The organism is Streptomyces filamentosus, assembly GCF_014654895.1.
GTDB classification, from domain to species: domain Bacteria; phylum Actinomycetota; class Actinomycetes; order Streptomycetales; family Streptomycetaceae; genus Streptomyces; species Streptomyces filamentosus.
In genome coordinates this window covers 56610-169915 of sequence record NZ_BNBE01000002.1, presented here as the reverse complement: position 1 = coordinate 169915, position 113306 = coordinate 56610, and the positions used below count along the sequence as shown (strand labels likewise).

Annotated in this window: 111 protein-coding genes, 1 tRNA gene and 11 pseudogenes (2 of these 123 cut by a window edge); 76 read left to right on the top strand and 47 right to left on the bottom strand. The window is 68.9% G+C overall.

Annotation, left to right across the window (positions count from 1 at the left end; all coding sequences use genetic code 11):
• The 3 genes from IE326_RS19765 to IE326_RS19755 form a co-directional block, all read right to left on the bottom strand.
• A protein-coding gene (locus tag IE326_RS19765) for a hypothetical protein (RefSeq protein WP_190042431.1) crosses the window boundary here: on the bottom strand, positions 1-270 show its 5' portion. 729 nt of this gene lie to the left of the window's left edge; 270 of the gene's 999 nt are visible here — the first part of the coding sequence; the start codon lies at positions 268-270; its stop codon lies off the left edge, out of view.
• A gap of 25 nt (positions 271-295) precedes the next feature.
• Entirely contained in the window at positions 296-586 is a 291-nt protein-coding gene (locus IE326_RS19760; protein ID WP_190042430.1) for a hypothetical protein, read from the bottom strand.
• An 848-nt stretch (positions 587-1434) separates the two neighbouring features.
• Complete coding sequence (locus IE326_RS19755; protein WP_190042429.1) at positions 1435-2109, bottom strand: hypothetical protein; 675 nt, start codon at positions 2107-2109, stop codon at positions 1435-1437.
• A gap of 299 nt (positions 2110-2408) precedes the next feature.
• On the opposite strand from IE326_RS19755, the pseudogene IE326_RS19750 reads away from it, so the two are divergent.
• From IE326_RS19750 to IE326_RS19735, 4 genes and pseudogenes are all read left to right on the top strand, one after another.
• Positions 2409-2936, top strand: a pseudogene (locus IE326_RS19750) (transposase family protein); the annotation flags it as partial.
• A 231-nt stretch (positions 2937-3167) separates the two neighbouring features.
• On the top strand, positions 3168-4235 hold the full coding sequence (locus tag IE326_RS19745) for an IS110 family RNA-guided transposase (protein ID WP_190042428.1): 1068 nt from the start codon (positions 3168-3170) through the stop codon (positions 4233-4235).
• Between the two features lie 16 nt (positions 4236-4251).
• A pseudogene (locus IE326_RS19740) lies at positions 4252-4491 on the top strand (transposase family protein); the annotation flags it as partial.
• Positions 4492-5098: 607 nt separating this feature from the next.
• Positions 5099-5776, top strand: a complete 678-nt coding sequence (locus tag IE326_RS19735; protein ID WP_229915513.1) for a hypothetical protein — start codon at positions 5099-5101, stop codon at positions 5774-5776.
• On the opposite strand, the pseudogene IE326_RS19730 reads toward IE326_RS19735, so the two are convergent.
• Positions 5728-6098: pseudogene (locus IE326_RS19730) on the bottom strand (transposase); the annotation flags it as partial. The gene IE326_RS19735 and the pseudogene IE326_RS19730 sit on opposite strands and share 49 nt — an antisense overlap.
• A pseudogene (locus tag IE326_RS19725) lies at positions 6071-6175 on the bottom strand (IS5/IS1182 family transposase); the annotation flags it as partial. The pseudogenes IE326_RS19730 and IE326_RS19725, both read right to left, overlap by 28 nt.
• Before the next feature lie 110 nt (positions 6176-6285).
• Here IE326_RS19725 and IE326_RS19720 point away from each other — a divergent pair.
• Together IE326_RS19720 and IE326_RS19715 are read left to right on the top strand one after the other, a co-directional pair.
• Complete coding sequence (locus IE326_RS19720) at positions 6286-6894, top strand: hypothetical protein (protein WP_190042426.1); 609 nt, start codon at positions 6286-6288, stop codon at positions 6892-6894.
• Entirely contained in the window at positions 6891-7244 is a 354-nt protein-coding gene (locus IE326_RS19715; RefSeq protein WP_190042425.1) for a hypothetical protein, read from the top strand. Before IE326_RS19720 ends, IE326_RS19715 begins: the two co-directional genes overlap by 4 nt.
• Positions 7245-7325: 81 nt before the next feature.
• Here the strand turns inward: IE326_RS19715 and IE326_RS19710 are convergent.
• A pseudogene (locus tag IE326_RS19710) lies at positions 7326-8090 on the bottom strand (transposase family protein).
• A 172-nt stretch (positions 8091-8262) separates the two neighbouring features.
• On the opposite strand from IE326_RS19710, the gene IE326_RS19705 reads away from it, so the two are divergent.
• Positions 8263-8910 (top strand): hypothetical protein, encoded by a 648-nt coding sequence (locus IE326_RS19705; protein ID WP_190042424.1) that lies wholly within the window; start codon positions 8263-8265, stop codon positions 8908-8910.
• Positions 8911-9062: 152 nt separating this feature from the next.
• On the opposite strand, the gene IE326_RS19700 is transcribed toward IE326_RS19705, so the two are convergent.
• The 3 genes from IE326_RS19700 to IE326_RS19690 form a co-directional block, all read right to left on the bottom strand.
• Entirely contained in the window at positions 9063-9647 is a 585-nt protein-coding gene (locus IE326_RS19700; RefSeq protein ID WP_373310241.1) for a zeta toxin family protein, read from the bottom strand.
• 100 nt (positions 9648-9747) lie between these two features.
• Positions 9748-9921: a hypothetical protein gene (locus IE326_RS19695; protein WP_190042422.1), complete on the bottom strand. Its 174-nt coding sequence runs from the start codon at positions 9919-9921 to the stop codon at positions 9748-9750.
• Between the two features lie 534 nt (positions 9922-10455).
• Positions 10456-11409, bottom strand: a complete 954-nt coding sequence (locus tag IE326_RS19690) for an IS481 family transposase (RefSeq protein WP_190042421.1) — start codon at positions 11407-11409, stop codon at positions 10456-10458.
• Between the two features lie 348 nt (positions 11410-11757).
• Between IE326_RS19690 and IE326_RS19685 the strand changes: the two genes are divergently transcribed.
• Positions 11758-12588, top strand: coding sequence for a PxKF domain-containing protein (locus IE326_RS19685; protein WP_190042420.1), 831 nt, complete (start codon positions 11758-11760; stop codon positions 12586-12588).
• Between the two features lie 359 nt (positions 12589-12947).
• Positions 12948-13478: a hypothetical protein gene (locus tag IE326_RS19680; RefSeq protein ID WP_190042419.1), complete on the top strand. Its 531-nt coding sequence runs from the start codon at positions 12948-12950 to the stop codon at positions 13476-13478.
• Positions 13479-13589: 111 nt separating this feature from the next.
• Here the strand turns inward: IE326_RS19680 and IE326_RS19675 are convergent, their stop codons facing one another.
• Both IE326_RS19675 and IE326_RS19670 read right to left on the bottom strand, forming a co-directional pair.
• Complete coding sequence (locus IE326_RS19675) at positions 13590-13940, bottom strand: hypothetical protein (protein ID WP_190042418.1); 351 nt, start codon at positions 13938-13940, stop codon at positions 13590-13592.
• A 332-nt stretch (positions 13941-14272) separates the two neighbouring features.
• Positions 14273-14779 carry a hypothetical protein gene (locus tag IE326_RS19670; protein WP_190042417.1) on the bottom strand — a complete coding sequence of 169 codons (507 nt, stop codon included), beginning with the start codon at positions 14777-14779 and terminating at the stop codon, positions 14273-14275.
• A 416-nt stretch (positions 14780-15195) separates the two neighbouring features.
• Between IE326_RS19670 and IE326_RS19665 the strand changes: the two genes are divergently transcribed.
• From IE326_RS19665 to IE326_RS19655, 3 genes are all read left to right on the top strand, one after another.
• The gene (locus IE326_RS19665) at positions 15196-17103 is read left to right on the top strand and encodes an FG-GAP-like repeat-containing protein (RefSeq protein ID WP_190042416.1); all 1908 of its coding nucleotides are present in this window, start codon (positions 15196-15198) and stop codon (positions 17101-17103) included.
• A gap of 354 nt (positions 17104-17457) precedes the next feature.
• Entirely contained in the window at positions 17458-18168 is a 711-nt protein-coding gene (locus IE326_RS19660; RefSeq protein ID WP_190042415.1) for a hypothetical protein, read from the top strand.
• On the top strand, positions 18156-18875 hold the full coding sequence (locus IE326_RS19655) for a DUF4839 domain-containing protein (RefSeq protein WP_190042414.1): 720 nt from the start codon (positions 18156-18158) through the stop codon (positions 18873-18875). Before IE326_RS19660 ends, IE326_RS19655 begins: the two co-directional genes overlap by 13 nt.
• A gap of 6 nt (positions 18876-18881) precedes the next feature.
• Here IE326_RS19655 and IE326_RS19650 read toward each other — a convergent pair whose 3' ends face one another.
• A complete protein-coding gene (locus tag IE326_RS19650; RefSeq protein ID WP_190042413.1) occupies positions 18882-19232 on the bottom strand; it encodes a hypothetical protein in 351 nt (116 codons plus the stop codon).
• A gap of 18 nt (positions 19233-19250) precedes the next feature.
• Here IE326_RS19650 and IE326_RS19645 point away from each other — a divergent pair, with 18 nt between their 5' ends.
• Positions 19251-19577, top strand: coding sequence for a hypothetical protein (locus IE326_RS19645; protein ID WP_190042412.1), 327 nt, complete (start codon positions 19251-19253; stop codon positions 19575-19577).
• 83 nt (positions 19578-19660) lie between these two features.
• Here the strand turns inward: IE326_RS19645 and IE326_RS19640 are convergent, their stop codons facing one another.
• On the bottom strand, positions 19661-20320 hold the full coding sequence (locus IE326_RS19640) for a hypothetical protein (RefSeq protein ID WP_190042411.1): 660 nt from the start codon (positions 20318-20320) through the stop codon (positions 19661-19663).
• 104 nt (positions 20321-20424) lie between these two features.
• On the opposite strand from IE326_RS19640, the gene IE326_RS19635 reads away from it, so the two are divergent.
• Positions 20425-21540 (top strand): hypothetical protein, encoded by a 1116-nt coding sequence (locus IE326_RS19635; protein WP_190042410.1) that lies wholly within the window; start codon positions 20425-20427, stop codon positions 21538-21540.
• Positions 21541-21605: 65 nt separating this feature from the next.
• Here IE326_RS19635 and IE326_RS19630 read toward each other — a convergent pair whose 3' ends face one another.
• The 3 genes from IE326_RS19630 to IE326_RS19620 all read right to left on the bottom strand — a co-directional run bounded on the left by IE326_RS19630 (position 21606) and on the right by IE326_RS19620 (position 24279).
• Complete coding sequence (locus tag IE326_RS19630) at positions 21606-22376, bottom strand: transposase (RefSeq protein ID WP_190042409.1); 771 nt, start codon at positions 22374-22376, stop codon at positions 21606-21608.
• Between the two features lie 42 nt (positions 22377-22418).
• Positions 22419-22853, bottom strand: coding sequence for a hypothetical protein (locus IE326_RS19625; RefSeq protein WP_190042408.1), 435 nt, complete (start codon positions 22851-22853; stop codon positions 22419-22421).
• A 223-nt stretch (positions 22854-23076) separates the two neighbouring features.
• Entirely contained in the window at positions 23077-24279 is a 1203-nt protein-coding gene (locus IE326_RS19620) for an IS701 family transposase (RefSeq protein WP_190042407.1), read from the bottom strand.
• 13 nt (positions 24280-24292) lie between these two features.
• On the opposite strand from IE326_RS19620, the gene IE326_RS19615 reads away from it, so the two are divergent.
• Entirely contained in the window at positions 24293-25585 is a 1293-nt protein-coding gene (locus tag IE326_RS19615) for an IS256 family transposase (RefSeq protein WP_229915230.1), read from the top strand.
• Between the two features lie 129 nt (positions 25586-25714).
• On the opposite strand, the gene IE326_RS19610 is transcribed toward IE326_RS19615, so the two are convergent.
• Complete coding sequence (locus IE326_RS19610) at positions 25715-27172, bottom strand: NF041680 family putative transposase (RefSeq protein WP_190043420.1); 1458 nt, start codon at positions 27170-27172, stop codon at positions 25715-25717.
• Positions 27173-27692: 520 nt separating this feature from the next.
• Here IE326_RS19610 and IE326_RS19605 point away from each other — a divergent pair.
• Positions 27693-28121 carry a hypothetical protein gene (locus tag IE326_RS19605; protein WP_190043537.1) on the top strand — a complete coding sequence of 143 codons (429 nt, stop codon included), beginning with the start codon at positions 27693-27695 and terminating at the stop codon, positions 28119-28121.
• An 83-nt stretch (positions 28122-28204) separates the two neighbouring features.
• Positions 28205-29611: a VanZ family protein gene (locus IE326_RS19600; protein ID WP_190042406.1), complete on the top strand. Its 1407-nt coding sequence runs from the start codon at positions 28205-28207 to the stop codon at positions 29609-29611.
• 76 nt (positions 29612-29687) lie between these two features.
• Here the strand turns inward: IE326_RS19600 and IE326_RS19595 are convergent.
• Positions 29688-30098: pseudogene (locus tag IE326_RS19595) on the bottom strand (zeta toxin family protein); the annotation flags it as partial.
• Between the two features lie 227 nt (positions 30099-30325).
• Between IE326_RS19595 and IE326_RS19590 the strand changes: the two are divergent.
• Positions 30326-30583, top strand: a complete 258-nt coding sequence (locus IE326_RS19590) for a hypothetical protein (protein WP_229915512.1) — start codon at positions 30326-30328, stop codon at positions 30581-30583.
• A gap of 8 nt (positions 30584-30591) precedes the next feature.
• A complete protein-coding gene (locus tag IE326_RS19585; protein WP_190043419.1) occupies positions 30592-30960 on the top strand; it encodes a PIN domain-containing protein in 369 nt (122 codons plus the stop codon).
• A gap of 264 nt (positions 30961-31224) precedes the next feature.
• Here the strand turns inward: IE326_RS19585 and IE326_RS19580 are convergent, their stop codons facing one another.
• Together IE326_RS19580 and IE326_RS19575 are read right to left on the bottom strand one after the other, a co-directional pair.
• Positions 31225-31938 (bottom strand): HNH endonuclease family protein, encoded by a 714-nt coding sequence (locus tag IE326_RS19580; RefSeq protein ID WP_190043418.1) that lies wholly within the window; start codon positions 31936-31938, stop codon positions 31225-31227.
• A 341-nt stretch (positions 31939-32279) separates the two neighbouring features.
• A tRNA-Met gene (locus IE326_RS19575) sits at positions 32280-32353 on the bottom strand.
• Positions 32354-33212: 859 nt separating this feature from the next.
• On the opposite strand from IE326_RS19575, the gene IE326_RS40760 reads away from it, so the two are divergent.
• The 7 genes and pseudogenes from IE326_RS40760 to IE326_RS40745 all read left to right on the top strand — a co-directional run bounded on the left by IE326_RS40760 (position 33213) and on the right by IE326_RS40745 (position 38916).
• On the top strand, positions 33213-33626 hold the full coding sequence (locus IE326_RS40760; protein WP_229915511.1) for a hypothetical protein: 414 nt from the start codon (positions 33213-33215) through the stop codon (positions 33624-33626).
• Positions 33623-34393, top strand: coding sequence for a TnsA-like heteromeric transposase endonuclease subunit (locus tag IE326_RS19565; RefSeq protein WP_229915510.1), 771 nt, complete (start codon positions 33623-33625; stop codon positions 34391-34393). Before IE326_RS40760 ends, IE326_RS19565 begins: the two co-directional genes overlap by 4 nt.
• Complete coding sequence (locus IE326_RS19560; protein WP_190042403.1) at positions 34390-36552, top strand: TnsB C-terminal domain-containing protein; 2163 nt, start codon at positions 34390-34392, stop codon at positions 36550-36552. Before IE326_RS19565 ends, IE326_RS19560 begins: the two co-directional genes overlap by 4 nt.
• Positions 36552-37757, top strand: a complete 1206-nt coding sequence (locus tag IE326_RS19555; protein ID WP_190042402.1) for a TniB family NTP-binding protein — start codon at positions 36552-36554, stop codon at positions 37755-37757. Before IE326_RS19560 ends, IE326_RS19555 begins: the two co-directional genes overlap by 1 nt.
• Before the next feature lie 47 nt (positions 37758-37804).
• Entirely contained in the window at positions 37805-38134 is a 330-nt protein-coding gene (locus tag IE326_RS40755) for a TniQ family protein (RefSeq protein WP_229915705.1), read from the top strand.
• Positions 38125-38205: pseudogene (locus tag IE326_RS40750) on the top strand (hypothetical protein); the annotation flags it as partial. The gene IE326_RS40755 and the pseudogene IE326_RS40750, both read left to right, overlap by 10 nt.
• A 186-nt stretch (positions 38206-38391) precedes the next feature.
• Entirely contained in the window at positions 38392-38916 is a 525-nt protein-coding gene (locus tag IE326_RS40745; protein ID WP_229915704.1) for a hypothetical protein, read from the top strand.
• A 3-nt stretch (positions 38917-38919) separates the two neighbouring features.
• On the opposite strand, the gene IE326_RS19545 is transcribed toward IE326_RS40745, so the two are convergent.
• From IE326_RS19545 to IE326_RS19535, 3 genes are read right to left on the bottom strand one after another with little or no spacing between them, the layout of a single operon-like run.
• Positions 38920-39867: a TniQ family protein gene (locus IE326_RS19545; protein WP_190042400.1), complete on the bottom strand. Its 948-nt coding sequence runs from the start codon at positions 39865-39867 to the stop codon at positions 38920-38922.
• Complete coding sequence (locus IE326_RS19540; protein WP_190042399.1) at positions 39860-41314, bottom strand: DUF6221 family protein; 1455 nt, start codon at positions 41312-41314, stop codon at positions 39860-39862. The genes IE326_RS19545 and IE326_RS19540 overlap by 8 nt, the downstream gene beginning before the upstream one ends.
• Entirely contained in the window at positions 41311-41562 is a 252-nt protein-coding gene (locus tag IE326_RS19535; protein WP_190042398.1) for a helix-turn-helix domain-containing protein, read from the bottom strand. The genes IE326_RS19540 and IE326_RS19535 overlap by 4 nt, the downstream gene beginning before the upstream one ends.
• Before the next feature lie 510 nt (positions 41563-42072).
• Between IE326_RS19535 and IE326_RS19530 the strand changes: the two genes are divergently transcribed.
• The 10 genes from IE326_RS19530 to IE326_RS19485 all read left to right on the top strand — a co-directional run bounded on the left by IE326_RS19530 (position 42073) and on the right by IE326_RS19485 (position 52915).
• Positions 42073-42420, top strand: coding sequence for a hypothetical protein (locus IE326_RS19530; protein ID WP_190042397.1), 348 nt, complete (start codon positions 42073-42075; stop codon positions 42418-42420).
• A gap of 2 nt (positions 42421-42422) precedes the next feature.
• The gene (locus tag IE326_RS19525) at positions 42423-43370 is read left to right on the top strand and encodes a hypothetical protein (protein WP_190042396.1); all 948 of its coding nucleotides are present in this window, start codon (positions 42423-42425) and stop codon (positions 43368-43370) included.
• A 127-nt stretch (positions 43371-43497) separates the two neighbouring features.
• Positions 43498-44040 (top strand): AMIN-like domain-containing (lipo)protein, encoded by a 543-nt coding sequence (locus tag IE326_RS19520; protein WP_190042395.1) that lies wholly within the window; start codon positions 43498-43500, stop codon positions 44038-44040.
• A 76-nt stretch (positions 44041-44116) separates the two neighbouring features.
• On the top strand, positions 44117-44626 hold the full coding sequence (locus IE326_RS19515; RefSeq protein WP_190042394.1) for an AMIN-like domain-containing (lipo)protein: 510 nt from the start codon (positions 44117-44119) through the stop codon (positions 44624-44626).
• A 276-nt stretch (positions 44627-44902) separates the two neighbouring features.
• Complete coding sequence (locus IE326_RS19510; protein WP_229915509.1) at positions 44903-48802, top strand: SGNH/GDSL hydrolase family protein; 3900 nt, start codon at positions 44903-44905, stop codon at positions 48800-48802.
• Between the two features lie 35 nt (positions 48803-48837).
• Complete coding sequence (locus tag IE326_RS19505) at positions 48838-49578, top strand: hypothetical protein (protein WP_190042392.1); 741 nt, start codon at positions 48838-48840, stop codon at positions 49576-49578.
• A 136-nt stretch (positions 49579-49714) separates the two neighbouring features.
• Complete coding sequence (locus tag IE326_RS19500) at positions 49715-50077, top strand: hypothetical protein (RefSeq protein WP_190042391.1); 363 nt, start codon at positions 49715-49717, stop codon at positions 50075-50077.
• Positions 50078-50317: 240 nt separating this feature from the next.
• Complete coding sequence (locus tag IE326_RS19495) at positions 50318-50848, top strand: AMIN-like domain-containing (lipo)protein (protein ID WP_190042390.1); 531 nt, start codon at positions 50318-50320, stop codon at positions 50846-50848.
• Between the two features lie 291 nt (positions 50849-51139).
• Positions 51140-51490, top strand: coding sequence for a hypothetical protein (locus IE326_RS19490; protein ID WP_190042389.1), 351 nt, complete (start codon positions 51140-51142; stop codon positions 51488-51490).
• 438 nt (positions 51491-51928) lie between these two features.
• Positions 51929-52915 (top strand): phosphotransferase family protein, encoded by a 987-nt coding sequence (locus tag IE326_RS19485; protein ID WP_190042388.1) that lies wholly within the window; start codon positions 51929-51931, stop codon positions 52913-52915.
• On the opposite strand, the gene IE326_RS19480 is transcribed toward IE326_RS19485, so the two are convergent.
• The 5 genes from IE326_RS19480 to IE326_RS19460 all read right to left on the bottom strand — a co-directional run bounded on the left by IE326_RS19480 (position 52876) and on the right by IE326_RS19460 (position 58992).
• Positions 52876-54174 carry an ATP-grasp domain-containing protein gene (locus tag IE326_RS19480; RefSeq protein WP_190042387.1) on the bottom strand — a complete coding sequence of 433 codons (1299 nt, stop codon included), beginning with the start codon at positions 54172-54174 and terminating at the stop codon, positions 52876-52878. The genes IE326_RS19485 and IE326_RS19480 overlap by 40 nt on opposite strands.
• Positions 54171-55322, bottom strand: a complete 1152-nt coding sequence (locus IE326_RS19475) for a glycine amidinotransferase (protein ID WP_190042386.1) — start codon at positions 55320-55322, stop codon at positions 54171-54173. The genes IE326_RS19480 and IE326_RS19475 overlap by 4 nt, the downstream gene beginning before the upstream one ends.
• A 33-nt stretch (positions 55323-55355) precedes the next feature.
• Positions 55356-56339, bottom strand: a complete 984-nt coding sequence (locus IE326_RS19470; protein ID WP_190042385.1) for an aspartyl/asparaginyl beta-hydroxylase domain-containing protein — start codon at positions 56337-56339, stop codon at positions 55356-55358.
• Between the two features lie 15 nt (positions 56340-56354).
• Entirely contained in the window at positions 56355-57761 is a 1407-nt protein-coding gene (locus tag IE326_RS19465; RefSeq protein WP_190042384.1) for a preATP grasp domain-containing protein, read from the bottom strand.
• A 61-nt stretch (positions 57762-57822) separates the two neighbouring features.
• Positions 57823-58992, bottom strand: a complete 1170-nt coding sequence (locus tag IE326_RS19460; RefSeq protein ID WP_190042383.1) for a cytochrome P450 — start codon at positions 58990-58992, stop codon at positions 57823-57825.
• A 372-nt stretch (positions 58993-59364) separates the two neighbouring features.
• Between IE326_RS19460 and IE326_RS19455 the strand changes: the two genes are divergently transcribed.
• The 5 genes from IE326_RS19455 to IE326_RS19435 all read left to right on the top strand — a co-directional run bounded on the left by IE326_RS19455 (position 59365) and on the right by IE326_RS19435 (position 66569).
• A complete protein-coding gene (locus IE326_RS19455; protein WP_190042382.1) occupies positions 59365-60684 on the top strand; it encodes a helix-turn-helix transcriptional regulator in 1320 nt (439 codons plus the stop codon).
• Positions 60685-61033: 349 nt separating this feature from the next.
• The gene (locus IE326_RS19450; RefSeq protein WP_229915664.1) at positions 61034-62578 is read left to right on the top strand and encodes a CHAT domain-containing protein; all 1545 of its coding nucleotides are present in this window, start codon (positions 61034-61036) and stop codon (positions 62576-62578) included.
• Positions 62515-65931 (top strand): tetratricopeptide repeat protein, encoded by a 3417-nt coding sequence (locus IE326_RS19445; RefSeq protein ID WP_190042380.1) that lies wholly within the window; start codon positions 62515-62517, stop codon positions 65929-65931. The genes IE326_RS19450 and IE326_RS19445 overlap by 64 nt, the downstream gene beginning before the upstream one ends.
• Before the next feature lie 72 nt (positions 65932-66003).
• A complete protein-coding gene (locus tag IE326_RS19440; protein ID WP_190042379.1) occupies positions 66004-66198 on the top strand; it encodes a hypothetical protein in 195 nt (64 codons plus the stop codon).
• On the top strand, positions 66195-66569 hold the full coding sequence (locus tag IE326_RS19435; protein WP_190042378.1) for a hypothetical protein: 375 nt from the start codon (positions 66195-66197) through the stop codon (positions 66567-66569). The genes IE326_RS19440 and IE326_RS19435 overlap by 4 nt, the downstream gene beginning before the upstream one ends.
• A gap of 499 nt (positions 66570-67068) precedes the next feature.
• On the opposite strand, the gene tpg is transcribed toward IE326_RS19435, so the two are convergent.
• Positions 67069-67626: a telomere-protecting terminal protein Tpg gene (tpg, locus tag IE326_RS19430; protein WP_190042377.1), complete on the bottom strand. Its 558-nt coding sequence runs from the start codon at positions 67624-67626 to the stop codon at positions 67069-67071.
• 2 nt (positions 67627-67628) lie between these two features.
• Positions 67629-69776 (bottom strand): telomere-associated protein Tap, encoded by a 2148-nt coding sequence (tap, locus tag IE326_RS19425; RefSeq protein ID WP_190042376.1) that lies wholly within the window; start codon positions 69774-69776, stop codon positions 67629-67631.
• Positions 69777-70009: 233 nt separating this feature from the next.
• On the opposite strand from tap, the gene IE326_RS19420 reads away from it, so the two are divergent.
• Both IE326_RS19420 and IE326_RS19415 read left to right on the top strand, forming a co-directional pair.
• On the top strand, positions 70010-70408 hold the full coding sequence (locus IE326_RS19420; protein ID WP_190042375.1) for a hypothetical protein: 399 nt from the start codon (positions 70010-70012) through the stop codon (positions 70406-70408).
• Between the two features lie 279 nt (positions 70409-70687).
• The gene (locus IE326_RS19415) at positions 70688-71218 is read left to right on the top strand and encodes a hypothetical protein (RefSeq protein ID WP_190042374.1); all 531 of its coding nucleotides are present in this window, start codon (positions 70688-70690) and stop codon (positions 71216-71218) included.
• Positions 71219-71483: 265 nt separating this feature from the next.
• On the opposite strand, the gene IE326_RS19410 is transcribed toward IE326_RS19415, so the two are convergent.
• From IE326_RS19410 to IE326_RS19400, 3 genes are all read right to left on the bottom strand, one after another.
• Positions 71484-71726: a helix-turn-helix domain-containing protein gene (locus tag IE326_RS19410; RefSeq protein WP_190042373.1), complete on the bottom strand. Its 243-nt coding sequence runs from the start codon at positions 71724-71726 to the stop codon at positions 71484-71486.
• A gap of 142 nt (positions 71727-71868) precedes the next feature.
• The gene (locus tag IE326_RS19405; protein WP_190042372.1) at positions 71869-72312 is read right to left on the bottom strand and encodes a hypothetical protein; all 444 of its coding nucleotides are present in this window, start codon (positions 72310-72312) and stop codon (positions 71869-71871) included.
• A 239-nt stretch (positions 72313-72551) separates the two neighbouring features.
• Positions 72552-72953, bottom strand: a complete 402-nt coding sequence (locus IE326_RS19400) for an SSI family serine proteinase inhibitor (RefSeq protein ID WP_190042371.1) — start codon at positions 72951-72953, stop codon at positions 72552-72554.
• 183 nt (positions 72954-73136) lie between these two features.
• Between IE326_RS19400 and IE326_RS19395 the strand changes: the two genes are divergently transcribed.
• The 3 genes from IE326_RS19395 to IE326_RS19385 all read left to right on the top strand — a co-directional run bounded on the left by IE326_RS19395 (position 73137) and on the right by IE326_RS19385 (position 76053).
• On the top strand, positions 73137-73499 hold the full coding sequence (locus IE326_RS19395) for a hypothetical protein (protein WP_190042370.1): 363 nt from the start codon (positions 73137-73139) through the stop codon (positions 73497-73499).
• 491 nt (positions 73500-73990) lie between these two features.
• On the top strand, positions 73991-74473 hold the full coding sequence (locus IE326_RS19390) for a hypothetical protein (RefSeq protein WP_190042369.1): 483 nt from the start codon (positions 73991-73993) through the stop codon (positions 74471-74473).
• Positions 74474-74943: 470 nt separating this feature from the next.
• Positions 74944-76053 (top strand): pentapeptide repeat-containing protein, encoded by a 1110-nt coding sequence (locus tag IE326_RS19385; RefSeq protein ID WP_308440327.1) that lies wholly within the window; start codon positions 74944-74946, stop codon positions 76051-76053.
• Between the two features lie 363 nt (positions 76054-76416).
• On the opposite strand, the gene IE326_RS19380 is transcribed toward IE326_RS19385, so the two are convergent.
• A complete protein-coding gene (locus IE326_RS19380) occupies positions 76417-76890 on the bottom strand; it encodes an HAD domain-containing protein (protein WP_229915508.1) in 474 nt (157 codons plus the stop codon).
• Positions 76891-76913: 23 nt separating this feature from the next.
• Positions 76914-77285: a DUF8825 domain-containing protein gene (locus tag IE326_RS19375; protein WP_190042366.1), complete on the bottom strand. Its 372-nt coding sequence runs from the start codon at positions 77283-77285 to the stop codon at positions 76914-76916.
• A 112-nt stretch (positions 77286-77397) separates the two neighbouring features.
• On the opposite strand from IE326_RS19375, the gene IE326_RS19370 reads away from it, so the two are divergent.
• Complete coding sequence (locus tag IE326_RS19370; protein WP_190042365.1) at positions 77398-77538, top strand: hypothetical protein; 141 nt, start codon at positions 77398-77400, stop codon at positions 77536-77538.
• A 55-nt stretch (positions 77539-77593) separates the two neighbouring features.
• Here IE326_RS19370 and IE326_RS19365 read toward each other — a convergent pair.
• Together IE326_RS19365 and IE326_RS19360 are read right to left on the bottom strand one after the other, a co-directional pair.
• A protein-coding gene (locus IE326_RS19365; protein WP_373310240.1) for an IS5 family transposase occupies positions 77594-78459 on the bottom strand; the annotation gives its coding sequence in 2 pieces (ribosomal slippage) (positions 77594-78108 and positions 78108-78459; 867 coding nt in all).
• A gap of 31 nt (positions 78460-78490) precedes the next feature.
• Positions 78491-79000 carry a DUF6924 domain-containing protein gene (locus IE326_RS19360; protein ID WP_229915507.1) on the bottom strand — a complete coding sequence of 170 codons (510 nt, stop codon included), beginning with the start codon at positions 78998-79000 and terminating at the stop codon, positions 78491-78493.
• A gap of 86 nt (positions 79001-79086) precedes the next feature.
• Here IE326_RS19360 and IE326_RS19355 point away from each other — a divergent pair, with 86 nt between their 5' ends.
• From IE326_RS19355 to IE326_RS19345, 5 genes are read left to right on the top strand one after another with little or no spacing between them, the layout of a single operon-like run.
• Positions 79087-79620 carry a tyrosine-type recombinase/integrase gene (locus IE326_RS19355; protein ID WP_229915506.1) on the top strand — a complete coding sequence of 178 codons (534 nt, stop codon included), beginning with the start codon at positions 79087-79089 and terminating at the stop codon, positions 79618-79620.
• A gap of 24 nt (positions 79621-79644) precedes the next feature.
• Positions 79645-79767 (top strand): hypothetical protein, encoded by a 123-nt coding sequence (locus IE326_RS41495; protein WP_268983028.1) that lies wholly within the window; start codon positions 79645-79647, stop codon positions 79765-79767.
• Entirely contained in the window at positions 79764-81179 is a 1416-nt protein-coding gene (locus IE326_RS40740; protein WP_229915505.1) for a hypothetical protein, read from the top strand. Before IE326_RS41495 ends, IE326_RS40740 begins: the two co-directional genes overlap by 4 nt.
• On the top strand, positions 81125-82282 hold the full coding sequence (locus IE326_RS40735; protein WP_229915504.1) for a tyrosine-type recombinase/integrase: 1158 nt from the start codon (positions 81125-81127) through the stop codon (positions 82280-82282). Before IE326_RS40740 ends, IE326_RS40735 begins: the two co-directional genes overlap by 55 nt.
• On the top strand, positions 82279-82857 hold the full coding sequence (locus tag IE326_RS19345) for a DUF6262 family protein (protein ID WP_190042364.1): 579 nt from the start codon (positions 82279-82281) through the stop codon (positions 82855-82857). The genes IE326_RS40735 and IE326_RS19345 overlap by 4 nt, the downstream gene beginning before the upstream one ends.
• 104 nt (positions 82858-82961) lie before the next feature.
• Here the strand turns inward: IE326_RS19345 and IE326_RS19340 are convergent, their stop codons facing one another.
• Positions 82962-84356 carry an NsdA family TPR-like regulatory protein gene (locus tag IE326_RS19340; protein WP_190042363.1) on the bottom strand — a complete coding sequence of 465 codons (1395 nt, stop codon included), beginning with the start codon at positions 84354-84356 and terminating at the stop codon, positions 82962-82964.
• Positions 84357-84685: 329 nt separating this feature from the next.
• Between IE326_RS19340 and IE326_RS19335 the strand changes: the two genes are divergently transcribed.
• The 4 genes from IE326_RS19335 to IE326_RS19320 all read left to right on the top strand — a co-directional run bounded on the left by IE326_RS19335 (position 84686) and on the right by IE326_RS19320 (position 89099).
• Complete coding sequence (locus IE326_RS19335; protein ID WP_190042362.1) at positions 84686-86452, top strand: asparagine synthetase B family protein; 1767 nt, start codon at positions 84686-84688, stop codon at positions 86450-86452.
• Positions 86453-86480: 28 nt separating this feature from the next.
• Positions 86481-86918 (top strand): NUDIX domain-containing protein, encoded by a 438-nt coding sequence (locus IE326_RS19330; RefSeq protein ID WP_190042361.1) that lies wholly within the window; start codon positions 86481-86483, stop codon positions 86916-86918.
• Positions 86919-86991: 73 nt separating this feature from the next.
• Positions 86992-88311 (top strand): UDP-glucose dehydrogenase family protein, encoded by a 1320-nt coding sequence (locus IE326_RS19325; protein WP_190042360.1) that lies wholly within the window; start codon positions 86992-86994, stop codon positions 88309-88311.
• Between the two features lie 203 nt (positions 88312-88514).
• Positions 88515-89099, top strand: a complete 585-nt coding sequence (locus tag IE326_RS19320; protein ID WP_190042359.1) for an SMI1/KNR4 family protein — start codon at positions 88515-88517, stop codon at positions 89097-89099.
• 27 nt (positions 89100-89126) lie between these two features.
• Here the strand turns inward: IE326_RS19320 and IE326_RS19315 are convergent, their stop codons facing one another.
• Complete coding sequence (locus tag IE326_RS19315) at positions 89127-89273, bottom strand: ATP-binding protein (protein ID WP_190043536.1); 147 nt, start codon at positions 89271-89273, stop codon at positions 89127-89129.
• Positions 89274-89396: 123 nt separating this feature from the next.
• Between IE326_RS19315 and IE326_RS19310 the strand changes: the two genes are divergently transcribed.
• The 3 genes from IE326_RS19310 to IE326_RS19300 all read left to right on the top strand — a co-directional run bounded on the left by IE326_RS19310 (position 89397) and on the right by IE326_RS19300 (position 92039).
• Positions 89397-89675: a hypothetical protein gene (locus IE326_RS19310; protein WP_190042358.1), complete on the top strand. Its 279-nt coding sequence runs from the start codon at positions 89397-89399 to the stop codon at positions 89673-89675.
• 409 nt (positions 89676-90084) lie between these two features.
• Positions 90085-91284 carry an IS110 family RNA-guided transposase gene (locus IE326_RS19305; protein WP_190042357.1) on the top strand — a complete coding sequence of 400 codons (1200 nt, stop codon included), beginning with the start codon at positions 90085-90087 and terminating at the stop codon, positions 91282-91284.
• A gap of 122 nt (positions 91285-91406) precedes the next feature.
• A complete protein-coding gene (locus tag IE326_RS19300) occupies positions 91407-92039 on the top strand; it encodes a DUF6368 family protein (RefSeq protein WP_190042356.1) in 633 nt (210 codons plus the stop codon).
• Between the two features lie 60 nt (positions 92040-92099).
• On the opposite strand, the gene IE326_RS19295 is transcribed toward IE326_RS19300, so the two are convergent.
• Positions 92100-93218: an IS630 family transposase gene (locus tag IE326_RS19295; protein WP_308440326.1), complete on the bottom strand. Its 1119-nt coding sequence runs from the start codon at positions 93216-93218 to the stop codon at positions 92100-92102.
• A 522-nt stretch (positions 93219-93740) separates the two neighbouring features.
• Between IE326_RS19295 and IE326_RS19290 the strand changes: the two are divergent.
• Positions 93741-94037, top strand: a pseudogene (locus IE326_RS19290) (transposase); the annotation flags it as partial.
• Between the two features lie 27 nt (positions 94038-94064).
• Here IE326_RS19290 and IE326_RS19285 read toward each other — a convergent pair.
• Positions 94065-94358: a hypothetical protein gene (locus IE326_RS19285; RefSeq protein ID WP_229915503.1), complete on the bottom strand. Its 294-nt coding sequence runs from the start codon at positions 94356-94358 to the stop codon at positions 94065-94067.
• Between the two features lie 223 nt (positions 94359-94581).
• Here IE326_RS19285 and IE326_RS19280 point away from each other — a divergent pair, with 223 nt between their 5' ends.
• The 3 genes from IE326_RS19280 to IE326_RS19270 all read left to right on the top strand — a co-directional run bounded on the left by IE326_RS19280 (position 94582) and on the right by IE326_RS19270 (position 98704).
• Positions 94582-94929 carry a RapZ C-terminal domain-containing protein gene (locus IE326_RS19280; protein WP_229915502.1) on the top strand — a complete coding sequence of 116 codons (348 nt, stop codon included), beginning with the start codon at positions 94582-94584 and terminating at the stop codon, positions 94927-94929.
• Between the two features lie 119 nt (positions 94930-95048).
• Positions 95049-96215: a tyrosine-type recombinase/integrase gene (locus IE326_RS19275; RefSeq protein ID WP_190042354.1), complete on the top strand. Its 1167-nt coding sequence runs from the start codon at positions 95049-95051 to the stop codon at positions 96213-96215.
• Entirely contained in the window at positions 96212-98704 is a 2493-nt protein-coding gene (locus IE326_RS19270) for a tyrosine-type recombinase/integrase (protein WP_229915501.1), read from the top strand. The genes IE326_RS19275 and IE326_RS19270 overlap by 4 nt, the downstream gene beginning before the upstream one ends.
• A 30-nt stretch (positions 98705-98734) precedes the next feature.
• On the opposite strand, the gene IE326_RS19265 is transcribed toward IE326_RS19270, so the two are convergent.
• Positions 98735-99166: a hypothetical protein gene (locus tag IE326_RS19265; RefSeq protein WP_190042353.1), complete on the bottom strand. Its 432-nt coding sequence runs from the start codon at positions 99164-99166 to the stop codon at positions 98735-98737.
• A 140-nt stretch (positions 99167-99306) separates the two neighbouring features.
• On the opposite strand from IE326_RS19265, the gene IE326_RS19260 reads away from it, so the two are divergent.
• Positions 99307-99459 (top strand): hypothetical protein, encoded by a 153-nt coding sequence (locus tag IE326_RS19260; protein WP_190042352.1) that lies wholly within the window; start codon positions 99307-99309, stop codon positions 99457-99459.
• Complete coding sequence (locus IE326_RS40730; RefSeq protein WP_229915500.1) at positions 99456-99758, top strand: hypothetical protein; 303 nt, start codon at positions 99456-99458, stop codon at positions 99756-99758. Before IE326_RS19260 ends, IE326_RS40730 begins: the two co-directional genes overlap by 4 nt.
• A 317-nt stretch (positions 99759-100075) precedes the next feature.
• Here the strand turns inward: IE326_RS40730 and IE326_RS19250 are convergent, their stop codons facing one another.
• The gene (locus IE326_RS19250) at positions 100076-100513 is read right to left on the bottom strand and encodes a hypothetical protein (protein WP_190042351.1); all 438 of its coding nucleotides are present in this window, start codon (positions 100511-100513) and stop codon (positions 100076-100078) included.
• A 447-nt stretch (positions 100514-100960) separates the two neighbouring features.
• On the opposite strand from IE326_RS19250, the gene IE326_RS19245 reads away from it, so the two are divergent.
• Together IE326_RS19245 and IE326_RS19240 are read left to right on the top strand one after the other, a co-directional pair.
• Positions 100961-101272 carry a hypothetical protein gene (locus IE326_RS19245; protein WP_229915499.1) on the top strand — a complete coding sequence of 104 codons (312 nt, stop codon included), beginning with the start codon at positions 100961-100963 and terminating at the stop codon, positions 101270-101272.
• 13 nt (positions 101273-101285) lie between these two features.
• Positions 101286-102171, top strand: a pseudogene (locus tag IE326_RS19240) (IS5 family transposase).
• Between the two features lie 10 nt (positions 102172-102181).
• Here IE326_RS19240 and IE326_RS19235 read toward each other — a convergent pair.
• Positions 102182-102709, bottom strand: coding sequence for a ferredoxin (locus IE326_RS19235; RefSeq protein ID WP_190042350.1), 528 nt, complete (start codon positions 102707-102709; stop codon positions 102182-102184).
• Positions 102710-102775: 66 nt separating this feature from the next.
• On the opposite strand from IE326_RS19235, the gene IE326_RS19230 reads away from it, so the two are divergent.
• Positions 102776-103656, top strand: a protein-coding gene (locus IE326_RS19230; protein ID WP_190042349.1) for an IS5 family transposase whose coding sequence is annotated in 2 segments (ribosomal slippage) — positions 102776-102830 and positions 102830-103656 — 882 coding nt in all. Because the reading frame shifts where the segments join, the coding sequence is not laid out codon by codon here.
• 35 nt (positions 103657-103691) lie between these two features.
• Here the strand turns inward: IE326_RS19230 and IE326_RS19225 are convergent.
• Positions 103692-104210 (bottom strand): hypothetical protein, encoded by a 519-nt coding sequence (locus IE326_RS19225; protein ID WP_190042348.1) that lies wholly within the window; start codon positions 104208-104210, stop codon positions 103692-103694.
• Between the two features lie 150 nt (positions 104211-104360).
• On the bottom strand, positions 104361-105056 hold the full coding sequence (locus tag IE326_RS19220) for an ATP-binding protein (protein ID WP_229915498.1): 696 nt from the start codon (positions 105054-105056) through the stop codon (positions 104361-104363).
• 262 nt (positions 105057-105318) lie between these two features.
• Here IE326_RS19220 and IE326_RS19215 point away from each other — a divergent pair, with 262 nt between their 5' ends.
• The 7 genes and pseudogenes from IE326_RS19215 (at position 105319) to IE326_RS19185 (ending at position 110737) form a co-directional block, all read left to right on the top strand.
• Entirely contained in the window at positions 105319-105882 is a 564-nt protein-coding gene (locus IE326_RS19215) for a helix-turn-helix domain-containing protein (RefSeq protein ID WP_190042347.1), read from the top strand.
• Positions 105883-105928: 46 nt separating this feature from the next.
• A pseudogene (locus tag IE326_RS19210) lies at positions 105929-106336 on the top strand (transposase); the annotation flags it as partial.
• A gap of 227 nt (positions 106337-106563) precedes the next feature.
• Positions 106564-107811: a ParA family protein gene (locus IE326_RS19205; RefSeq protein ID WP_190042346.1), complete on the top strand. Its 1248-nt coding sequence runs from the start codon at positions 106564-106566 to the stop codon at positions 107809-107811.
• Positions 107808-108965, top strand: a complete 1158-nt coding sequence (locus IE326_RS19200; protein ID WP_190042345.1) for a ParB/RepB/Spo0J family partition protein — start codon at positions 107808-107810, stop codon at positions 108963-108965. The genes IE326_RS19205 and IE326_RS19200 overlap by 4 nt, the downstream gene beginning before the upstream one ends.
• Before the next feature lie 307 nt (positions 108966-109272).
• On the top strand, positions 109273-109869 hold the full coding sequence (locus tag IE326_RS19195) for a hypothetical protein (RefSeq protein ID WP_190042344.1): 597 nt from the start codon (positions 109273-109275) through the stop codon (positions 109867-109869).
• 11 nt (positions 109870-109880) lie between these two features.
• Positions 109881-110135 (top strand): annotated as a pseudogene (locus IE326_RS19190) (transposase); the annotation flags it as partial.
• Positions 110136-110290: 155 nt separating this feature from the next.
• Positions 110291-110737: a hypothetical protein gene (locus IE326_RS19185; protein WP_229915497.1), complete on the top strand. Its 447-nt coding sequence runs from the start codon at positions 110291-110293 to the stop codon at positions 110735-110737.
• Positions 110738-110761: 24 nt separating this feature from the next.
• On the opposite strand, the gene IE326_RS19180 is transcribed toward IE326_RS19185, so the two are convergent.
• The gene (locus IE326_RS19180) at positions 110762-112027 is read right to left on the bottom strand and encodes an IS110 family RNA-guided transposase (protein WP_190043412.1); all 1266 of its coding nucleotides are present in this window, start codon (positions 112025-112027) and stop codon (positions 110762-110764) included.
• Between the two features lie 445 nt (positions 112028-112472).
• Between IE326_RS19180 and IE326_RS19175 the strand changes: the two genes are divergently transcribed.
• Positions 112473-113306 carry the 5' portion of an IS110 family RNA-guided transposase gene (locus IE326_RS19175; RefSeq protein ID WP_190042342.1) on the top strand. 387 nt of this gene lie beyond the right edge of the window, so only the first 834 of its 1221 coding nucleotides appear in the window; it begins with the start codon at positions 112473-112475; its stop codon lies beyond the right edge, outside the window.

Below are 113306 nucleotides of genomic sequence, written 5' to 3'. Positions count from 1 at the left end.
GAGATTCCACTTGGCTTGTTCGAACTTGGAATAGTCCGCGCCGGACATCTTATATTCATCCAGGGGCAGACTGCGGGCAGAAACGCTGCGCTGCCGCCCACTTTGGGGCGCAGCGCCCTTTTCACCCTCGTTCACTTGAGGCGTTTGCTGCGTCACCACGCCCGCACTCTTCTCCGACGTGTGGCCTTCGGTCCCACAGGCTGAAAGCGACACCGTGGCTAATACCGCGCACGCGGCAAAGAGCCCAGCCTTTCCCTTGCTGTTCGACATCGGATCCCCTCCAGGTGTCCACACGTCAGTGGTTGTGGTATAGAGTCGTGGATGAATTCTTGTTGTACGTAGCGACGAGATTCATCTTGTACTGAGCGGGAAGGACGTCGTACGGACCACTCCACCAGCGATCCCGGTGGATACAGTAGTAGATGCTGGTTTCGCGACTATCCACGGAGGCGGCATTGTCTTCCAGATAGGTACCGGCACCCGCTCCGGTATTGGCCGTGAAAATCTGGTCGTCGAGGTTGTATTCCCCCTCTCCGATGGTCGCGATGGCTCCTGCCTGATTGCTATTGAAGTAGAAGCAGGCCATGTACGGATAACAGCGCGTCGTCGGTCCAGGGTACGCGAATGCGCTGCCGGCCGTAGAAACTGCAATGACTGCAGCTACTATTGACGAGGCGGCAATGCTTATCTTCCTCAAATTTCTTCCTCTCTCTTTGACTCCTGCGAGGCAGTCCGTCACCGTATTTCTTGCCTATCAGCACGGATTCCTCTGCTCTGGCTCCACCTGGGAATCAGTGACTTCGCGTCGCGGCGTCGAGCGGCGGCTGCTCGCTGCGGTCCTGGAGTGCCCCACTGGGGCGTGAGTGGACAAGATTAAGAATCATCGATCGCGATTTTATCCCCCGCGCCGAGCATGGAGCGTGTCCTGATCGACTAACGCCTTCCCGCACCCCCCCGTAGGTTCAGCAGGGCAGCAGCGATGGTCAGCCTCGCCTATGTGCGCGCGATGAATCAAGAGCTAAATCGCGCCACTCTGCTGCCGGCTTCCGCCATCAACATCCCTCCGAGACGCCGGCGACATCCGCAGAAAGTCCCGCATATCCTATAGCTAACTGCACGCATCCCTGCCAGGTCGTCCGCTCGCCGCTATCGAGAGCAGAACCGGCGATTCACCTCGATAGGGTCCGAATTGAGGTCTTCCGTTCGGAATGTACGCGAATGCCAAAGAGGAATAGGCCAGTCCATTCAGGGATGCACCCTTGAACGGGCTGTCGAGAAGCTTTAGCCCAGAGGATGGGATGTGGTGGCCGAAAGCGGCTAGGTGTCTCATAGCAGGAAACCAGGCTTCCCGCCATGAGACACCCAATTTTACGTGCAGAATTCCCGGATAGGGTGGGGTGATCCTCTCTGCCTCACCTCGAGCTCTTTCCAACTTCACGCTGAGCTGGTCAGATGCAGGGCGAGGACGGCTTGGACGAGTGCGATGATGCGGACCGGACGGCGGCGTGCACGAGCGCCGAGTTGGTCATGGGTGGAGCCCCGCCTGCGCAGCCAGATACTCGACGCCGCGGTAGCCGGACTCCTTGGACACGTGGACGTGGACCGCGTGCTGGCCGGACGGTAGTGCAGGGTTGGAGTGGCCGCCGCGGAAGGCGACCTGTACCGCGTCGTGGCGGGAGCCGTACAGGCCGTGCTCGGGTCTGTCCGGCCAGCGGCCCGGCCATACGCGAGGAAGACCGCGTCGCCGTTGTCGCCCAGTGCCGCGATGACCCGATCCTCGGCCGTCGCCGGTGCGAACCGTGCCGACATTTCGAGCGGCAGGTGTGCCTCCAATTCACGGTCGTCCATGACCGGCACGTCCGGTTCGCAGCCGCCGGCGCCGCAAGAGGATCGGGCGCCAGGGTAAGGGCGATGCACAAAGCGGGAGTTCGGCAGCACTGCGGCCATTCGGCGGACCTCGTCGACGCTCTCCAGGTGCGTCAGCAGTTCCGCCTCGTCGCCGCAGGGTTCCATCAGCGCGCACAGTCGCATGGCCTGGCAGTATGCGTCGGTGGCGTCAGCGGTGACGTGGATACAGCGTGTGTAGCCGGCCAGGCAGTCTTCGCACATGGCCGCATGGTGCCACCCGCTGGTCCGGACTGTCGCCCGGAATGATCGGCGGACTCCGATGCCGAAGGGCGGCCGTCGGCATGGCTCCCACGATGCTTTGACGAGCAGGGCGTACAAGCGGTGCAGGCCGATGGAGCGAGGTGGAGAAAGTCCGTTGCGAGCAGGTCGCCGACCTGGATCTTGAGGAACTGAGTCGACTCCAACCCGGCAGATAGGTAGGCTAGTTGGGCTGACAGACAGGTAAAGCCCCTGCTAGACGGGTCTTCGACCAAGAAATCCGTCTCCTCCAGAGGCTTCGTGTGCTTGTCTACCCGTCCGGCGTCGACATGTCCAGCTCTGCCCTGCGCTTCCTGTCCGCCAAGCTCCGCCAACACCGCTGGGAGCTCGGTAGTCGGTGGAGGCGCCTGACTCCGGGCCGGCAGGCTTTGCTCACACTCGCCCACCTCCGCAACGGCCACCCCTACGCCCAGCTCGCGGCCGGGTTCGGCGTCGGCACCACCACCGCCTACCTATACGTCGCCGAGGCTGTCGACCTCTTGGCCGCACTCGCCCCGACCCTCGAGGAGGCTGCCCGTACGGCATCGACCAAGGCGCTTGTACTGCTGGACGGCACCTTGCTGCCCATCGACCGGATCGCCACAGACCGCCCTTTCTACTCCGGGAAGCACAAGAAGCACGGGATGAACGTGCAGGTTCTGGCCGATCCGTCCGGTCGGCTGCTGTGGGCATCGCCAGTTCTTCCTGGCGCTGTCCATGACGTCCGGACCGCCCGTGAACACGGCATCGTCGGCATGCCCACGGACGCTGGCATCACGTGCTGGGCGGACAGTGATGATGGTTGGTGGTGCCACCGGCAGGTCTGACCCTTGGGCTGACTGACCACAACTTCCGTGTCTTTGCCTTGATCTGTCGGCCTGTCGGTGACACCACCGCACGCAGCCCGGAAGGGTGTCGTGACTTCATAGGAGCTTGTGCGAGAAGCCCCGTCACTGTCGTGTCCGTTCTCCCGACCGGCGCGTGCTGCCCTGTCCACGCGATGAGAAGGCAGCAGGCCCAGCATGATCGACGAGCATCCCGAGCGTGAGGTCTTTGCCGGAGTCGACACTCACACCGACACCCACCACGCCGCTGTTGTCGACCCGCTCGGGCGGCCCGTGGCCGACCAGGAATTTCCCGCCACCACCCAGGGATATCGCGCCCTGCTGACGTGGCTCGGCACATTCGGCCAGGTACAGGCGGTGGGCGTCGAGTGCACTGGATCCTATGGGGCGGGGCTGACCACCGTGCTGACTGCAAGCGGCCTGGTGGTGGTCGAGGTCAATGTCCCCGACCGGGGCACTCGCCATTCCCGTGGCAAGTCCGACCCGATCGACGCTTACGTGGCCGCCCGGGCAGCGGCCTCGGGACGAGCCCAGGCCATCCCCAAATCCCGCACCGGCACAGTTGAAGCCCTGCGCCAACTGCGAGTGACCCGCGCCTCCGCGATCAAGGCCAGGACGCAAGCGATCAACCAACTCATCGGCTTGCGAGTCACCACTCCTGAGCCTCTGCGTCAGACGCTCGCAGGGCTCACACCCGCCGCCCTGGTCAATAGCTGCCTTCGGCTGCGGCCCGGGCCCGACCTTGGCAACCCTGTTCACGCCTCCCGCTTCGCCCTGCGCCAGTTGGCTCGCCGCATCCGCAGACTCACCGAAGAGATCGACGAAGTCGACGAGCACCTTTCCGTGCTCACCGCGGCGGCTGCCCCCGAACTGGTCGCGCTGTTCGGCGTGGGCACAGAGACCGCCGGCCAGCTGCTGGTCACGGCCGGCGACAACCCCGAGCGCTTGCGCTCGGAGGCCGCCTTCGCGGCTCTGTGCGGCGCCGCTCCAGTCCCAGCCTCTTCCGGGCGCACCGACAGACACCGCCTCAGTCGGGGCGATGATCGCCAGGCCAACCGTGCCCTTCACATGATCGCGGTGGTTCGTATGCGCTATTGCCCTCGCACCCGGGCCTACGTCGCGCGGCGCGTCCAGCAGGGGCTGACGAAGAAAGACATCATCCGTTGCCTCAAGCGCTTCATAGCCCGGGAGGGCTACCACGCTCTCAACCAGCCCCACGCTCGCCACGCCATCCCAACTACTTGACGTCTATAGGAGCATCAAGGGATACCGCGGTGCCGGAGGCACAGTCCGCATCCCGTGCTGGGGACGCTGGGAGACCCTCTCCGCAGGCCAGCAGGCGGTGAACCGGTCCCACGCGAAGATCCGGGCCCTAGCCGAGAAGGCCGTCGCCACCCTCAAGTCCTGGCGACTCCTCCGCAAACTGCGGTGCTCAACCACCCGCATCACAAGCCTGGTCCAGGCCGTCCTAACCCTGCATCTGGCGAGCTCAGGCCGATGATGGAAAGAGCTCACCGTCTGCGAGAACGAGGATCTGCCGGGTCAGGCAGGCCTGGACGATGCCGTGGGCGCGGGACGGCCCACCCGGGCACCAGGCGGACCGCCTCGGGCTGTGCCTGGTCTACGGGACCGCGCGGTGCCCGGGGCGGGCGCCCCGGGCGGCGGCGGCCACATCCCTCCCCTCCGGCGCCCCGGGGCCTCTCTTCCTGGCCCGCTCCGCCGTCGAGGTACGGCTTGGTCGTCTATCTTGCCAGTTGGACCCAGACGCGTTTGCACCAGTGCCGGTGATCGCAGCCCCGGCGCACGGAGAGCGCGGCAACGAGATCGAGCCCGCGGCTGTCTTCGTCGGACGGGCAGTCCTGTCTGCGGTCGAGTGGGCGCGGGGCGAGGTCGGTCACGGCGACTTCCACCTGGTCGTCCTCAATCCGGGTCACGGCGACCCGGATCGGGGCGCCGCCCGTGCGGGTGTGTAGGAGGGCGTTGGTGGCGAGACCGTTTCGTTCGGATCTTGCGAGGCTTGTCATACTTCCCGAATGGAGATGCAAGCCGAGGAGGCAGCGCGGCGTTGGCTGGCTGATCAGGGCGTCCGCCAGGTGGGCGACGGGTGGGTGAGCGACGAGAAGCCGGACGTGTTGCTCACTGCCAACCAGGTGGCGCAGTCCTGGGCCGGCGATGTGTTCGCCGAAGACCTGGATGCAGCCGACCAGCTGCGGTTGGCCTTCGGGCTGCTGGACCTCCTCGACGACTACTGGGTCACGTGCGAGATCCGGTTCGCGAACGAGGGCGCAGAGTGCCCCCTGCCGGCCGACGTGCTGTGGGACGGCTACCGTCAGCGGCTGGAGGCGGACCGGGACGCCGAGGCCGTCACCTACTCGCTGTGGGTGGACTGGTTCGAGGACCACACCACTTCCGCGACAGCCTTCGCCGAGGTCCTCGGCAACGACATCGACCGCGTGGTGGCCGAGCGATCGGAAGCCCTGCTCCGCCGAGCCCGTAGCGTTCTGGAATGTTCAGGCCCGGTGTGCTGGACGGTGAAGGAGTCGACGTACCGCACCGCCATGCGGCTTCCCGCCCTGCACGCGGCCATCTTCCGCGGCCTCCTGACGAGCTTCCACGACGTCTACGGCGACCTGGAACCGGCTGCCGCACTGGCCATCCTTGACCAGCTGGATCTCCCCCCGAACACCCAGCACCTTGCCCAACTGCGCCACGTACTCGCCGCCGGGCACAAGAACCACTACCGCAGCCCCGGCGCCTGGGACGATGCGGCTCGCTCCTGCTCCTGAGCCGTGGGCCTGGCAGACCACAGAAAGATGCCGGCGACGTAGAGTCCGGCCAGGTAGATGGTTGCGGTCTTTTCGTAGCGGGTGGCTACGCTACGCCACTGCTTCAAGCGGTTGATGCACCGCTCGACGGTATTGCGCTGCTTGTACGCCTCGCAGTCGAAGGCGGGTGGGGGGCTGCCGCGCCGCAGCCGGTGGCCGCGTTGATCGGCCGGAATGGGGGGCGCCCCCCCCCCCGGATTCCGCGCTTGCGCAGGTGCTCGCGGATCGCGCGGGAGGAGTACGCCTTATCGGCCAGGACCACGTCCGGCCTCTGCGAACCGCGTCAGCCCCCTCATGTCGCAACTGTGCCACCAACATGCTGAAGGAGTGGGGGGGGCTTAACCCGGTGAACGGGGCTATCCAGACATCTCACGTTGCTACGCCGTCAAGCGGACCAGATGCCGCGTTCGATAGTTGAGCTGGCGGAAGGTGCCTTCCATGGCTTCCTCTCGCCTGCAAAGATCACTTGCATGCCCCAGTCCAATCATCCCTTCGCCGAGGTCGACGAATCTGCTCTGGCCGTGCGGAACCAGCGGCTGGGCCTGCTGGCCGCGGCTGGTGCGCGGGCGTACAGGGTCCCGGTTCCTGTCGCGGTCTACGACGTCTCTGATCTGGGCTGCCGCTTCCTCGTTCACTCGCAGTTCCCGGTGCATGCGATGGCCTTCCATCCCGCGCTCCCACTGCTCGCGGTGGGCACGGGCCGATACGACGGTGGCTACTTCTTCGAGGGCGAGCTGCTGCTACTTCATCTGGAGACGGGCGAGACCCGATCACTCATCGAGCACGAGATCGGCCGACAGGTCCTGGGGTTGGAGTGGCTCGACGAGCAAGCTCTTCAGGTCCTCATGGCGCCGCCCGATCGCTGGCAGGACGAACGAGCTCGGGTGGAAGGGCACGTCGCAGTGGTGCGCCGAGAGAACTGGGATGCTGTCCCTGCCCGGTCACTCACCGGGCTTGACCTTGCTGGCCCGAGGGTGCCTGCACCACGTCCTGATGGCTGCGAGACCGCTCGCCGTGTACTCGCTGAAGTCAGCGCAGCCTGGCGCGTGCAGCGCACAGGCCGTGTAGGTGATCTGTGATCGTCTCTAGCCGCTTCGGCCGCTCTTTGCCGACGCGGGACCAGGTGATCGCGCTGCGCGACTTCATCCACGGACGGACGTATGCGGCCGCGGCTCCGACCATCCGTCTCAACGGGGAGCCGCCTCATGCCCCAGGTTCCGTCCTGGCGCGCGTGGCGGAGGTCAACGGAGCCCTCTACGAAGTCACGTCCCATCTGTGCCGTCGGCTGTATGACGAGCTTGAGAGTGGTCACCCTGGCCCCATCGCCCATGCATCGTGGGATTCCCTCCTCACGATCATCGTGGCCTGGCGCGAGGATCCAGAGCTGCCGGATTGGGTGGACGGGCTGCTGCCCGTCAAGCCGCGTTGACTGCGAGGTCAGGCGGTCCAGGGAAAGCGGACTGCTCGTCGAAGAGCTCGCGCTTCTGGAGGCAGTGAGCCTTTTGCATCCTCATCTTGAGCTGGTCAGATGCAGAGTGAGGACGGCCTGGATGATGCTGGTGATCCGGGTGGTCGAGCACCGCAGTTTGCGAAGGAGCCGCCAGGACTTGAGGGTGGCGACGGCCTTCTCGGCCAGGGCCCGGATCTTCGCGTGGGGCCGGTTCAGCCTGCTGGCCTGCGGAGAGGGTCTCCCAGCGTCCCCAGCACGGGATGCGGACCGTGCCACCGGCACCTCGCGGTATCCCTGTCGGCCCAGCATCGGATGCCGGCCTCGGCGAGGGCGTCGACGATGCCGTGTTCGCGGGCCGCGCGGACGTCGTGGACGGCGCCGGGCAAGGCTGGTGATGCCCACAGCAGCCGGCCGAAGGGGTCGGCGAGTACCTGCACGTTCATCCCGTGCTTCTTGTGCTTGCCGGAGTAGAACGGCCGGTCCGCGGCGATGCGGTCGATGGGCAAGGACCGTGCCGTCGAGGAGGAGATATGCCTTCGCCGGCGCGGTCCGCACCGCTTCGGCCAGGCTGGGGGCGAGAACGGCCAGGAGTCCGACGGCCTCGGTGACGTAGCGGTAGGCCGTCGTGGTGCCGATGCCGAACCCGGCCGCGAACTGGGCATAGGTGTGCCCCATTCGCAGATGGGCGAGAGTGAGCAGGGCCTGGCGGCCCGCGCTCAGGCGCCGCCACCGGGAGCCGATCGCGCGGCGGTGGCGCCGCAACTGCTGCGTGAGGAAGCGGGGGGCGGAACTGGACACGTCGACGCCCGACGGGTAGACAAGCACGTGAAGCCTCTGGTGGACACGGTTCTCTTGGTCGAAAACCCATCTACCAGTGGCTTCACCACGTTTTCAGGCCAACTGACGTACATCATAGGCAGTTTGGAGGTGGCTCACTGCGGGCGTCACCGTGGAGATGTTCGAACTGGCGGCATGGTGGCTGAAGTGAAGGAGAGCGATGATCTCGCAGAGCGCTTGGTGCCGGCGTTATGTCGTGCCTGTCGCCAAGGAAGCCGGGCTTGTCCCGGAGGGCGGCGTGCTCCGGATGCTGGGGGAACGCGGCGACTGCGCGGTGCTCGAATTGCAGGCACACCCGATGGATCCGAAGCTCCAGAGCTTCTTCGTCCGGGTGTCCGTCGTTCCGCTGACGGAACGCGCCTGGACTCAGCGCCAGCACTGGGACCAGGCCAAGGACCACCTTCCCGGTTCGGGTTCCGGGATGCTCAGGTGGGAAGTGAAGCCACCTGCGGGTGTGGCCTTCGATGTCCCGGGGGGCAGCTCGCTGGACGGTCTATGGGCGTACGGAGCCGGCATCGAACCGGAAGAGTGTGCCGAGCAGTTGGCCGAAGTGCTGCGCGAGCTCACGTTTCCGGCCATGAGGCGATTCCTGGACCGTGATGTCCTGGCCGCCGAGATGCGGCAGCGTTCCGGTCACCTGCGACATCACCGTCCGCCCGGTTGGGCAGCCGCCCTCCTCAACATGGACCGCGTGTCACCGGTAGCCCTGGAACATCTGCTCCAGGCGGTGGAGACCGACTACCCGCTTGCGGGCGAGTTCGTCGCCTGGGCCCGGGAGTACGCAGCACGGCACAATACGCCTGACTGACGGCCTCTTGCCTGCAGCACCAACCGCATCACCGCGATCGTCCAGGCCGTGCTGGCCCTTCATCACACGTCAGCGTGAGGTTGGAAAAGGCTCACCACCGACCTGGCGACGCAGGCGTTCATCGCCCACTGGAACCTGTTGCTCACCGTCGCCTACGAGATGCTCGGCTCGGCGGCCGCGAGCACGGTCAGCATGCGCGTGGCGCAGGTGTCGTGGTTCTCCCACGCCACGTACCGCCGGCCCTCGGTGAGGAAGTGGTCGAGGATTCCGAGCCGGCTCCACGCCTCCGCCTTCGCCATCGCCACGATCTCGATCCGGTGCCTGGAACGCCGGTACGCCGCCGAGGAGCCACGGAACTCGTCCAGGTCGGCGAGGGCGGACTCCACGACGGTGTCGAAGCGGCGGTCGCGGACGTGGTCCTCGACGGCGGCCTGCCAGCCGCTGGTGTCGGGCCGGACCGCGGCGCTGGCGGTGCACACATCGGCGGCCAGCGCGGCCGCGTAGCCGCGGTGGGCCGGCTTGTACAGGTCGCGGCCGATCCGCGCGGCCCCGCCGCGCCGGTCCAGCGCCGCCTGGACGAGGTCGGCGACCGCGGTCTTGCCCGCGCCGGGCTGGCCCGCGACCGCCACCACGACCGGATGTTCCTGAGGCACCGACCCGCGCGTCCAGCCGGGGAGCCGCTCGGTGCCGGTGCGCCGGCCACCGTCGGCGTCGGCCCCTGCGAAACAGGCGCACACCAACTCTTCCTGCAGGGCAGAGCGGCGGCTCAGCGCCAGTGAACACAACGGGGCGGGCGGGGATGGAAGCCCCTGTGGCCGGTTCCCGGCCGGTGGGTGGTCAGCGGCCCTCGTCGTCTTCGTCGTCCTGGTCGTGGCCGTCGTCGAGGACGATGTGGATGGTGGAGCCCTGGCCGATGGTGCTGCTCAGGGCGGTGGCGGCGCGCTGGTAGGTGGTGGAGGCCAGGGCCCAGTCGCCGTCCAGGCCGGCCTTCTCCCGGATGGTCCACAGCACGATCAGCAGGGCGATCAGGGAGCGGCCGGAGGCGGTGGTCCGGACGCGGCCGTCGTCCAGGTCGTCGACGGGCGGGTGGGGTGCGGAAGTGGTCGTGGCCGGAGGCGCGTTCGGCGAGCCATTGCCAGGTGTGGCGGTCGGCGACGACCTTCGCGGAGGCCACGCCGACGGCCCTCAGCAGCAGCACGCCGTGGTCGATCTGCGGGTCCCGGGGCTCCTGGGCCGGGGCCGGGGCGGCGGGGGGAGGAGGGCCAGCCGGCGGGGGTGCCGTGGTAGGCGGCCTCGGCGGCACAGCGGCCGCCGCGCTCTGAGGCCCCACTGCGGCGGACACCGCCCTGGCGCGGCCGCGCGCCGGGAAGCAGGAGTCGGGACCGTCTGCCGGCGGGGGCGGCTGATGGCCGAGGTCGGCGCCGCCGCTCCGCAGCGCGGGCGCCTGGCGGCCCCAGGCGGGCGATGGCCTACCGGGCACAGGCCCGGTCCGTCGGCACCGCCCCGAGTACCGCGCGGCCCTATCCGCCGGCAGTTGGCCGGGGGCTAGGTGTATTGCCCTGTGAGGTTGGGGACGCGGCTGGCGGGTGGTTTGCCTGCGAGCGCGGTGTGTCCGCGGTGGTGATTGTAGGAGTGCAGCCAGCCGGGGAAGGTGTCGCGTCGTTCCTGCTCTGACCGGTAGGGCTTCGCGTAGGCCCATTCGTCGAGCAGGGTGCGGTTGAGGCGTTCGACCTTGCCGTTGGTCTGGGGTCGGTAGGGCCGGGTTCGCTTGTGCGCGATCCCGGCCCGGGCGAGGGCGTCGCGCCAGTCACGGGAGCGGTAGCAGGCTCCGTTGTCGGTCAGGACGCGCTCGACGGTGATCCCGACGCTGGTGAAGTAGGCGTGGGCCCGCTGCCAGAAGCCGGTGGCAGTCTCCTTCTTCTCGTCGGCCAGGATCTCGCTGTAGGCGAGGCGGGAGTGGTCATCGACGGCGGTGTGGATGTAGCTGTAGCCGACGCCTGCACGGTTCTTCCGGCCGGCCCGGCGGCCGAGGGTCTTGTGGCCGCCGCCGTCGGGGATGTTGCCGAGCTTCTTGATGTCGACGTGGACGAGTTCGCCCGCCCGGTCGCGTTCGTAGCGGCGTATGGTCCGGCCGGTGGCCCGGTCCAGGTGGGACAGGCGGGCCAGGCCGAACCTGTTCAGGACCCGGTGCACGGTCGAGGGCACCAGGCCCAGCAGGTGCGCGATGCGGGCCGGTCCCCACCGCCGCGTGAGCCGGACCTTGATGATCCGGCGCTCGGTTCGGGTCGGCGTCCGGCGGGGGCTGTGGTGCGGTCGTGACGAGCGGTCGGTCATCCCGGCCTCGCCCAGCAGCCGGTAGCGGCCGGCCCACCGCTGGGCGGTTGTGGGTGAGACCTGGAAGCGTTCGGCGGCCCGGCGCAGCGGCCAGCCGTCCTCGACCACGCAACGGGCCAGGCGCAGGCGTCCGGTCTCGGTCAGGGGTGCATTACGGTGGGGCACGAGGGCCTTTCTGGTCGCCGGTGCAGATGTCGCAATCCACACCAGGCCAGAAGGCCCTCGCCCATTTCAAGATCCCTCAGCCGAGACCTGCATCACCTGTCCACAACCTCCCGGGACAGAACAGCTAGGTCCTTTGGGAGGGGGCGCCTTCACGCCCTGTTTCACGCCAATACGGCGTGATCCGAACAGATCGATAGAAGTCGTCCTTTGCGTGAGGACCCCGTGGAAGGATCACCGCCGGTGACACACCGCACGCACACGGGTTCTCCGTGTCACCGACCGCTGTCGTATCGCGCTATCCCTTCGGCCTGCCGTGATACGGCCTCCACCCCTTACGGAGGGCCTTCCATGCCGCGTTCCACCCTCACCGCTCTTCCGTCCCGCCGACGCGGCCCCGTGGCCCTCCTCACCGCGGCGGCCGCCGCGTTCGGCCTGCTCGCCCTGACCGCCCCCGCACAGGCGGACTCCGTCGTCCAGCTCTCCGCCCCGGCCGGCCCCGTCCCGGTGGACGCTCCGTACACGATCACGGTCGACCTCCCCAACACCAGCCCCGACTACGCGAGCAGGGCGCCCATGGTCAACATCGCCCTGACCGGCGCCACCGCCACCGTGACCTCCGCCCAGGCCTCGGCCTGGGACTGGTCCTGCGACTTCGCCGCCGGGACGTCCGGCAGTTGCTGGAACCTGGCGGGCATGCGCAACCCGGTGTCGATCACCCTGACCGTCATCCCCACCGCGGGCGGGACCGTCACCGCCAAGGCGGACGCCGTCAGCATCTCCAACGCCGTGATCGGCACCGCCACCGCGGACACCCAGGTCGAGAACCCGACCCCCGCCTTCCCCTTCACCGGCTTCTTCGCGCCCGTGCGCAACGCCCCGGCCGTCAACTCGGTGAACGCCAGCCGCAGCATCCCCATCAAGTTCTCCCTCGACGGCGACAAGGGCCTGGACATCCTGGCCGCCGGCTCCCCGACCTCCCGGCAGACGGCGTGCGACGGCACCGCCGCCGAGCCCGTCGAGACCGACGCCGCCACCACCTCCGGCCTCACCTACGACGCGGCCACCGACACCTACACCTATGTGTGGAAGACCGACCGCACGTGGGCTGGTACCTGCCGCACCTTCCACCTCGGCCTGAGCGACGGCAGCGACCACGTTGCCCACTTCAAGTTCCAGTAGCCCGCCCCCCAGCACCCGCATGCCGCTCTGCTGACGCAGCCGCGGAAGCGCTGATGCCCCGGACTCAACGGCGAGGAGGCCGGGGCATCACCCTGCGTACCTGCCACTCCAAGTGCCCGAGCGGGGCTGGACCAGCATCGATGCCGTACACAGCGTCCGGGGCCCGGCCGTCGGCACCGCTTCGGGCTCCTGGCCCACCACGCAGACTCCGGCCATCGCGCCGGACGCTACGGTGAAGAAGCAGGAAACGGCTCATCGAAAGGAGTCTGCTGTCCCCAGGTCCATCCCGGAGACCGGTGCCGTCCTGGACGGAGACGCCTCTACGCGGACAACACTCCCTGACCAGTGACGGAGCCCTCGTGTCCCTCATCACCGAGTACAGCACCAGCGCCCGACCGGATCGCCGGCTCGTGGAGGTGTACGACTCGGACGCCTACCTCGGCAGCGACGAGGCGTACGACCAGTCCAGGACTCAGGTGGTCGCCGGAGACGGCTATCACCTCTACCTCCAATGCGGTCAGCCCGACATCGCGGTACAGGTCGTCATCAGGGTGTGGGACACACCCCAGAAGCCCCCGGAAAACGCCGAGGGCACGGTGCCGGTCTCCTTGGAGTCAGATACGGGCCGGCTCGTCATCAACCAGCTCACCTTCGGGCCGGCGGGCGAGATGGTTCTGCCCCGTCCCGGCGTCTACAACGGGCACGCGGCATGGAGCGGACGAGCAGCCACGGCTGCCTACTACAACACCTGCCTCCACCGCGGTGCCGAGGAGCAGTGGGACGCGGAACAGATCGGAGCAGCGTGGAGGCAATGCCCTACCGTTGAGCAGTACACCCTTGACCTCTGGTTCGTACGGGAACCCGTACCAGAGGACGATTGGGACGAATAGCCTGCGCCCACCAGCTCGTCGAGCACCTTCTGCGGCCCCCTGGCCCTTCGCGTACCCGGTCTGTCGATGCGCCTGACCAGGTGCATCGATGCCCTATGCCGAAGTGGCTTGTCAGGACTTCTGCATGCTGGCGGGTACGGAGTCCAGGGAGTCGAGGAGGTCTCCGAAGGTGATCGTCTCCTCGTGGTGCTGGAAGTTCGTCGCGGCGGCGAGCGCCGCCCACCGGCCGGCGTTTCGTCCGCAGCGGTCCAGCAGGAGCTTCACCGCGATCTCGGGTCCGCTTCGGGAGAGGATCTCGTATGCGGGGATCTGAAGCAGGTGCTCCAAGGTGTGGTGGCGCGAGTTGATGACGGCCCGAGAGATTTCGGAGCGGGAGAGGACCTCGGCGGCGGCGGAGGAGTCGAGCCAGGACTGCAGGACGGCCGCGGGGTCAGGGTGTTTGTCGAGTTCGTCATCGCTCATCAGGCGCAGCACACCGTCGTCTTCGTTCTCATCGACCATGACGGCCGCGGCCGCGTCCAGGAACCAGCCGGGACCGTCAGCCTTCTCGCAGATCCAGGCCAGCTCCGCAGGGTGCAGCCCGTCCAGGACATCGGTGACGGCGGCGGGCGGGGTGTGCGGGTTGGCGGCGGGGGCGACCAGGGCCTGGACACGGCGGTGCTCGTTGTGGCGTTCCAGAAGCCGGGCCGGACGGTCGTGGTCGGGGTCGAGGCTGCCGATGACGCGGATCAGGGTCCGGCTCGGCGCGGGGAGACGACGGCGGGCTGCTCCAGGCCGGCGAGCTGGGCGCAGGCCTATGCGAGGTGCTCGGGGTTGCCGCTGAGGAGAGCCAGGTCCTCGGCGAGGTTTACGAGGCGGCTGTCGAAGGAACGGTCGCTGTCCGTCCTCTCGGACGGGCTGAGCAGCCGACCGCGGGCTACGAGCGCGTCGGCGGCCGCGTGGAGCCGGTCGGCTGCGAGGGTGGCCAGGCGGGGGTTGATGCGGACGCGGTTGGCGATGTGGTGCAGGGTCCTGCGGGCCGTGACCTGCGGGTTGGACAGTTCGACCAGCTCGGGCAGGCACAGTGCCGGGAGGCAGGCGAGCAGCAGCTCTTCGCTCAGGGCGAGGGCCGGCTCGGCGGGGGCTTCTTCGCTGTGCGGGTCGGCGACAGTGGCGCGGTTCCGGGCATCCTCTACTTCCGCATCCAGTGATGTGCAGCTCGTTCGGTTCCCGATCCCCAGTGGCAGAACAGACCGCCAGAACCCCGGACAGTACGGGGCATGAGCCTGGCCCCCCAGCCGGTTACCGGCAGCCCTGTCCACAGAGCCGTACAACCTTGAACAGCTGTTACGAGTCTGGTGTGAGGGACATGAACGTCCCTCGCGCCACAGCACAGGAGGTCCCACCTTTGAAGCACCTCAGCCCGGCAATGGCCCTCGTCGTCGCCTTGAGCGCAGGCGTCTTGAGCACTCCGGCGTTCGCGGCCCGTGCAGCCGAGTCGGGCCCCGGGATAACGGCGGACGTCGTCGCACCGCTGGCCGTACCCACCGATTCCGTTCTGCTCAGCGCAGGGAAGACGGGCATACTCAGCCGGACGGGGACCGGTGGCACAGCTGTGCACCGGTGGACGCGTCTGGCGGACGGCGTCACCACCGCCCTGCCCGCCGGGTCGTACTGGGGCAGCGCCGGTACCGATCTGGTCGTGTCCCGGCAGGGGGCCGTGTTCACGCTCACGGACATGAGCGGGGCGACGGAGCCGGTGGTACTGGACACGTCGGCGTTCAACACGGACGCCACACCGTACGTGGTGGACCGCGTCGTGGGCCGGTCACTGCTGATGACGGCCACCGTGAACGGAGCCACGGAGTTCCACCTCGTCTCCCTGGACGAGGACGGCAAGGCCGCGGACCGTAAGGTCGGCCTGCCCGATGGCTCGCGGCCGTGGTTCAGCTACTCGTCCGGTCCGGACAGCCTCGCCGTCTCCTACGGAGAGCCGATCCAGAACGGCTACTACCGTGGGCGGCTCAGCACGGTTGACGTGGCCACCGGGGCGCTCACCGCGTCTCACTACTTCCTCCCGGAGGCGCTCCACACCGCGATCGCCGTGACGCCGAACCACCTGACCTGGGTGCTCGACCCGTACGGCAGCAACCCCCGACTCCAGGTGCTCTCCCGCGCCACGGACGCACCGGTGGCCACCACGCCGCTGCTGCCCCAGGAGACGCGCGACCTGACGGCGCACCAGGTGGGTGACTGGGTGGCGCTGGTCAAGCCGGGCGGCGGCACCGCGATCTCCCCCCACCCGTACACCCCGCTCACCGCCCGCCCGCTGGACGGCGGGACGGACGTGCCGCTGCTGGACCACGCCGGTTCGGTGGCATACAGCCCCGACGGGAGCCTGCTCGTCCTCGGCGGGACCCTCGCCCAGGGCGAGGGCCTGTACCGGATCGCCCCGGACCCGGTCACCGGCAAGCCCGCCGCCACCCTCCTGCGCACCTTCGGCCGGCCGACCGCCCTGACCGTGGTGAAGCAGGCTCTCCCGCCGACGGGGACGTTCGACTTCGACCGCGCGGGCGGAAAGCTGAAGGCCAGCTGGGCGCTCAGCCGCTTCAACGCCCGGACGACGCTCACACTGACGCACACGGCATCCGGCCGGACCGTGAAACTCGTGCAAGAGCCCCGTGAGGGCGTGACCGTCCACTCGCTCACCTGGGACGGGATGTACAAGGACGGTCTTCCTGCCTTCAACGGCGCCTACACGTGGACCATGACGGGCGTGCCCGCCAACGGCATCGGCCAGGCCGTCGAGCGCCGGGGATCCTTCACCCTCACCCGCACCCCCCGTCCGCACGACTTCAACGACAACGGATCCCCGGACGTCCTGGCCGTCGACAGGAACGGCGCACTCTCGGCGTACGACATCCGGCAGGTGTGGGGCCTGCAGGCGCACGAGGAGCCGTACGAGCTGGAGATAGGCGGCGGCTGGAACGCGTACGACCGGATCCTCGCTGCCGGCAACCTCGGCGGCGCCCGCAACGGTGACACCGTCGCCCGCGACAAGACCGGCGTCCTGTGGCTCTACGAGGGCAAGAGCAGCCACAAGACGCCCTTCGCCCCCCGGGCCCGGATCGGCGGCGGCTGGAACACCTACGACCAGCTCGCGGCCGGCTCCGACGTGACCGGCGACGGCCGCCCCGACCTCCTCGCCGCCGACAAGACCGGCGTCCTGTGGCTCTACCGCTCCACCGGCGACATCAAGGCCCCCTTCGCGGCCAGGAAGAAGATCGGTGCCGGCTGGGGGGCCTACAACCAGCTCACCGCCACCGGAAACCTCGCCGGCGGCACCGCCGGAGACCTCGTCGCCCGTGGCAAGGACGGCGTCCTGTGGCTCTACCTCGGCAAGGGGGACGGCACCTTCGCTCCCCGCACCAGGATCGGCGGAGGCTGGGGCGGGTTCCGCAACCTCATCGGCATAGGCGACGTCAACGGCGACGGCCGCAACGACCTCCTCGCCGAAGACCTGGCCGCCAACCGCGACGACACCGTCCTGCGCCTCTACCACGGCACCGGCCAGTGGAATGCGCCCTTCGCCCCCGCCCAGTCCCGCGACATCGAACAGCGCGCGAACATCGGCAGGCTCTTCTAGCGCCCGGCCCCTCCCACGGATCGGCCGCGTACGACACCGCACGTAGCCGGCCCGCTCAGCCACCGCGACGCGCCCCCAGGCCGACTTGGACCAGATCATCGAGCTGCTCACCCAGTTCGTTGGGCAGCGCCCCGACGCCGGCTGATTTCCCCGGGCCCAGTGCCCGGCCTGTACGCGACTGCGGCTCCGACCAGACACCTCTGGTCGGAGCCGCAGTCGCGTACAGGGACAGCTTTCGGCGAGCAGGCGTTCCTGCCGGGTCTGGACGAGGCCGCGCCAGGCGGAGCGGACGTCGTCCTCGCTGCGGGTCCAGCGGGTGGTCGAGGGCGCGGGGAGGGGGAGGCCGGCCATGAAGTGGGTGATGTCGGTGAAGTAGGCGAAGTCGCCGGTGGCGGTGAGCGTGCGGAGTCGGCCGATGGTGACGGCCAGGTCCTGGTCGTCGCCGCGGACGGCGTGGTGGAAGGCGAGAGCGAGCTCCACGAACCGGTGGAGGAAGGGGAGCCCCGCGGTCTCGATGTCGGTCCGCAGGCTCTCGGCGCGGGCGGCGATGTCGCGGTCGCTGGTTCCGGCGTCTTTGATCAGGGCGACGACCTGGGCGAGGAGGGTGTTGGAGCGCTGGTCGAGGCCCTCAAGGAGCTGGTGGGCGAGCGCGAGCTCGTCGGCGGCTCGGGCGGGGTCGGCGAAGGAGACTGCGAGGGCGAGGCGGACCTGCATCATGGCGCGCTTGCTGGCGGCGGCGTGCTGTTCGGCTTCGGCGCGGCCTGCTTCGAAGGCGTGGATGGCGGCCGCGGTGTCGGCATGGGACCAGTGGATGTCGCCGAGGACGCGGTGGTAGCGGCCCTTCCAGCCCAGGATAGGGACGGCGGCCAGGGCTGTGGGGAAGTCGCCGGCGAGTCGGGCCACGTTGGCGAGCGCCCGGCGGGTCTTGACGGCGAGGTGGCCCTCGCCGTCGACGACCTGCTGCATGCCGGTGCGGGGGAGTACTGGCCGTGTACGGCACCTATGCTCACAGGCAGTTGGTACGAGCTGTTCTTTGAGGGGGCCGGGGCTGCGTGGCCGACGTGATCAGGTACGAGCACAAGACCGTGCAGGCGGTTCGCGGCACTGACGGCTTGGTGATCTCGAAGATGCAGAAGGACGGCTGGGAGCTGGTGGGGCAGACGCAGGGCATGCTGCGTTCCACCCTTGACTTCCGCCGGCCGAAGAAGCCGGTGCCGCGGCTCTTGATCGGTGCTGCGGCTGGCGGCTTCGTGGTCTTGGCCATCATCATCGGCGTGGCCGCGGCGCTCGAGGACGAAGACGAGAAGGAGTCGAGCAAACCGACGACAGCCACCGCGAGCGCGGAACCCTCCGCAACGCCGGCTCCGGCCGGGTCAGCTACCGCTGAGGTGATCACGGCCGGGACCGACGCGGAGTTCGCGGCGCTGCTGAAGACGCCGGACAGCTGCGACAGCTCGATCTCGGACTTCGCGACCAAGCACATGGGCAAGACGATCGCCTTCGACGGCTCGATCGTGCACATGGCTCCCCACGGTGACTACAACACCCGCTACGACTTCCTCCTGGGCCCGGACGACCAGGGCCCGAAGACGGAGGGCGGCCCTGCCTTCAAGTACGAGGACACCAACACCCTCGACCTCAAACTGACGGGCCGAAGCATCCCCGAGACCGTCCGGGCGGGCGACAAGTTCCGCTTCGTCGCCGAGGTCGGCGAATTCAACGCGAAGCAGTGCCTCTTCTTCCTGAACCCGGTTTCGACCGAGGTCCGATAACCGGACTCAGCTGGCAAGGGCGGAACGGCGGGCCAGCACGAGATGCCGCCACAGTCCGCGGACCGTGCTCTCGTCCTCGATCCACCGAGCTGACCTCAGCAGGGCGGGGCGGTCGGCCATGAAAGCGGCGATGTCGATGTAGTAGGCGTAGTCGCCGCTGCCGGTGAGGTCGCGGAGCTGGGTGATGGTGTCGGTGATGCCCTGGTCGTCACCGAGGACGGCGTGGTGGAAGCAGACGACGAGTTCGAGGATCGCGGTGGCGATGGCGACGCCGGAGACGCGGATCTCCTCGCGCAGGACATCGGCGCGGTCCAGGTCGTTGCGGTCGGTGCCGGAGTCACGGGCGAGGGCGGGCATGTCGATGGTGTGGCCGGTTTGGTGCAGGGTGAGGCCCGTGACGAGGTGGCGGGCGAGTTCGATCTCGTCGGCCGCGCGGTCGGGGTCGGTGAAGGTGAGAGGGAAGGCGCGCTGGCTCTGGGAGATGGCGCGCTCGCCGGCGACACCGTGTTGCTCGGTCTCGGTGCGGGCGGCGTCCAGAACTCAGCTGTGCCGGTCGGCGTCCCGCTGCTGAAGCTCGGCGAACCGTCGGGCGATGTCTTGCTGAGTATTGCCCACGAGCCCCCTCACCTGTGTCGATACACCGTCCCGAGCCCGTCTCCGGCAGGAACGGCCCGCAGCCGTCAAACCGATCGATTGTGCTAAGGGCTGTCCCGTAAAGATCCAACTCGCCGCTTCCTGACTGGACCGCTGCCGATGAACCTGAGGCAGCGCGCCGGCATGCAGCCCTAAGGGTTCGTCGGGATCACCGGTGCGGGCAGGTCTAGAGCACGGCCGAGGGCGGAGGCGACCGGAGCGGCGTAAGCGGGCATGTGCCGAGCGGCCCAGACAGCGGCCAGCTGGAGGAAGTCGATCAGGTCTTGCTCTGCGCCGGCGAGCAGGCGACGCAGGTCCGTAACAGGTACCTCCATCACCGGGCTGTTGTCGTGCTCGGCGTCGACGGTCAACCGGACGACTTCGCCGTCACGTTCGGCGAGCGGAGATGGGTCGTGACCGAAGGAGGCCCAGCCGGTGCCGTCGACGACCTCAAGCCAGTCGCGCCTCTCGTCCAGCCCATTGCAGCAGCCCGGCAACAACGTGGTGCCGGTTGCGGTGTCGGTGATCCGCAGGCCACCGGATGCGAAAAGGTCGTCCATGGTGAGCAGTCCGTGCAGGAAGCTCCCGAGTAGGTCGGCGGGCCGTGGTGGGCGACCGTCGTCCTCGGGATCGATGTTGTTGCAGTCGGCGATACGCATCACCGCCGTGCCGACCTCGGCGGGATCGAGTGCGCCGCTGAGTGGCAGGAAGCCGTACGGTGCGGACTTGGCAACTGGCCAGAGGGTGAAGTCGTCGGAGGCGTAGACCTCCAGGACGGGCTGCAGAACGATCACCCGGGAAGTCTGCAGCATGTCTGCTCCCCGGCGTTCACGAGTGGGTCCGGCCTGCCGCGATCAAGACCGCTGGAGATCTTTTCCCGGCACCGCAGTGATCGTTCCCCGGATAGACTCGCCGAATGTCGCTGACGCGTTCGGCCACCGTAGACGTCAGCGTGGCACTCGATCTCGCGGGTGCAGAGCCCAAGGTGTTCGACGTAGGCAGGTCCACGATCGCGGTCGGGGCTGCGGCTGTTGTGATCATCGGGGATGCAGCAGACGATCCGGCAGCAGGCGGCGTGTGGAACGACCAGGAGTTCCGTCTACGAGGTCTTACGCCTGCAGTAGCCGCATCCAGGCTCACTGGTCGAAAGCCGTTCGCAGGATCGGAACCGGATCTGGACCGGCCGGTGCACTTGTTCGTCCGGGTCGACGGTCTAGCCGTCTACATTGGTCCCGTCCACCACTCGCGAAGCACCTGGACCAACGGCGAACTCAACAGTTGCCACCTGCGCATCGACCCGCCATTGAGTCGAGAATTGCTCGACACGGTTCGGCCGCCAACAGCTGCGCCCCTTTCGCCCGGCCTGGACTGGCTCGACCATGTCCGCACGGACCCCGGCATGGCCTTGGAATCCTTCGTCACCGGCTGGTATCCCGCCCAAACTGAAACCCGGCCCACCACCATCGCGATACCCGGCTCCGTCCCTTATGCCTTGGCCGACTTCTACCGTCTCGCCGAGAAGCGTCCGGCCATCCTCGGAGGCCAGAACTCCATCCAACCGCTCACAAGGCTCTCGACCGACATCCACGGTGAGCGCCTGGTCGTCGCCATCGAGAATCAGGGCTGCTGGGACTGGTCCATCCCGTGGCAGCTCGACGCTGCCGGCACCGATCCGGACGTCTGGCTGACCGAGGACAACGCACCGGCCCGCGAGGAGGAGCCGCTAAGCCGGTTCCTGCTGCAGTTCTCGTTGTATGAGGCTTCGATGACCGCCCCGTACAAGGCATTCCTCCGCAATCTGCCCGAGCAGTTGCTGTCAGAGCTGGAATCCTGCCTGCATCGCGTACCGCTACGGCCGTTCCTGGCGCCCATCGGTCCGACGAACTTCCTCGTCGGACCGGGCCTGGTCGCTCATATCTCGCCCGAGCTGAACAGCAGCCATGAGTCCGACGTCTGGATCGGCGCCCTGCACCGCAGCGCGCTGCGGCCGCTTTCCCGACTTCAGCTGCCATGGCGGCGGTTCGATGGTTGAGTCAGAGGTTCCTGACAGCGTAGTGATCGCGACCATGCTCCTCATCGACCATCGACATAGATCCGCTACGCGGTCAGGGCGAGGTTGTGGAGGCGAGCGATGCCGAGCATGGCGTGGTGAACGCCGTCGGCCTTCAGACGGCAGTCACGGAGGATCTTCCGGCTCTTCATGCGGGCGAATGCGTGCTCGACACGGGCGCGGACCTGGCGGTGGGAAGCGTTGTGCTCTTCCTTCCACGCCGGTAGCTCGGTCTGGCCACGTTCTCGACGGTGCGGGATGACCAGGCCGGTGCCGCGGTAGCCGCCGTCTGCGATCACGGTGGTGTTGCCGACCAAGCTCTTGGCTCCGGACAGTTCCCACGCCTTGCAGTCGTTGCGGTTGCCAGGCAACGGCTGGCCGACCATCACGACGCGTCGGGTGTCGGCGTCGATGACGACCTGATGGTTGGTGGAGTAGCGGTAGTTCTTCGACCGCTCGGCAATGGTGTGGTCGCGGGTGGGGACCAAGGTGCCGTCCACGATGAGGACGGTGTTCTTGCGGAATCGCCTGCGGGGCTTGAGCGCGAGCAGGGGGCCGAGGTGGCTGACGATGCGGCTGGCTGCGGACTTCGAGACGCCGAACAGTGGGGCGAGCTGTCGCAACGTCAAGTTGGTACGCCAGTAGGCCGTGACCAGCAGCACCCGGTCTTCCAGCGGCAGGCTCCACGGCCGGCCTCTGCGAACCGGGTCAGCCCCCTCATGCCGCAGCTGTGCCACCAACGTGCCGAAGGAGCGGGGGCTCAACCCGGTGAACGGGGCTATCCAGGACGGCTGCGACGCCGTGATCACACCAGCCACGACGGGAGCCTCACACGGTTCATGCCGGGGCTGGTGTGTTGATCACTTGCTGGACAGGCGGAGATCTCCGGACCAGGTCTCACACCGGACACGGCCGGAGTCGAAGGTGATCTCCAGAACGATCCGCCCACTGTCCGGGACACTCTCCTCGCTGACTGCCAGCACCATCTCGCCGAGGTGATCCGCGAACGGGGTCTCGCCGCTGACCGGCGCCACCTCGATGCGGCCGGACTCCGCCATGTCGTATCCCGCGAAGGGAGCCGATGCCTCCACGATCAGGCACCAGTCCGAACCGGTCGTGATGCGCGTGGCGACCGCTTCGCTGTCGATCAGCCACACGTCCAGCGGGCCGGACGGAGCCTCTGAGCCGTACAGGTACCACGAGGCGACTACTTGCTCAAGACGGCGCCCGACCAGGTAGCCAGGACGCACACCGCCCCCGCGCAACGGGCACTCGCTCACCCTCTTCGACTCCACGCGTCGACCGTACTGTCAGGCAACCCCCCAGCTCACGTCCTTATACGGGACATCCCTTAGTACTGCAACGGTGTTTGCTGTGACTGGTGGCCAGGTTATGGGGGTGTGTGGCCGCGTTGTTTGTAGTGGCTGATGCGGGCTTGGTGTTGTCGTCGGCGGCGCCAGGTCGACCAGTGCAGGACGTGGTCGACCGAGACCGGTCGGCGGTGGGTGAGGCGGTGGATCAGGCGTCTGAGCTCGGGAAGGCTGAGGGGGACGAGGCCGGAGGATCCGTTTCTGCTTTCCCGGCGTCGAGTTCGCGGGCCCGCAGCACGGTCAGGCAGGCATGGGCGGCCATGGCCAGAGTCATGTGTCGGTGCCAGCCGGGGTAGCGGCGGACCTGGTAGTCGTCCAGGCCGCACTCCTGCTTCGCGCTCTGGAAGCACTCCTCGACCGCCCACCGGCTGCCGGCGACATGGATCAGCTGGTCAAGTGTGGTGCCGGCGGGGCAGTAGGCGATGTAGTAGGAGATCTCCTCGGGCCGGCGGACACTGCGGCGGGCGATCACCCAGTGCCGCCGGTCCTCCCGGTGCCAGGGCCGCACCTCGACCCTGGCCCAGTCGAAGACCCGCGGTCCGTGGGCCCCGTTGCCGCAGGAACGGCGTTTCCACTTCTGTCTGGGCAGGTCGTGGAACAGGTCGTGAACCGGATGGTCCAGGGCCCAGCGGGTCACGACGGTGTCGTGACGGGTGGTGGCCATGACATGGAAGACATCCGCCCGCTCCAGCTCGGACCGCCAGCTTTTCGAGTAGCCGTAGCCGGCGTCCGCGGTCACCCACCCGAACGGAATCTTCTCCTCGATCGCCCGGCGGACCATCGCCCTCGCCATCGCGACCTTGGTCTCGAAGACAACCGTGTCGCCGATACCGGCCCGCCGGCACCGTTCACGGTCGTCGGTCCAGGACGCCGGCAGGTAAAGGCGCCGGTCGATCAGGGTGCGGCCGCGGCCGGTGGCATAGGCGAGGAAGACCCCGACCTGGCAGTTCTCCGTCCGGCCGGCCGTGCCGGAGTACTGCCGCTGAACCCCGGCCGACCGGACCCCTTTCTTCAGGAAGCCGGTGTCGTCCACGATCAGCACCGCACCTGGGTCTCCGAGGTACTCGACGACGTACTCGCGCACGTCGTCCAGCACCTCGTCCGCGTCCCATTCGATCCGGTTCAGGAGCCGGTGGAGCCGGTCCGGGCCCGCATGCCCGGCCTCCTCGGCAAGCGTCCAGCCGTTCTTCCGCTCCAGCGGAGCGATCAGTCCCCGCATATACGCAAGCGCCGACTCACGCGGCTCCGACCTGGCAAACCGGTGCACGAACCGCTCATGCAGAGACCTCAGTTCACCCGCCCACGACCGGGCATCAGGGACTGTAAATCGTTCGGTGTAACTCCCGATCATGGAGGATGCACCGATGACCAGTGAGAACGTGGCCGAGACCGAGATCAGCGAGGCAGACGGGCCTCAGCCGGCGAAGGCGGTGGACGACCGGCTGATCGACGAGCTGGTGTCCCGGGCCCAGGCCGAGGGAGTGCAGCTGACCGGCGAGGGCGGGCTGCTGCAGCAGCTGACGAAGCGGCTGCTGGAGTCCGCCCTGGAGGGTGAGATCACCGACCATCTCGGCTATGACAAGCACGATCCGGCCGGGAAGAACGGCGGCAACTCCCGCAACGGCACCCGGTCGAAGACCGTGCTGACCGATGTCGGGCCGGTGGAGATATCCGTGCCCCGTGACCGGGACGGCTCGTTCGAGCCGAAGATCGTCAAGAAGCGGCAGAAGCGCCTGACCGGGGTGGACGAGATGGTCATCTCGCTGTCTGCGAAGGGCCTGACCACCGGTGAGGTGCAGGCCCATCTCGCCGAGGTCTATGGCGCCGATGTCTCGCGCCAGACGATCTCCACGATCACCGACAAGGTCCTCGACGGGATGGCCGAGTGGCAGAACCGGCCCCTCGACCCGGTCTATCCGGTGGTGTTCATCGACGCGATCCACGTGAAGATCCGCGACGGAGCCGTCGCCAACCGGCCGATCTATGTGGCTCTGGCCGTCACTGGGGAGGGCCGGCGCGAGATTCTGGGCTTGTGGGCCGGGGACGGCGGTGAGGGCGCCAAGCACTGGATGCACATCCTGACCGAGATCAAGAACCGCGGCGTGAACGACGTCCTCATGCTTGTCTGCGACGGGCTGAAGGGCCTGCCCGACGCGGTCGAGACCGTCTGGCCGAGGACGGTCGTGCAGACCTGCGTGGTCCACCTGCTGCGGAACTCCTTCCGCTATGCAGCCCGCCAGGACTGGGACAAGATCGCCAAACTCCTCAAGCCCGTCTACACCGCCGCGACCGAGGAGGCCGCGCTCGAACGGTTCGCCGAGTTCGCCGACACGTGGGGAAGGAAGTATCCGGCGATCGTCCGGCTCTGGGAGAACGCGTGGGAGGAGTTCACGCCGTTCCTCCGCTTCGACACCGAGATCCGCCGCATCGTCTGCACCACGAACGCGATCGAGTCGGTGAACGCCAGGATCCGGCGGGCGGTCAAGGCCCGCGGACACTTCCCCAACGAGACCGCCGCCCTGAAATGCATCTACATGGCGATCATGTCGCTCGACCCGACCGGCAGGGGGCAGACCCGCTGGACCCTGCGCTGGAAGACCGCTCTGAACGCCTTCGACATCACCTTCGACGGCCGGCTCTCCGCAGTCCGACAGTAACCCCAACCACCCTCGTTACACCGTTCGATTGACAGACCCGGGCATCAGCAAGTTCCCCACCCATGAACACACCAACGAACGACCTGGCCACCAGTCACGGCAAACACCGTTGCAGTATTAGCTTGATCTTTAACCTGTGCGGCGGGGCCGTGGGGTAGTCGATTTCTTCTTCTGAGACGTGGTGGTACCCGTCTTGTGGATTGTGTGGACGTCGTGGCGTGGGGTGGGCAGGCTGTTCTTTCGACCCGGTGGCCTGCCGGGTCCGGGGCGGACGTATTTCGGTGCTTGGGCGGGGCAGGCGGCCTTCGGGCGGATGTGCCGAAAGTCGCGGCGGACACGTGCGGGCGTGAGCCTGTCGGCGGGAACGGGCCTCTCCCAGGGGCGGCGCCGATCGGCCGCCAGCGGTCGGGCCAGCCGCAGTTGGGTGTAGGCGGCCAGGATCAGCCAGGTCCATCGGTCGGCCGCCTCGGGAGTGCGGATCTTCGGGCAGGTCCAGCCGAGGGTCTGCTTGAACAGGCGGAAAGTGTGCTCGATGTCGAAGCGACGCAGGTATGCCTGCCAGAGCCGGTCGGTGTCCGCTGCGGTGGCGTCGGTGCCCGACCACCACAGCCAGACCGGCTTCGGGGTGGCTCCGCTGGGCAGATGGTCGATGTCCAGGCGAATCACTGTCCCTTCGACGATCGGGAGGGTGCCGTCGGCCGCGGCCCAGGACGAACGGTGGGTGAGCTTGGGGTGGAGGCGGTCCCAGGACCGGGCCAGCGCGGTGCCGTAGAGGCGGGTGTCGGTGACGGTTTCGGTGTCCGGGGTGCCCCAGGTGCCGGGCTGTCCGAAGACGAACTCGCCGCCGTGCCGGGGCGGCCGGCCCTTGGTGTGTGGCTCCCGCGGCGGTGCCGGCCTGCGCAGGACACGGTCTGAGCGCATCCTGGACAGCACCTGCACCGGCAGGTCTTTCAGCAGGAAGGCGAGGCGGGGTGCGTCGTATCCGGCGTCCGCGATGATGAGGATGTCCGGGTCGCCGGTCTGCCACTGACCTGCGGTGATAAGCCGCTCGACCAGGTCGCGCAGCTGCCGTGCGGTGACGGTGGCCGTGTCGTCCCCAGGCGCCAGACGGCGGGCATCCAGGGGCGCGGTCCACGAGCTGCGGCCCGGTTCCAGCGCGCAGATGATCGAGTAGGGCCAGCCGGGGACCGGGATGTGCTGGTCCTTGCCCCGGCCGTAGGTGTGGCAGAGGATCCGCTGAGGTGAGGTGTGGGCGTCCGGCCGCAGCCAGCAGGTGACGTCGACGGCCAGGACCAGCCGGCCGTCGACCGACCGAGGCAGCGGCACCGATGTCAGAGCCTGCCGCATCCGGTCTGTGTCGACCCGGCCCTCGGCGAGGGCGGCGTAGAGCCCGCCATGCCCGCGGCGGTGTTCGCCCACCAGCGACAGCTCGGCCAGTGATCTCACCGGCCCGTTCCCGCACAAGACCGCGTCGGCCAGCTCGAACAGGGCATCCGAACGAGCAGTCAGGCAGGAGTAGAACTCGCCCCGGAAGCGTGACAGTTCCGCCAGATGCGCTTGCCGGGCATCGTGATGTTGCAGACTCATCCTCACGGCCTTCGTGCTGGACGTGTGTGTTCCTTGGTCGGAGCACATGATCCAGACGAAGGCCGGTTCCATGTACGGCGGATACCGAACCGGGTGATCAAGTACGACGCACCGTTCGACGGCGCACGTTAAAGATCAAGTTAGGCACCAGCTGCAGACCGCAGGGTGATAGACGGTCGTGGCCCGCATGCGATGCAGGAGAGGCCGAACAGCACGATGATCGCGGCCGCGCTTGACTCCATGTGGACGATACGGGGCGCGGCGATCAAGCCCCCGTAGGCATGTGTGCTCATCGGCTGACGAGTAGTCCGTCAGGTTCATGATCAGCTTTCGGACTACTTCTCGTAACTAGTTGGTTACTTTCAGTCATCGATCCTCTCGCTGGTGGATGACTCGACCACTCAACTGTTCGATAACCCGTGAGCTCTCACCGGAGAACTCGCCGGGCGAAGTCCCACGAGACTCGATCCCCACCCTCCAGGGGGTGCTTGGCATGCCTGAAAACAAAGGAATCTTCAAAGTGCGATCCAAGAAGAGTGCTGCTGTCCTCGCCGGTGCCCTGGCCGCCGGCTCCATCCTGGTCAGCGCCCCGGCTGCCTCGGCCAACTCCTACTGCAGCTCCTCCGGCTACACCGAGGGAGGCTTTCCCAACCTCCGCTGCACCAAGCTGACCAACGGTGTCCTGAGCCACGGCAAGCGCGACCTGTACCCGACGTACGGCACCGGTGTGTACACCACCTACTACAAGTCCGGTGGCTCTGCGGTGAGCGTCCGTCTCGGTTGGGCGCTGGGTGGCGCCAGCCCCTCGTACTCCTCGTACTTCACCATCGAATCCGGCAAGACGGTGTCGCGCTCCTGGACGACCAGCGCCAACAACCTGTGCCTGAACAGCACCGGCTTCCTGTCGTACTCCGGTGGCACTTACCAGACGCCGGCCGCCCACTGCTGAACCAGCAACATGCGGGGCCCCGTCTTCGTTCAGGCGGGGCCCCCGCACCGCTCGGTTGATCTGACTTCAGCAAGGAACCGCCCGTGTTTACCGCCATCTTCCAAGACCACTACGCCTACCTCGCCGTCAGCACATTGGCCGCCCTCGTTCTCGGAGCCGTGGCCTGGCTGCTCGCCCGACGTCTCGACAGCTCCTACGGCGTGTGGTTCGCCGGACTCACGGCCACAGTCACCGGAGTCCTCAGCGTCACTTTCATGGGCAGCGGCCCCGCCAGCGGGCAGTGCGTCATCAACCATGATCTGACCGAACCCTTCCGGACCACCCAGGGATTGTGGAACCTCGTCATGACGGTTCCCCTCGGCTTCTTCGCACTCATGGCGACCAGACGTCCGCTGCCGGTCCTCGTGGGAGTGGTGGCCTTCCCCCTGGCCATCGAAGTCGTCCAGGCTGAGGTGGACGGCCTGGGACGGGTGTGCGACAGCGCCGACGCACAGATGAACATCCTCGGTGGTGTGATCGGGCTCGCTGCTGCTGCCCTCGTCCTGCTGAGGCCCGGCACGATCGAGTGGAAGGGTGCCGCCAAGGCATCCCTCTTCGTCTCCCTCGGCCTCGTGCTCCTGGGAGCGGGCGTCGTTTACCCGTCGATGACCTTCACCAACATCGACGGTACGGGCCTGTCACAGGCGGGCGACGAACAGCGGCAGGCCGTCGAGCAGGTGGTCGAGGAGGCGTTCGGCGACCACTACCAACTGGGGCCCATCTACGACCAGCCCTGCGTCGGAGCCGCGTGCCGCAACGTCGTCTTCACGCTGCTGAGCAGGGACAAGACCCATCCGGAGCAGTTCGCGAACGGCTCTCTTTCGTGGCCGGACAGGAGCCGTTTCAACGTCTTGCTCCTGGACAGTGACCAGCCCAGCGTGATGGGCTACCCGGTCACGGGTGCTGAGCCTCCGGCCACCGACAAGGCGGCCTACGAGGTCGCACAGACATACATGCGTGAGCGCTACCCGTGGGCCGCGAACGCCACCACCCACAAGACCTACCCGGTGGGCGAGAAGGCGGTGCTGGGGTGGATGACCAGCTGGCGGTGGATGGACGATGACGTCCTCATGCCCCGGATGCTGGACATCCAGGTGAGCCGTAAGGGCACCATCTCCCAGGTGGATGTGACCCGCGGGCCGGAACAATTGGATCTTGAAAAGTCGCAGGTGGACGCGAAGAAGGCGGAGTCGCTGGTCCGAGAAGGACTGACCAGGCAGCTCGCCGGGCAGGGACGCACCGCTCCGAACGACCTGCTGATCAAGGCGATAGCTCTCAAGGCGGTCCAACGGGATGCGATCTGGCGTCCCATGTGGCTGGTGAACCTCTCACAAGGCCCCCAGGTGCCGACAGCAGACGGTTCGGCAAACGGCACGGCAGAACTCTGGCGGGTCGACGCCGTCGACGGCCAGGTCTACGACGGCGCTGACCAGCCACTGAAGAAGAACTGATCAGGACCTCACCCAGGCCCTCGCGGGTCACCACGGTGACGCGGTCCGCGAGCTGCTCGGCCTCGACGGCCGCGAGCACGTCGAGCATGCCCGCGGCGCAGGTGTCGTGGTTCTCCCACGACACGTACCGTCGGCCTTCGGTGAGGAAGCGGTCGAGGATCCCGAGCTGGCTCCACGCCTCCGCCGTCGCCAGCGCCACGATCTCGATCCGGTGCCCGGACTGGCGGTACGCCGCCGAGGAGGCACGGAACTCGTCCAGGTCGGCGAGGGCGGACTCGACGACGGCGTCGGAGCTCGAGCGTCGGACGTGGTCCTCGACCGCGGCCTGCCAGGCGGTGGTGTCGGGCCGAACTGCGGCGCCGGCGGTGCGGACATCGGCGGCCAGCGCGGCGGCGTAGTGGCGGTGGGCGGGCTTGTAGAGGTCGCGGCCGATCCGCACGGCGCCGCCGCGCCGCTCCAGCGCTGCTTGGACGAGGTCGGCGATCACCGTCTTGCCGGCGCCCGGCTGGCCTGCGACCACCACCACGACCGGGTGCTCCTGGGGCACCGCTCCCCGCGTCCAGCCGGGCAGCCGCTCGGCGAGGACCTGCCGGTGCTCAGCTCCGGCGAGCACCAGTGCGTCGCGACCTCCCACCAGTTCGTCCCCTCCAGCACGTGACGGGTACGTACCCGTACCCGTACCCGTACCCTGATCTTATGGGAAGGAGCACCGTTATGTCTGACGCCAACGTGAGAATCCCCGAGGAAGCCCGCGACCGGCTGGCGGCCGTCGCCGCCGCCGAGGGCCTGTCCCTGCGCGCCTACCTCGCCCGCCTCGCCGAAACCGTCCTCACCCCAGCCGAACGCGCCGAACGCGCCGCCGCTGCCAAGGCCGCTCTCACCGCCTGGAGCGGCTACAACCCCACAGCCGGCGAGGAAGCCGCCCTGGACGACGAACTCGACCGCCGCCTCGCCCAGGTGCAGCGCCCGTGACCGAGCCCATGCACATCGTCCTCGACGAGACCGCGATGGCCGCCGCCGGCACCGGCAACGTCCTCGCCTCCCGCCTCACCCATCGCGCCCACGCCGAAGCCGGCTGGTACCTCTACGCCCCCGCCTGCGCGCTCGTCGAAGCCGACCGCACCCGCCCCGGCACCGCCGAGCACCTGGCGGCCCTGCCCGGCATCGCCGTGATCGATCTCGACCTGCCTGGAGTTCTCGCTGTCGCCCAGCAGGTCACCTGGGCCCAGGCCCATACCCAGCACGCCGCCCAGCCCACCCCGGACCGGCCCGACGGCGCGATCATCGCCACCACCACCCCCGAGCGCTGGAAAGGCGAGCCCGTCCGCGTCCTCGACCTCACCCCCTGAGAGCGGCGGCCGCCGGCGCCCGCGTGTCAGCACGAGCCCGGACTGTTCGCTCGTTCGCGTGGCCCGCATCCGGCACGACCAAACCCGCCGTCAGTGAGCCGCTACGGTGCAGGCGTAAGGGAAAGGCCGACTGGTCGTTGACCTGCCTCCTGTTGTGCCCCGAGTTCCTCGAGCTCGGGGCGCCGCGCGTTCCCGGCCGGGCGCGGACGGAATCAGCCCGGCGCCCCCGCCGGGTGCGGGACGCCGGGCATCAGGGTCAGGCGGCTACGGCGCCGGCTCGTAGGTGACGACGGTGGTGAGGCAGTCCTCGGCGAGCCCGAGGAGAGTGTCCCGCTCGGCCTCGTCGGCGGCGAGGTCCCAGCGCAGCTTGGTGCCGACCCAGGTGGCGGCGTAGGTGCAGTGGTAGGTGGCGTCCGTGGGCAGCCATTCGGCCGGGTCCTTGTCGGCCTTGGAGCGGTTAGAGGCGGCGGTGACGGCGATCAGGGTGTCGGGGCTGTCCTGGTCGTTCGCGTACGCCTCGCGCCGCTCCGGACTCCACCGGGTCTGCTCGGAGTCGTAGACCTCGGCGAGGGGGACGAAGTGGTCGACATCGAGGCGGGCGGCGTCGGTGACCGTGACGTTGTCGTACTTGCTGAGCCAGGACCCGCCCGTCAGCGCGCAGCGATCCGCGATCTGGGGTGCTTCGACGGCTTCGGCGAGGATGACCTCCTTGCGGGTGTTGCACCCGTCGCTGCCGTTCAGGCCCTTGTTCCAGTGCTTGTACAGGCGCCGGTCGTACCCCTCGCGGTGCTCGGCGGCGATGGGCAGGCGGTCGATGGCGTCGAACAGCGGCAGCACCTGCTCCAGCGCACCTGTGCTGGGGACGGGCCCGGGGGCGCCGGTAGCCGCCGGCAGGAGGGTGGTGCTGTCGGCCGCCGCGGGCAGGGCAGGAAGCAGGGGAAGAGCGGCGAGGAGAAGCGCGGGCAGACCACGTCGCATCAGGTTGGTGATCACGCCCGGCGTTCTATCCGCCGCCACAGCTGGAGCGGAAGGCGCCCGCGCGCTGGATCACCCGAGTGGGCGGCCCGATTCACCGGAGAAACATCACTGCATCGCGGCGGTCGCCCTGGCCGTTTCGGGCGGGGCGGGGGTCCCGAGTCGGGGGCGGCGGCCGGACGGGGGCTCGCCGGCAGGCGAGCGCAGGACGATCGTGTCCTGAGAGGCCCGGCTACGCATCAGGGGCCTCGCCGTCCCGGCGACGAGAACTGGACGGGTAGTTTGAAAGGCCGACGCACGCATGAGGCCCGGATCCTGTGGATCCGGGCCTCATGCCACTTCAGTAGCGGGGACAGGATTTGAACCTGCGACCTCTGGGTTATGAGCCCAGCGAGCTACCGAGCTGCTCCACCCCGCGTCGGAAAGCCCAACTGTACGTCATTCGCGGCATCGCCCATGACCAGGTCGTTTGCTCCGCTGAGAGCCGAAGCTCGGAATGAGAGTGTGAACCTCGATTTGAGAGTGCACTTGATAGCGTGAGCCCCTAGATGAGAGTGATGCAGGTCACCTTCTGGAGGGGCGCGTGCCGCCACGACGATTGGCGCTGGTCACAGCTCCGCGGGCAGGCGAGGCGTTCGGGTCGTGGGTGGACCGGATAGCGCGCGTGAACCGGTGTCCGCCTGCCGAGGTCGCCGCCTTGATGGGACTTCGCCTGCGGGGGGTCTTCCGCGGGTGTTCGGCCGCCTCTGTTCGGAGTGCGGTCCGACGAGGTGGTCCGGCGGGCGGTGTTCGCGGCGACGGGTGTTCCCGGTGGCCTGGTGGACGGGATACATCTGTCCGTCTTCGAGGGCGGGCCGTTGGACGTGTCGGCGGTGCTCGCGGCGGGAAGCACGCAGCGGCCGTCGGCGGGGCAGGAGTGGGCGGCGGTGCACGGAAGCCGGGCGTGCCCGTGCTGTCTGCTGGTGTCCGGTGGGGTGTGGCAGCTGTGGTGGAAGCTGTCGTGCGCGGCCGTGTGCCCCGAGCATCGGGTGGTGCTCCTGGATCGTTGTCCGTCGTGCGGCTGGGTGCTGCGGTGGGGCGGGGACCGGCCCCGGGTCGTGCCGGCGCGGTGGGTCAGACCGCCGACATGTTGTGCGAACTCCGTTCACGGGAGGCCGTGCTCGCAGTGGTTGCCCGCGGCTCGCGCGAGCCGGGCGGATGGCGGGACTGTCGAAGCCCAGCGGCGGTGGATGGACGTCGCGTTTGGGCGGGTACGCCCGGTGGTGGGAGGTGTGGACGTGGCGGCGGCCGAGTGGTTCGCCGCGTTTCGCGCGTGTGTGATCTTGTTGCGGCTGGGGCTGCCGAGGGTTCTGGGGCGTCTGCCGGATGTGCCCGCCTGGTGCACCCGGGTTCTGCTGGAGGAGCGCGGCGAGCGTGGGGCGCATGGTGGCCGGTTCGGGTGGGGTCCGGCGTCGGCCGGGGCGGCTGCGGCGTTTCTCACGGTGGTGATGCCCCTGCTGGCGGCGGAGGACGTGCGGGAGTTGTCGCGGCGGCTTGCGCCGCTGGTGCGGACGGCGGCGGACGAGGGATGTCTGGCGGCTCGGCCGTTGGCGCGGCTCGCGGTGCCGGAGGTCTTCGCGGAGGCGGTGGCGGCACAGGTGCCGGTGGGACGTTCGGCCAGGAGTCCGTGGGAGAAGGGGAGGTCGCGGTGAGCGGGGACACGGAAGTGCCGGAACCGGCGGAGGCGTCGGTCCGGGAGATCGATCTGGTGCGGGTGCGGTACGTCGATGCCGAGGGGGTCGAGTATCTGGTGCGGCTGGAGGAGGCGGCCGCCGTACGGTTCGAGGACGGCCGGATGGCGCGGGCCATTCCCAGCCACCGGGACCAGGGACACATGCCGGGCCGGTACTGGGCGGTGAAGCGGGGTGACTTCGTCGAGTACGAGAGCGTGCTGGAGTCGAAGTGGCTGACGCTTCTGGACTTCGATCCGCGGGTGTCGGCGTTCGTCACGCAGCCTTTGGAGTTCGACGCCATCGACACACGGGGAGCGTGGCGGCACACGCCGGATGTCTTCGCGCGCCGCCGTGACGGCAGCGTTCTGTTGCTGGACGTGAAGAACCCCGAGCTGCGGGACGATCCGAAGGTGCTGCTGCAGGAGGAGCGCACTCGCCGGGTGTGTGAGCGGCTGGGCTGGGAGTACGCGATGGTGTCGGAGCCGAGCGGGCAGCTGTGGGTGAACGTCGATCTGCTGTCCAGTGCCCGGCGCCCGCTGCATCTGGGTGCGGATCTGGTGCCGCGTCTGCTGGAACTGGCCCGTGAGCCGGTGGAGATCGGGGAGCTGATGCGGTTCATGGAGTTCCCGGATCTGGCTCGCGGGGTCCTGTACCACTTGATGTGGCATCAGCGGATCGTCACGGATCTGGACCGTCCACTGCGGGATACGACGCTAGTGAAGACTGCGGCGGAGGTGGGGACATGACGGCGGACGGCGCGGTGCGGCTGCGGTACGGGACGCGGCTGTGGCTGGACGACGAGGTGCACACCGTGACCGGGGTGACCGACGACGGGGTGCGACTGCGTTCGGAAAGCGGGGCGCGGACCGTGATCGGTGTGGGGCACCTGCTCGCGGACCCCACCTTCCGCCCCTGCGACGACAGCGAGGTCCCCGAGGGTGAACCCAACGGTGAACAGGACGCTGTGGAGCGGAAACTGTGGCTGGATGCCGCCGCGCTCTTCGACAAGCTGACCGACAAGCAGCTGGAGGACCTCCAGAGCGCCCAGGAGCACCTCCTGGAGATGACCACCGGCTATCGCAGCGGGGATCCGGAGAACCCGCGGCCCGACGAGCCGAGGCCGCAGTACGCCCCGGACCTGCCGCTGGTCCAGCGGGTACGGAGCAAGGCACGGGAGCTGGGCTACAGCGAACAGCAGATCTGGCGGCGGCTGCGCCGGTGGCGGGAGGAGGGCCCGTGGGGACTGGTGGACCGGCGCAGCCACCGCCCCTCGGATCCGCTGGCGGGCGTGGATCCCCGGCTGATCGACGCGATTCTCACCCAGCACCATGTGACGGAGGCCGACGACTCGACCGGCAGCCTGAACCGGCTGCGGCGCCGGGTGGAACGCCGGGTGGCCGACGTCCACGGCCCGGACGTGGTGAAGGTACCGTCGCAGAAGTCGTTCAACCGGTACGTGGCCGCTCTTCTGCCCGGCCTCTACACCACCGGGCAGGCCACGACACGCCAGTCGGTGGCAAACCGGCCGGACGGGTACTACCGGCCGATCACCGCCGGCCGTCCCGGCGAGCTGGTGATGATCGACACCAGCTGGCTGGACGTACGCGCCTACGATCCGGTCGAGGACGTCGTCCTCTCGGTGGACCTGACGATCGCCATCGACGTGTGCACCCGCAGTCTGCTGGGGTGGCGTCTGGTGCCCAAGGGCACGAAGGCGGTGGACGCGGGCCTGGTGATCGCGGACGCGATGATGCCGGAGCCGATGCGTCCGGGCTGGCCCGACGGGCTGCGGCACCGGATGCTGCGGCTGCCGTGCGAGCCGCTGCTCGCGCGGGACGAGCGGTTCGCGGCCGCCGCGGCCCGCCCGGTGGTGTTTCCCGAGAAGATCGTGATCGACCACGGCAAGGCGTTCGCCTCGCAGGCGGTGAAGAACGTGTGCCGCCGCTACGGGATCACCATCCAGGACACCCGCAAGTACCGGCCCACCGACAAGCCGCAGGTCGAGGCCGCGTTCAAGACGATCAGGAGCCAGTTCTCCCAGCACATCGCCGGCTACAAGGGCAATCACGTGGTGCACCGGGGCCGGGACGTGGACGCGGTGGCCCGCTGGACGATCGAGGAACTGGAGGAGTTCTTCGCCGAGTACGTCGTCGCGGTCTACCAGAGCCGGCGGCACAAGGGGCTGGTGCTGCCGGGGTTCCCGGAGATCAGCCTGTCGCCGAACGACGCCTACCGGCTGGCCGTGCACCGCTGCGGCTACATCGCCGCCCCGCGCGATGCCAACCTGTTCCTGGAACTCCTGCCCATCCACTGGTGCACGATCACCAACCGACGCATCCAGAAGGACTACCTGCACTACAGCGCGCCCGTCCTGCGCACCCACAACGGCACCAAGTCCCCCTACCCGCAAGCAAACGGCACCTGGCCCATCCGCTACGACCCGCGGGACGTCACCCAGGTCTACTTCCACGACCCCTACACCGGCGTCTGGCACACACTGCGCTGGAGCCACGCGCTGACCGGCCTGGAGCCGTTCACCGACATCACCCTGCGCCAGGTCAAGCAGGAACTGCGCGCGCGTGGCCGCGACCCGCAGGACCAGGAAGCCGTCCTGGACGCCTTGTTGGACCTGCAGAACCGCACGGACGCCGCCGAGGCGTCCACCGCCCGCTCCCGCCGGGCACGTGCCCGCGACGCCGAACGCGCCAGAGCCGCGGCCCGGGACAGGGCCCGCACCGAACTCGTCGACTCCGCCGCCGACATCCCCGTCACCGAGCCCCGCCTGCGGGCCGTGCCACCGCTGCCGTCCGGGAACGAGAACGAGGAAGAGGTCACGATCGACTTCGACGCCCTGCCCTCGTACGAGGTGTGGGGCGGCCGCCCGGAGAAGGACGGCGCACCGTGATGGCCCCGCCGCCCGTCGGCGCGGGTGACGGTCTGCATCCCGGGCTGGCCGAACCCCGGACCAAGGAGGACTGGTTCGGCTACGTCTTCTACGAGCCGCCTTCGCGGCCACTGCTGCCGCCGTACGAGGTCTACCTGGCGATGGACGAGGATGATGCTGAGCGGCGTCGCCTGAACCGCAGCCGTAACCGCTACCACAGCGCGTTGGTGCTGGCCTGGACACCGGCCGTGCGGCGCTTCGAGACCGAGATCACGGAACTGCTGGCCGCCAACGAGATGGCGCCGCCCGGCGCCCGGCTCGGCCTGCTCATCGACGGTCCGCCGACGGTCGGCAAGTCCACTCTGGTCAAGATGATCGCCCGGAAGTTCGAGCAGGAACTGCGGGAGGACTTCCCCGAACGGTTCGACCCCGACCGGCTCGGCGACTACGTGCCCGTCGTCTACATCTCGCTCACCGACCAGGTCACCCCCAAGCAGATCTCCCTCGCGATCGCCCGCTACCTCAACGTCCCCACCAGCGGCACCAAGGACACCATCGACGACCGCGTCCTGACCGCCCTCACGGCGTGCGGCACCCAGCTGATCATCTTCGACGACCTGCACTTCCTGGACTGCTCCTTCAAGGAAGGCCGGGCCTCCAACGACCACATCAAGTTCCTCGCCAACCACGCCCCATGCACCATCATCGGCACCGGCGTCGACCTTGAGAACAGCCCCCTGCTCAGCGAGGGCGGCCCCGCCGTCCCCCGCAGACACTCCGGCCGCACCAGGACTCCGGCTCCGGCTGCGGCCGGCGATGTCCGGACCCAGACCGCCGGCCGCTTCAGCCGTCAGGAACTCGCGCCCTTCGCCCTCGACAGCGACGACGGCATCCTCCAGTGGGTCGGCGTCATCCGCTCCCTGGAGAGGTCGCTCGCCCTGTACCGGCACGAGGAGGAGAGCCTGACCCGCCGACACTGGCGCTACCTGCACGAACGCACCGACGGCAGCATCGCCGGCCTGCACGCCCTCATCCGCCGCAGCGCCGTACGCGCCGTCCAGCAAGGCACCGAGGCCATCACACGCGAGGTCATGGACTCCATCGTCCTGTCGTACGCCCACGAACGCGCCTACGCCAAGGTCACGGAACTGAAATCCCGCCGGACGGCGAGGACAGCGAAGCAGAAGCGGGACGACAAGCGGGCGGCGGCCGACGGAAGCGCATAGGAGGTCGCCGGCACACGGCCCGACGCCCGCCGTGCAGGATCGGTGCCATGCCCACATCACCGCGCCGTCTCGCCCTGGTGCCCGAGCCGCACCCCGGCGAGTCCCTCCTGAGCTGGGTCGACGCGCTGGCCCACCTGAACCAGGTCAGCCGCCTCCACGCCCTTCGGCTCGCGGGCTTCGCCCGCCCCGATGCCACCGGGTACCGGCCCACCGTGTACTTCGGCGCCTACCTGACCGCGGAGACGACGACGCGCGTGCAAGCCGCCACCGGACTGTCCGCCGACCGGCAGCGGGAGATGACGCTCGCGCACTACGCCGACGGCGTCCTGCCCACGCTTCCCTCTCCCCGCCCCAGCGGACCGCCGCCATCTGGCTGACCCGCCTCCGCCTCGCCCTGACCTCACGGTCGCGCGCCTGCCCGGCATGTCTACGTGAAAACGGCGGGCGCTGGCTGCTGCGGTGGCGCCTTGTCTGGTCCTTCGCCTGCGTACGCCACCGCCTCTACCTCCTCAGCGCCTGCCGCAGCTGCGGCAAAGGCCTGCACCAGCTCAACCCCGGGCCGGCGGACGCCGTCGTATGCGGCCAGTACGACCGAAGCCGCCAGGCCCGCACCTGCCTCCGGGTCGTCTCCCGCATGCGGGCTCCCCGCCTGTCCGACCCGCACCTGCTCCAGTGCCAGCGCCGCCTCGACCACCTCATCGACCACCCACATGATGGCGGCGGCCGGGACATCCTGCGGTCACTGCACGTAGCACTGGAGGACATCCACGACAACTACGACGACGCCCCGCCGCTGCCGGACACCGACGCCGTCCTCCACCGGCGCTGGCACGGCCACGGCGGGGCCCTGTGGTACCGGAACGACCCGCTGCTGACGGCCGCTCTCGTCAAGATCGCAACCATGGGCGGCCTCAGCTCCTCCCCAGACACCCGCACACAGGCCGACACGGCTTCCTGGTCAGCCGACGGTTTCCCTCCCCCGGACACCGCCGCGCCGCCGGCCAACCGCTTCGGCGGCACGTGCCGTGCCACCGCCTGCGCGGCCTGGGTAGCCCCCGGCCGGGGCCACATGGTGAAGGCACACGTCCTCTGCCCCACGCACAAGGGCCACGTCATCACGCCCGGCGTCGCAGACCTCCTGTACCGGCGCTTCGCCTGAGTGTCAGCCGAGCGTCCCCGCCTCGGACCCGTCCGACAGGACGGACCGGGCGGCGATGCGTACCAGTGCGGACACCGCTGCCGGCGATCCGTTCTCCAAAGTCCACGACAGCGGCGGCTGCCACGGCTGCCCCTGTGTCTCGTACACGGCGCGTATGACGCCGCTCTCCATCCCGTCGAGCAGGCCGGCCAGTGACCTGCGGTGCGCGACATCGCGGATGGTCAGGACGAACTGCTGCAACAGGCGGCGCGAGGTCTCGTTGTGCGAGGCGTCGGCGGGGGTCAGCAGCGCCTGGACGCGGCGCTGGACGTGAACAGCCTCCTCGTCACCCACCGGAAGCGCCGGCATCTCCGCCACCGGGAACCCGCACACCGTCGTCCCAAGGCGTCGTCCGCCACGGCCGTTCCGCGCCGCGGGACGCACGCAGTGCGTGCGCTGTCCGGCGCCGGTCGCCTCCAGACGCCAGTACAACCTGAGGCCGCAGCGCGGACAACGGTCCACCAGATACACCAGGTGGTCCGCGCACAAGAAGGTCCACCTCAGCCGCCAGGCGAGCAGCCACCGGCCGCCCGACGCCTCGACACACAGCGGGCACACGGCCGAATGATCGCGACGCAGCCACGGATGGCTCACACGCGCGCCTTGGTCGACGCGCCCGTTGTCCAAGGCCAACTGTGGCAGCGCCGTGGGCGCGTAGAAGGCGAACAGCATCCGCTCCACCTGCGCCGGCCGCAGCCCCGTTCTCCGCTGCAGTCCCTCCAGATGCTCCGGGCTCAGATGGAACTGGTGGGTGCTGAACCTCGCACTGCCCGGCAGTCCCAGCGCCCCAAGGGCCGCCGCCCGCGACACCCGCAGACTCGCCGCGACCGTGTCGACCCAGCTGACGAACGCCTCCCCCGGAAACGGGACCGGAACCACCCCGAGCCGCCGGACCGGCTCCTCCTCAGCCACAGCCCGCCCCTTCCCGCTGTTCTTGCCCGGCTGCGCTCTCCACGAGGGACCGCGCCGGGTTCTCGCCCTGGCGGGGCAACCACGCCGCGCGGAAGTCCGGATGCCCCGCATAGGGCAACAGCAGGCACCGTACGGCGTACCGAAGGGACCTTCCCTCTCGTGTACGGGGAGCGGTGGCCGCGCAGGCGTCCAAGATCAGCCGCTGGGCCTCGATCCGCTGCCGGAGCAGATCGTCGTCCTCCTCGCCCAGGCACTGTCCCTCCTCACGCAGGCGCGCGTCGAGGAACCTCAGGCACGGCTCGGTGAAGGCGTCTGGCCCGATGTGTTCGCGGGACCGGGCCCGACGGGTGAACGCCTGAGCGTGCTGCAGGCAGTAGTTGTCCCAGCCGTCGGTGTCGCCCAGCACGACGCCGTGCCCGGCCGGCACCCAGGCGGAACATCCGCTGTGATGGCAGTGGCCGCCGAACCGGTTCGCGGCCAGTTCGACCTCGCCTCGCTGCCCGGACTGCCTGGCACTCCAGTTCGGCCGTGCGAGTCCGCTTCCGGCCGTCTCGCCATCGGCGGTGTCGGGGCCGGCCTCGGTGGCGATCTTCACGGCGGCGGCCACGAGCAGAGGCCGGTACCGCTCGCTGCTTCCGCCGGGCGCGAGATAGCGGTCCCAGGCCCGGTGGACCGCCTCGTCGGTCGCGGGCAGCCGAAGGGCCCGTACCGGCGACCACGCGTCCTGCATCGAGCGGTACAGCGCCCTGAGGACGTCCCGTACCTCCTCCGGCGTCGTGGTGTGCGGGCCGTCGAGCAGGCGGTCGATCTCCCGCTGGCAGGCCAGGAGCCGGGGGTCTCGGACCGGCTTGCCCCGCATGCGGCGGATGTCGCGCCCGCACGGCTGTGCCGACGTGCGCAGCCCCAGCCCCCGCGAGACCCCGGGACAGATCCAGGACTGCGGATCCCCGGGCCACACCCGGTGCAGGGCTGAACCGCAGCCGGAGCACTGCGAGATCAGGTACCTATGGTGCTGTACACACGCGAACGACCAGACCAGCCGCCATTTCAGGAGCCAGCGGCCGCCGTTCTCCCGCAGGCACGACGGACAGGCGTTGGAGTGCTTGGGCAGCACCGTCCGCTGCCGGTACCGCCACGCGGCCCACGCCCCGTACTCCTTCGCGTCGTCCGGCGGCAGCGGCTCCAGCGCACTGCCCGCGTAGTGGGCGAGCGTCATGCCACGCAGCTTCTCCCCCGTCACGCCGGTGCTTTCGCTCACCTCGCGCACGACGGTGTCGCTGACGCGGTAGCCGAACACGGCCGACACCGTGCTGGAGCTGATCAGACCCGCCATGCGCAGCGCCTCGGTCCGGGAGACCTGGTTGAGCCGTGCGAGCGCGTCCCCCCAGCTCAGCAGAGACTCACCGCGATAGGGATCGGGTACCAGCGCGAGGCGTCTTGGACTCATGCCGCGGTTTCCCGCCGGGCTTCCGCGGATTCGATCAGCTGGCCCGGGCTGACACCCAGGCCCTGGGCCAGGGCCAAGATGGTGAGCAGCGAGGGGTTCCGTTTGCCGTGCTCAATGCCGATGACCATGCGGGCGGACTGGCCAGCGGTCCCGGCGAGCCCTTCGATGCTCAGACCATTGCGCTCCCGGGCGTCACGGACCGCGAAACCGAAGGCCTGAGGCCACGGATGGGGAGCGTTCTGGTGCACCTCGCGATGCCAGCAGGCGCACCACCGAGGCGACCATGAGGGATAGCGCAGCACGCCTCACCGCCCGATATGAGTTGAATTAACCTCCTTCCCACACCTCCTGGCCCCACAGTCACCCAAACATGCCACAAAAGGCCGGCAAATCTCATCACATGAGACAACCCTCAGCCACTTCCGGACGACTTCCCCATCGATTCGAGCCACAAACACTCCCTTCGGATCGGCATCGTCATATCGTTCGATCGCTTGACCGCAGGAGGTTCGCACCATGAGAGACAAAAGCAGCATCGGCATTTGTCCGCTTTCGACTGTGCAGTCGAATCATGGCCCGTGCCTCCACCCAAGAAGGGGGGTTCAACTTCCATGCGCCGAATAACGCGCGCCGCGCTGACTCTCGCCTTGGCCGCTGTTGGGACCATTGCTACCGGGTCCCCGGCCAGCGCGACGACGGTGTACAGCTCCAACAGCTGTTCATCCAGCACGAGATGCTTCGCAATCATCTACAACAGCATGCAGAACAGCGGAGTCTTCTACTCGTCTTGCTTCCTCACCAACAAGACCGAGTACTCCCACGAGGGCTACAGCGTGTCTACTCCCAGTGGGCTGTACACCGTCCTCTACCAGTTCGACTACGGCAGCGACTTCGAGCTCCATGTCGGCAGTGCGTGCAGGCCCTCCGAGGGCTCCGGAGAGAGCGTCAAGAACAACGCTGCCGGCGGATCCAATGAGGACACCGCGTCCCACCGCGTCTTCTACAACACCGGATACGGCGGCACTTACCAAACGTACTACCCGGGAGACATCAAGAACCTGATCTCCGCACTCAAGAACGAAAACGCCAGCAGTAAGAGGCTTTGACCATGAAGAAGAACCTGACTGTTCTTGCTCTTTGCGGTACTGCGCTCCTGACGGCATGTGGCCAGGAACAGCAGCCCCCTGTCACCGTCGCGGAGGTCCCCGGGGTGGAGGCCGCCGCCGGGTGGACGCAAGTCGTACGCGAGGGATGGCCGGAGGCGGTTCCACGCGAGGGACTCGCCAAGGGCCTCACGCTTCCGATCGAGCGGTACCTGGTCTCCTACGCCGACGAGATCACGTTTCTTGAGGGGCGTGGCAACGCGGAGATCAAGTGCATGCGGGCACTGGGCTTCCCCAGCTGGCGCACCGAGAAGCTGGGGGCCAACCCGCCGTCATCGGGAAGCTCGTCGAACATGGAACGCCGCTACGGCATCACGATCAGGAGTGAAGCGGAGAAGACGGGCTACCACGACCCCAGCGAATCGGCGGGAAGCACGAGTTCCCTCGCCGGGCAGGAGACGCCTCAGGCGATCGCCGCCCTCAAGGGCAAGCAAAACGGCAAGGCGGTCCAGGCCCTCGAAGGGAAGCCCATCCCCGAAGGGGGATGCATTGGGGAATCAAGGCGCCAGGTGCCCAGCCCGGACATCACCCTGGCCGAGGAGCTCTCCGGCCAGAGCTTCACTGCCTCGCAGGAGACCCCTGAGGTCAAGGCCGCTATGGCGGCGTGGTCGGCCTGCATGAAGGAACGCGGGTACCAGGTCGCCACCGTGTGGGACGCCGCCAACCTCACCGATCCCGCCTCCTCGTCGTCTGCCGGTGACGTGGAGAAGAAGACCGCGCTCGCGGAGGTCGACTGCAAGCAGCAGACCGATCTCGTGGCCATCTGGTTCAAGGCAGAGCAGAAGATCCAGGAGACGCTCGTCGCCAAGCACCAGGACGCACTGGGCAAGGCCCGGGCCAACACCGTCGCGGGCCTGACGGCGGCACGGCAGGTCACCGCCGCCACCCGCTGACTCACTGGCCGGCTGCGGCCCGACGCACCCTGTCCCGGCCACCGACCGGTGGCCGGGACATCGCGGTGTCTCGACCCGCGCGCCACGCGCATTCCAGCAGAGATCACCAATATGACGGGTTTACAACATGCGTGCATCACAAATTAAATGGACTCGTATCGCGGCGCCTCTCGCCGCTGCCGCGGTCGCCTCGTTACTCGCCCTGCCTGCGGCATCCGCCGCGACGCCGGTCGAGGCCGGCGCCGCGAATGTGACCGCCATCTGCACCCACACCTGCGTCCTGGGAACCCGCGCCGCGACGCACACCGGCTACGACCGGCTGGTGTTCGACCTGACGTCGAGCACCCAGGTCACGACGGAGACGAACACGACGGGCGCGTACACCCCGTGGAGCGGCAAACAGGAGCTCCTGCAGATCAAGGGCACCTCGTACCTCTTCATCACGATGGAGGACACCGACGTCTACGACGACGCCGGAAACCTGACCTTCACGAGCCCAACCCTGCAGAGCTTCAACCTTCCCGCTCTCAAGGGCGTCCAGCTCCTGCCGGCGTTCGACAACCGCTTCGACAAGCGCGTCCAGTTCGGCATCACGCTCGGGTCGTCGACGGGTTACCAGGTCTTTCAGCTGACCCAGCCGAACCGCCTGGTCGTCGACATCTACCGATAGCCCCGGACAGCCGTCCGGTCCACCTCGTCTCGGTCCGGTCACCCCACCCTCGTTTCGAGTCAGGAGTCCCTCTGTCATGAGTAGATCGCTTCGTACGTGGGCCCGCGTCGCCATGCCCCTCGCCGCTGCCGCGGTCGCATCGGTGCTCACCCTGCCGACGGCCACCGCCGCCACCCCTGCCGAAACCGCCGCCACAGCCGTGACGTGCTACGACAGCCCCTGCATCACGGGCATACGCGCAGCGACGCACACAGACTACGACCGTCTGGTGTTCGACCTCACCGCGCCCACCCGGATCTTCGGCACGGAGACGAACACGACCGGCGCCTACACCCCGATGAGCGGTCTGACGGAGTACGTGACCGTCAAGGGGACGTCGTACCTGTTCATCACGATGGAACCCGCGCACCTGGCCTCCGGAGTGGAATGGAGCAAGTCGTTCGGCCTGCCCACGATCAAGGGAGTGCAGCTGACCAACTTCCATGCCGCCAGGGCCCAGTTCGGCCTCTCGCTCGGCCCCTCGACCCGATACAACGTCTTCCATCTGACGCAGCCGGACCGCGTGGTCGTCGACGTCTACCGGTAGCCGCGCTCCCCGCCGGAGCGAGGAAGCGCGTCGCGGAGACCGGCGCAGCCGCCGCAGACGTCCGCGCCACCATCGACAAGGCGCGCTCCGTCTCACCAGAACCGCACCACCTCGGAGTGTCACGGCCTCACCCTCGACATTCCCGCTCGGCATGCCCGCGCTCACAGCCAGGACTTCGATCCTCCGATGCTCCAGGAGTGCCAAGAATTGAAAAGACAGGCCCGCACATCCGCACGGTACATACGCGGCCCAGCCGCCTTGGTGGTGAGCACCGCATTGGCGGGAGGGCTTCTCCAGGCTGCCGGCTCCGCGACGGCCGCACCGGCTCCAGGCGACACGCCACATGCCACAGCTGCCTCCGCAGCCTCTGGCCAGGGCCTCGCCCCGCAGGCGATCCCTGACCCGGACAAGAATCTCGGCCCGGGCTGGAAGAACTCCACGGACCGTGTCATCACGACCGCGGCCGACGCCGATGGCCTGCGCGTCCTCGCCGCGGACGGCGCCGACGCGTACGCCTGGAAGACCGTGGCCGTCCTGGCCGAACCGGGTATGCAGGCGGACTCCTGGATCGGCAACGAGTGCGTCATGGACCGCTCGCACGTAGCGGTCGCCTACGCCCCCCGCACGTTCACGAACCGTCCGGACCTGATGATGGGCGGCGCGTTCACCGCCATCGTCGACATCGACTCCGGCCGGGTGACGAAGCTCCCGTTCACCGCGTCCCTCGCGTACTTCGACCCGCGGTGCAATTCGGCGACCGGCACCGCGGTCTTCAGCGCCTTCCGGGACGACCAAAGCCGCCTCCTCACCGTGGACACCACCGGTGGCGTCGTCTCCGACACGGCCGTGACCGGCCAGGTGACCTCCGCCGTCCCCGTGGCGGACGGCACCGTCGCCGCGCGCGGCCGCAGGCTGGTGCACGTGGACCGGGAGGGCAAGGTCGAGAACCTCGCCACCACCTCCGAAGTCCCCGCCGACATCCAGCCGTCGGGGAAGAACGGGATCGCCTTCCTCGACCACCGGAACGGCACCGCGTCCGCCAAGCTGTGGCGCGGCGACCGGAAGACCGTGTCGACACTCGCCACCGGCAAGCTCGGCGACCTCGCCCTGAAGCAGGGCCGCGCCGGCAAGGTCTTCCTCACCGGCACCCCTGCCGCGCCACCGCACGTCGCGGGGACCGGGGTCGTCCCCCTCGCCGTACCCGCCGACGCCACCGTCTCCGGCGAGGGCCGCCTCGCCGTCGACCCGGTGCTCTCCTCCACCGTCCGCCGGGGGCTGGACCGCCTCAAGAGCGCCGGACGGAGCTCCACAACCTCCGAGCCGCTCCCCCGGAACGACGAGAGCGCCCCCGTCTCCCCCGACGACGAGCAGCCGGTGACGGTGACCACGAGGACCACGGCCACCGGCGAGGAGTTCACCCAGTCGGTACGGGACGCGGAAGGCGCCCCGGGCGAGGGCGCCCTCTCCCCGGCCGCGCCCGACGCGAGCGCCGCATCCGAATCCGCCACACTCACCACGTCCTCCCTGGCCAACGACCCCGTCGACACCGACCGCTGGTGCTCCGTCCCCCGCAACGACGTGAGCAACCAGGCTCTGCAGCCCACGCCGAACCAGGTCGAATGGGCCGTCGACATGGCCATTCGCGGCGAACTGCGCTCCCAGTGGGTCACCCAGGGCGGCTGGCGCACCCAGCTCGGGGTCGGCACCGTCGACCCGCAGGGCCTGTTCCCCGCGCCGAAGCTGAACACCGGTGGCCGCATCCCGGCCCAGGTCCTGCTCGGCGTCCTCGCCCAGGAGTCGAACCTCTGGCAGGCCGAATCCGGCGCGATCCCCGGCCAGATGGGCAACCCGCTGGCCGCCGTCGCCGGCTTCTACGGCCACAAGGGCAGCGACTCGGACTCCTACTGGAAGATCCACTGGGAGAACTCCGACTGCGGCTACGGCATCGGACAGGTCACCGACGGCATGCGCATGGCCGGCCACGAGAAGCCCGGCGAGACCGCCCTGTCCCCGGTCAAGCAGCAGGCCGTCGCACTCGACTACACGGTGAACATCGCCGCGTCGATGTACATCCTCGCCGACAAGTGGAACCAGCTCCACACCGACGGACAGCGGATCACCGTCAACAACGACGACCCCGCCAAGCCGGAGAACTGGTTCGCCGCACTCTGGAACTACAACCTCGGTTTCAACGCCCCCACCACCCCGGGCGCCCCCTGGGGCCTGGGCTGGTACAACAACCCGGCCAACCCCATGTACCCCGCCTCCCGCGGCCCCTTCATGGAGAACAGTCCCACCGACGCGGCCAACCCCCAGAGGTGGCCGTACGAGGAGAAGGTGCTCGGCTGGGCCGCCTGGTCGATGGACACCGGCCGCTCCTACTCCACCAGCGGCCGGCAGGACTGGCCCGGTGAATCCGGCTTCATCTCCGCGGGCTTCCGCCCGGCCTGGTGGATCAGCACCGGTGACCGTACGCGGGTCAAGCCACCGCTCAGCGCGTTCTGCAACACCGCCAACAGCTGCGACCCGAACAACCCGCCGCAGTGCACCACCGAGATCTGCTACACGCAGTACTGGTACCGCGGGTCCAACGTCACCTGGAAGAACGACTGCGCCAGCACCTGCGGCCACGAGGACATCAAGTACCTGACCCTGCGCGCCGAACCGGGCCGCGGAACCCGCCTCCAGTACGGCACCCCCGCCTGCGAGACCCCCAGCGGATTCCCGTCGAACGCATTCATCGTCGAATCCCTCCCGAACGAGACACAGACATGGAGCGACTGCGGCACCTCGCTGTCCGCCGGCTCCTTCCAGTTCAGCTTCAACCCGGACGCCGAGGGCAAGTACGAGGCCAAGGGCGACCTGCACCAGATCGGCGGCGGCTACAACGGACACTTCTGGTACGCCCACACACGTGACACCGCGCACCTCGGCGGTCCCGGCGGTCGGATGACCATCACCGGCACCTGGACCCTCGGCCAGAGCTTCGACAAATGGGTCCGCGTCTTCGCCCACATGCCGGACACCGGGACGCACACCCAGCAGGCCCACTACGTGATCAAGGGCGTCGCGGGCGGCGACCGCGACCGCTACGTCAACACCCACTTCAGCGCCAACACCTGGGTGGACCTCGGCGTCTACCACTTCACCGGCACCCCGAAGGTGGAACTGTCGAACACCACCGACGACGGCACCGCCGACGAGGACATCGCCTGGGACGCGGTCGCTTTCCAGCCGCTCCCCGGCAAGCCGCAGCACATGGTCGTCGCCATGGGCGACTCCTACTCCTCCGGCGAGGGAGCAGGCGCCTACTCTCCCGAGTCGAACACCTCCCACGGCACCAGCCGGTGGAACGCGTGCCGGCGGAGCGCCAACTCCTGGGCGCGCAAGGTCGTCCTTCCCTCCCAGAGCGCCGGCATCGGCTGGCTCTCCGACGGTTTCAGCTCCGTTGTCGAGTTCCAGAACGTGTCTTGCTCCGGCGCGAAAACCCAGCAGGTGACCAAGGGCAACCCGAACCAATGGGGCCTCATGGGCAACTATCATGAGAAGTCACAGCTTGACTCGGGTGTGCTCAGCGCAGACACCACTCTGGTCATGCTGACCATCGGCGGCAACGACGGAGACGCCTTCACCGACGCGGTCACGAACTGCTGGATCATCGCCTCGTGCAAGATGGGGGACTTCACGCCGAGGGTCGACCAGGCCGTCACCGACACTGGCGTCCTCATCCATCAAATCGCATCCACAGCACCCAACGCCCGAATCGTGCTCATGGGTTACCCCCGTCTCGCCAGCACGGGAGACATGGCGTGTTCGACGCCCAAGGACCAGGAGAACCTCAACGCCCTGGCCGACTACGTGCGGGACAAGCAGAAGGCCAAGGTGGCGGAACTCGCGCAGACCGGCGTCAAGGTCGCCTTCGCCGACGCCATCCCCACCTTCCAGCATCACGGTGTCTGCGACATCGAAGAATGGATCAACGGCATCGTCATCGGCCCCAACGGCGACGGCGACTTCCACGACGGCGATCCCGCCAACCAGGTGCCCTGCCTGCCGGCACCCGGTGAGAACCTCTGTGCCAGCCTGGAGTCCTTCCACCCGAACAACCTCGGCACCACCGCGTACGCTCAGGTCATGGTTCAGACCCTGACCGACATCGGCTACCACGGCGGATAGGAGTGGCCACCGAACCCGTCGGTGGCACGCCGGTCATGAAGCAGACCGAACGCTTCATGACCGGCGGCTGCCTGGTCCTCCTGATCCTGCTGATCCTGACCGGCGCGGGCCTTGTGGGCACGGTCGGATACACGCTGTGGCGCATCGACAACACCACCGAGAAGAACCGGGTGGCGGCCGAGGCAGAACTCCGAAACTTGATCGACCACACGGCCCGAGAATCAGCCCAGACGCTCCGTGCGAGCGCCACCTCCGACCCTGTCACACTTACCGCCCTCATCGGGCAGCGCACCGGGGCTCCCGTCATCACCTACGACACAACCCACAACGAGTTCACAGCAGTAGTCGAGAAGGCGGTCATCTACCAGAGGGCCGGCATCCTCGGCCTCCGCCCCAACTGGATCACTACCTGCGTCACCCTCACGTACGCCCTCGGCCCGACCCGCACCTGGCGCGTCAATACCACCACTCGAGAGACCGTCTCATGTCTGCCTAGCAAGCAGATCGGCGACCTGGTCCGCAGCGCGAAGCAGGTCCTGGAAAACCTGGACAACGACCTGATGACCGTCACGGAGGCCCAGCTCGTCCTTGACCAGGCGAGATCTCCTGGCCGGCTGACCGTCAAGAAGGTGGCACACGGCAAACGCACCACGATCGTCACCGCCGTCCTGACCGATATGGCCGGAACGGTCGACCAGTGCTACCTCCTCACCCTGCCCCGTCCCGGAAACGAGGTGCCAGGCCCCGTCACCGCAGCCCCTGCGAGCTCATGCTAAGCGCGACTCCACAGGTATCAAGCCGGTGGATCCAGTCTGAACCAGATCGGATACGCAGGTCTCCGAGATGACTCAAGGACCGAACCCGCGTACCTGGCCAGCAGCTCTGACGAGAAGGCTGGCCGGGTGCGCGGGCGTGGCCCTCGGTGTGGCCGTACTGGCCTTCGTGGCGATCGCCCTGGTGGTCAACTACGCCGTGCCGGCGTTCTTCGACCGGCCCGATCCGGCCCCGGAGGAGGTGTTGGACAAGCAGGTGGGACTGACCCGGTACCGCCTCGGCCAAGCGCTGGAGGACGGCACGCTGACCGACCAGGAGATCGACTGGGCAGCGGACGGAGAGTGGCGGGCGGAGCGGGACCGCACACCGCCGCGCGTCGTGGTGAAGTACCCGGCACCGGGAGAGGACAAGTCCTACCAGTGCCATGCCTTCACGTTTCCGGACGGGCTGAAGGCAGGGTCGCTTGTCACGAGCCAGAAGCTGAGTGACTGTCCCATCTGAGCGTATGGCCCAGGCCTCAGCGTTGACCCATCCGACCGCACCTGCGCGGAAGAGGACTGCTGTCACCCGTACACCGGCCTGGTCACCGTCACAGACCCCGACGGTCGCGGCATCGCGACCGTCGGGGTCCCGCAAGGACAAACAGCCCTTCCGATACCGATCTCCGGAAAGATCCTCACACCTCATCGGGGATGAAGTGTGCGTCCACTCACCCTTCCAACATCAAGGAGACGAAGCACCGTGCAGACCAAGCGACGCGTCCTCGCCGGCATAGTGGCTCCGGCCACGGCCATTGTCCTCGCCGCGATCGGCGCCGCCCCCACGGCCTCGGCGACGCCGTCCCAGGCAACGGCCGAGACCTGCGAAGACATCTGCGTCAACGGCGTTCGCGCCGCCACCCACACCGGTTACGACCGCGTGGTGTTCGACCTCGGCGCAGGCCCCCTGCCCACCATCGAAACCGGCTATGGAACGTCCCCCGGATACATGACACCGGGTGGCGAGCCGAGGGAGATGCTCACCCGTGGCTCCTCGTACCTGTCCGTCAGCCTCAAGAACGCCGAAAACGGGACCTACTCGGCGACGACCCCCCACGTGAAGCTGTTCAACCTGCCGACGGTCAAGGCGAACCAGCTCCTGTACACGACCGGATCCATCCTCGGGTACTCCCCCGAGATCGCCTTCGGGCTCACCCTCGACGGCCCCGTCTCGCGTTACAACGTCTTCACGCTGACCCAGCCGAACCGGGTCGTCGTCGACGTCTACCGGTAGCCCGGGGTAGTCGCCGCCCATCCGGCGTCAGTGACATCCTCTCCGGCCGGTTCAAGGATCCACAGGCCGGAGCCGACTGGCACGCCACGCCGACAGGACCAGTCGTACAGGAGCTCTCGGTCAAGGTTGTCCCGGGCCGGCACCGCTACCTATCGGCGGTGCCGGCCTGGCCGAGCGCCGCTCATCGGCTACCGGCCCAAACAGCCCTGGTCATCGGCACTCTCATTTTCGATGCTTCAGAAGCGCCTTGCTTCGACAACTGCAAAAATGACAGTGCGCAGGTCAGGTGGCGTGTCAACTCTCATCTTCGACGGCGGCTCTCAGGTCCTCGAAGCGGAGCCCCTCAGCCGCTTCCTTCTCCAGTTCACCCTCAAGCAGGCGTCTGGCATCGCGCCCTTCAACGCCTGGACCTACGTCATGCCCACCGAACGCCTCGAACCGCTGTGGAGCGTCCTGCGCCCGGTCCCCCTCAGCCCCTACATGCCCGCCTACGGGGGCCACCTGTTCTACGCGGCCCCCGGCCTGCTGGCGAGCATCAGCGCCGACGAGAACGAAGCGAACGCCGCGTTCGGAGCACGCCACCGCGAGACCCTCGCCCCACTGAAGGCCTACGACTTCCCCTGGAGACGCTTCGACGCATAGCCCTCGTAGACCGGACTGGCCTCTAGGGTGTCCGCACCGTATGGGGGCAGGCACCCCAGTCCGGCAGCATCTTCCCAAAAGCGGGCTGCGGCGAACGTGGTGCGGCCACGGCTGCCCCGTCACGCCTGCCCCCTGCCCATCGGCCGCTGCCGCCCCGTGCCCCATCCTGAGTTCCTTGCGGAGCTTCTCGTACGGCACCAGCTTCACCGGGCCCGCTGACGGTAGAGGCGCTGCCGGCCGACGAACGGCAGGTATCGGCGAAGTGCCCCGGAGTGGTGGCCGGCCCAGCAGGGAAGCGGTTGGGTTCCCGGGCTCCCGTCCGGGCTCGGAGTGAGTGGGCGTCAGGAGGGCTGTGTCGTCAGGAAGGGATGCACTTCGGCCGGGCTGCCTACGCGGTGCATGTGACGAACAGCCTCCGGGGAGGGCATCCTGAGCGGCATGGACTTCCATCCGGTTGAGCGTGCCTCGGAAGCGTTCCAGCAGCCCCTGGCCGCGGAGGAGATCCGGAAGGTCTGCCGGCGGGCTTTCGGCGGCGAGGCCAGGCCCGTGTCCGCTGTCGAGCTGGGTACGGGGATGTACAACAACGTCTACCGCGTCACCCTGGCCGGCCAGGTCCGGCCGGTGATCCTGCGGGTCGCGCCGCCGGAGGCCCGCCAGTTCCGCAGCGAGCGCCACCTGATGCGGAACGAGTTCGCGAGCCTGCCGTGGCTGGCGGTGATCGCGCCGCTGATGCCTCAGGTGCTTGCCGCCGACTGGTCGCACGGGGTGATCGGCCGGGACTGGATGATCCAGACCCATCTGGAAGGCGTCCCGGCGCCCGAGCACCTGGGGACGTATCCGCGTACCGCGTGGCCGGTGTTCTTCCGGCAGATGGGCGCCGTCACCCGCTCCGTGCACGACGTACGGGGCCCGCACTTCGGGCCCGTCAGCGGCCCGGGGTACGCCACGTGGGGCGAGGCGGTGATCGCGTCGCTGGAGGAGATCGCCTCCGACCTGGACGGCGTCGGCCTGGACGCGGCCGACGTGCGGAAGGTCGCGGCGGTCGCCGCGCACGAGCGCGCCGTGCTCGACGAGGTCACCGAAGCGAGGCTGCTGACCGGGGATCTGTGGACCGTCAACGTCCTGTTGGACCTGGGGGCTCCGGAGCCGGTGATCACCGGCGTGGTGGACTTCGACCGCACGTGGTTCGGTGACCCCGCGGCGGACTGGACCATCCGTATGGCGACGGCCAAGGCGGACGAGCGCGAGGCGTTCTGGGAGTCCTACGGGGCGCTGGACCGCTCGCCTGCCGCGTTGTGGCGGGCGCGGGTGTACGAAGCCCGGCACCTGGGCGCGATCCGCCTGGAGCGTCACCGGCTGGCCAGGGCGGACGCGGTCCGCGAGAGCTACGGCGCGATGGCCGAGGTGCTCGCCGGCCTGGCCTGACCAGGCCTGCGCGGAGTCGTGTGGGGTTCGACGTGAATGCGGATCTGCCGCAGGAGCGTGTCGGCCCGTTCTTCGACGTCACCGGCGTCCGGGCCGGTGACCACGAACGACCCCAGGCGGTGGGTGTTCGCGGCCGGCTCGTGGACAAGGCCGCCGGCCTGCGCCCGCCGGCGGACGAACGGTACGCCCGGCCCCACCACCGGGAACCCGGAGAGCTCCGTCAGCCATCCGGTGCGCGGGCTGGTCACGAACCGCACGGTGGCGTGCCCGTGGGCGGTGGGGGTGAGCGCAGCCGGGCGGCCGAGGGCGACGTCGAGCAGGGCCGCCCACACGTCGATGCCGAGGGCGTGCTGGATCAGCAGCCCGATCTGCCCGGCGGCAAGGCGGGCGCCGATCTCGATGACCGAGCACCGCCCGTCGTCGCCGACCATGATCTCGGTGTGCGAGGCGCCGTGCCGGATGCCGGTCGCGCGGATCGCGCTCTCCGCCTCGCGGTACACGGCGGTCTGCACGGCCGGCGGCAGGCGGACGGGGAGGCTGTGCCCCGTCTCGATTCGCTTCGCGCCGCCGGTCAGATGCTTGCGGGTGACGGCGAGGTGTGTCGTGGTGCCGTCCTGGGTGAGGGACTCGACGCTGTACTCGGTGCCGGCGGCGTACGCCTGGACCAGGACGTGCGGGTCGCCGCCGTTCGCGTACATCCCGGTCACTCGGCGGGCGGTGTCGGCGGCCGCGGCCGCGCCGGCCGGGCTGCTCACCACCGTGACACCGGCGGAGCCCGCCCCGGCCGCCGGCTTGATGACGCACGGGAAGCCGACCCGCGGATCCGCCAGCGCGCCCCGCAGCCCGTCCGCGTCGCGGACGAGGACCGTGTACGGGGTGTGGACCCCGGTGGCGGCGAACGCCTCGGCCATGGCGGCCTTGTCCCGGGCCGTCCGCGCCCGGCCCGGGGCGTTGCCGGGCACCCCCAGCTCGGCGCACAGGTGCGCGGCGAGTTCGGTCAGGTACTCGTTGACGGTCAGCACCGCGCGCAGGCCGTGGCGGCGGGCGTACGCGGCGAGCTCCTGCACGGCCCGGTCGGGCCGGGTGAAGTCGCTGATGGTGTTCCCGGCCAGCAGGTTCTTCAGCTCCGGTCCGTAGCCCTCGAACGCCCGGGCGGTGGCCGCGGCGTGGACCGCGTGTCCCCGGGCGGCTGCCGCCGTGGCGAGGGCGCTCGCTTCGGGGCCGGCCGCGTCGAGCAGCAGGACACCGGGGAGGGTCATGACAGGTAGTCCTCGAAGCCGCCGGTGCGGTGGGTGTCCAGGGTGAAGCAGTGGAACCCGCCCCCGAACAGCCTTCGGTGCCGGTGGCGTACGGGCAGGACGTCGAAGCCCTCGGTCTCCAGCAGCTTGGCCAGGCCGGTGCACTCCTCGTTGACCAGCACCGTGCGCTCGTCGACCGACAGGACGTTGAGGTCGATGTAGGGGCTGGTCAGGACCAGGTCCTCGTAGTCGTCGTAGACCGGGAACGCGCCCGCGTGCGGCTCCGGCGGCACGAGGTAGCGCCACGAGCGTAGGGGTTCGGGCATCAGGTCGCGGATGCCGTGATGCCGGGCCAGGAACACCCCCGGCTTCAGGGCGAGGACCATCGAGTCGATGTGGTTGTCCGCCATCCGCCACACCCGGTGCACGCGGTACTCGGGGCCGAGGTGCCTCTCCAGCCACTCGGCGCCCCGGGTGTGGTTCTCCTGCGCGATGTTGACCACCAGGTCGCGGCCCAGCCGCAGGACCTGCGCGCCGTCCAGCATCATCTCCACCCCGACGTCGTACGGGCTGGGTTGCGGCTCGTCGATGGCCTCGGTCGGGCCGCCCAGGGTGGTCGAGGTGTCCCGCGCGTAGGACAGGTCGAACGACATGTCGGTGAGGGTGGGGCGGGGCATCGTCGTCCATCGGGCGCCGGCTTCCCAGCAGGCGGTGAAGACCGGGGCAAGGAGGCGGGTCTCCAGGTAGCGCGAGCGGATCGCCGGAGGCGTCTCGATGATCTCGCTGCCGAGGATCAGGGTGTTGTCGCGGATGTTCAGTGCGGGGGTCGGGGCGGCTTCCCAGCCCAGGCCCGCGATCGGGGCGGCGTCCGCAGGCAGCGGCAGTGGCCGGTGCACGATGATGCCGAGGCCGGCGAGGGCGGTCGCCAGAGCTTCTACGTCCTCGTGGAGCTCGTCGGCGTACCGGGCCTTGATGGTCCAGCTCTCCCGGTGGCCGGCCGGAGCCTTCGTCAGGCGCGGGTAGGCCCAGTCCGAGCGGAAGCCCTTCAGGTTCTCGTGGTGGAACAGTTCGAAGGAGACGTCGCGGTCGTGCCCTACGTAGTGGGCGGCGGATCCGACGATGACCTCTTTGAGCGGGGTGAAGTCGTCGTGGCTGTGCAGGCGGGGCATGGGCGTTCCTCTCGGACGGTGCGGGCCAGGGGGTCAGGGAGTGTGGGGGGCCGCGGGCACGTACCTGTCGGCGAGCGAGCGGCCGCGGCGGACCCGCAGGGTCAGGCCGGTGCCGTCGCTGTCCGGCTGGAGGGTGCGCTGCTCGCTCCAGCCGGAGAACCGGAACTCGCCGCCGGCGCCGGCCGGGACGAGGGCGAAGGTGCGGCCGGCGGTCGTCAGGGCGAGGACGCCGTCGGCGTCGCGGGTGACGCGGGCGGGGACGAGGCGGCCGTCCAGCGGGGCGGGGGCGTCGAAGTCCGCGAACCCGGAGGGCAGCAGCGTCTCGTACGGCAGGTCGGCGGGCCAGTCGGGAGGCGCGGCGGGGGTGTGGTGGTTGAGGAGGACTTCGCCGCGCGTGAGCAGCTCCTGCCAGGAGTCCGGGAACCAGGCCGCGAGGCCGGCGGTGAGCAGGGCGTCGATGACGACGTGGACGCGGGTCACCGTGGTGCTGGTGTTGCGCACCAGGTGCTCGCGGGAGAAGTCGCCGTACCACAGGGTGCCCGGCTGCCAGCGGTGTTCGGCGCCGTCCAGGACCAGTACGGCGCCCGGGTCCGTGATGACGGGGATGTGCAGGCGGACGATGCCCCGGTCCAGGCGGTACTTGGGGTCACGGTGCGGGTTCGAGACGGTGCCGGGTCCCAGCGCCATCAGCCGTACGGCGTTCAGCGGGGCCGGGAGGAAGTCCAGGATCTGCGTGAGGTAGGGCAGCTGGTCGAGCCAGCGGGTCGCCGCGAACGGCTGGGGGCCGGGGCCGCCCGGGTCGGTGCGCTCCGGGTCGCCGCCGAGGCTCCGCAGGGGCAGGACCCGCCAGTCGATCGCGGCGGGCATGCCTGTCTGCCCGCCGTAGGTGTGGGTGCGCTGGACGTTCCAGGTGTGGTGGGTGACGGCCGCGAGTTCGGTGGCCAGCAAGTCCGCGTCGAGGTCGAAGGAGGGGTGGAGCTGGGCGGCCTCTGCGGCCGTGGTGAGCGAGGTGGGCATGGGCGGGGCTCCCGGTCAGGAGGAGAAGGACACGGCGCCGGTGCCGACGTGCTGGCTGGCGTCGTAGGTGCCGGCGGGGACGCTCGCGAAGTGCGCGTCGAGCCGGTCGAACGCGTCCGCGTGGCCCTCGGCGGGGTCGTAGGCGAGGCAGAACACGAACTGCACCGGCTCGCCGGGGGCGAGGGGAATGGCGGGCATCGACACGATCACCCCGGTCCGGGAGACCGGGTCGTACGCCAGGCCCAGCTCGTCGAGCGCGGTCAGGAAGGCGGTGAAGGAGGGCACCGTCCAGGTGGGCGGGACGTGGTACTCGACCACCTGCCGGGCCGGGGCGGCGGTGACGTCGACGATGCCGTGGGCGATCGACTGGTAGATGTGCAGCGACCCGGAGACCTGGGCGTTGACCTCCGTGAACACCACGCTGCCGTCGGGCAGGATTAGGGCGTCCGCGCTCAGGTACCCGCGGTAGCCGAAGGACCGGTACGCCTCGGCCAGCCGCCGCCCGCCATCCAGCAGCGCGGCCCGGACCGGGCCGCTGACTCCGTCCAGCGGCACGACCTGATGGCTCAGGCGCCGCCCCACGTACAGCAGGCGGCCCGTCTCGGTGGCCCGGGTGCCGGCGTCGGAGGCGTAATGCTCGGAGTAGACCGCATCGGCGCCGGGCGCGAACTCCTCGATGACCACCGGCCACCGGTCTTCTCCGCTCGCCCACGGCCACCGGCCGGCCCAGTACGCGGCGATCCCGTCCGGGCCCGGGGCCAGGTGGTGCAGGTGGCGGGCCCCGACGTGGCCGACGGCCATCTCCGGGTCGCGCACGAGCAGCTGGTTGCCGACCCCGGCCCCGTTGTGGGCCTGCTTGACCACGACCGCCCCTGCCACGGAGGACTTCAGCAGCACGCCGGTCGCTTCGATCGCCTCGGCGCGGCTGCGGCAGACGCGGCCCGGCAGGATCGGCACCCCGGCCGCCGCCGCCAGGGCCCGGAAGTTCGCCTTGCTGTTCCCGATCTCCCCGCCGCCCTGGGAGAAGAAGGCCGCGCCCGGGAACAGGTCGGCCACGCCCAGGGCGTCGGCGAGCCGGGCCACGGCGGCCGACGGCCACAGCGCGAACACCTCGCTGACCGCGCCGGTCCCGGCCGGGCCGAGCGCGGCCCGCACCTGCTCCACGAACGCGGGCACCGTCAGGGAGGCGGGATCGAGCAGCTTGTCGCCCCACGCTCCGGCCGGGGCGGCCAGCATGGTCAGCTCCTCGCGCTTCACGCCCGTGCGGGCCAGGGCGTAGTCGACGAACGCCGGATCCGGCTCGCAGCACAGGATGAGCAGGTCCCCGGGGCGGGCGAACCAGAGCAGGCGCTGCGTCCAGGCCCGCATGTCGCCGCGCTCGCGGATGGACGGATCGATGTGGTTGCCGACGAGGATGCGCACAGCGGACTCCTTCAAGACGTGGGCGGGCGAACGGCGCAGGGTGCCGGGCCGGGGCCTGAGGTCAGGGCAGCAGGGCGGCGGGCAGGGTGTCGAAGGCCCGCATGGTCGCCGTACGGCGCCGTACGCCCTCGCCAGCGGCGGCCAGGCGGGCCGGGTGGTCGTTCAGGGCGGCGACCAGGGCGCGCAGCCCGGCCTGGGCGACGGTCGTCCCGATGCAGGCGTGCGGCCCCCACCCGTAGCCCAGGTGGCGGTTCGGGGTGCGGTCCAGTACCAGCTCGTCCGCCCGCTCGAAGGCGGCCGGGTCGCGGTTGGCCGCCGCGAACAGGGTGACGATCTTCTGCCCCGCTCGGATGTCGACGCCGCCGATCCGGCAGGAGCGCACCGCCGTGCGCGTGGTGCCCTGCACCGGCCCGTCGAAGCGCACCAGCTCGTCCACGCCCGTGACCAGCAGCGTCCGCTCCCGCATCCGCTCCAGGGCACCGGGGTGCGTGAGGAGGGTGTGGACGGCGTTGCCGACGGCGGCCGCCATCGTGCTGTAGCCGCCCTGGAACATCACCCGGGCCGTGTTCTTCACGTACAGCCGGGCCCGCGCGCCGGAGGTGTCCGCCGTGGCCTGCCGGACCCGGGCCAGCAGGCCGGGCCGGGCCGAGGCCGTGAACCAGGAGTCGACCAGGTCGCTCAGCTGCCGGCGGGCGAGACGGCCGGGCTCGACGAGCGCCGGCTCGAGGCCACCGTCCATGCTCCGCATGATCGCGTCCGACACCGCGGCGAACTCCCCGTGTGGCGGGGGCTCCACCCCCAGCAGATCAGCCACGGCCGCCACGGACAGGGGCACCGCGATCTCGGCCACCACATCGAACGTGCCGGCGCCGGCCAGCTGGTCGAGCCGCTCGTGCACCAGGAGGCGGGCGCGCTCCTCGATGGGGGTGAGGTCCTGGGCGCGCAGCGCGGTCATGAACAGCGAGCGCACCGCGTTCTGCTGGGGCGGGTCGAGCGTCTGCACGCTCAAGGACGGCTCGGGCACCTTGCCCCCGCTGCGGCGCGGGTCGCGGGCGAACGTCTCGTGGTCACGCAGCACCCGCATGCTGTCCGCGTACCGGGTCAGCGCCCACGAGCCCATGCCCTCGTGCCAGAACACCGGCTCGCGCTCGCGCTGTTCGGCAAGCACCGGGTAGGGGTCGCACAGAACCTCCGGGTCCAGGGGGTCATAGCGGTCGGTCACGGACGACATCGCGGGTCCTCTCAGAGCGGGAAGGGGCGGGCCCACCGCGGCAGGCCCACCCCCGGATGCCTCGGGCTCAGTGGTCGTACGACATGGCAGTCCCCTTCCTCGGCGTGGGGCGGCGGACGTCCGGCACGGCGGCGAAGGCCCTGTCCGGCCCTCGTCCGGCGGGCGGTGACGTGCAGCCCGCCGGGCGAGACAACAGCCGTGGAGAACGGGGGCGTCGCCGTGGCCCCGCCCGGCCGGACAAGCGCCGGGCGGAACACGACGAGTACAGCCCCCGGCCCGCCGCCGTGCCCAGACGCACGCTCTATCCCCGCCCTATCCCCGCTCTGCCCGAACCGCTCCCCAGGGGGACGCAGCGGGTGGTGCAATGGGCGGGTGGACGCCGAAATCCGCCACCCCCTCGCGTACGCCAGGAACGAGCGCGGATGGTCGCAGGAGGAACTGGCCCGCCGCATCCGGCGGGCCGCCGAACGCCGTGGTCTGCGCTCGGGCACCAAGGGATCACGGATCTACAAGTGGGAGACCGGCCGGGCCACTCCCGACGAAGACGAATCCCAGCCCCTCATCGCCGAGGTCTTCGGCATCGACTACGCGGCCGTCGCCCATCTCGGCTGGCCCCACTGGCTCCCGAGCCAGGACAGCCCGCTGCCGCTGGGCCCGCGCAACGCCGTCCCCTCCCTCCGAGAGGCCCTGATGACCTGCCTGGACCGCCGCTCCTTCGTCGCCTACACCAGCGGCTCCCTGGCGGCGCTCGCCCAACAGTGGGCCGTCACCGAGCCCAGCTGGCTCCCGCGCTTCACCGCGCGCGGTGAAGCCGACGCCGAGATGGTCACCTGGCTGGAGAACAGCGGCGCCGAGCTGATCCGCCTCGCCACCGAACGCCGGCAGCACACCCAGCGCCTGCTCGGCACGCACCTGGCCGCCGTCACCGACCTCATCGGCGAGAGCCGCTACACCCGCCCCGTCGAGCAGCGGCTACACACCCTGGCCGCAGCCCTCTCCCAGGCCATCGCCTGGCAGCACTTCGACGGACGCCGCCACGCCTCCGCCGGCCGCTTCTGGCACGCCGCACTCCACAACGCCCACGCCGCCGGCCAGCGCGACCTCGGCGCGGGCATCCTGTCCGATCTCGCGTACCAGCTGCTGTGGCTCCAGGACGCGCGCACCGCGGCTGACATGCTCGAACACGCCATCCCCCGCACCCGGCACCCCGCCGCCCGGTCTCTCCTGCACCTGCGCCAGGCCCGCGCCCTCGCCGCCCTCGGTGAGAACGGCCGGTGCCGCCGCGCGCTCACCGCCGCGGAGAAGGCCCTGGGCGCCCCGTCGTACGACCCCGCACCCGCTTGGTGCTCGTGGATATCGCCCGCCGACCTCGCCGCCGACGGCGGACGCTGCCTGGCCGATCTCGGCCAGCGGCGCCAAGCCCACCAGCTGATGGACGAAGGCATCGCCCTGCTGCCCACCACCCGCTCCAAGACCCGATCCGTATTCCTGACCTACCAGGCCGAGACCTACCTCCAAAGCGGCAAACCGGAGCTCGCCGCCGCGACCGCGACCCGATCACTGGAACTGGCCAGCCGGATCGACGCGCCCCGGTGCGTGACGATGGTGTGCGACCTTGAACCCGAGCTGTCCCGGTACGCACACACAGCCAGTGTCAGCGAACTTCTCGAACGCCTCCGCGCCGTCAGCTGAAGCCCGGTCACCGCCCACCCGGATAGACGCTGGGCAGGCCGGAGCGGCCTGGATTCCACAGTCGCAGGCGGAGCGGCAGAGGCCGACGGCTCCTACAGGTACCTGGATCTCGTGGGCGGAGACACACCGCTCGCGCATCGACCGCGTCCGCGCGACGGACGACCGCCGTCAGCGCGGGACCGGTCGCTGCTGGCGGGGCTTCCGCCGGGCCTTGGCCCTCGGCCGGCCCGAGAGAAGCTGCAATTCGAGGCTCAACTCGTCCACCGAGGAGGCAGTATGGACGGGGATGTGGTCCTGGTGCAGGGCTCTGGATGTTACGCCAGGGGGGCGTGTGATTACTGGGTTGGCTGTGGAGGCCGACGGGTTCGAGTTGGTTGTTGGCGGTGAGGGGCTCGGCTCCCGAAGGCTGCTCCAGGCCTCTGATGTCGCGTGGCTGATCGCTGTCGGGGGCCGGTATGTGGACACGGTCCGCGGCGGCTCCCAGCGGCCGGCACTGCTCGCGCTGGGGCGGGAGTTGTACCGGTGGCTGGACGGGGACCGGCACCTGTTGACGCAGTTACGGGATGAGGCCCCGTTGCCGCTGCTGTTCGAGGTTCGCGCGCCGAAGCGGCCGTCGGCTGTGGAGTGGGCTCTACTGCGGGCCCCCTTCGAACTTTTGGCCGATCCCGAGGGTGGGTTCCTGGCCGAGGAGGCCGAGCAGTTCGCGGTGGTGCGCAGGCTCGGCCGTCCGGGGCCGGCGAAGCCCCTGGACGACAGGCGGCTTGGGGTCGCGTTCATGGCCTCGGCGCCCCGAGGACAGAGCGAGCTGGACTTCGAGGCGGAGGAGCTGGCGGTCCTGGGGGCTGTCGGGGAGACGAGCCTTGACCTGGTCGTCGAGGACTCGGGCGACCCTGAGCAGCTGGGTCTGCGGCTGTCGGAACTGGGCGGGATGCCGGTGGTCCATCTGTCGTGCCATGGGCTGAACAACTGGCGCAAGGGCCCCGAGGCGCCCGCCACACCGGTCCTGCTGCTGGAAGACGACCTGGGGGACGGGCGTGCGACCAGCGCGAAGGAGCTGGTGGGCCTGCTGACGCCCCTGCCTCGGCTGGTGTTCGTGTCGGCTTGCCTGACGGCGACCGGCGCGGATGTGGCCGGGCACCTTCCCGCGGGCGCGGGGCGCCGCGGTGCCCCGGCCGCCGGGCCGGGGGCGGCGGTGGCGCACTCGCTGGCCACGGAGCTGGTGGCCGCCGGCATCCCCGCGGTCATCGGCTGGGACGGTTCGGTCGGCGACCGGGCCGCCACGCTCTTCGCCGAGCACCTGTACGTCCAGCTCAGCCGCCGGGTCGAGGTGGCCGCGGCTGTGGCCGCTGCCCGCCGCCGCCTGCTGGAGTGCCCCGACGAGCACGTGCGCGCCGACTGGCACCTGGCACGGCTGTGGCTGGGGCCCGCAGGCGGCGGCCCGCTCGTCGCGGGTACCGTCAAACGCCAGATGGTGCCCGCGCACCACGGGACCACGAGGTTCCTGGACCGCAAGCACCAGCTGCCGGTCGCCGCCGCGGGGATGTTCGTCGGCCGACGCCCGGAACTGCAGCAGGCGCTGCGCGCCCTGCGCGGCCGGCACAAGGGGGGCGTGCTGCTCCACGGGCAAGGCCGGCTGGGCAAGTCGAGCCTGGCCGCCCGGATCGCCGACCGCCTCCCGGACTGGGCCGTTGCGGTCGTGTTCGGCGACTACACCCAGGCGGCCTCCTCGACGCCGTCGAGGAGGCCGTCGCCCGGATTCCCGACGCCCGCAATCTCATCAAGGACAGGCGCGCCGACGTCCGCGAGCATCCGGACCTCTTCCGGGCGCTCATGGTCGACCTGCTGGCAGGGCCGTGCGCCCAGGCGGAGGGCGGGCGCAGGCCCCTCCTGCTGATCATCGACGACCTCGAACAGGTCCTGATCGACAACCCCGAAGGCCCGCACCGGGTCCATGCCGGGGCCGCCGGGATGCTTGCGGACGTCCTTGCCGCATTCGACCCGGCCGCCACCGACAGCCGGCTCCTGCTCACCAGCCGCTACACCTTCGGCCTCGACGGCCTGGAGAACCGCCTGGAAACGGTCCAGCTCCGACCGCTCCACGGGGCGGCCCGGCACAAGCTCCGCCGCCGTCAGCAGGAACTCGCCACCACCAAGAACCGGGTACTGGACACCGAACTGGCCCACCGGACCGAACTGGCCCGCCGCGCCATGGACGTCAGCCGCGGCAACCCCGGACTGCAGGACCTCATCGGCCTGCGCCTGGTCTTCGGCGAACAGGTCGATCTGGCCCGCGCCGAGGCCGCCATCACCGCGATGGAGGCATACCTGAGCCAGGGCGACCCGGCCCACAATCCCGACCTGGCCGCGTTCCTTGAGAACCTGGCCCTGGACACCCTCCTCCAGCAGGCCGGCCCCGCCCACTGCGACCTGCTGCGCGCCTGCACCCTGTTCACCCGCCCCGTCCCGCAACCCGTCGTCGACACCCTCGCCGAATCGGTCGGCGGATCGGCTTCCCGCCTGCGCGGTCTCGGCCTCCTGGACGCCTACCCGGACGACTACCACCGGCCCGTGGCCGCTGTGGCTGTCAACGCCCTGGTCACGGGACACCTGAACCCCCTCAGCCCCGACGAACGCGCCGCCCTGGCCGCCCTGGCCGTCGAACCGCTCCACACCCGATGGGGCGGACCCGCACCCCGATCCCCCCGCGAAGGCGACCTGGACCTGCAGCTGACCCGCCTCGCACTGGACGCCGACCACCCCGTCATCACCGCGGACTGCGCCGCACGGGCTGTGCAAACCCTGCGCAAGGGTCCGGCCTCCGCCGCCGCCGAACTCGGCGACCACGCCATCGCTCTTCTCGACCGCCACCACCACCCGGTCCCCCTCACCCTGCTGCGGGTTGTCGCCGACGCGGCCGACACCAGCGGCGACGGCGAGCGAGCCGACGCCCTCCTGCACCGCGCCGTCCAGCAGGTCGGGGCCAACCAGCAGCACACCGACCCCGCAGACCACGCGGCCATCCTCTACGACCACGCCAACCGCCTGATCACCCGCGGCGAGACCGGGCAGGCCGAGACCCTGCTCCACCAGGCCCAGCGGCTGTTCACCGACCTCGGCCAGACCCGCTCCGCCGCGATCGCCTGGAGTGGGATCGCGGACGTCCTGCAGCAGCGCGGAGAGGTCGAAGAGGCACTGCGCATCCGCCGCGAGGTCCAACTGCCGGCCTTCGAGCGGATCGGCGACACCCGCTCCGCCGCGATCACCTGGGGAAAGATCGCGGACGTCCTGCAGCAGCGCGGAGAGGTCGAAGAGGCACTGCGCATCCGCCGCGAGGTCCAACTGCCGGCCTTCGAGCGGATCGGCGACACCCGATCCGCCGCAGTCACCTGGAGTGGGATCGCGGACGTCCTGCAGCAGCGCGGAGAGGTCGAAGAGGCACTACGCATCCGCCGCGAGATCGAACTGGCGGCCTTCGAGCGGATCGGCGACACCCGATCCGTCGCGATCGCCTGGGGAAAGATCGCGGACGTCCTGGAGCTGCGCGGAGAGGTCGAGGAGGCGCTGCGTATCCGCCGCGAGATCGAACTGCCGGCCTACGAGCAGATTGGCGACACCCGATCCGCCGCAGTCACCTGGGGACAGATCGCGGACATCCTGCAGCAACGCGGAGAGACCGAGGAGGCGCTGCGCATCCGCCGCGAGGTCCAACTGCCGACCTACGAGCGGATCAGCGACACCCGATCCGTCGCGATCGCCTGGGGAAAGATCGCGGACGTCCTGCAGCAGCAGGGAGAGGTCGAAGAGGCACTACGCATCCGCCGCGAGATCGAACTGCCGACCTACGAGCAGATCGGCGACACCCGATCCGTCGCGATCGCCTGGGGAAAGATCGCGGACGTCCTGCAGCAGCGCGGAGAGGTCGAAGAGGCACTACGCATCCGCCGCGAGGTCCAACTGCCGGCCTTCGAGCGGATCGGCGACACCCGATCCGTCGCGATCGCCTGGGGAAAGATCGCGGACGTCCTGCAGCAGCAGGGAGAGGCCGAGGAGGCACTACGCATCCGCCGCGAGATCGAACTGCCGGCCTTCGAGCGGATCGGCGACACCCGCGCCGCCGCGATCACCTGGAGTGGGATCGCGGACGTCCTGGAGCTGCGCAGAGAGGCCGAGGAGGCGCTGCGTATCCGCCGCGAGATCGAACTGCCGACCTACGAGCGGATCGGCGACACCCGCGCCGCCGCGATCACCTGGAGTGGGATCGCGGACGTCCTGCAGCAGCAGGGAGAGGCCGAGGAGGCACTACGCATCCGCCGCGAGGTCCAACTGCCGGCCTTCGAGCGGATCGGCGACACCCGCTCCGCCGCAGTCACCTGGGGAAAGATCGCGGACGTCCTGCAGCAGCGCGGAGAGGTCGAGGAGGCGCTGCGCATCCGCCGCGAGATCGAACTGCCGACCTACGAGCAGATCGGCGACACCCGCGCCGCCGCGATCACCTGGAGTGGGATCGCGGACATCCTGCAGCAGCAGGGAGAGGTCGAGGAGGCGCTGCGCATCCGCCGCGAGATCGAACTGCCGACCTACGAGCAGATCGGCGACACCCGCGCCGCCGCGATCGCCTGGGGACAGATCGCGGACGTCCTGCAGCAGCGCGGAGAGGTCGAGGAGGCGCTGCGCATCCGCCGCGAGATCGAACTGCCGACCTACGAGCGGATCGGCGACACCCGATCCGTTGCGATCACCTGGAGTGGGATCGCGGACGTCCTGCAGCTGCGCGGAGAGGTCGAGGAGGCGCTGCGTATCCGCCGCGAGATCGAACTGCCGGCCTTCGAGCAGATCGGCGACACCCGATCCGTTGCGATCACCTGGGGAAAGATCGCGGACGTCCTGCAGCAGCGCGGAGAGGCCGAGGAGGCGCTGCGTATCCACCGCGAGGTCCAACTGCCGGCCTTCGAGCGGATCGGCGACACCCGATCCGTCGCGATCACCTGGGGAAAGATCGCGGACGTCCTGCAGCAGCGCGGAGAGGTCGAAGAGGCACTACGCATCCGCCGCGAGATCGAACTGCCGACCTACGAGCAGATCGGCGACACCCGATCCGCCGCGATCACCTGGGGACAGATCGCGGACGTCCTGCAGCAACGCGGAGAGGTCGAAGAGGCCGTTGAACTGCACCTGAAGCGCTTGGGGGTCAACGAGCAGCTCGGCGACATCGAGGGCATCGCAGCAGCCAGCTGGGATCTTGCCTAGATCCACCTGAGCCGTCAGGATCTTCAGGCAGCGGAGCCGAGGCTGGTCCGTTCATTCCAGCTTCTCTTGAAAATGCAACGGGCCGAAGGCATCGCGGTCGTCGGGATCTTCCTGGGGCAGGTCCTGCTGGCCAGAGGCGTCCACGCCCAGGCCCGACAGGTGCTCCGGGCGTGCCGGGCCGCTGCTTCCGTGATCGGTGCGGCAACCATCGTGGCTCGGGCCGACGAGCTCATGGAAACCATCGACGACGAAACCGAGGAATCATGATCATCGAGATTGCCGGCCCTGGAGCCGACGCCGCCCGAGAGAGCATCGCGGCGGTCACCGCCGACTGGGGCCACCCGGCCCACGCTCTTCCGCCAGCCACAGCGGTGACCCGCTCGGACACCAAGAGCGTCGACCCCGTGGCGGTGACGGCACTGTTCCTGTCCGTTCCCTCTGCCGTGCTCGCGGTCACAGACATCGCCGATCGTATCCGCAAGCGGCGCCGCGCAGGTGAACTCATCGAACGAGCCCGACAGCTCTCCACCGAGCAGACGACGGCACGGCTCGTGCGTGCGGACCACTCCGTCGACCTCGCCACCCTCACCCCCGACCAGCTCCTTGACCTCGTTGCCGACGAACCACAGGTGGACTGAACTCCGGAATCCCCCGGACCGCGGCCAGCCCCACAGCCTCCCCGCCGCCACGCGCAGAAGGGGACTCGTCGGACGGTCGCGCACCGGGCACGCAGGAGAAGATTCCGCGCCTGCCTGCAGCGTGTGCTGACGACATACCCGGGATGGTCCCTATGGGGTGACCGCGGCGGCCGTCCGGTATGACGGCAGGGCTTCTTGGCAGCTCAGTTGGTGTTCGGCCAACGAGCGGTCCAGGAGGTCCTGCTATCACATCTCTACGGCGCCCCGAAGACGGAGCCTTCAGCAGCACTCACGTGTGACTCCCTGGCGCACAGGTTCGGGAAAGCCGGCGACCGCGCGGTCCACGAGCGCCGCTACCCAACCGACATGGCAGCCCCAGGCCCGGCGGCATCCCCGACCTCCACCCGAGCGACGACACGACACCAGCGCCACGGGACCGCCAGCCCTATGCACGACCAGCTCAACAGCCGGGACACACAGGAGGTGAACCTCCTTCAGTTCAGTAGTCGAAGTCGATGTAGTCGATGGAGTTCAGCGCCACGTCGTAGAGGCCGGCTGCGCGCCTGCCGCCGTCCTGGAAATAGACCTCCTTCAGTCCGTCGGCGACGATCTGCCGCATGGCATGGTCGGCGGCGCCGGCCTGGTGGGCGTCGAACAGCTGCCGCGCGTAGGAGTTGGGGAGGTGGACCGTCAGGCGGCGGAAGCGGGGTTCGTCGGTGGAGCCGACCGCGGCGGTGTAGCCGATCTGGGCGCGCAGTTCCACGGTGATGCCGCCGCCGGCGGCGGCCTGGCGCCGGCGGCGCTGGCGGACACCGGGCTGCCAGCGGGCGCGGACGGCGGCGTCGATCTTGGCGGCGACGTCGGTGCGGGGGTTCTTGCGGGCGCCGCGCCGGTAGCGGTTGACGGAGTCGGCGGTGACGCCGATCTCGGCGGCGACGGCCTTGGCGCTGCCGAGCTGGCGCAGGAGGTAGCCGATCTGGCCTTTGAGGGTCTTGGGGGGCTCCTGGGTGAAGTGCTCGCGGCTCGCGCGCTCCAGGGCGTCTTCGATCTCTCCCATGGTCACTCTCCTGCGTCGAGGACGGCGTCGTGACCGTCGCCCTTGATGTGCCGGGCGGGGTTGTAGCCCTGCTCCAGGAGGTCCACGGCCCACGCCATGGACTGGACCCCTTCGAGCTTGGCGAGGCCCGGGGTGGGGCCGAGGCGGAAGCCGCCCTGGGGCTTGCCGGAGGCGGCGTACGGGAGGAGGTCGAGGGGGCTGGCGCCGGGCGAGGGGTAGACCACGCAGTCGGAGAGGACGGCGAGCGGGAACAGGCCCGTCAGCGCGGCCATGTTGCGCATCTTGCGGTGCATGTTCACGCGGGCCTTGCTGATGACGGCGGCGCGGATGTCGGGGCGCCAGGTGGGGCGCTCCAGGGCCGGCCAGCGCTCCCCGTCCCGGTAGTTCTTGCCCTGAGGGCGTTCGCGGAGCTTGCCGATGCCGCCCTTGATGGTGGCCTTGATGGCGGCGAGGACGGCGGCCAGGGCCGGGTCCTGCTGCTTGTGGTGCTCCATGGCGGCCAGGAACTCGGCGTCGGTGAGATCCCGGGTGACGCCGAGGTCGGCGAGGGTGTCGAGGTAGGCGGTCTTGAGGCGGTCGTGCCAGGGGTCGAGGTAGGCGCCGGACTCGTAGCGGAGGTACGCCTCGGTGGGGCGGACGTCGTGGCCGAGTTCCTGGGCGTAGGCGAGGGTGTGGGTCTGGTACCAGGCCGGGCCGGTGGGCCGGGTGCCGTCCGGGGTGAACGGGGAGGGCATCCGCGGGTCGGTGTCGATGTGGGAGAGGTCGGCCAGCCAGGACCCGGGGATCTTCGGGGAGAACTCGGGGGCGTGGACGTGTTCGGGGGCGGACAGGCCCACGGCGAGGCGGGCGGTGGCGGCGAGGAACGCGGTGTTGAGGTCGAGGCCGAGAGCGTAGGGGAGGGCGGTCTCCGGGCCGGTGAGAAGGTCGACGGGCCGCGTCCACTGGTACGCCTCCTCGTCGAGGAACCCGCCGGTCCAGCCCTGCGCGACGGGGTGCTCGGCGATCGCCTCCGGCGGGGCGGGGTCGAGCGGTTCCTTGCCGAGGGAACCGGGGTTGTGGCCGGAGACCCAGGCGTTGGTGGTCTTGTCGCGGACGGCGCGGGTCGGCGGGCGGAGCGCGGTCATCAGCTCCAGGCCGGAGACGGCGGTGGAGCCGCGCGGGGTGAGGACGCGCTGCGCGTAGGTGCCGAGCGCGCGGGCGATGTCGGCGGGGTGCATGTCCGCGACGCCGGGCCAGGACCGGTCGTCGAGCGCGCCCCAGGACAGGACGGCGAGCTGGACGCACTGGCGGGCGCCGCCCTGCGGAGAGCGGTAGATCCGGGGCCAGGGGCCGAAGCCGCGCTGGGTGAGCTTCCAGCCGGCCTCCGTGACCTCGCGGACGACGGGGTGGTCCTCGGGCAGGCGCAGGGAGCGGCGCTGCTCGTGTCCCTCCAGGTGCTCGGGCAGGCCGAGGTGGACGGCGGCGGCCGCGGTGAGGACGACCAGGGGGTCGGAGTCGCGGCCGTTGCGGTGGAGCCGGGGCGCGCCGAGGTGAGAGGCGAGGGCCCACTCCACCAGGTCCACGACGCTGTCCGCCGGGCAGCGCATGAGGGTGCCGTTGATGTCGTACGCGGCGCCGCCGCCGTCGAGGACGACGAGCGGGCCGTTGCGGAACCGGGGATCCGCGGAGACGGCCAGGGCGGCAGGGGCGGCCTTGCGGGCGGCCGGGCGGCGGGACGTCGCGGGCCGCGCGGCCGGAACCGGCTGCGGCGCAGGATCGGCGGGGGCCGTCGTCACGGCCGGGGCGGGCTCGGGGAGCGTCGGCGCGGGCGCGGCGGGGGCGAAGGCGGCGGGCGCGGCCGAGGCCGGCTGCGGCGCGGGGGCGGCCGGGGCGGGGTAGGCGGGGTGCTTGGCGGCCCAGCCGTCGAGGATCCGCTGGTACGCCTCCAGGCGCGGCGAGCGGGGTTCGGAGCGGCCGTTCTCCCAGTTCTTCACCGTCTGGGTGGTGGTCTGGAGCGCGGCGGCGAGACGCGCCTGCGTAATGCCGGCGGCCTCGCGCAGACGGGCCCGCTCAGCGGGAGACGGGAGCTGCGGCTCCTCCGCGAGGAGCGCGTCAGCAGCGGCGAACAGCGCGTCCGCGTCAGGGTTCTTGGCTGTCTTGTCGGTTCCCATGACCACGAAGATAGCAGCGCTTAACCCTCCCGTTTATCCTTTCCACTTAACCCGCCCGAAGGATTGTGAAGGCAGGGGGCTGACGGCCGCCACAGGCCCGACTGTCCTGTGCCACCGATCCTTGACCGATTGCCACTGAAGTTGGACCACTGCACCGTTCGTGCCGTCGAACCTTGACCGCCCAGGTCCGAGCCTCATGAGGCGGTGTCAGTCCCCTGTTGGATGATCCGGCCATGCTGATAGCGACCAACGAACTCGGTCACGTGGTGAAGCGCGCCACCAAGCCCGCCATCGGAACGATGCTGGCCAACCTGCGGCGGGGCAATGCCCACCTGATCGTGGAGCGGGTGGACGAGGGACTGCCCGGCAGCTGGTACATCCAGGTCCTGCTGCGTGAGAACAACGCCTACCAGCTCGAATACCGGGACGGCGTGGCCGAGCAGCACTTCCAGACCATGACCGTTTCCCAGGAGAAGGTCCTCGTGGCACTGTTCGGCTGGGCAGCCGCGAAGCCGAACTGGCAGGACGGCTTCATGTGGAACAACATCGGCGAGCAGTTCAGCTCCAGCCCCCGGGCAGCACCCGAGCCTGCTGACGGTGAGAAGCAGTCGGCGGGCCCGGGACCAGTCTGACCAGGGCGGTCAAGGTTCGATGACACGAACCGTGCAGTGGTCCAACTTCAGTGGCAATCGGTCAAGGATCGGTGGCACAGGACACCGACTGTCCCGTGTCATCGAACCTTGACCGGCCTGGTCAGCCCGGTTCGGAAGCAGCCGACGGCTCCGGAATTTCCCGCTCGCTGGAGCCGAAGTGGTGGGCAGCCTGCCGCAGCAACATGTTCATCTTGAACCGCGTCCTCAATAAAGACGCAACCACGTGAAGATCATTCCCTGAGTAACGACGGAGCCCTTGTGCCTCTCATCACCGAGTACAGCACCAACGCCCGGCCGGGCTACAGGCTCGTAGAGGTGTACGACTCGGATGCCTTCCTCGGGGACGATGAGTCGTTGCAGCAGTCCAGGACTCAGGTGGTCGCCGGGAACGGCTATCACCTCTACCTGCAGACCAGCCAACCCGACATCGAAGTACAGGTCACCATCAGGATCTGGGATACCCCCCAGAGGCCCCCGGAAGACGCTGAGGGCACGGTTCCTGTCTCTCTGGAATCAGAAACGGGCCAACTCGTCGTCAACCAACTCACCTTCGGCCCGGCAGGCGTGATGGACCTACCCCGAACCGGCGTTTACAACGGACACGCGGCATGGAGCGGACGAGAAGCCACGGCTGGCTACTACAACACATGCATCCAGCGCGGCGCCGAGGAGCAATGGGACGCGGAACAGATCGGAGCAGCGTGGAGGCAGTGCCCTACGACTGAGCAGTACAGCCTCGATCTCTGGTTCGTACGCGAATCCGAACCAGAGGACGACTGGGACGAATAGCCCGTGCGCCACAGCAATCCCAGCGCTGAGCACCCGCACGAGTTCCTGACGCTCCGCGTCGAACCGATTGACCAACCACCCGGACGCCTTCTTTCCTTCCGGGACGGCGCCCTGGCCGTCCTCGACCCCGACGTACCTGCCATCCACAACGTCACCGTCGCCCTCATGACCCGCTGCACCTCTGACCTTGACGCCTACGCGCGGATTGTCGCCGCGGGGAAAGGCAGGCGTCACTCTCTGAGGACCGGCAAGTGCGGCATCACGCCTACGAAGACACGAGCTGGTAGATGGTGCTCCTTGACGACCGGCGACGACGGCCGACTGACAGGATGCCGATCAGCGGATGCACGGCCGGCCTCACCGCCGTCCGGCCGGGTTTGGTCGTTCCTACGCGCTCATTGCGGCCGTTGACCCACTCCTGGCCGGTCCGGCGGTTGATGCCGACAAGTCGGCTGGCCTCCCTGATACTCACGCCTTCGTGTATCAGGTCGAGGAACTGCTGCTTCACCTCGGGGGACGCCCGCTTGCCGTTTGGGCGTCCCCCAGCAGTGATCCTTCTGTCCTTCATCGCCTACCCGCTGACATCGGGCGTTGCGACGTTCATTAGAACCCGAGGTGTTCCCGGACGGGGCGCAGAGGGGGGCGGGCCGTCAGCGGAGCCGTACGCAGAGCGGCTGTCCGAGGTCACGGAACTGGACGCAGATCTTCGTGCCCACCGGGTACTGCGGCCCGGTACGGCCGTCCCGGCCCCAGGAGGTCTCCACGAAGGAGGTCTCGGAGCCGGGCCGCGTCGCCGTCTTCCAGCCGGTCGCGGCGGTCATCCGGCCGCCGGGCCGCTGGTAGAGCCAGCGCGCCTTCGCCGCACGTCCCCGGGTCTCCATGGAGGCGTACACCCACCCGACGCCGCGTGCGGTCGAGCGGCCCTTGTGCCAGTGCTTGACGACGATGCCCGGCCGGCACCCGTCCTTCTCCTTCACCTGGCGGCAGGCGTTCTGCCGGTCGTGGGTGTACGTCGCCGCGGAGGCCGGTGCGGCGGCGGCCAGGAGGAGGGCGGTCACGGCCGCCGCCGTCGTGCGGGTCCGGAATCGTTTCATGATCAGACAACCGAACGGCGGCTTCGCCGGAGACGCTCCCGTCCCGCGCACCACACGGCTGAGTGAACGCGGTGGCGCCGGATCCCCCTCACAGGGGAGTCGGGGGATCCGGCAGGGGCGGCAGGAGATGAGCTGCATTTTTGACCGAATGGCGTGCTCGGGCCGCCCCTTCGTGCACGGTAGACGCCCGCCGCCGTCCGGCGCGGCCGTCGTGGCGCGCGCTGGGGGCGGGGCGGGGGCTAGAAGTCGAAGAGCGGGCCGGTGGCGAGGGTGAGGTGGCAGTCGGATTCGTACGTGCGCTCCCAGTGGACCTCGCGGCCCTTCACGGTGCCGTGGGCGGTCGCGGTGACCTCGACGGCGTCGTTGGAGCACAGGGCGGTGTCCCGGCCGGGGAGGGCGTCGAGGTCGCCGTGGGCGGCGGTGACGTCGGCGCAGGCGGCTTCGCGGTGGGGGTGGCCGGGGCCCTGCCGGCCGGGGCAGTCGAGCCAGATGTTGCCGGTGGCCGAGACGCCGTCCGTGGTGGTGCGGGTGACGGTGAGCCAGAGGCGGGCGTCCTCGGCCGGCGAGGGGGCCGCGGCGGCGGTGCCGGTGAGGGTGAGGGCGGCGAGCGCGGCTCCGGCGAGAGCGGTGGTGATCTTCATGCCCAGGCCAACGCGGCACGGTGACGTCGGGTGACGTCGCTCGATCGGGGAGGACGTGCAGTTGGGGCCGGTGCGGTGCGGGGAACCGTTCCGATGACTTGAACGCGTTCAATTGTCGTGTCAGGGTGTGCCTGTCGCGGTTCATCGGCACGGTGATCCGCCCGTGCCGCTAGGGGGGATGACGTGGCGAAGATCAGGTTGTTGATCGTGCAGGATGCGTCCAGATACCTGGTGGCCTTCTGCGGGGTGTGGGGCGCCTTCCTCGGCGTGTCCATGGCCGTGGAAGGGGGAGCTGCCGACGGCTACGTCGACCTCTTCGAGGGCCTCCTCCTGGTGGTGGGGCTCCCTTCACTGCTGCTGGTCGCCGTCGCCCGTCTCCTGACACGGAAGGCAGACGCCGGTGCGTTCACCGCGGTGTGCGGAACGCTGCTGCTTCTCCCCTCGGTGCTTCCCCTCTTGGCAGGATCCTTGCCCGCGACCCTCGTTCAGTGGGCTGTCCTGCTCGGGTTCCTTACCTGGAGCGCGCGGGGTGCACGACGTTTGTGAGGCGATGGACGCCTGCCGAAAGAGCGAAGGACGACGGTGCCCTACCCGAAAGGCTTCCGAGCGGGGGCAGAGTCTGCCAGCGTGCGGCGTCCCGCACGTCCGCGCCGACGCCACGCCTGTCGCTGCGGCGTCGCCTCCACCCGGCCGACCGTCAGGGGTGACCACAGGCGCTGGGGCGCGATCGCCGAGGTGAAGTGCGGGTTCGCGCGGGTGTGCTGAAGAGCGCCCGCCGTCGGGGGGCGGCGGACGCTCGGTGAGGGTTCTGGAGGTGGGGCGGGTTCGGATGCAAGTGTCTACCGGCTCCAGGCCCGGACCGGGCCCTGGCTTCTCTGCACTCGGGGCACCGGCAGCGGCCGAAGCGGTACGCCGACAGCGTCTCGTGGTTGGGGTCCGGGTCCCTGCCGGACTAGGACGTGTGCGACAAGGATCATGCTGTGGCGGCAGCCATCCTCTGGAGAAGCGGGATAACTGCATGTGGGAGGGTCACGTGTGTGATCAACCAGCATGGCGGCATGAGCCGCGAACTCATACTCGTCGCCGGATTGAGCCCGGCAGACATCGCGCTCGTTCACCGCGAGGCGCTGCGCGTACTGCGCACCGACATTGACGCCGCCCACCTCGACGCCTACAGCGATGATCCTTGGCCCCCGGCGGTGCTCCGTTCCTACGAACGCGTCCTGTGCCTGGCCCGGGAGGCGGTGGCGGCCGGCACACGGGCCCAACGCGCCGACCCGGGGATGGGCATCGACATCGACGTCCGTGACGATGCGCAGTTCGAGCTGATGTTGGATCTGGTTCCCCACACGATCAACGCCGAAGGCTGGCGAGAGGGCCAATTGGTCTTCGGCACCAGCGACTCGGGAACCTCTTTGTGGATGGTCCTCACGCAGGAACAGGAGGCAGAACTCCTGTCCCGGCTGGCAGCGCAGGGGATCCCATCGACCGCGCTTGCAGTCCAGCCGCCTGGCCGCTGAAACGCATTCAGGGTGCGGGCTCGCGGAGCCACAGGATCAGAGCGGCGAGTTGCAGTGCGAGCTGCCAACCCTCGAACGGGGTCCGGGTGGCCACATTGTGCGCGGCCCGGCACCCGCTCGGCGTCCCGCACGTCCGCGCCGACGCCGCGCGCACAACCGGCCGGCGCCCGGCTCCGCCCGCTCCCTCGATCCCGCCCACAGCTGCCTCCGGCGCGTCAGCGACCCATGCCCGAAGGGTATGAACCGGACGCGGAGGCTTCCCGTTCCTCGCCCCGGTGTCGCTCGCAGCCCCCGAAAGCACCGCCTGGTATACGCCGTCCGGGGACGGGGCCGAGGGCTGCACCCTCCGGGTCGCCCATCGGGACGGATCTCGGCCCCGTGCCGGCCGCAACCGTCGGCCGCCGCGCCTTGTCTATAGCGTCATGACGTCCGCAAGAAGGTCCCGGATACCGGAAGAACGCGAACTGCGCTTGTGGAGGGTCGGCCGGGCGCTCACCCTCATCTTCGCCGCCGCGGTCCTGGGCGCGGGCGGCGTCTTCTACGGCCTGGTCCTGCTCCTGGACGTCCAGGAGATCGACCACACCGCGAAGCTCGACGCGGCGACGCTCTTCGACCTGGTGAAGCTCTCCTTCGGGGTGGTCGCGGGGGCCGGCGCGCTCGTCGCCCTGGTCGTCGCCTACCGCCGCCAGCGCGTCGACGAGGCCGGCGCCCACCGCGAAGCCACCCGGCTCCACACCGAACGCTTCTCCCAGGCCGTCGACAAGCTCGGCTCCGACTACCCGGCCGTCCGGCTCGGAGGCGTCCACGCCCTCGCCGGCCTCGCCGACGACGCCCCCGACGACGACCTCCGGCAGACCTGCGTCGACGTCCTGTGTGCCTACCTCCGGCTCCCCCACAGCCCCGACCCCGGCGACGACCCCGCCCACCTGGAGGGACACCACCACTACCTCGCCCTCCGCGAAGTCCGCCACACCATCCTGCGCCTCATCGGCGATCACTACCGGCGCCCCGAGGGATCCCACCGCTCCTGGCAGGGCTGCGACCTCGACCTCACCAGCACCGTCATCGACGGCCGCCTGGACTTCCACGGCGCGACGTTCTCCGGCGGCGTGAACTTCGGCGGCGCGACGTTTCCCGACGGCAACGTGGACTTCCGCGAGGCGACATTCCTCGACGGCTACCTGGACTTCCGCGGCGCGACATTCCTCGACGGCTACCTGGACTTCCATGGCGCGACATTCTCCGGTGGCTACCTGAACTTCCGCGGCGCAACATTCTCCAACAGCATGGCGGACTTCGGTAGCGTGACGTTCTCCGACGGCCTCGTGAACTTCGGCGGCGCGGCGTTCCCCGGCGGCGGCGTGAACTTCGGTCGCGCGAGGTTCTCCGGCGGCCGTGTGATCTTTCGCGGCGCGAGGTTCTCCGGCGGCGTCGTGGAGTTCCATGGCGCAGCGTTCTCCGGCGGCCTCGTGCACTTCGGCGGCGCGACCGGTCCGATGCCTCAGGGACTTCTTGAGACCGGAGACACGCCTCCTGCCGGGGTCACCCTGTCTTCCGCCTGGCTGCCGTCAGTCTCCTGAAGGGGCGGGGCGCGGGCCACGCCGATGCAGAAGAGCGCTTCGGGCTCGCCGTGAAGCCGGTAGACCGCGGATGCCTTCACGCCGTCCGGTCCCGCAGGGGCTCGGATCGGGTCGGCAACTCCCGGGCTGCAGGAACGCCCTCCCGCTCCGGCAGCCCGTCTCAGGGGCGTCTGGCCGCCCAGGTCACCCGGACCCGGGCTTCCCCGCGGAGCCCGGAGCCCTGGTCCTCTCGTTCGTGCGCGACGGAGGGCTCCGGCCCGTGCACGGCCAGCAGGGACGGCAGGGCCCGGCCCTACTTCGCGGCGGCGCTGAGCACGGGCGCCGGCCCGCAGTCGTCCATCCCCGCGGATCGCTCCGGGAGTCTCACGAGGTCCGCAGCCAGCGGTCGAGGACGGCGAAGTCGTCGCCGGTGAGGCCGCGGAACGACGCGACGTGGTGGAGGAACGCCGGGGCGGGGTGACGGGCGGACACCCAGTCCCGGTCGGCGTCGGTGATCTCGTCGTCGACCCAGACGAACGGGCGGTCGCCCGCCCACGCGGTCAGGGTCCGGGTCTTCCAGTGGAGCCCGAACCACCTGTCCTCGCGTTCCTGCGCGGCGGAGGGCTCCGGCCAGCGCACGACCGGCAGCGGCGAAAGGCCCAGGCGCGGGGCTATGTCGGCGTTCGCCGCATCTTCCCAGGTGGTGGCCCAGACCAGCTCGCACGGCAGTGCCGCGAGACGGGGCCCGAGAAGCGGGTCGAGCCGCATCAGGTGCGCATCCGCCGCAGTGCCTGACACCTCCCGCTGGAGGCCGTCACCGAACGGCAGGAGAGGCCCGTCCACGTCCAGGAACAGCACCGGGCGTTCCTTCCCACCCCGGGTCACGCCGCGGATGCCTCGTCCCCGCCTGCGGCCAGGACGTCCTCGTGGTGCTTCAGCGCCATCCTGGCCTCGATGACCTTCGGCCCGCGCTCCAGGGTGCTCCAGTACGGATGCGTGGACACCTCCACCGACAGCTCCTGGATCCGCGCCCACAGTCCGGCTTCGGCCGCGGCCTGCTCGGGGGTGTATCCGGGGCTGTCCTCCCGGCCCGCGCTCACCTCTTCGGTGTGAGGGTGCTTGGTGCCCGGCCAGCCGGGCAGCGGCTCCACCGACCACGGCAGGGACCGGGCCAGCGCCCGGTACTCCGCGTACGCGCGGTGCAGCTCGACCTGGAGCTTCTTCAGGTCGTCGGGGAAGTCGTACTCACTCACACCAGAATCCTATGCATGTTCGATTTCAGGGTCTGGTGAACCGCCCCGGCCTGCGGTTACGGTCACCCCATCGGCGCAGCACCGACGCGCCGCGCGCAGGGAGGGGAACAGCATGAGCAGCGACATCGGCTGGGGCTACGCCGACACGGGCTGGGGCATCACCGACCCGGGGTGGGGCTACCGGCGCGGGGACGTTGGCTGGGGTGTGGCCGACCCGGAGTGGGGCGTCCACGGCGACACCGGCTGGATCTGACCCGCCCTCTCCCGCAGGCTTCGAGGCCCGCACCCCCTAGGCCGTTTCTTCTGGATCACCGCGCTGACCAGATGAAGATGCCTGCGAGGTGGAGGGCGGCGAGGTAGGTGGTGGCGGTCTTGTCGTAGCGGGTGGCCAGTCCGCGCCATTGCTTGATCTTGTTGATGCACCGTTCGACGGTGTTCCGCTGTTTGTATGCTTCGCGCTCGAAAGCTGGAGGGCGCCCGCCACGACGGCCGAGCCGTTTGCGGTTCGCTGTCTGGTCGACGGGCTGGGGGATCACCGCCCGGATCCCACGACGTCGCAGGTAGGTGCGGATCGCGCGGGATGAGTACGCCTTGTCCGCGAGGACCACATGAGGCGTCGTCCGTGGCCTGCCGACCGGACGGGGCACCCGGACCTTCGCCATCACCTCGGGGAATGCAGGGGCGTCACCAGCCTGGCCGGGCGTGATGACAAAGGCCAGAGGACGGCATCTGCTGTCTGCCGCCAGGTGGATCTTCGTCGTCAGCCCGCCGCGAGAACGCCCAAGCGCATGATGGTCCGGCTCGCCGGCCAGCGCCCCCTTTTGCGGGCTCCGGCCGCGTGCTGGTGAGCACGAACGACGGTGAAGTCGACCGCGACGACCCAGTCGAGATCGCCCTCGGCGTCGGCCTGGGCGAGCAACGCGGTGAAGACTCTCTTCCAGGTGCCGTCGGCCGCCCACTTTCGCAGCCGGTTGTGGACGCCCTTCCACGAACCGAAGTGCTCGGGCAGGTCCGTCCAGGGGATCCCGGTGCGGTATTTGAACACGATCGCGTCGATCACCTGCCGGTGATCCCGCCAGCGCCCGCCCCGCCTCGGCGTCCGATCCGGCAACAACGGCTCGATCCGCGCCCACTGCGCATTACTCAACGACACGCCCCGACGAACGACCCGCACCTTCCAAGGCAACGGCTGCCCGCCGCACCCGTCAGACAGGCCGCAGGACCTGATCAGGCTCTGCGGAAGCGGCCGCGGCGAACTCGGCGAAGCCCATGTTGCCGAGCGCCACGTTCACATGGACCGAGTGCACCGCGGCAGGCGCGGCCCGGAACTCCCGGGGCTCCGGCGACTCGACGAGATCCTGGTAATAGACGGGATCAAGGTCGCCCTCGTCCTCCCAGACCGTCGACAGAGCCAGCAGCGCCCGCGCCGGCGACTCCATCGTGTGACGGTCGGCGAGAAAGACGACACTCAGGTATTCGTCTTCGCCCACCGCGGCAAGAACCTCATCAGCTGTCGCCCCCGACCAATCAGGCGCCTCGACCACCTGCACCCGTGCGGGAAACTCTCCGTCCGGCCCCCACGGCCGGCGAAGCTCCCCGACCACCGCAGTCCACGACTCCTCGTCGCTGAAGTCGGTCCTGATGACGAGAGCGTCGAACATGTCGCGTCCGACGATCTCAGGCAGCACTCGCTCACGACCCTCCGGCATCGTCATGCCCAGGACTCTCCCACGCCGCACCGACAACCAGCTTCCCCGGGAGTGATCCAAAGGAAACGGCCTACCTCCCGCCCGGCTACGACGTGGGCGAGGACGGCCAGTTCCGGACGGTGAGGGCCAAGGCGATCAAGTTCTCCGTGGCCGTCGAGGGCTACGAATGGCTGAATGCAGAGCAGTTCGCGGAGCTGGTCGCGTTGACGACTCGGGCTCGTGACCGCTTCCTGGTGGTGCTGCTGGGCGGCACCGGCATGCGTATCGGTGAAGCCCTGGGCCTGCGCCGAGAGGACATGCACTTCCTGTCGAACTCCTCGGCCCTGAATTGCCAGGTGGCCGGCCCACACGTGCACGTCCGGCGCCGGAAGAACGTCAACGGCGCCTTGGCCAAGGCCCGCTCTCCCCGGTGGATCCCGGTGACGGCCTACTCCGAGTACGTCCACGAGCGTGACGCGGTGGCCGAGGCCGCCGACAGCGACATGGTCTTCGTCAACCTGTTCCGCCAGCCGCTGGGCAAGGCCATGACCTACCACAACGCCAAGGACCTCTTCGACCGCCTGGCGGCCAAGGCCGGTTTCCCGGCCCGGCCGCACATGCTGCGGCACACGGCGGCAACCACCTAGATCCGCTCTGACACGCCGCGGGATGTGGTGCAGAACCTGCTGGGCCACGTCTCACCGTCGTCGATGGAGCCCTACATCCACGCCACCGACACGGACAAACGCGAAGCGGTGGAACGGGTGGCGGCGATTCTCAGGGGCCAGGCATGACCGGGAATCTCGCGGTCGTCCTCCCCATCGGTGAGGACGAGGGAATCGATCTCGGTCCGTGGGCCGAATGGCTTCGCACACAGCTGGTGGAGGACTGGCGGCCGGGCGAGTGGGACAGTGAAAACCTGCTGTTCACAGGGGATTTCGAGAATCCGAGCACGGCTGCCTGGCGATGCCTGACCGAAGCATGCGCCTCGGTGGACAAGGTTCGCCATCGCCGCTGCAAGACCTGTGACAGGGCTTTCCAGGCCAGCGGGATGAGTGCGGACGAATTTCACAAGACGTTCGTGCCGACCGCCAACCGCCGCTTCACCGAGGTTGAGGCGTGTGTGGTGGAGCGGGACGGGAAGCGGTGTGCTCGCGAGCGGGCCACGTGGGGGCTCTGCCGGAGCCACGTGACGCGGTGGATAGCGGCCAGCCGGACGAACAAGAATCTGTTCGCCGGCACGCTTGAAGAGTGGATCCGAGACGTGGCCGAGCCCTTCGCGGGGCGGGCGCGATGCCTGGTCAAGGGCTGCGAACTGGAAGGCTGGCCTGGGCAGGGGCTGTGCCGCATCCACACCCCGAGGTGGAAGGCCCACCGGCAGGAGAACGACACGGCTGACCTCGCTACTTGGGTGGAGCACGAACCGCCCTACCTGGCCACTCACCAGTTCTCGTTGGCGCCGCTGGGGCCGGTCGCCCGGCTGGAAGTGCTCTACATGCTCCAGCAGCGGGAGGCCCGGAACCAGAAGATCGAGCCATCGGCCATCCGCGCGGTGGTCCAGCGGCTCGCGGGGGTCGAGAGCGTCCTGACGGCAGACCGCGAACGCGTCGATGCGACAGGGTGGAAGGCCGCCAACAGCGCGGCTCACCTGCGGGAACTCGTCTGGGCCATCGAACGGGGGCATGAAAGGTTCCTCGGCATCGAGCCCACGGACAAGCTCGTCTGGGACATGACGGCCGTCGGCCACCAGTCCGCCTACCGCAAGGCCGGGCCGCCCGGCGTCCGGGCGAGCAAGGTCGACTTCTCCACCATCAAACAGGTGTGGCTCCGCGAGGCGGCCATGGAGTGGGCCCGCTCGACCCGGCCGAACAGCAAGCGGTTCCGGCACCACGTGCCTGCTTGCCTGGTCGCGTCCAATGCCCTGGGAAGGCTGCCGGGCGGCGGCATGGACCCGGCCGCCTTGCGCTTCGGTGACATGACCGCGGTGGTTGAGGACTTCCGGAGGCTCACGGACGACGAGGGTGAACCTCGCAACAACAAGTACCCCGCGATCTCCTCGCCGGACTGTTCACCGTGCTGGACTTCGGCCGCAGCGCGGGCATCCTTTCGAACCTCTCTGGCAGCTTCGGCCGGCATGCGTCGCATCGGATCGTGGTGGATGAGTCGAACGAGGACGAGATCGGCAAGGCCGTGCCGGAGTCGGTGATCCGCCAGCTCGATGCCCAGCTCGGCCTGTTGGGCCAGGGCTTCTCCTACGGCTCGTGGGCGACTCCCGAGGACTTGATGACCATGTTCCAGACCGCCTACCAGGTCCTTCGGGACACCGGCCGACGCCCCAGGGAGGTGCTGAGCCTGCGACGGGACTGCCTGGAGTTCACCGGCAAGGACTGCTTGCTGATCTGGAACAACTACAAGGGCAAACGGCTGCGGAGACGTCTGCCGATCACCATGGAGACGGCACGGATCATCCAGGAGTGGGAGAAGCGGCGGGCCGCCCTGAAACTCGCGCCGCCCACAAGCGACGCCTTCCTGTTCCCCGCCATCAGCGAGATCAGCCGCGACCCGCACCTGACCACGGGCAACTTCGCGCGGGCCCTGCGCAAGTGGGTCACCGAGATCCCGGAGATCCACTCGGAGGGCACCGGGCAGGACGGGAACCCGATCCCGTTCGACCGGGAGGAGATCTACGCCTACGCCTTCCGGCACTCCTACGCTCAGCGTCACGCAGACGGCGGAGTGGCCATTGACGTGCTCAAAGAGCTGATGGATCACCGAAGTGCCGAGACCACGGCCCGGTACTACAAGGTGTCTTTGAAGCGGAAGCAGGAGGCCGTGAAGAAGATGCGGCTGCATGTCGTGGACCGGCACGGGAATCCGGCGCCGATGGCCTCGAACCGGGCCTACGAGCTGAGGTCGGTGGCGGTGCCGTTCGGCGGCTGCACGGAGCCGTCCAACGTCAAGGCCGGCGGGCAAGCCTGCCCGATCCGCTTCCAGTGTGCTGGCTGCGGCTTCTACCGTCCCAATCCGTCCTACCTGGCCGCGATCGAGGACCAGATCCGGGACCTGAAGGCGGACAAGGAGACCGCCTTGGCCATGGACGCGGCCGAGTACGTCACACGCAACCTCCAGGACCAGATCGACTCCTTCAAGAAGGTCGCCGCGACCATGCGCGAGCAGATCGAGAAGCTGCCCGCCGACGAACGAGAGGCCCTGATGGAGTCGGTGAAGATCTTGAGGAAGACCCGGGCGGCGGCCGGCCGAGCCATGCTGCCGCTGACGGTGATCAACCGCAAGGAGTCCCCGGCATGACCGCCAAACGACGCCCGAGCGAGGTGCTGGCGGACGCCCGCCGCAAGGACAGCCGCGAGAAGCGGGCCAAGGTGCTGGCCGTGGTGGAGGAGATGGTCGCCCGCGGCGACGCGGTCACCCTCGCCTCCGTCGCCAAGACCGCCGGGGTCTCGAACTGGCTCGTCTATGCCGAAGGAGTGCGCGAGCACATCGAGACCGCCCGCAAGCAACAGGCCGGAAAGGGTCGCCGGGACCGTCAGGAAGGGCTGTCGCCGAGTGCGGCGAGCCTGCGGACGGACCTGGAACTGTCCCGGCAGGAGGTCACCGCCCTGCGGGGCGAGCGGGACCGCCTCAAGGCCGCCTTGCAGCGGCAGCTGGGCCAGCAGCGCGATCAGATCGGCTCCGCCGACCTGATCGCGCGGGTCGAGGAACTGACCCGGCAGAACGAGGAACTGGCCTCGGAAGTGGGGGACCTGCGGCTGGTGAAGTCCGAGCTGGAGGCCAAGGTGGAGGAACTGGAAGACGACCTCGCCGCCGCACGCAGCAGCCTGCGGCGGATGATCCGGGCCGAGAACAGCGGCCCGGCCCTGGCCTGAGCCAGGAGCCACTACCAGTGGTGCACGAGGAAGTCGTACGCCGCTGGGGACGCTCGCCGGTACTTCCCCCCCTCGAGGACGGGGGGAAGTACGGCGAAACGTGCTCAGGCCGCGATGCCGAGTTCGGTGCGGGTGCGGTGGAGGAAATCGCGGACGGCCGGCTCGCGCCGCCAGGGGGCGAGGGCGGTGTTGAACTCGCGGACGTAGTCCTTTGCCCGGCTCGACTGGACACGGGCGAGGATGTCCACGGACCGGTTGCCCAGGTCCAGGCCGTGGTCGAGGTCGCGGGCCTGGAGGTGGGCGGTCCCCACGATCGCCAGCCGCATCCCGACCGAGCGGGTGAAAACTCCGGACGGCATCGCGGCGGCCCGCTGGTTCCAGGCCAGGGCGGCCTTGGGGTTCTTCAGGTCCCGGAAGACCTCGGCGGCGTCCGCCGACAGCCTCGCGTGGTGATAGAAGTCGATCCAGGCGGGCTCTGAGCCGCTGGCAGCGTCCGCCTGGCCCAGGAGGTCCTCGGAGGCCGCGAGGGCCCGTGAGGCGGCCCTGGCGTCCCTCTCGCGGGCATGGGCACGGGCCTCGATGAGCTTGGTGAATGCCAGGACACGCGGGGCGGCCTGGCCCTTGGCTCGTTCGAAGGCTCCCTGGGCCATATCGACGGCCTCGGAGCCGAAGCCCCGCAGCAGCGACTGCATGGCCATGGTGGTCAGGACATAGCAGCCGAGCTGGACGTCTCCGCCCGCGCGGGCCAGGCGGAGGGCCTGGATGAAGTGTCGTTGGGCGACGTCGTGCTGGCCCACGTCGAAGGCCGTCCACCCGGCCAGGCGGGACAGCTCGGAGGTGACGGAGAACAGGTCGCGGCCGACTGCGTCGGTGAAGGATCCCCGCAGCAGCGGGGCGGCCCGTTCCTGGAGGCAGACGGTGACGGAGTTGGCCTTCCAGTTCCCGCCGCCGTATTTGGAGTCCCAGCGGCGGGCCTCGTCGGCCGCGTCCCGGAGTTCTTCCAGGTCGGCCCGGCCGACCTGCTTCTTGCCGCCGGCGACGTCGGCCGCCTCGTCGGCGGGGGTGACCAGCCAGCGGGTCACGGGGGTGGTGAACGCGGAGACGGCGAAGCCGGATCCGGTTAAGAAGTCGCGGCGGTTCACGAAGCTCCAGAACGAGGTGGCCACTCGGACCGCATCAGCACGGTCCCGCGGGAAATCCAACCCCACATCGGCGTCCGGTGTCTCCGCATCGCCCATACCGATTTCGCCAAGGGCCACCGGTCGGCCGAGCCGTTCGGAGATCGCCTGGGCGAGGAACGTGGGCACCGGCCACTTGGGGATCATGCCCCGCTGGCACCAGTTCGCGATGGAGGTATGCGAGTAGTCCGTCTCCAGCCCGGCCTGCTGGGCGAGCTGGTTGACCCGCAGGGCCAGAGACTTGTGGCTGGCGCCGCAGATCTCGATGAGCCGGTCCAGGTCCGCGTTCGGCGGACGCTTCCGGCGGCTGGTCGACGCCACCCGAATCCCCTTTTCCACCAGGTCAGCAACGATGTTGCTGACGAGGAAACGCCACGGGGCCGGATGCTCGACAGGGCATTTCCGGTCGGCGCATTCCGGCTGGGCACGGGAAGTCACACGCTCTTCCCGCGTCTTGAGACACTGAGGGTATTGCCCTGCGGACCCTGGGTGAACCTGCTTTGCGAGTTGTGAGCCCCCCTGCGAGCCCTCCCAGGCATGACGGCCCGGCGGGTGTGATGAGGGCACAGGCCGCCGCCGGGACGCCAGGAAGGGACTCCCGGCGGCGACCGCCGTCAGGCACCACGACTTCACGCTCGGGGGTGAACCAGATGTGCGGAATCGCAGGACTGGCCGGAGGCGATGCTCTCCGGCACGAGAAGACCGTCGCCGCGATGGGCGACTCGCAGCACTACCGCGGCCCGGACGGCACGATGCACACCGCCGCCCGCGACGGGCGGGCGGTGCTGGCCATGAACACCCTCCTGATCGTCGACCCGCAGGCCATGCCCGGCCCCTACCTGGACCGGGACACCGGCCTCCTGCTGGCCTTCAACGGGGAGATCTACAACTGGCGGCAGCAGGCCGCCGCCTGGGGCATCGAGATCGGCGAGCGGGAGTCGGACGCCCACTTCCTGCTGCGGGCCTGGGCCAAGATCGGCCCGTCCTGCCTGGACGGCTTGGACGGCATGTTCGCCATCTCCGTCTATGACCCCCGCACCGCGAAGCTGTTCCTGGCCCGCGACCGGCTCGGGGAGAAGCCGCTCTACTGGCGGCTGGACGGCGGCCGGCTCGCGTTCGCCTCCGAGGTCACCACCCTGACCGGCTACGGACCGGCGCCGCTGGTCTTACGGCCCGAGGTCACCGCGATCGAGACCCCCGTCGGGGTGGACACCCCGTTCCAGGGGATCCAGCTGCTGGCCCCGGCCACCCTGCTGACGTTCGACGTCACCACCGGATCCATCGACCAGATGACCTGGTGGCACCTGGAGGACCGGGCACCGTTCACCGGCACCTACGACGAGGCCCTGGCGAAGTTCTCCACGATCCTGGCCGAGCAGATCCCGCTGCGGTCCCCGGCCTGCGACTTCGCCCTCCTCCTCTCAGGCGGGCTGGACTCGGCCGTGCTGGCCTACCTGATGCGGCCCCCCGTCTGCGTCACGGTCCGCTACCCGGGCCAGGACCGTCTGGACGAGTCCTCCACCGCCGCGATCATCGCCCGGGACATCGGGGCCGAGCTGGTGGTGGTCGAGCCCGACCACGCCGACTTCACCCGGGCCCTGCCCCACATGATGCGGGCCCTGGACTACCCGATGGGGAACGCGTCCACGTTCTCCGAGCACATGGCCTATCGCAAGATCGCCGACCTCGGCCTTCGCGTCGTGATCGGCGGGCTCGGGCCGGACGAGTTCCTGATGGGCTACGTCCGCCAGGCCCTGGTCCTCTTCGGCCCCGACGCCGTCCTGAACGCCGGGCTGGAGGCATACCGGCCGCTGGCTGCCAAGCTCATGCACACCGCCGGCGAACCCCTCGACCCGGCGGAGGCCGTCACCCGGCTCATCCTTCGCGGCCCCGACCCCGACGGCCGCCTCCGTGACCTGGTGGCCGACGCGATGGCCCGCGCGGGCGGGGACCTGGCCCGCGGCCTGACGCTGGCGGACCTGGCGACGGCCTGGAGGCCGCTGGTGATGACCAGCGACAAGCTCGCCTCCGCCTACGCGCTCGAACGCCGATCCCCCTACCTGGCCCGCGACCTGGTCGAGCTGTCCTACCGGCTGCCGGTCGAGCACAAGATCACCGACCCGGCCCAGGGCAAGCGGATCCTGCGGGACGCGGCCAAGGCCCTGGGCCTGCCCCGCGAGGTCTGGGCCAGCCGGGACAAGCTCGGCTTCGCCTCCCCGGTCCCGTCCTGGCTCAACGACAACCTCGCGGCCTGGGCCGACTCCCAGATCCGCATGGCCCTCACCGACGTCCCGCCTGGATTCCGCCCCCTCCTCGAGGGGGGTTTGACGCCCGGCGGCCGGTTCGACCGCACCCGGATGCAGGCCCTCATGGCAGCCGCCTGGTTTTCGGACCAGACGGTGAGGGCTGCCGCATGATCCCCAACACCGTTACTACGGTGAGGGGATGCACTCCGAGACACCCGCCACCGAGGAGCCGGCCGTCGCCCGCGGAGCCGTCGCGATCATCACCAACCGCCGCGGCGAACTCCTCCTTCACCTCCGCGACGACCTCCCCCACATCGCCTGGCCCGCCCACTGGAGCCTGCTGGGCGGCGGTTGCGACCCCGGCGAAGCCCCGGCCACCGCGATCGTCCGCGAACTCGACGAAGAAGCCGGCCTCACCACCGACTCGCTGACCGAGCTGTTCGAGATCACCGACCACCGAGGCTCCGGGCAGATCATCACCTTCTTCGCAGCCCGCTGGGACGGCGACGAGACCCGCCTCCCGCTCTCCGAGGGCGTCAAGCTCCAGTTCTTCGCCCCCGAGCACCTCGACATCCTCACGATCCCGCCGTTCATCCGGGACGGGATCAACCGCTATCTGGCCGCCAGGCCCTCCTGACCACCCCGCCCTTCCGGGCGGGGCAAGGGTGGGGCCGCCAGCGGCGGCCCCACCCGAAGGGACCACCCCGAGCATGAAGATGACCGTCATCGGATGCGGCTACCTCGGCGCCACCCACGCCGCCTGCATGGCCGAACTCGGCCACGAGGTCCTGGGCATGGACTCCGACATCGACAAGGTCCACACCCTCAACAGCGGCAAGGCCCCGTTCTTCGAACGCGACCTGGACGACCTCCTCGCCAAGCACACCGCCTCCGGCCGGCTCCGCTTCACCGCCTCCTACGGCGAGGCCGCCGACTTCGCCGACCTGCACTTCATCGGTGTCGGCACTCCGCCGCAGCCCGGCAGCGACGCCTACGACCTCAGCCACCTGTTCGACGCCGTCCGCCGCCTGGCCCCGGGCCTGAAGACCCCGGCCGTCGTCGCGGTGAAGTCCACCGTCCCGGTCGGCACCGCACCCCGCGTCGCCGAGATCCTGCGCGAGTACGCGCCCGCCGGGGACCTCGCCGAGGTCGCCTGGAACCCCGAGTTCCTCCGCGAGTCCTTCGCGGTCGACGACACCCTCCGCCCCGACCGCCTCGTCCTCGGCTTCAACACCACCCACTCCTGGGCCGAGGCCCTGCTGCGGCAGGCGTTCGAGAAGATCATCGAGTCGGGGACGCCGACGATCGTCACGGACTGGGCCACCGCCGAGCTCGCCAAGGGCGCCGCCAACTCCTTCCTCGGCACCAAGATCTCCTTCATCAACGCGATGGCCGAAGTCTGCGAAGCCTCCGGCGCCAACGTTGCCGAACTCGCCGACATCCTCGGCCACGACCACCGCATCGGCCGCCACGGCATGCGGCCCGGCCTCGGCTTCGGCGGCGGCTGCCTGCCCAAGGACCTCGCCGGGTTCATCAACCGCGCCGACGACCTCGACGCCGGCCCGGCCGTCGGCATCCTCCGCGAAGCCGCCGCCGTCAACGCTCGCCGCCGCCAGCGGGTCATCGACCTCGCCCGCGAAGAACTCGGAGGCGACCTTCGGGGCAAGCGGGTCACCGTCTGGGGCGCCGCCTTCAAGCCCGAGACCGACGACATCCGCGACTCGCCCGCCCTCGCCGTCGCCCAGGCCCTTCACGACCTTGGCGCCGCCGTGACCGTCACCGACCCCAAGGCCCTGGACAACGCCCGCAAGCTCCACCCCGAGCTCGACTACGTCGAAGACCCCATCGCTGCCGTCGACGACGCGGACCTCCTCCTCCACCTCACCGAGTGGCACCACTTCACCACCATCGACCCCAAGCGGCTCGCCACCCGCACCACGACCCCCAAGGTCATCGACGCCCGCGGCACCCTCAACACCGACCAGTGGCGCGAGGCTGGCTGGATTACCCGAAGCCTCGGTCGCGCCTGACCAAACTGTCCGCAGAATTCACCCAGAAGGAGCCGTCGCCGATTCGGCGACGGCTCCTTCACACGTCTGTCCGGCCGCACGCGACGCGCAATTCAGCCCGCCCGTCCCTCACGTCCCTTAAGCATCGTCACGCGTCCTAGCTGCACCGAAACTTGACAACCCTAGATAACAGGCGTGTCGGACCCTGCTGGCAGGGTTGCCGTATGGACGAGCTCATGGGTACCCAGGCCCCGCCCCGCCGGATTCAAGACCCTGTTGAAGCGCTGACGGTATTCGAGCAGGCATGGTCGGAGCTGACCGTGCTCCGGCGCCCAGTGCCTGCGAAGGTCGATTGGGCGGCTGTCGAAAGCGGTCTGGGCACGGCTCTCCCGCCGGACTTCAAGCTGCTCACCGAGCTCTATCCCCGCCTCGTGGTGGGGGACACGCTCTTCGTCACCTCCCCGCAGCCCGGCAATGAGCAGGCATGGGTCGAAGCCACACTCGAAGACCTGGAGATCGTCGAAGAGTGGTGCGAATACGCGGAGCTCGATCCGCCGGTGCAGGCGTTCCCGGCACCTGGCGGCCTTCTCCGCTGCGGGACGACAGACTGGGGCGATTACTTCCTGTGGTCGACAAGCGGGGATGCCGCCGCCTGGACGATCACCGTGGCCACCCGCGGAGGTGGCTGGTGGCACTACAACGGCGGACTCGTTCAGTTCCTCTCCGGACTGGTGGACGGCAGCGTCGAGCAGTGGGGATTGCACACGATCAGGCCCACCATCACCGGCCACCCCCCGACCTCTGCTTGACCGGTCATTTGGAGGCGCGAAGAGGGATTACTGGGTGGTCTGGTAGCGGTAGGGCTCCGTGCCGGTCCGGATCAGCGTGCAGCGGAAGGTGATCCGGTCGGCGATGGCCGCGCAGAGGCGGGCGTCGCCGAAGGTCTTGTCCCCGGCGCCCACCCCCGCCCCGGCCCCCCTCACCCCCTCCACCCCGACGCCCTCACCGAAGCGTTCAAGCAGGCCCCCGGCGCGGGGATCGTCACCCCCTGCACCCGGTTCGACGCCGTCACCCTCACCGGCCCGATCGGTAGCGCGCTGCTGCTCATGCTCGACCGCTTCGCCCTCTACGCCCCCGCCGTGGCCAGCGTCCACGGCACCGTCTCCCTCCTCGTGGAGCACGGCACCGGCCCCCGACTCGCCGAGACCTTCGCCGGTCTCACCGTCCACCACGGGCCCGGGGCCTGGATCGTGCTCCCGCCCAGCTACGGCGTCCGCTGGGAGATGCCCCCGGAGCCGCTCCGGCCCCTCCCCCACACCCTGGCGATCCGCCCCCGCCTCGAACGCGTCCTCACCCCCGCCTGCCGCTCCGGGGAGCTGCCGTGAGCGGCGGGAGCTTCCTCCACCAAAGGCACCGGTTGCTCGGGCGCGAGGTCGAGGACACCGTCACCGGCCGCCGCAGCATCCTGACCGCCGTGCCCCCGACCCTGCAGACCCCCGCGCCGCCCCCTGGTGTGGCTGCGCCCCCTCGGCGGCGGCACGGAGTGGACCACACCCCCCGTTACCTTCTTCGTGGCTCCGCAATAGGGCCTCCGGCCTTCGGGTCCGGCATGACTTCCCCCCTTGTTGTTGATGATCCGGGGGGTGGTGTCACCGGGACCGGAGGCATCGACGGACCGCTGATGAGGGGCTTGAGTACCGGCTTCACCCGAGCCGGAAGAGCTCTCCGTAACGTGGATGTGGCAGTTCGATGCCGAGGCAAGGCCGGACGAAAGTGTGATGGAGGGGCCTGCACGTGATCGACACCGGCGCCATCGACGTCTTCCTCGGCCTGGACGTCGGCAAAGGCGAACACCACGCCACCGCCGTCATCCCGCCCGGCAAGAAAGCCTTCGACAAGCGCCTGCCCAACACCGAACCCAAACTCCGCGAGCTGTTCGCGAAACTCCAGACCAAGAACGGAACGGTGCTGGTCGTGGTCGACCAGCCGGCCTCGATCGGCACCCTGCCGCTGGCGGTCGCACGGGACATGGGCTGCCCGGTTGCCTACCTGCCCGGACTGGCGATGCGCCGGATCGCCGACCTCTACCCGGGCGAGGCCAAGACGGACGCGAGGAACGCGTTCATCATCGCAGACGCGGCCCGCGCGATGCCGCGCACGCTGCGGGCTATCGACGGCGAGGACGAGACGATCGCCGAGCTGGAGATGATCGTCGGCTTCGACGACGACCTCGCCGGGGAGGCCACCCGGATTGCGAACCGGCTGCACGGCCTGCTGACCCAGATCCATCCCTCGCTGGAACGGGTGCGGGGACCGCGGTTGCAGCACCCGGCCGTCCTCACGCTGCTGGAACGGTTCGAATCCCCGGCCCAGATACGCAAGGCCGGACGCCGACGGCTGATCACCCTGCTGCGGCCGAAGGCCCCGCGGATGGCCGAGCGCCTGGTCGAGGAGATCTTCGCCGCCCTGGACGAGCAGACCGTCACCGTTCTGGGAACCGAGGCGGCCGCGCTGATCGTCCCGAGCCTGGCCGGATCCCTGGCCCCCATCCTTGACCAGCGCAAACTGCTGGCCAGGCGGATCGAGGAACTCCTGGAGGACCACCCTCTTTCCAAGGTCCTGACCTCGATGCCGAGAGTCGGCGTCAGGACCGGAGCCCGGACCCTGATCGAGGTCGGCGACGGCACCTTCCCCACCACCGGCCACCTCGCCGCCTACGCCGAACTCGCCCCGGCAACCCGGAGCTCGGGCTCCTCGATCCGCGGCGAACAACCCTCCAGGAGAGGAAACAAGCAGCTCAAACGAGCCTTCTTCCTCTCCGCGTTCGCCGCACTCGGCGACCCGGCATCACGGGCCTACTACGACAAGAAGAGCGCCCAAGGGAAGCACCGCACCCAGGCCCTGCTCTGCCTCGCCAGACGCCGGGCCGACGTCCTGTTCGCGATGCTCCACGACGGAACCTTCTACGAACCTCGGCCCGCCTCAGCGGCGTGAGACCTGCTAGTGCTCTGACCGCAAAGGTTCGCCGGGTTGGCGGCATCGGTGCTCGAACCGGCTGGACTCGGTGTGGGAACAATTTTGAGCGGTCGAGGAGCCGATCAAACTAGGCTCCCAGCATGTCTGGTCCGACGTTGGTGATCGAGTTGGCGGAGCCGCTCTCCCCGGCTGCGCTGCAGGAGTTCCGCGCGTTGATGGTGGGGCTTTCCTCCCACTTCGCCGAGAAGCGGCCCGGGTTCTTCGACGTCAACGTGCCCGCAGAGCGACTGGGCGTCGAAGACAGGCGAGAGAAGGACTGGCGAAGGCCGTTCCCGCTTCCACTCCTCGGCAACACCGTCGCGGATGAGGAGCTCACAGCCCTGGTGGGATTCAATCCGCAGCGCGAGGACTGGCGTCGGCCCTTCCTGGTCTACTTGATGGGGCCGGGTGTCGGCGACGAGAGCACCTTCGAGGCTGAGCACGCGGAGGAACCCGAGGTGGAGGCCATCCTCGGCTTCAGACCAACCCATGCCGTTAATGTCAGCGCCTGCAGCAATCGCGAGATCGACCACGTGGCCACGGCCCTACTGACCGCCGCCGTCATGGACGTCATCGGAGGCGTGGCCAAAGCCGAACTGCTGGACGGACAGGCGTCGGTCGTCGCTGGCCTTCCGGGGGTGTTGGGGATCGCGGACGACGACTGGATGGCGCTGGGAACGGCGGAGTTCCTGCGGGCCTGGGTTGGGCACCCCGCCTTCCGGCTGGTCAAGTAGCCCAGACAGATCCGCGGCGGAGATCGTGCAGTGACCTGGAACATTCGCCGGGTTGCCTGATCATGCGGCGAGAGCGGGTCGGCCGCCCCAGCGGATGCCCTTCTCGCTGCGGATACGGGCGCGTTCCTTGCGTTCGGCGGCCAGGACGTCGCGGTGGCGGGCGTTGGCGTTGCGCCAGCGGAGGTACGCGTGCAAGGCCCGGGTCTGCACGGTGTGGTTGGGGTGGTTCGAGTTGGCGATGGTGAACTGCCGCAGCGGTCCGAAGTGCGCTTCGATCGGGTTCGCCCACGAGGCGTAGGTCGGGGTGAAACACAGCTCGACCTTGTGTTTCTTCGCCCAGCGACGGATGTCGGCGCCCTTGTGGGCGGACAGGTTGTCCAGGATCACGTAGATCGGGGCGCCGTCGGGCCGGGCGGCGCGGATCGATTTCAGCGCGGCCAGCGTGTTCGCGGCTCCCTTCTTTCCCCGGTTCACGCCCCACATGCGATCGCCGCCCACCGAGTAGCAGCCGTGGAAGTACCGGACTCCGTGGGTGCGGTGGTAGGCGGCCGGCACCCGGTCGGGATGCTTCCGTTTCGCCCAGCCCGAGCCCCCGGTGGGCCGGATCCCCAGCGGGCCGAACTCGTCGAAGGCGAAGACCCGGTCCGGGAAGCGGTCCATAACTTGCTCGATCCGGTCCAGCTTCGCCTCACGGTCGGGGTCCGGGGACTCCTTCCAGGTCTTGGTGCGCTGGAAGGTGACACCGCGGCGGGCGAGCAGAGACCGTAATGCCTCGCGGCCGATGCGGATCACCCGGCCGTGCACTTTCCGCAGGTAGGCGACCAGCTTGCGCAGCGACCAGCGGGTGAACGGCTGGCCGAGCTTGACCGGGCGGGTAGTGGCCGTCGCAATGACGAAGTCCTCGTCGTCATCACTGAGTCGGCGGGGACGGCCTCCCGCCCACCGAGGGTCCAGGCAAACCAGGCCGATCTCGTTGAACCGGTGGATCACATCGCGCACGGTGTCCTCGTCGGCCGCCACCAGCTGGGCGATCACCGGCACCCGATTCCCGCCGGCCGAAGCCAGCAGCATCATCGCGCGCCGACAGCGCACCGAGTTGGTGCTGCCCCGGCGCACGATCTGCTGCAGCCGCTGCCCCTCCTGGCCGGTCAGTCTGCGCACACGGACAGGCTCGGCCACCGCGCCTCCAGCGGGCGGATCGGACGTCACCGCACATCCAACCGCCACGACCGCCGACCCGGCGAACCTATGCGGTCACAACACTAGAGAGGTGCATCGCAGTCAAACTCGAACGTCTCCTTGGCGGCATCAGCGGGGAACTCAGGGTGGTCGTGCCAGATTCCAGCGAGAGCGACCAAAAGGTTCCATGCGGCGGCTGCCACATCAGTCGTTGCCCCGTCCGCGGGCGGAGGGGTCCGATGAAAGCGCACTGCAAAGATCTGCCTGTCCGCGGCCAGACGAAGGGCTGTCGCCGCGCGGCGGGCTTCACCTTGAAGTGAAGCCGAGTCAGGGATGCGGTCCCGCACGAACCGAACCAGCCGGTTGACCTGGTCCTCAGTGATCCGCTCCACCCGATCCCCGTCGTTAACAAGCCTTTTCGCCTCGCGCGGCGCCAACTATCGCACCGGACCACTGACGTCCCCAAGTCTTTGCGGCTGGCCCAATGCCTTGACCAAAGACATAGGGGCGCCCCCCGGCCGCCTCGCCTCCTACGCCGGCCTCGCCCCCACCACGAAGTCGTCCGGCACCTCAATCCGCAGCGAACATGCCCCACGAGGCGGAAACCGGCAGCTCAAACGCGCCATGTTCCTCTCCGCCTTCGCCTGCATGAACGCCGACCCCGCCTCCCGCGCCTACTACGACCGACAGTGAGGCCGCGGCAAGACCCACACTCAAGCCCTCCTCCGCCTCGCCCGCCAACGCATCAGCATCCTGTTCGCCATGCTCCGCGACGGCACCTTCTACGAACCCCGCCTCCCCCAAGCGACGGCTGCATGAACCAGTCCACAGGCAGGTCGATTCGGATCAACACCTTGCGTCGTCTGTCCACGCCGAGATCTCCGCGGCGCCCCGCCGGACAACTTCTTCCGGATCCCGGGCGAGCTTCCCGCAGGCCACTGCGACGTCCGGCACACCGTCCGGTTCCACGAGCGCGTCATGCACACCGGTCTGCAGCCAGTCGGCCTGGTTGTCGTCAGCCTCGGCAACCGCGAGAGCGATAAGCCTTACGGCGGCCACCGTCCCCACCCGCGCCAGGGCCTCTGCCGTCTGTCGAGTCACCGCCGTGTTCTCGACGTCCAGCAGCAGCCCCACCAGCACTTCCGCAGCCTCAGGTACATCAGCGAAGGAAGCAAGGTCACGCCCGGCATGAACACGTTGCGTCCAGGAGGGAGACGACGCCTCAACCAAGGCCGCCTCTAACCCACTCGTCATCTCTGGCACGGCCAAACAGTCTCATGCCCCACGAAGAAGATCGAACCCCGGGCGGAAGCTACCCACCTGCTTGACGAAGAACATAGAGGCACCCCGAGCAGGAGACCCCTTGCACTCGATCCGCCTGATCTCGTTCGGCTACCTCCACCTGCCCACCGGCCCGGACCACTCCCCCATCCCGCCCGCCGCCGACCGAACCGAGGACGTCCGCGACCGGCTCCGCGACCCCGCCGCCGCCCGCAACATCCTCGACCTCGACGGCCTCAACCCCCGCGTTCAAGACATCGTCCTCAAAACCCCCGGCGCCCGCGAACTGCTCACCAACCTCACCGACTACGCCAACCTCCCCGCCGGCCCCCACCGCATCGCCCTGGGTTGTGCGGGCGGGAAGCACAGATCCGTTGACCGGACTACCGAAGGACGCGCCGGGCGGGAGCGTATCCCTCGCTTGGCCTAGTCGGTAAACGTTGCGCATCCCGACGACGAAGGAGCGCAACGGAGTTGAAAGAGCAATGCCGTGATGTTCGCGCTATTCAGCTGCCCCGATGGGGGCGGGTGGCCGCGGACGAGGGTGTCGTGCCCTGGCTGGTCTTCGATGAGGAGGGGAAGGTCGTGCTGCCGGTCCGCAGGTTCCTGATCGACTTCATCGCCCGGGACAACCGGACCGGCAGCGTACGCAGCTACGCGTACGACCTGCTCCGCTGGTGGCGCTGGCTGCGCGTGGTCGATGTTGAGTGGCACCGCGCTACCTCGGTGGAGGTACGGGACTTCGTCCTGTGGCTCCGGGCCGCGACGAAGCCGCGCAGGTCGGCGCGGACACATTCCGCGTCGACTGCGGGCACCACGAATCCGATCACGAAGAAGACGTACCTGGACGACCTCTACAAGCCGCGGACGATCCGGCACAGCAACGCGGTGCTGCGCAGCTTCTACGACTTCTGGATCGAGACCGGCGGCGGCCCGCTGGTCAACCCGGTGCCGCTGGCGCGGTCCGACCGGCGCCGGTCGCACGCCCACCACAATCCGCTGGAGCCCTACCGGGGCGAGGGGCGGCTGCGCTACAACCCGAGGGTCCCCAAGCGGCGCCCGCGGCAGATGCCCGACGAGCGGTGGAACGAGCTGTTCGCGGCGCTGCGATCGAACCGGGACCGGGCGATCCTGGCCTTGGCCATCAGTAACGGCGCCCGCGCCTCGGAGCTGCTGGGCGTGCGTGGGGTCGATCTCGACTGGGGCGACCAGCTTGTGCGGGTGGTGCGCAAGGGCACGCTCGCCGAGCAGTGGCTGCCGGCCAGCGCGGAGGCGTTCGTCTGGATTCGCCTCTATCTGGCCGAAGGGCCGCCGCTGGACCCGCAGGCCCCGCTGTGGTGGACCCTGCGCCGCCGTGACCACGGCGCAGGGCTGGCCTACCAGGTCATGAACTACGAGGCGCTTCGGGCGGTGTTCCGCCGCGTCAACGCGCTACTGGGCACGAACTGGTCGATGCACGACCTGCGGCACACGGCCGCCCTGCGCATGGCACGCGACGAGAGCCTGTCGCTGCGGGACGTGCAGACCATCCTCGGTCACGCCCACCTGTCCACCACGGCGGACGTCTACTTGGTGGAGGAGGAAGCCCAGGTCATCCGCCGAGTCCAGGAGCATCTGGCAGAGGTGAAGGACCGGGCGAAACTCCCGCCGCCGGCAGTGGCGGGCGGCTACGAAGCCAGCGACCTGGACGTGCTGTTCGGGGGTGGTCCGGCATGAGCCGCCGTGCCAACCGCGTGATGCTCGCGGGCACCGGGCCCACCCCCGAGCGACGCCTGTTCGTCGCACACGACGTGAAGGCGGACGAGAAGCGCGTCGGCCCCCACGAACACCTGGGGCGCGGCGACATCCTGGCCCTGTTGCCGCTCTCCCCGGTCTGGCCGGCGCAGGACTACAGCAACGGCCGCACGCTGGGCCGATACCGCCTGATCGGGGCCGGGCAGGTCCTCGACTGGCTCCTGACCCACCCCGGGGACGGCTGGCAGGCCCGTTGGAGGGCGGCCGATGCCGACCGCGGCAAGGACTGGATCGAGCAGGTCCTCGACCGGACCGACAACGGCCACAGCTACCAGGCACGCAGGTCAGTGCTGCTGAGCGGCCTGAACAGCATGTTCATCAGCCGCATCGTGCTGCCTGACTACGAGTTCATGCGTGGCTACAAGGCCATGGCGCTGTTCAAAGACGTCCAGCGAATGTTCCCACCGGGGACGCTGGAGCAGATGCGCCGTCACGGCAGCGAGCTGGGCATGACCGGTCGGCACGTCGACGAGGGGCTGCGCGTGATCTCCAAGATGATCCTGTACACCGGCCGCTACCTTGACCAGCTCACTGCGGAGGACGTCTTCGAGGCGCGGGCCTGGGGACGGCGGGCTATCGGCTACTCCTACGACGGAACCCACAGCGCTTGGGACCTGATGCGCGGCGCCGGGGTGATCCACTCCAAGGACACACTCAAGGACGCGCTGCGGCACGGCCAGCGGCCCACGGCCGAGCTGGTCGACTTCTACAACCTCCAGAGCACACCCGTGCGCAACCTGCTGGTCCGCTACCTCGAAGAACGCCGGCCCGGCGTCGACTACGGCACCTTCGTCGGCCTGGCCCGTGAGCTGGCCGGCGTGTTCTGGGCTGACATCGAGGCCCACCACCCCGGCATCGACAGCCTCCGCCTGCCCGACGAAGTCGTCGACGGCTGGAAGCAGCGGCTGCTCACCTACGTCAACAAGAGCGGTGAGGTCGTGGAGCGTCGCTCCCGCTACGACGTCATGATGCGCGTCCGCGGCTTCTACCTCGACATCCAGGAATGGGCACACGAAGATCCGTTCTGGGCCCAGTGGGCCTGCCCCAGTCCGATCCGCCGCGGCGACGGCGCTGGCAACTTCAAGGTCGTGGCCCAGGTTCAGGCCCGGATGCACCAGCGGGTCCGCGAGCGGCTCCCTCACCTCGGGCGCCTGGTCGAGGCCGCCGAGCGTGAGCGCGATGAGACGGCCGCGCTGCTGGCGGCCGCGAAGGCTACCGCGTTCGACGAGTACTTCGAGCACGAGGGCACCCGCTATCTGCGGGTCATGCCCGCTGCCCACAAGGTCACCAGCCGCCCTGACCACGTCACCCCGCACGTCTACGTCCATGCCGAGGGCAGCACGAAGCGGATCAACCAGAGCATGGCCGAGGACGAGGCGTTCTGGGCCTGGGCTGTCATCGAGACCCTGCGGCACACCGGAGTACGCGTCGAGGAACTCACCGAGATCACGCACCTGGCGCTGGTCTCCTACAAGCTCCCCGACACCGGCGAGATCGTCCCGCTGTTGCAGATCGTGCCGTCCAAGAGCAACGAGGAACGGCTGCTGCTGGTCAGCCCGGAACTGGCCAGCGTCCTGGCCACGATCATCAAACGCCTTCGGGACGCCAACGGCGGCAAGATCCCGCTCGCCGCCCGCTACGACGACCACGAACGCGTCACCGGACCGGTGCTGCCGCACCTCTTTCAGCGCCGCCACTACTGGCAGCCGCAGGTCATGGGGCAGAACACCGTCTCCCGCCTGCTCCGCAAAACCCTGGCCCGGATGGGGCTGCGCGATCAGGCCGGCAACCCGATGCGCTACACGCCCCACGACTTCCGCAGGATGTTCGCGACCGAGGCCGTCACCGGCGGACTGCCTGTCCACATTGCCGCGCGCATTCTCGGACACAAGACTCTGACGACCACGCAGGCATACCTCGCGGTCTTCCAGGACGACCTGATCCGCACCTACCGCGGCTTCCTCGACCGCCGCCGAGCCGAACGCCCCATCGAGGAATACCGGGAGCCCACCGAGCAGGAGTGGAGCGACTTCCAGCAGCATTTCGAGTTGCGCAAGGTCTCCCTCGGCACCTGCGGCCGTCCCTACGGCACCCCCTGCAAGCACGAACACGCCTGCATCCGCTGCCCCGTCCTCCAGATCGACCCACGCCAGCGATCCCGGCTCATCGAGATCATCCAGAACCTCCGCGAACGCGTCCGCGAAGCCCGCGCCAACGGCTGGCTCGGCGAGGTCGAAGGACTCCAGGTCAGCCTCGATGCCGCCACCGCCAAGCTCAACAGCCTCAGCCGCACTTCGACCGATGGCCGGCCACAGCTGGTCGACCTTGGCTTGCCCGTCTTCACCGACCACGCACCCACGTCAGCGCCGGGAGAAGAACCAAACCCTGCACCTGACTCGACCCTGTCTTGATTCGGAGCCGAGGGCTCTTACAGCAAGAGCTCACGCAGCGCTGTCGGAGGTGGCTGGTTGCCTTACTCGGCGAAACTCTCTGACGGCAAGGGCCCCAGCAGCTACTGTCGCCCCAAACGGCAAAACGGGCATCAATACCGCGATCCCCCATGAAACAAAGCCGGTGTCTACCGCTTCGTAGCTCCCCCAAGGCTTTTGTGCGGCACGGATGGTCTCGCCTGGGTAGCCGTCGTACGTGACCTTGATGGTGCCCGCGTTCGCGATGTTCTGTCCGCTGCATGCTGTGTGGGTGGTACCCCGCGCTCCATCCTCACGGTGGCACTCTGTGAGCCGAACCTCCACGGCGTTCTCCAACAGGTTCAGCCGTGCGATGCCGTCGAACACCGTCCATGCTGTCGCTGCCGCGCACAGCAGTGTGAGCGCGGCATAGCCGACGACTGCGAGTATCCGCCCCTTTGGCATGGGCCTATCATGCCGTCCCTTGAGGGCTTCAGGTAGCCAGGACTCTCCCCGCCATCACCAGCCGTACGAGGCATCAGCGGCACTGCCCAGCGCGCATGTGCAAGGCCAGCTTGCCGGGACGTTCATGGCGCGGCTGGCTCATGATCGATTCCTTAGTCCGGAAAAGGGCCGCCGGCCTCACCAAACTCCTCGCCCGAGAACTCCGCGCCTGCGGCCGCCAGGTCGACGTCGACCACCTCCACGTCCATCTCCCCCGCGTCCTCAAGGCCACCAACACCGGAGCGAGCGCATGACCACCACCGGCCTGCACGACCTCGCAACCAGCCTGGGCGACGGCTGCACCACGCACCCCGCAGAACGGATCTGGACCCCTGACCAGGACCCGGCCGTCCTCGGCTTCACCCCGGTCCTCGGCGGCCTGCACATCACCGGCCTGCCCGCCCCGGACGCCGACCCCGGGGACCACCCTGCGCTCTTCCTTCTACTCGGACAGCACCGCTGGGCCACCACCATCCACGCAGCCGCCCTCTACATGGCAGCGGGTCCACACCTGGACCCGCTGGTGCCTCTACCCCGGCGACGACCCTGCTGAGGTCATCCCCCGCATCCCGCGTGCCGTCCACGCGCACACCACGATCCACCGCCACCCCACTGGGACCTGGCACCTCGCCTGGGCTCGGCAGGATGCGCCCGGCGCCGTCCCTGCCCCCGCCATGAGGCACCCCGCCGCGCTGGCGACCGCAGCCGCGATGCCCGATCCTGACCGGGACCTCCAGGCCACCTGGGCTCGCTGACTTCCACCGCCATGCCCAAGGCCTGTGTCCGCGCGAACGTGCGTGGGCGCCGGCCTTTTTGCGTTTTGGGTCCGATGAGTCATAGAGGTGGGAGAGGACAGAGACAGGGGGCAGATCATCGCAGCGGGCTGGTCTCTACGTACACGAGAGGGACGTCTGCCCGGTCGGAAAACTCGATCCGACCTGACTGCGTACTGGGCACGCTCAGAGGGATCGTGCCACGCACGAACTGCCCGGGGCCAGGCTCCGGCTGATTGGTGAAGACGTCCCCCTGCTGGCCAAGGTCCTCGCACTCAATCGCCAGGACGTGACCGAGGCCCTGTACCTCTCCATCCTTACCTGTCCAGTCGGCGTGCGCGAAGGGATAGGTGTCGAACTTGGTCTCACCAGTGTTCTTGATCTTGAACTCTAGACAGACGAACTGCTTACCCGGCTCGGCGTTGACGGTGGAGCCCGTATGAGAATCCGTAACGGTTCTGGCCGCCTTGATGCTGACCAGGGTGATGTCCGCAAAGCCTCCTGGAATGTCGAGGAGGTCGCTGGGGCTGGTCACCACCGAGACCGTCTCGCCCGCAGTGAGGGTGGGAGCAGCTGGAGAAGCCGAGGTGGACTTTGGAGGGGGAGACGGAGCCCGCAGTTGCTCTTGTCTCCAGCTGTCTCCGTCCTGGCCCCCACTGCAGCCTGTCAACAGGCCGAGAGAGGCGCAGGCCACTACACCCCAAGTTCCCATGTGTTTCGCGAAGGGTTTCAGCATCGCCCCTCACCGTCCTTGTCTCCCGCACCTCCCAGATTCGCCCATCTCGGCTCTCGCCGCACTCCGGGCAGCTGCCTATGTGCCCTGTCTCAGTCGATGTGAGGCAGGGGGAGGTCTGTGGCCAGGTGCGCTTCAGATGGAGTGAGACGGCGGGCGGGACTTGTCTCAGTCCAGTTGGGGCAACAGGGGCAGGTTCGGGTACTGAGGTGAGTGCGCCCGTCCCTGGCGCGCGAGTATGTTCTGATCGTGGAGAACGAGCAGATCATCATCAAACTCACCCCGGATGAGGCGCTGGTCCTGTCGGACTGGCTTGAGCGGGTGCAGATGACAGACCTCAGCCGTCTTGTCGACGATGAAGCGGTGTGGGCTCCGATTCACAGGCTGGCGGGGACGCTGGACAAGTCCTTGCCCGGGATCTTCGCGGCAGACTATGCGGAGCGTCTGGACGCGGCGCGGCACAGGCTGCGTCCGCGCAGTGAAGCCTCTGGCGAGGAAAGCGGTTCTAGGCCGTGTCCGGTGAATCGTCATTCGACCTTGGAACCGGGTCGCACTCCTTGATCGTTAGGGCGGCGTGGGACGTGGCGATCTGACGAACGAGCAATGGGCTCGGCTCTTGCCGCTCCTGCCTTCCCATGGTGGGCGGGGCGGGCAGTGGAGTGACCACCGTCGTGTGTTGAACGGGCATCTACTTCCGTGAGCGCACGGGCGTCCCCTGGCGGGATCTGCCTATGCGTTACGGGAAGTGGAAGACCGTGTATGAACGCCATCGTCGCTGGTCGGCGGATGGGACCTGGGCCCGGATCCTGAAAGCGGTCCAGGCCCGTGCCGACGCGGAGGGCCGTCTGGACTGGAGCCAGGTCGGTGTCGGCTCAACCACCTGTCGCGCCCACCAACATGCCGCAGGCGCAAGGAAGGCCGCCCGACCATCGGCTCAAAAAAGGGGGGCAGTTCCGGCCCGTCATCGCACCGACGAGGGACTCGGGCGATCCCGTGGCGGCCTGACGAGCAAGATTCATCTTGCCGGCGAAGGTGGTCGCCGCCCGCTCGGCCTGCTCATCACTCCCGGTCAAGCCCACGACGGGAGCCTGTTCGAGCAGGTCATGGCCGAGGTGTGAGTTCCCCGGCCGGGCGGCGGCCATCCCCGCACGCGCCCGGACGCACTGAGCGCCGATAAGGCCTACAGCTGCCGCCGCATACGCATCTACTTGCGCAGACGCCAAATCCCGCACAGCATCCCGGAGAAGAGGGACCAGGTGGGCCACCGGCTGGCCCGGGGCCAGGCGGGTGGCCGCCCGCCCGCCTTCGACCGCGCCGCCTACAAGCGCCGCAACGAGGTCGAACGCCTGATCAACAAGCTGAAGGGCTTCCGCGCCGTGGCAACGCGCTACGACAAGCGCGCCTACGTCTTCCACGGCACCGTGACCGTTGCCGCGATCCGTCTCTGGCTCTGCGACTGACGCACAGCCGTCAGAGCTGCGGCAGTCGGTCCGCACCTGTGGGAGAACGTCGCTCCTCAAGCCAGAAGAGATAGACGCGGAGGTGCGATGCCAGCTCGCCGCCGAGGTAGTCGGCATACTCCAGGGCGGCGGCGGCCACACCTTGCCCGGCCTTCACGTCGTCGGCCTTCCAGTCCGACCGCCGGTCCGCCAGATACTCGGCGATCCGCCCTCGATCGCGCCACCATTCCCGGACCGCTGACGGTGTCCAGTGGGTGTCGCCGTCACAGCCGTAGCCGGAGAAGGCCTCAGCCTCCGCTGCATCGACCAAATGCTGAAGCTCCTCCGGCGTCCGGGGCTGCCGGTACACGTACTCGGTGAAGTAGTCGGCCTCGTAGAGTACGAGCTCTGGGGCGTGGATACGGCCCGTGCCGCAGTTGTCGGTGTCAGCCCCGTAGAACGGTCCGGGCACGTTGAGCCACTTCCGCTCCGACCACTGCCCCAGGAACTCTCCGCGCGCATCGCCGAGCAGAGGCACCGGATCGAAGTAGATGTCCACGGCAGAAGGTTAGGGCCTGTCCGATAGGTCAGGTAACCGGCCTGGCGGCCGGTCGTTCTGTCCGGTATGGGGCGGGGTGATCTTTCTGATGACGAGTGGGCTCGACTCGAACCCAGTCTGCTCAAAACGTTGGGCGAGGAGGACGTTGGCAGTGTCATCGACGCGTGATCAACGGGATCTTGCTCCGACAGCGAACCGGTCTGCCGTGGCGAGATCTTCCGATCCGCTTCGGGAAGTGGAAAACGGTCTATGGCCACCATCGCAGGTGGTCCGCGGATGGCACGTGGGAGCGTGTCCTACGGACGGTCCAGGCGGACGCCGACGTCGAGGGGCGAATCGACTGGAGTGTGGTGAGCGTGGATTCGACGGTGTGCCGCGCCCATCAGCATGCTGCCGGGGCTCATCACCGCGTGCCCAGGCTGCTGGGGTGCCGGCGCCGTCCGGCCGCGCATCGCCTTGATGAGGCGCTCGGCCGGTCACGGGGTGGTCTCACGACGAAAATCCATCTGGCGAGTGATGGAAGCTGCCGCCCATTGGCTGTTCTGATCACTCGCGGGCAATGGGGTGACGCGCCACAGTTGATCAACGTTATAGATCGTGTTCGAGTCCCTCCCTCAGCTGGCGGTCACCCGCGAACGCGACCGGACCATGTGTGTGGCGATAAGGCGTGCAGCTCTCGCCGGAACCACAGCTACCTGCGTCGACGCCAGATCAAGCACACCATCCCTGAGCCGAAGAATCAGAAGGTCAACCGCCAACGACGCGGTAGCCACGGTGGGCGGCCGACCGGCTTCGACAGCACTACCTACAAAAGGAGGAACGAAGTCGAGCGTTGTTTCAACGCGCTCAAGGGCTCCAGAGCCGTGGCGACTCGCTATGACAAGAGGGCCTACGTCTTCCACGGCACGGTTACTCTTACGGCGATTCGGTTGTGGCTCCGCCACTGATGTCAGCCGCCGCAGCGGATGGCCCGGTGGTTGCCTCAGTCGTCGGCGGCGACGATGAGCGTGATCCGCTCAGCCGAGCGGTCGACGAGCACGAACTCGTGAAAGTAGTCGTGCACGCGTCCCCAGTCATGAGTTGCCTCATCATCGAGTTCGCTGAGGTAGTAGATGCCATCGGCTGCGGCTACGCGGGCGAACACTTCTTGCTGCAGATCTGCCTCCAGCTCGGTGGGCACGTCCCAGAGCGGATCCACCCACTCCCGCAGGATCTGCAGAGCCTTCTCCTGGCTGATGGACTCATAGAGATCAGGAGTGATCAACCGCAGCCAATACGGACCGTGCCGAGGGCCGTCCGGAAGCACTCCACCACCTGCATAGTCGTCCCGGAACTGCTCGTGCCCAATCAGTGCGGCAAGCAGCCCTCTATCGTCGACCGACTCCGCAGAGAAGCGCAGCTGCTTGATGTCAACCCACCGAAACCCGTGCTCCTTCGGATCCCGGGCGTAGCGTCGAAAGTTGATGAAGGCGCTTTCCTCGCGAGCGAGCCCGTTGTCCATGACGCCAGCCTAGAAGGCGAGGGGCCCCTGCCGACTCACCGGACAGGCCCTAGCCCGACCGGGCTATGCCGTGACGAATGACCCGCTAGTGCTGCTCTGCGGAAGTTCGTGGTGGGGTGTCTGAAGGCAGGTCTGGACACGTCGGATGTGTCAGGCGAAGGAGAAGTGGGCGGCGGCTTCGGCGGGCGTGGTCGCTTGGCGGCGTCCGGGGACATCGTGGACGGTGGTTGCGCCCTCGGAGCGGAGCTGATCGGCGCCGGCGTCCCGGGTCATGATGGAGGCGTAGGCACGGACGTCCGCGGCGGTGAGGTCTGTGCGGCCTCGCTCGGTGTATTGCTGGAGGAGGTCGGTGACGTCCGGATTGAATCGCAGCATGGTCACCGGGGCGTTGAAGTGCCTGGCGATGGCGATGAGTCGTGCGCGTGCCTGCGGCGTGACGTTCGTTGACTCGGCGACTGCTGTTTGTCCGGCGGCGAGCCGGGCGGCGATCCTGTGGTCGCGTTCTTCGAAGATCCGTGCGTCCGCCGCGTCGGATACTGCTTCCGCGGGTGAGGTGCCGAAGAGCTCCGCGCGGATCTCGTCGCTGGACACCACGGCTTCCGCGTCGATCTGTCGGCGCGCGATCAATGCCCGGACGAAGCTGGTCTTGCCCGAGGCTGGTGGGCCGACGAGGACGACGAGTCCTGTCGGCACCCGGATGGCTGGCGCGAGAGTGTTGAGGTAGAGATCGCCTGCGCAGTCGAGGGCTTCCTCCGGGGCGCCGGCTGGCAGTCCGCTGGGCAGGATGTTGTCCCGGTAGCTGTCGGTGCTGGCCAGATAGAGGGCGAAGCCCCAGGTGTGCAGCACACCGGTGAAGCGCAGTCGGCACAACGGCAAGCTCTTTTCGCCGGGCAGCTCGGCTGCTACGTAGGCGAATCCTGTGCGGAAGCGGACCCTGATGGCGTCTACGTGAGGTCAGCATGCGCGGGCGTGGCGGTTCAGACGCAGGCGCAGGTGGTGCTGCATCGATTCCGGGGGGGGTTCTTCGGCACGGGCCCATCCTGCCGGGTGCGGCGGCCGGCCGCCATGCTCGTTGGCCGTGGAGGGTGGACGACGGGCGGGGGCAGCGGTGGCGGTGGCGATCGGTTCGAAGGTCCGCGAGCAACTGGTGCGGGCGGTGCTGCGGGCCCGGATTGTCCTCGCGGCAGCGAACGGAGTCGCCAATGGCGCGATCACCAGGCAGTTCGAGGTCAGCGGGAACACGGTGCGCAAATGGCGCGGGCGGTTCGCCGCACTGGGCCTGAACGGCTTGCGGGACGCCGAACGGTCGGGGCGGCCGAAGATCTACGGGCCCGAGGTCCGCGTGGCGATCGTGGCCACAGCAACCAGCAGGCCGCCGCATCCGGAGGTGACCTGGTCGTGCCGGGCCATCGCCCAGCATGTGGCCGATGCCTGCTCGGTGTCGGTCTCCGCCTCCCAAGTCGGCCGAGTCCTGGCCGGTCTGGACCTGAAGCTGCACAAGGTCTGGGGCTGGCTCACCCGCCGGGATACCCCCGAATTCTGGCAGGGAGCGTCCGGGGTGTGCGCCCTCTACCTTGATCCGCCGGAGGGGCAGTGGTGCTCTCCATTGACGAGAAGACTGCGATCGCCGCCCGTTCACGCCGCCATCCCAGTCGTCCCGCACGCCCGGTGAAACCTCTCGGCAAGAGTTCGAGTACCGGCGTCACGGCACCGCATCCCTCGTCGCCGCTCTCGACGGGCGTACCGGTGAGGTCCTCGCTGAGGTGATCGCTCGCAACAACGTGGCGACCTTCACCGCCTTCCTGGACCAGGTCGACCGGGCGATCGCTCCTGGCAAAGAGACCCACATCGTGTTCGACAACGGCTCCTCCCCCACCGCCAAGCGCACCCAGGCGCGGCTGGCCGCGCACCCGCGCTGGCACGTCCGCCGGACCCCGCCGCACGTCTCCTGGCTCAACCAGTTCGGACTGTTCTTCTCCGCCTTCACCCGCCGGGTCGTGCGGCGTGGCGACTTTCCCAGCCGTGACGACCTGCTCGAGAAGGTGGAGACCTACGTCATCGGGCGCAACGAGACCACCAAGCCCTACCGATGGACTTACGAAGGCACCCCGCTCAAGACCGCCTGATCAACGTCCCACCACGAACTTCCGCGGAGCAGCCTAGCGAGTTATCACGGCGTGATAGGTCGGGCGACCATCCGTGATGGATGTGGGGGTATCACGGCGTGATAGGTCAGTGAGGCGCTCGGAGTGGGTGAGGGGGTATCACGCCGTGATACCCCCGAAAAAAATTAGTAACCTTGCTAACGTGTCATCGGCGGATGTTGATCTATTTAGTTAGTACAGTGACGTCCATGACGTCACCTGACACGGGCGGCGACCGCGAGAAGGTCGTCACCAAACTCACCAGCACCCTCCGGCAGGACCTTAAGGTCCGTGCCGCTCTCCACGGCCTCGACATGCAGAACGCGGTCGAAGCCGGCATCACCGCCTGGCGCGGCCTGGGTTCGAACCCCGCCCCCGTCGACACCGCTGGCGCGGAGACCTACGCCACCTTCCTTCCCGCCGAACTGTGGGACGGCTTCCGGGACGACTGCAAGGACCGCGGAGTCTCCCTCACTCAGGGCATCGCCCAGGCCGTCACTCTCTGGCTTGACAGCAACCCCGTGCCCGAGGTCAAGCGCCCCGCGACAGTCCGACGCATCGTCGTCTGCAACCAGAAGGGCGGCGTCGGCAAGACCGCCATCACCGCTGGCCTCGGCGAAGCCCTCGCGGAAAACCCTGCAGCCCTCGTCCCCGTGCGCGTTTCCAAGCACTTTGCCGCACTGCTCGACGACCACAATCGCCCCGAAGACCCGCTTGCCCTGGAAGACCTCCCCGGTCTCGGACAGCGCGTCCTCCTCGTCGACTTCGACCCCCAAAGCCACCTCACCAAGCAGCTCGGCCACGAACCGCTCCCCATGAACGGTGACTCCCTCACCAACCACATGGCCGGAGAAGCCAAGGGCGAACTGGCAGACCTCATCGTCGCCGTGGACGAAGACCGCTTCGGCAACAGGCTCCATCTCCTGCCCGCCTGCACCGACGCCTTCCTCCTCGACGTCCGCCTCGCCTCCGTCCGCGCCCGCGAAGCCGCCCTCGAACGAGCCCTTCGCGCAGTCGAAGCCGACTACGACGTCATCCTCATCGACTGCCCCCCGAGCCTCGGTCTCAGCATGGACGCCGCCTCCTACTACGGACGCCGCCGAGACAACGAGGAAACCGGAAACTCCGGGGTCCTCATCGTCGTCCAGGCCGAAGACAGCAGCGCCGACGCCTACGGTCTGCTCACCTCGCAGATCGAAGACATGCGCGCCGACCTCGCCCTCGACATCGACTACCTCGGCCTCGTCGTGAACCACTACGACGCCCGCCGCGGATACATCGCGACCTCCTCCCTCCAGTCCTGGATGGACATAAAGGATCCGCGCGTCGTCGGCGTCATCGGAGACCTCAAGGAACAGAAGGAAGCCGTCCGCGCCAAGCGTCCCCTCCTCGCCTACGCACCCCGGTGCGAACAGTCCGTCGCCCTCCGCGCCCTCGCCCGGGAGATCAGCAAGTGAGCAAGGCCAAGAACCTCGGCGCCGGCGCCTCCTTCGTCCAGGCCCGCCCCATCAGCGCCCGCCGCGCAGCGATCGGCGCCGCCACCGCCGCCCCCACCGAGGGAGTCCCGGACCCGGTCGAACTCGCCCTCCACCTCATCAGCCAGAACCCGGACAACCCCCGCGAGGAACTCCGCGACCTTCAGGGCCTGGCCGACAGCATCCGGGAGATCGGCCTCGTCAACTCCATTACGGTCGCCACCCTCGACTCCTACTTGGCAGAGCGGCCCGACCGAGCTGGCGACGTAGACGAAGGCGCTCGATACATCGTTGTCGACGGCCACCGCCGACTTGAAGCCGCACGTCTCGCAGGCGCTACCACGATCCGGGTCAGCGTCAACAACGACCTCGTCGCCACCGACGAAGCCCTTCTCGAAGCTGCGTTCGTGGCCAACGTCCACCGCGACGACATGAACCCCATCGAGCAGGCCCACGCGCTCAGGAAGCTTGTGGCGTTCTACGGCTCGCAGAATAAGGCCGCCAAGCGTCTAGGGATCGCCCAGTCGACCATCTCCTCCAAGCTCTCGATTCTCGACCTGGACCTCGAGCTCCAGGCGGACCTCGTCGAAGGGCGGCGGACGATTGAGCACGTCCGTAACCTCTCCAAGCTGCCTCCCGCGGAACAGCGTGTGAAGGCCGACGCCCGAGCTGAAGCAGCGGAGCGGAAAGCGGCCGTCAAGCGGGACCTATCACGCCGTGATAACCCGTCCGCCCCCAGCCCCAATGACCGGGTGGACGAGGTTCCGGCCCCCAGGAGCGAGTCCAGCAACCCTGCAATGCCGGAGGCACAGAACCTGGAGCCGGAATTCTCGTCCGCAGTGGCGCCGCCCAGTGGGGGAGTGGCAGCCGCAACTGCTCCGGAAGACGTGCAGTCAGATCCACTGGCCCCGCTGGTTCCGCAGAGTCTGCTCGATGACGGTGCTGCTCTTATGGACCTGGCTTTCGATGCCCTGGCCCCAGGCCAGCGCAGCGCTTTCATCCAGCGATACTTCAAGCGCAGCACTGGAGTGAGCGCCGTTGTGGAGGACTTGCGAGCTGGCCTCGGGTTTCCTGCCCGGGCCTCGCTTGCGCACATCCTGGAGCAGGTTGCCGCCGGCCTGCGAGAAGACAAGTAACAACGCGTAGGGCCCCCGCCTCAGGGCAGGGGCCCTACGCGTTTCAAGACCCGAGCCGGGAAGGTCTTCAGGGCATCAGTGCAGTAGCAGATGAACGGTTTGCTCTCCGGGTTCGCGTCCCATCAGGTCCGGTCGGCATCAGCTCCTGACGGGCGCCGTCCGCAGATGGCGACCAGCCGAAGGACGTCGGGACGGCGGTATAGCAGCCTCTGAAAAGCAACTAGAGCTGAACTGAAGGTGAATGAAGCTGAACCTGATACCTTCCTCACTCAGCTTCACTTTTCCTTAGTTCTCTGAAAGGGCTGCAGTGAGCAACAGCTACACCCTCCATATCTCCGGCGCACCGCCTGAATGGTTCGACAAACTGTACGAACTTGCCACCCAGCTCCCCACCCACACCCTCACCACCGGCGACGCCCCTACCGTCGAAGCCGCATCCGCTCTGTACGACCGCGTCACCCCCGACGCCAAGCACCTGCTCCGCCTCGCCGTCCAGGGCAACGGCCGCGCGCTCGGCGCCGACTTCCGTGAGCAGCGCGGAGAAGGCCGCCTCAATGGAGCCACCACGAGCCTCGCCCGTGCCACCAGAACGCTGACAAGCCAGGGAAACTGGCCCAGCTCCATCCCTGCAGTACTCACCTCAACGAAAGCGGGCCCAGAGGGATGGAGGAAGACGCACGCCTTCCACATGCCCGCCGCTCTAGTACCCGTCTTCCGTACCGCCATCCACCAGCACGACAAAGGCGGGGCAGGGGCACAGTCCATCGTCGGTCACTTGGCCGATGTGTACATGAAGGCGGGGCACGCCCCGCAGGACGCCACTGAGTACGCCCAGGAGTTCCTAGAGCTGCATGCTGACGATCTTGCTGCCTGGCTTGCCCACCGTGCTGCCTCCAGCACATGACATGGCGGACCGGGCGGTTGCGTGTGCCCGACCGAGTGGCGCCCGTCGGCTTCATGTACATGCTGCGGACTGGCATCGCGTGGCGTGACGTCCCAGCGGAGACGGTGGGCTGTTCCGGGGTGACGGCTTGGCGCCGACTGCGGGACTGGACCGAGGCCAGCGTCTGGCCGCGCCTGCACGCCGCTCTGCTGATCGAGCTTCGTCGCGCCGACCTGCTGGACCTGGACGACTGCTCCATGGACGGATCGCACGTTCGGGCCCTCAAAGACCTCTCAGGGGGTTAACAAGTCAAGCCGTCCGCCCGGTCGGGGTGGCGGTAAGCCGGGGTGTGCTTCAACGATCTGCATACGTCACCATGGTCTGCCGGGCGGAACAGCATTGGTGGCCCGGTAGGAGCGGTCTGTCGGTGAGGGTGGGGTTCGTGGATCAGAGCGAAGACCAGATCTTGGCTGAGGAGCTTGCTGCTCTCGGTGCAGTGGGTGGGGGTAGTGGTCGCTTGGTCCAGGTGGTGGCCAAGTTGATGAAGAAGAACGTCCATGAGGTCGATCTGCTTGTTCCGTTGCCTTTCGACGATGCGGTGAAGCGCGTCTCCGGTGTGCTCGGGAGGGCGGGCCGCGTTGTTGAGACCGTGCCAGTTTGCTTGGGCGAGGACGAAACTATCCGCATCGTCACCGGCGGCGGTGCCGGCGGTCTGAATCCCGTAGTGGTGACCGCGCGAGTGCTGAAGGCCGATGAAAACAGCTCGAAGGTCTGGCTTCGTGCAGCTGCCAAAGAGGGTCTGATCAGGCAGCGAGCCGGGGAGAAGAGCGCCGTCCGTCTCGCCGCCCAGTTGAGCAGGGCAACCGGAGCGGACAGGGCAGGCGGGTGAGCGGCAAGCCGACAGCGGCCCTGACTATGTCTGAGCGCTCGACGCTTCCAAAGGCAGAGCCATCGGCGCGAAGGCGCGTTGTTCGTCGAAGAGCTGCCGGGTCTTGAGGCAGTGATGGAGCTGGCCGAGGAAGCGGTTCAGCAAGTGCCGTTGTGCGGCGGCATGCCAGTCGCCGTGCTCGCGTCGGCGTCGGTAGTGCGCATTCGCTCCTGGTGAGGCGGTAAGGGCGGCGAAGGCCCAGAGGAAGCCGGCGTTGATGAGGCGGTTGTTCTTGACGAAGCGGCGGCCGACGAAGCGCTTCTTGCCAGAGGCCCGGGTGATGGGCGCGGATCCGGCGTACGACTTCAGCGCTCGCGCGTCGGTGAACCGTGCCCGGTCGTCACCCAGCTCAGCGAGTACGCGGGCACCGAGCATGGGCCCCAGGCCTGGAAAGCTGAGCAGGATCTCGCTGTCGGTGTGCTGGTGAAAGGCGGCTGTGGCCGCCTCCGCGAGACCGTCCGCAGCCTGGCAGACCGCGTCCAGCTGCTTGAGCAGAGCCAGGAGCTGGTGGCCGAAGGCGTTCTCAACCGCGAGAAGCTGGTGGGCGTACTCAGCGCGGAAGATGTTCCGCAGTCGCTCGGCTTCCGTGTCGCAGCCGCGGAGGCGGCCACTGCGTTTGAGGGCGGTTCGCAGCTGGGCGAGGGCGAGCTTCGCGGCCTTGACCGGGGTCGGGGCCAGGGTGAGGATGACGCGGGCGTCAGCCCTGGTCAGGCCGCCTTGCTTGCCTTGGAAGGCCAGCAGAGCGGCAGGGTAGTACTCGCGCAGGAGCGAGCGGACCTGGTTGGCGACCTGCTGGCGAGCCCAGACGGCGTCCTGCTGGGCCCGGGCCAGGACCGTGATGGCCTGGGCAAGTTCGGAGTCGGCTGGCAGGGGCCGGCGGGCGTGCATGTCGGTGCGCAGGATGTTCGCCAGGACCAGGGCGTCGCCGGGGTCGGACTTCTTGCCGCTGACGCCGTGGCGGTCGCGGTAGCGGGCGGCGGCGGCGAGAGGGTTGATCGCGAAGACCCGGCGGCTGCCGGTGCGCAGGCTCGCGACCAGGAGGCCGTGGCTAGTCTCGATGGCCACCAGTATCGGATCTTCTGGGCTGTCACCGTGCTCGGCCAGGAGGTTCAGAAGCTGGTGGTAGCCGGCCGCATCATCGGTGATACGGGCCTTGGCGAGCAGAGTGCCGGCTTCGTCGACGAGGGCAATGTCGTGGTGGCGCTCTGCCCAGTCGATGCCGCAGAACACAGTCAAGCGATCCTCCCAGATCCGCCGTTTATGCAGCTCACGAGCACATGCGGGGCACGCGGCGCCCTAATCCAAGGACTCGTTGGTCCGCCATCTCAGTAGCCGTTCGCGACACCAGCGCGCCCCAGGGGCTCGATCTTTCTGCAGAGCTCGCGGGCTCGCGGATGAACAAGAGGTCGACCCTGGAACGGGCTCGCGCCGTGACGATCAACGTCCGAGCCCCCCCCGTTACCGTCTTCGTGGCTCCGCAATGGGGCCTCCGGCCTTCGGGTCCGGCATGACTTCCCCCCCTTGTTGTTCATGATCCGGGGGGTGGTGTCACTGGGTCCGGAGGCATCGACGGACCGCTGATGAGGGGCTTGAGCACCGGCTTCACCCAAGACCGGAAGAGCTCTCCGTAACGTGGATGTGGCAGCTCGGTGCCCTGGCAAGGCCGGACGAAAGGCGTGAGCGGAGGGGCCTGCACGTGATCGACACCGGCGACATCGACGTCTTCCTCGGCCTGGACGTCGGCAAGGGCGAACACCACGCCACCGCCGTCACCCCGGCCGGCAAGAAGGCGTTCGACAAGCGCCTGCCCAATACCGAACCCAAGCTCCGCGAGCTCTTCGCGAAACTCCAGGCCAAGCACGGGACGGTGCTGGTCGTGGTCGACCAGCCGGCCTCGATCGGCGCCCTGCCGCTCGCGGTCGCGCGAGACATGGGCTGCCCGGTCGCCTACCTGCCCGGCCTGACGATGCGACGGATCGCCGACCTCTACCCCGGCGAGGCCAAGACGGACGCGAAGGATGCGTTCATCATCGCCGACGCGGCCCGCGCGATGCCGCACACGCTGCGGGCCATTGACGGCGAGGACGAGACGATCGCCGAGCTGGAGATGATCGTAGGGTTCGACGACGACCTGGCCGGCGAGGCCACCAGAGTCGCAAACCGGCTGCACGGCCTGCTGACCCAGATCCACCCGTCGCTGGAACGGGTCCTGGGGCCGCGGTTGCAGCACCCGGCCGTCCTGGCCTTGCTGGAGCGGTTCGGCTCACCGGCACAGATACGCAAGGCGGGCCGTCGGCGGCTGGTCACGCTGCTGCGGCCGAAGGCGCCGAGGATGGCCGAGCGGCTGGTCGAGGAGATCTTCGCCGCGCTTGATGAGCAGACCGTGACGGTCCCGGGGACCGAGGCGACCGCGCTGATCGTCCCGAGCCTGGCCGCCTCGCTGACGGCCGTGCTCGACCAGCGCAAACTGCTGGCCGGGCGGATCGAGGAACTCCTGGAGGCCCACCCTCTTTCCAAGGTCCTGACCTCG

What these genes read in the sequence shown, in the direction of transcription:
- IE326_RS19640 (WP_190042411.1), bottom strand. Translation starts at nt 20,320, where the DNA reads ATGCTGCAGACTTCCCGGGTGATCGTTCTGCAGCCCGTCCTGGAGGTC.
- tpg (WP_190042377.1), bottom strand. Translation starts at nt 67,626, where the DNA reads ATGGGAGAGATCGAAGACGCCCTGGAGCGCGCGAGCCGCGAGCACTTC.
- IE326_RS19460 (WP_190042383.1), bottom strand. Translation starts at nt 58,992, where the DNA reads ATGTCGTCCGTGACCGACCGCTATGACCCCCTGGACCCGGAGGTTCTG.
- IE326_RS19650 (WP_190042413.1), bottom strand. Translation starts at nt 19,232, where the DNA reads ATGCCCGCCCTCGCCCGTGACTCCGGCACCGACCGCAACGACCTGGAC.
- IE326_RS40755 (WP_229915705.1), top strand. Translation starts at nt 37,805, where the DNA reads ATGCCCACATCACCGCGCCGTCTCGCCCTGGTGCCCGAGCCGCACCCC.
- IE326_RS40745 (WP_229915704.1), top strand. Translation starts at nt 38,392, where the DNA reads ATGCGGGCTCCCCGCCTGTCCGACCCGCACCTGCTCCAGTGCCAGCGC.
- IE326_RS19665 (WP_190042416.1), top strand. Translation starts at nt 15,196, where the DNA reads ATGAGCGGGGCGACGGAGCCGGTGGTACTGGACACGTCGGCGTTCAAC.
- IE326_RS19525 (WP_190042396.1), top strand. Translation starts at nt 42,423, where the DNA reads ATGAAGAAGAACCTGACTGTTCTTGCTCTTTGCGGTACTGCGCTCCTG.
- IE326_RS19320 (WP_190042359.1), top strand. Translation starts at nt 88,515, where the DNA reads ATGGACGAGCTCATGGGTACCCAGGCCCCGCCCCGCCGGATTCAAGAC.
- IE326_RS19515 (WP_190042394.1), top strand. Translation starts at nt 44,117, where the DNA reads ATGAGTAGATCGCTTCGTACGTGGGCCCGCGTCGCCATGCCCCTCGCC.
- IE326_RS19335 (WP_190042362.1), top strand. Translation starts at nt 84,686, where the DNA reads ATGTGCGGAATCGCAGGACTGGCCGGAGGCGATGCTCTCCGGCACGAG.
- IE326_RS19635 (WP_190042410.1), top strand. Translation starts at nt 20,425, where the DNA reads ATGTCGCTGACGCGTTCGGCCACCGTAGACGTCAGCGTGGCACTCGAT.
- IE326_RS19555 (WP_190042402.1), top strand. Translation starts at nt 36,552, where the DNA reads ATGGCCCCGCCGCCCGTCGGCGCGGGTGACGGTCTGCATCCCGGGCTG.
- IE326_RS19530 (WP_190042397.1), top strand. Translation starts at nt 42,073, where the DNA reads ATGCAGAACAGCGGAGTCTTCTACTCGTCTTGCTTCCTCACCAACAAG.
- IE326_RS19760 (WP_190042430.1), bottom strand. Translation starts at nt 586, where the DNA reads ATGGCCTGCTTCTACTTCAATAGCAATCAGGCAGGAGCCATCGCGACC.
- IE326_RS19400 (WP_190042371.1), bottom strand. Translation starts at nt 72,953, where the DNA reads ATGAAGATCACCACCGCTCTCGCCGGAGCCGCGCTCGCCGCCCTCACC.
- IE326_RS19590 (WP_229915512.1), top strand. Translation starts at nt 30,326, where the DNA reads ATGTCTGACGCCAACGTGAGAATCCCCGAGGAAGCCCGCGACCGGCTG.
- IE326_RS19675 (WP_190042418.1), bottom strand. Translation starts at nt 13,940, where the DNA reads ATGAGCGATGACGAACTCGACAAACACCCTGACCCCGCGGCCGTCCTG.
- IE326_RS19540 (WP_190042399.1), bottom strand. Translation starts at nt 41,314, where the DNA reads ATGAGTCCAAGACGCCTCGCGCTGGTACCCGATCCCTATCGCGGTGAG.
- IE326_RS19420 (WP_190042375.1), top strand. Translation starts at nt 70,010, where the DNA reads ATGCTGATAGCGACCAACGAACTCGGTCACGTGGTGAAGCGCGCCACC.
- IE326_RS19705 (WP_190042424.1), top strand. Translation starts at nt 8,263, where the DNA reads ATGATCTCGCAGAGCGCTTGGTGCCGGCGTTATGTCGTGCCTGTCGCC.
- IE326_RS19505 (WP_190042392.1), top strand. Translation starts at nt 48,838, where the DNA reads ATGAAGCAGACCGAACGCTTCATGACCGGCGGCTGCCTGGTCCTCCTG.
- tap (WP_190042376.1), bottom strand. Translation starts at nt 69,776, where the DNA reads ATGGGAACCGACAAGACAGCCAAGAACCCTGACGCGGACGCGCTGTTC.
- IE326_RS19580 (WP_190043418.1), bottom strand. Translation starts at nt 31,938, where the DNA reads ATGCGACGTGGTCTGCCCGCGCTTCTCCTCGCCGCTCTTCCCCTGCTT.
- IE326_RS19270 (WP_229915501.1), top strand. Translation starts at nt 96,212, where the DNA reads ATGAGCCGCCGTGCCAACCGCGTGATGCTCGCGGGCACCGGGCCCACC.
- IE326_RS19480 (WP_190042387.1), bottom strand. Translation starts at nt 54,174, where the DNA reads ATGACCCTCCCCGGTGTCCTGCTGCTCGACGCGGCCGGCCCCGAAGCG.
- IE326_RS19370 (WP_190042365.1), top strand. Translation starts at nt 77,398, where the DNA reads ATGAGCAGCGACATCGGCTGGGGCTACGCCGACACGGGCTGGGGCATC.
- IE326_RS19620 (WP_190042407.1), bottom strand. Translation starts at nt 24,279, where the DNA reads ATGATCGGGAGTTACACCGAACGATTTACAGTCCCTGATGCCCGGTCG.
- IE326_RS19720 (WP_190042426.1), top strand. Translation starts at nt 6,286, where the DNA reads ATGCCCCAGTCCAATCATCCCTTCGCCGAGGTCGACGAATCTGCTCTG.
- IE326_RS19470 (WP_190042385.1), bottom strand. Translation starts at nt 56,339, where the DNA reads ATGCCCACCTCGCTCACCACGGCCGCAGAGGCCGCCCAGCTCCACCCC.
- IE326_RS19205 (WP_190042346.1), top strand. Translation starts at nt 106,564, where the DNA reads ATGACGTCACCTGACACGGGCGGCGACCGCGAGAAGGTCGTCACCAAA.
- IE326_RS19560 (WP_190042403.1), top strand. Translation starts at nt 34,390, where the DNA reads ATGACGGCGGACGGCGCGGTGCGGCTGCGGTACGGGACGCGGCTGTGG.
- IE326_RS19585 (WP_190043419.1), top strand. Translation starts at nt 30,592, where the DNA reads ATGCACATCGTCCTCGACGAGACCGCGATGGCCGCCGCCGGCACCGGC.
- IE326_RS19745 (WP_190042428.1), top strand. Translation starts at nt 3,168, where the DNA reads ATGATCGACGAGCATCCCGAGCGTGAGGTCTTTGCCGGAGTCGACACT.
- IE326_RS19520 (WP_190042395.1), top strand. Translation starts at nt 43,498, where the DNA reads ATGCGTGCATCACAAATTAAATGGACTCGTATCGCGGCGCCTCTCGCC.
- IE326_RS19685 (WP_190042420.1), top strand. Translation starts at nt 11,758, where the DNA reads ATGCCGCGTTCCACCCTCACCGCTCTTCCGTCCCGCCGACGCGGCCCC.
- IE326_RS19445 (WP_190042380.1), top strand. Translation starts at nt 62,515, where the DNA reads ATGGTCGACCTGCTGGCAGGGCCGTGCGCCCAGGCGGAGGGCGGGCGC.
- IE326_RS19755 (WP_190042429.1), bottom strand. Translation starts at nt 2,109, where the DNA reads ATGTGCGAAGACTGCCTGGCCGGCTACACACGCTGTATCCACGTCACC.
- IE326_RS19300 (WP_190042356.1), top strand. Translation starts at nt 91,407, where the DNA reads ATGTCTGGTCCGACGTTGGTGATCGAGTTGGCGGAGCCGCTCTCCCCG.
- IE326_RS40740 (WP_229915505.1), top strand. Translation starts at nt 79,764, where the DNA reads ATGACCGGGAATCTCGCGGTCGTCCTCCCCATCGGTGAGGACGAGGGA.
- IE326_RS19485 (WP_190042388.1), top strand. Translation starts at nt 51,929, where the DNA reads ATGGACTTCCATCCGGTTGAGCGTGCCTCGGAAGCGTTCCAGCAGCCC.
- IE326_RS19260 (WP_190042352.1), top strand. Translation starts at nt 99,307, where the DNA reads ATGATCGATTCCTTAGTCCGGAAAAGGGCCGCCGGCCTCACCAAACTC.
- IE326_RS19330 (WP_190042361.1), top strand. Translation starts at nt 86,481, where the DNA reads ATGCACTCCGAGACACCCGCCACCGAGGAGCCGGCCGTCGCCCGCGGA.
- IE326_RS19440 (WP_190042379.1), top strand. Translation starts at nt 66,004, where the DNA reads ATGCAACGGGCCGAAGGCATCGCGGTCGTCGGGATCTTCCTGGGGCAG.
- IE326_RS19435 (WP_190042378.1), top strand. Translation starts at nt 66,195, where the DNA reads ATGATCATCGAGATTGCCGGCCCTGGAGCCGACGCCGCCCGAGAGAGC.
- IE326_RS19345 (WP_190042364.1), top strand. Translation starts at nt 82,279, where the DNA reads ATGACCGCCAAACGACGCCCGAGCGAGGTGCTGGCGGACGCCCGCCGC.
- IE326_RS19610 (WP_190043420.1), bottom strand. Translation starts at nt 27,172, where the DNA reads ATGAGTCTGCAACATCACGATGCCCGGCAAGCGCATCTGGCGGAACTG.
- IE326_RS19405 (WP_190042372.1), bottom strand. Translation starts at nt 72,312, where the DNA reads ATGAAACGATTCCGGACCCGCACGACGGCGGCGGCCGTGACCGCCCTC.
- IE326_RS19265 (WP_190042353.1), bottom strand. Translation starts at nt 99,166, where the DNA reads ATGCCAAAGGGGCGGATACTCGCAGTCGTCGGCTATGCCGCGCTCACA.
- IE326_RS19360 (WP_229915507.1), bottom strand. Translation starts at nt 79,000, where the DNA reads ATGACGATGCCGGAGGGTCGTGAGCGAGTGCTGCCTGAGATCGTCGGA.
- IE326_RS19310 (WP_190042358.1), top strand. Translation starts at nt 89,397, where the DNA reads ATGCTCGACCGCTTCGCCCTCTACGCCCCCGCCGTGGCCAGCGTCCAC.
- IE326_RS19225 (WP_190042348.1), bottom strand. Translation starts at nt 104,210, where the DNA reads ATGGACAACGGGCTCGCTCGCGAGGAAAGCGCCTTCATCAACTTTCGA.
- IE326_RS19325 (WP_190042360.1), top strand. Translation starts at nt 86,992, where the DNA reads ATGAAGATGACCGTCATCGGATGCGGCTACCTCGGCGCCACCCACGCC.
- IE326_RS19475 (WP_190042386.1), bottom strand. Translation starts at nt 55,322, where the DNA reads ATGCCCCGCCTGCACAGCCACGACGACTTCACCCCGCTCAAAGAGGTC.
- IE326_RS19615 (WP_229915230.1), top strand. Translation starts at nt 24,293, where the DNA reads ATGACCAGTGAGAACGTGGCCGAGACCGAGATCAGCGAGGCAGACGGG.
- IE326_RS40730 (WP_229915500.1), top strand. Translation starts at nt 99,456, where the DNA reads ATGACCACCACCGGCCTGCACGACCTCGCAACCAGCCTGGGCGACGGC.